Raw genomic sequence first — 112594 nt, 5'->3', positions numbered from 1 at the left:
GCTGAGCGTGCCGGGCATCGGGGAGGGGGCTGCCGGGCGGCGGTCCCGGGCGCGTACCGAGCACGGTCGTACGACCGGGGCCCGGCGGCCTCAAGGGACGCTCACCAAGCTGCACTTGGCGGCCACCGTGCAGGCCGCCGCGCCGCATCAGCGGGCGCGGGGGCGGTCGGGGCCGGGGCTCGTGGTGCGGCGGGACGATCTGCGGCAGGCGGCTCGGGAGGGGCGTGAGGGGAACCTCGTGCTGTTCGTCGTCGACGCGTCCGGTTCGATGGCGGCCCGGCAGCGGATGAGTGCGGTGAAGGGGGCGGTGCTGTCGTTGCTGCTGGACGCCTATCAGCGGCGCGACAAGGTGGGGCTGGTGACGTTCCGGGGAGCTTCTGGGGAGGTCGCGCTGCCTCCCACCTCGTCCGTCGACGCCGCGGCGGCCCGGCTGGAGTCGCTGCCGACCGGGGGGCGTACGCCGCTCGCCGCCGGCCTGCTCAAGGCGCATGACGTGCTGCGGGTGGAGCGGTTGCGTGATCCGGCCCGGCGGGCGCTGGTCGTCGTGGTGACGGACGGGCGGGCCACCGGAGGGCCCGAGCCGGTCGCACTGGCCGGGCGGGCGGCTCGGCTGTTCGCCGCCGACAAGGTCGCCTCCGTCGTCGTCGACTGTGAGTCGGGGCCGGTGCGGCTGGGGCTCGCGGGGCAGCTCGCGGGTGAGCTGGGGGGTACCGCCGTGACGCTCGACGAGCTGCGCGCGGAATCGATTGCCGGGCTGGTCAAGGATGTTCAGAGGAGGGCCGCGTAATGCCTCAGGGGCAGCCGAGTGTGGTGCCGGACGACGGGCTGACGACCCGTCAGCGGCGGAATCGGCCACTGGTCGTCGTCCATACGGGGATCGGGAAGGGGAAGTCGACCGCCGCGTTCGGGCTCGCGTTGCGGGCCTGGAACCAGGGGTGGCCGATCGGGGTGTTCCAGTTCGTCAAGTCGGCGAAGTGGAAGGTCGGGGAGGAGAACGCGCTGCGGGTGCTGGGGGCGTCCGGGGAGGGCGGGTCCGTCGACTGGCACAAGATGGGTGAGGGGTGGTCCTGGGTGCAGCGGGACGACCAGATGGACAACGAGGAGAAGGCTCGGGAGGGTTGGGAGCAGGTCAAGCGGGATCTCGCCGCCGAGACGTACAGGCTGTACGTGCTCGACGAGTTCGCCTATCCCATGCACTGGGGGTGGGTCGACACCGACGAGGTCGTGTCCGTGCTGCGGGATCGGCCCGGTAACCAGCACGTCGTGATCACCGGGCGCAACGCCCCCGCGAAGCTGGTCGAGTTCGCCGATCTCGTCACCGACATGTCCAAGGTGAAGCATCCGATGGACGCGGGGCAGAAGGGGCAGAGGGGCATCGAGTGGTGAGTTCCGTTCCTCGGCTGGTCATCGCCGCGCCGTCCTCCGGGAGCGGGAAGACCACTGTTGCCACGGGGTTGATGGCCGCGTTCGCCGCGCGGGGGCTTGTCGTGTCTCCGCACAAGGTGGGGCCGGACTACATCGATCCCGGGTATCACTCGCTCGCGACCGGGCGGGTGGGGCGGAATCTCGACGCGTATCTGTGCGGGCCGGAGTTGGTCGCGCCGCTGTTCCTGCATGGGGCTCAGGGGTGTGATCTCGCGGTCGTCGAAGGTGTCATGGGAATGTACGACGGGGCCGCGGGGGAAGGGGAGTTGGCGTCCACGGCTCATGTCGCGAAGCTGTTGCGGGCGCCGGTGGTGCTGGTGGTCGACGCGTCGTCCCAGTCCCGGTCTGTCGCGGCGCTGGTCCACGGCTTCGTGTCCTGGGACCCCGAGGTCCGGGTGGGGGGCGTGATCCTCAACAAGGTCGCCTCCGACCGGCACGAGGAGTTGTTGCGGGAGGCGTTGGAGTCGGCGGGGGTGCCGGTGCTGGGGGTGTTGCGGAGGGTCGCGCGGGTGGATGTGCCGTCGCGGCATCTCGGGCTGGTGCCGGTGGTCGAACGGCAGGGGGCGGCTGTCGAGGCTGTGGCGGCGATGGCCGCGCAGGTCGAGGCCGGGTGCGATCTTGAGGCGTTGATGGAAGTGGCCCGGGGGGCCGGTGAGTTGGGGGGCGAGGTGTGGAGTGCGGGTGCGGCTCTGAGTTTCTCGCCCCCTCCGCCCCTTCCCTTCCCCGACCCTGGGGGCTGCCGCCCCCAGACCCCCGCTTCGGCCCTTGAGGGGCCTCGTCCTCAAACGCCGGACGGGCTGAAAGTGCCTGTTGTGGCCGTTGCCGGTGGGGCCGCCTTCAGCTTCTCGTATGCCGAGCACGCCGAGCTGCTCACCGCCGCCGGCGCCGAAGTGGTGACCTTTGATCCCTTGCGGGACGAGGCGCTCCCCGACGGGGCCTCCGGGCTGGTCATCGGGGGTGGGTTTCCCGAGGTGTACGGGGCTGAGCTGGCCGCCAACGTGCCGTTGCTGAAAGCGGTTACGTCGCTCGTCGGGTCGGGGGCTCCCGTCGCCGCCGAGTGTGCGGGGTTGCTCTATCTGTGCCGGGAGTTGGACGGGCGGCCCATGTGCGGCGTCATCGACGCCTCCGCGCGGATGAGTGAGCGGCTGACGCTCGGGTACCGGGATGCCGTGGCGCTCAGTGAGAGCGTGCTCGCCGGGGTCGGGACCCGGATGCGGGGGCACGAGTTTCACCGGACCGTCGTCGAGCCGGGCGCCGGCACCGCTCCCGCCTGGGGGTTTCGGGGGGCTCGGAGTCGAGTGGAGGGGTTCGTGGCACGTAATGTGCATGCGAGTTATTTGCATACGCATTGGGCGAGCGAGCCCGGTGTGGCCCGTCGGTTCGTGGAGAGGTGCCGGACGTCATGAGCAGCAGGCTGATCGGGGTCGGGGTGGGGCCCGGGGACCCGGAGCTGGTGACCGTCAAGGGGGTCAACGCCCTGCGGGACGCCGATGTCGTCGTCGTACCCGTGATGGACAGCGGGGAGCGGGGGCGCGCGGAGGCGACGGTGCTGCACTACGTCGCCGAGGACAAGGTCGTACGGGTCGTGTTCGCGTTGAACGAGCGCAGTGACCGGGGGCGGCGTGAGGCGGCCTGGGACGCGGCCGGGGGGCGGGTGGCGGGGCTGCTGCGGGAGCACGCCAGTGTCGCGTTCGCGACGATCGGTGACCCGAACGTGTATTCGACGTTCACGTATCTCGCGCAGACGATCGTGGAGCTGGTGCCGGGGACGGTCGTGGAGACCGTGCCGGGGATCACGGCGATGCAGGATCTGGCGGCGCGGTCGGGGGCGGTGCTGACCGAGGGGACCGAGCCGCTGACGCTGGTGCCGGTGACGGCGGGGTCGGGGGTGCTGAAGGACGCGCTGGCCGGGCCGGGGACGGTCGTGGCGTACAAGTTCGGGCGGCAGGCGGCCGAGGTCGTGGCGGCGCTGCGGGAGACCGGGCGGGCCGAGGGGGCCGTGTGGGGGGCCGCGCTGGGGCTTGAGGGGGAGGTCGTGGGGGGCGCGGCCGAGCTGGACGGGTCGCCGCTGCCGTATCTGTCGACGCTGATCTCGCCGGCCCGGCGGGACAGCGGTCGGGGTGGGAAGTTGTGAGAGCGGTTGTGCAACGGCGTGCCGGGCGGTCTCCCGGGTGTTCCTCAGCCCGCCAGGCCGACCACCAGCCAGATGAAGGCCGCGCCCGCGATCGTGCACAGGACGGTCGAGCGGGCGGGGTGGTCGTGGTGGGCCTCGGGGAGGATCTCGGCGGCGGCGAGGTACAGGAGGGCGCCGCCGAAGAAGCCGAGATAGCCGCCGAGGAGCTGCTCCGGAATGGTGACGAAGACCGTGGAGAGCGCGCCGAGGACGGGGGCCGCGGCGTCGGCGAAGAGCATCGCGAGGGCTTTGCGGCGGGCGTTTCCGTAAACGCTTGTGATCGTGTACGTGTTGAAGCCGTCGGCGAAGTCGTGGGCGATGACGGCGAGCGCGACGGCCGTGCCCATACTGCCGTCGACCTGGAAGGCCGCGCCGATGGCGACGCCGTCCATGGCGCTGTGGCCGACCATCGCGGCGGCGGCCGTGAGGCCGACCTCGGGGACGCGGCCGTCGTGCTCGTCCGCGCCGTGCGCGGCCTGGCGGACGGCGAGCAGGCGTTCCACCAGATGGGCCAGCAGGAACCCGGCGACGAAGAGCAGGAGGGCGGCGGGGACGCCGTGCACCTCGGTGCCCGCCGCGTCGAGGGCCTCGGGCAGCAGGTCGAGGCCGACGACCCCCAGCATCAGGCCGCCGGCCAGGCCCAGGACCAGATGGCGGCGGTCGGTCACGCGCTGTGCCGTCCAGCCGCCGGCCAGCGTCATCAGGAACGCGCCGAGCGCGACGAAGACCGCCATGAGGACTTCGTATCCGATCTCCCCTTGTCCGCGCACGTCCGGGGTCGGCGGTCCGTACGGCCGCCGGTGTCCCGGTAACGCTCTGAAACCCCTTTCTGAAAGGACTCTCCCCCATGGCCGATGCCTCCACCGGCAAGGTGACGTTCGTCGGTGCCGGCCCCGGCGCCGCGGATCTGCTGACGTTCCGGGCCGCTCGGGCGATCGCCGACGCGGACGTGGTGATCTGGGCGGCGAGCCTGGTCCAGGCGGAAGTGCTGGAACATGCGCGCGAGGGGGCGGAGATCCTCGATTCGGCGACGATGTCGCTGGAGGACGTCGTCGCCGTGTACGAGCGGGCGCTGCGGGACGGGCTGAAGGTGGCCCGTATCCACTCCGGTGACCCGGCGCTGTGGGGCGGGACGCAGGAGCAGTTCGACCGGTGCGAGGAGCTCGGCATCGACACGGAGATCGTGCCCGGGGTGTCGTCGTTCTCGGCGGTCGCGGCGATCGCAGGGCGGGAGCTGACGATCCCGGAGGTCGCGCAGTCCGTCGTCCTGACCCGGCTCGGCGGCGGGAAGACGCCGATGCCGCCCGGCGAGGAGGTGCGGGAGTTCGCGCGGCACGGTACGACGATGGCGGTGTTCCTGTCGGCGGCGCGCAGCGGGCAGCTCGTGCGGGAGCTGCTGGAGGGCGGGTATCCGACGACGACGCCGGTGGTGATCGCCTACCAGGCCACGTGGCCCGAGGAGTTGGTCGTGCGGTGCACGGTCGAGACGCTGGAGGAGACCGTCAAGGAGCACAAGCTGTGGAAGCACACGCTGTTCCTGATCGGCCCGGCGCTCGGCGCGCGCGGCACCCGCTCGCACCTCTACCACCCCGGTCACTTCCACGGCTTCCGCAAGGCGGACCCGGAGGCGCGGCGGGCGCTGAGGCGGGAGCGGGGGGCGAGTACGTGATCACCGTCGTCGGTACGGGGACGGGGGCGCCGGTTCCCCAGGAGGTGCTGGACGGCGCCGAGTTGGTCGTCGGGGGGCGGCGGCATCTGTCGTCGGTGACGCTTCCGGAGGGGGCTGAGAGTGTCGTGCTCGGGCCGCTCGCGCCCGCGTTCGACGTCGTCGAGAGGTACGTGGGCGAGGGGCGGCGCGTCGTCGTGCTCGCCTCGGGTGATCCGGGGTTCTTCGGGGTGGTGCGGGCGCTCGCGGAGCGGTTCGGGCCGGGGGCGCTGGAGGTGCGGCCGGGGGTGTCGTCGGTGGCGACGGCCTTCGCCCGGCTGGGAGTCGCCTGGGACGACGCGGTCGTGGTGAGTGCGCACGGGCGGGCGGCCCGGGTCGCGGTGAACGTGTGCCGGGCGTTTCCCAAGGTGGCGGTGTTGACCGGGCCGGGGGGCGGGGCGGGTGAGCTGGGGGCCGGACTGGTCGGGTACGAGCGGGAGTTGATCGTCGGGACCGCGTTGGGTGATCCGTTGCTGGAGCGGGTCGAGCGGGTGACGCCCGAGGAGGCGGCTGCGCGGGACTGGGGTACGGCGGTGAGTGTCGTGGTATGTGTCGATGCCCGGCGGGCCGGGGTGGGGGCGGGGATGCGGACCGTCGCCGGGGGGTTCGGGTTTCCCGAGCGCTGGGCTCTGGAGGAGGACGCCTTCGCGCACCGGGACTCGATGATCACGAAGTTCGAGGTGCGGGCGCTCGCGCTGGCCCGGCTCGGGCCCCGGGTCGGGGAGTCGGTGTGGGACGTGGGGTCCGGGTCGGGGTCCGTGGCCGTGGAGTGCGCGCGGTTCGGGGCTGCCGTGTCGGCCGTCGAGAAGGCGGCGGACGGGGTGGAGCGGGTGCGGGCGAACGCCGCCGCGCACGGGGTCGACGTCCGGGTGGTGCACGGGACCGCTCCGGCGGCGCTGGCTCAACTGGACGATCCTGACGCCGTGTTCGTGGGGGGCGGGGGCGGTGAGCTGGCGGACATCGTCGCGGAGTGCGCGCGGCGGGCCCGGCGTGCGGTCGTCGTCGCGATGGCGGCCGTCGACCGGGTGCCGGGGGTGCGGGCGGCGCTCACCCGCGCCGGATTCTCCTGTGACGGGGTGCTGTTGCAGTCGTCGCGGCTCGCGCCGCTGCCCGGGGATGTGACGCGGCTCGCGGCCACCAATCCCGTGTTTCTGCTGTGGGGCGTGCGAACGTCCCTTTCTGACGAAGGAGTTGCTCAGTGATCGGCCTCATTTCCGCCACGTCGGCGGGGGCGGCGGCGCGGGACCGGCTGGCCGCGGCCTGGCCGGAGCGTACGCGGGTGTACGACGGGTCTGTGGGAGAGGCGTTGCGGGCCGCGTTCGCGGAGTGCGAGCAGCTCGTGTGTTTCCTCGCGACCGGGGCGACCGTGCGGATTCTGGCGCCGCTGCTGGCGGACAAGGGGGCCGATCCCGGGGTGGTGTGTGTCGACGAGGGCGGGCGGTTCGCCGTGTCGCTGCTCGGGGGGCACGGCGGTGGGGCCAACGAACTCGCCGTGGAGGTCGGTGAGTTGCTGGGGGCTCGGCCTGTGGTGACGACGGCCACGGACGCCGTCGGGATGGCCGGTCTCGACACGCTCGGGGTGCCGGTCGAGGGGGATGTGGCGGCGGTGACGCGGGCTCTGCTGGACGGGGAGCCGGTCGCGCTGGAGGCCGAGGTGGCGTGGCCGTTGCCCGCGGTGCCGTTCGCCTCCGCCCAAGGGGCTTCGTACCGGGTCCGGTTGACCGACCGGGTCGTCGAACCGGCTTCCGGTGAGGTCCTGTTGCGTCCTCCGTCCCTCGTCATCGGTGTCGGCGCCTCGAAGGGCGCGCCGGTCGACGAGGTCCTGTCGGTGATCGAGGACGCGTTGCGGGACGCGGGGCTGTCGGCCCGCAGCGTGGCCCGGCTCGCGACGGTCGACGCCAAGGCGGAGGAGCCCGGCATCCTGGAGGCCGCCGCGCGGCTCGGGGTGCCCGTGATCACGTACTCCGCCGAGGAGTTGGCCGGTATCGAGGTGCCGAACCCGTCGCGGGCGCCGCTCGCCGCCGTGGGCACGCCGTCGGTCGCCGAGGCCGCCGCGCTGGCCGGCGGGGGTGAACTCCTCGTGCCCAAGCGGAAGTCGGGGGGCTCCCCGGCGATGGCGACCTGTGCTGTCGTACGGCGGCCGTCTCGTGGGCGGCTGGCTGTCGTCGGGCTCGGTCCCGGTGCCCGGGATCTGCTCACGCCGCGCGCCCGGGCGGAGCTGCGGCGGGCGTCCGTCGTCGTCGGGCTCGATCAGTACGTCGACCAGATCCGGGACCTGCTGCGGCCGGGGACGGCCGTCCTGGAGTCGGGGCTCGGGGCGGAGGAGGAGCGGGCGCGGACCGCCGTGGCCGAGGCACGCCTCGGGCGGGCCGTCGCGCTGATCGGCAGCGGGGACGCGGGCGTGTACGCGATGGCGTCGCCCGCGCTGGCCGAAGCCTCGGACGACATCGACGTCGTCGGCGTGCCCGGTGTGACCGCCGCGCTCGCGGCCGGGGCGATCCTCGGGGCGCCCCTCGGGCACGACCACGTGTCGATCAGCCTCTCCGACCTGCACACGCCGTGGGAGGTCATCGAGCGGCGGGTACAGGCCGCGGCCGAGGCCGACTTGGTCGTCACGTTCTACAACCCCCGTTCGCGCGGCCGGGACTGGCAGTTGCCGAAGGCGCTCGCGCTGCTGTCCGAGCACCGGGCCGCGTCGACCCCCGTGGGTGTCGTGCGCAACGCCTCGCGGGCCGACGAGTCGAGCCGGGTGACCACCCTGGGTGAACTCGCCCCGGCGACGGTCGACATGATGACTGTCGTGACCGTGGGCAACACGGCCACCAGGATCGTCGCGGGGCGCATGGTGACGCCTCGCGGTTACCGCTGGCAGGAGGAGGCACGGTGAACCAGACCGCAGAGGGCGCGGCGAACCGGATCGTCCGCTCGATCCAGCCGAAGCCCGCGCCGCACGCGAGCGGGCCGTCCGCCGCGCTCAACGCTCCGCTGTACCAACCGAGTTCCGTTCACGAGGAGAAAAAGTGACCACCCCGCCGCCCGCCCTGCTCATCGCCGGCCACGGCACCCGGGACGACGCCGGAGCCGAGGCGTTCCGCGACTTCGTACGGGAGTTGGGGCGCCGCGACCCCCGGCTTCCCGTGGCGGGCGGCTTCATCGAGCTGTCCCCGCCGCCGCTCGGCGACGCCGTGGCCGAACTGGTGGAGCAGGGGGTACGCCGGTTCGCCGCCGTTCCGCTGATGCTGGTGTCCGCCGGGCACGCCAAGGGCGACATCCCGGCCGCGCTGGCCCGCGAGAAGGAGCGCCACCCCGGTATCTCGTACACCTACGGCCGTCCGCTGGGCCCGCACCCGGCGCTGCTGTCGGTCCTGGAGCGGCGGGTCGAGGAGGCGCTCGGCGGTTCCTCCGCGCGCACCCCCGAGGACCGTGCCGATGTGATGGTGCTGCTCGTCGGGCGCGGTTCGACCGACCCGGACGCCAACGCCGAGGTGTACAAGGCGGCCCGCCTGCTGTGGGAGGGGCGCGGGTACGCCGGTGTCGAGACGGCGTTCGTGTCGCTCGCGGCGCCCGATGTGCCGAGTGGGCTCGACCGGTGTGTGAAGCTGGGCGCGCGGCGGATCGTCGTCCTCCCCTACTTCCTGTTCACCGGCATCCTCCCGGACCGGGTGCGTCAGCAGACCGAGGGGTGGGCCGCGGCGCATCCCGAGGCCGAGGTGTTCTCGGCCGATGTCATCGGCCCCGAGCCGGAGTTGCTCGATCTGGTGATGGAGCGGTACGAGGAGGCCGTCAAGGGCGATCTCCGGATGAACTGCGACTCGTGCGTGTACCGGATCGCGCTGCCCGGGTTCGAGGACAAGGTGGGGGCGCCGCAGCAGCCGCACTTCCACCCGGACGACGACGGCCATCACCACCACCATCACCACGGCCACTCGCACTCCCATGCCCACTGACGGCCACGATCTGCGCCATCACGGCGACGCCGAGGTCCGCGACGACGGCGCGGACCTCGTCGACCTCGCGGTCAACGTCCGTGCGGACACGCCGCCTTCGTGGCTGCGGGCCCTCGTCGCCGACTCCCTGACCGGTCTGGCCGCCTATCCCGACGGCCGGGCCGCGCGGGCGGCGGTCGCCGCGCGGCACGGGCTGCCGGTGGAACGGGTCCTGCTGACGGCCGGGGCCGCCGAGGCGTTCGTCCTGCTGGCACGCGCGCTGAAGGTCCGTCAGCCTGTCGTCGTCCACCCCCAGTTCACCGAACCGGAGGCCGCCCTGCGGGACGCGGGGCACTCCGTGGGGCGGGTACTGCTGCGGGAGGCCGACGGGTTCCGGCTTGACCCCTCGCTGGTCCCCTCCGACGCCGACCTGGTGGTCATCGGCAATCCGACGAATCCGACGTCGGTCCTGCATCCGGCCGCGTCCATCACCGAACTCGCCCGTCCTGGCCGGGTGTTGGTGGTCGACGAGGCGTTCATGGACGCGGTGCCGGGTGAGCGGGAGGCGTTGGCGGGGCGGACGGATGTGCCCGGGTTGGTGGTGCTGCGGAGCCTGACGAAGACGTGGGGGCTGGCTGGGCTGCGGATCGGCTATGTGCTGGCCGAGCCGGATGTCGTAAGGGAGTTGGAGCGGGCCCAGCCCTTGTGGCCGGTCTCCACGCCCGCGTTGGCGGCTGCGGAGGCGTGTGTGTCCGCTCGGGCGCTGGAGGAGGCGGAGGAGGGAGCACGCCGGGCCGCTGCGGATCGGGCTCATCTCGTGGCCGGGCTGCGGGAGTTGGGGGTTCATGTCGCGGGTCCGGCGGAGGGGCCGTTCGTGCTCGTCCGGCTGGCGGGGGCGAATGCCGTACGGCGCCGGCTGCGGGAGGCGGGGTACGCGGTGCGGAGGGGGGACACGTTTCCGGGCCTGGACGAGGGGTGGTTGAGGCTGGCGGTGCGGGACAGGGAAACGGTGGACGGCTTCTTGGGGGTGTTGGAAAAGGTGAGGGGGGCGCCCTGATAATCGCCGGGTGGGCAACGCCGAGTTGTTCAGGGGCGCGGGGCTGTATCGATTTGCGGCTACCGCCGCGTGGGCGCGACCAGCCACAACGGCGCCGCACTCGCCACACTTCCCCGCCCCCTCCCCCTTAGGCGCTAACTCTTCCGCCCCCGCCGAGCCAAGAACACCGCTCCCCCACCCACCGCAAGCAACGCGGCAGCCCCACCCGCGATATACGGCGTATTCGAACTCCCCCCGGTCTCCGCGAGGTTCGCCTCGACAGGAGCCCCCTGAGGCTCGACCGCACTCTGCTCGGCCTCCCCTTGCGGCTCCGTCTCCTTCGGCGGGGCCTCCTGCGAAGCGGGCGCGTCCGGTGTCTCGCACGTCGACTTCACCAACGTCACCGTCCCCGTCACCTCCGCCACATTCAGGTTCAACGGATTGACGCTGACGGTGAGTTCGAGCGCGGTCGCCGCAGCGGTCCGCGACGTACTCTCCCGCTTGGAGAGATCGAGCCGCACCTCCCCCACCCCGGGCACCTTGACCTCGGTGACACCTCCGGCGGACACCGTCACCTTCTTGCCGAGAACCGTCACGGCCCCCAGCAGGTTCGCGTCGGCGACAGGCGCCTTGCCGGCCTCGCAGACCGCCTTGGACGTGACGGCCTCGACCTCGATGACGGACAGCAACGGCAGCCCGGGAACGTGGAGTCTGGCGTGGGCGAGCCGAGCGGACGCCTCGGCCTTCCCGTCGGAGACGTCCGCCTTGGCGGAGGCGACGTCCGCCCGCAGGACGCTGAACGGCTGCCCCTTGTCGACGCCGTCCAGCGTCGCGGTGAGTGCCGTCTTCTCGGCGGACGCCGGCGCCTCGACCTCGTTCAGTGAGACGGCCAGGGGGACTTGGACCGTCTTGTTGAGGAGGGAGACGTCGAGCCCGGTGCGGAGGACGACGGCGCCGGCGCGGCCCTGGTCGCCGGTCGCGTGCGCGGTGCCCGTGCCGGCCAGGACCGCGGGACCGGCGGTCAGGACCGTGGCCGTCGCCAGGGCGGCGAAACGGCGTGCGGGCATACGGAAGTTGGTGGCTGTCACTGTGGTGGGACCCCCAGTAGTGATTGCTCGGGACCCCGAAAGAATTACGTAGTACGGGCGAACGATCAGCTTTCCGGGGCGAGTTCACACGATCGTGGGTACGTCACTCACGTGTTCGACACAACGTCACCTCACGGCCCGGCCGTTCAGCACGACGTGTGACGGATCGGCCAGTACCCGGACGTCTGTTCGCGGGTCCTGCGCGTAGACGACGAGGTCGGCGGGGGCGCCCTCGGTGAGGCCGGGGCGGCCGAGCCACTCGCGGGCCTTCCAGGTCGTCGCCGCGAGGGCCTCGACGGGCGGGAGGCCGGCGGTGACGAGTTCGGTGACCTCGTCGGCGACGAGGCCGTGCGGGAGGGTGCCGCCGGCGTCGGTGCCGACGTAGACGGGGACGCCGGCGTCGTACGCGTTGCGGACGGTGTCGTAGCGGCGTTCGTGGAGGCGGCGCATGTGGGCGGCCCAGCGGGGGTACTTCGTCTCGCCGCCCGCCGCCAGAGTGGGGAAGGTGCCGATGTTGACGAGGGTGGGGACGATCGCGACGCCGCGGTCCGCGAAGAGGGGGATGGTGTCGTCGGTGAGGCCGGTGGCGTGTTCGATGCAGTCGATGCCGGCTTCTACGAGGTCCCTGAGGGAGTCCTCGGAGAAGCAGTGGGCGGTGACTCGGGCGCCGAGGCGGTGGGCTTCGGCGATGGCGGACTCCAGCGCGTCGCGCGGCCAGGTGGGGGTGAGGTCGCCGGCCTCGCGGTCGATCCAGTCGCCGACCAACTTGACCCAGCCGTCGCCTCGTTCGGCCTCCTGGGCGACGTACGCGGTGAGGTCCTCGGGTTCGATCTCGTGGGCGTAGCCGCGGATGTAGCGGCGGGTGCGGGCGATGTGGCGGCCGGCCCGGATGATCTTCGGGAGGTCGTCGCGGGCGTCGGTCCAGCGGGTGTCCGAGGGGGAGCCGGCGTCGCGGAGCAGGAGGGTGCCGGCGTCGCGGTCGGTAAGTGCCTGCTTCTCGGCGACGTCCTTGTCGACGGGGCCGTGGGGGCCGAGGCCGACGTGGCAGTGGGCGTCCACCAGGCCGGGGAGGGCCCATCCTTCGACGGTTCGGATGTCGCGGGCGGTGGCGGGCCGGTCGTAGGAGACCCGGCCGTCGATGATCCAGAGGTCGTCGCGGATGTCCTCCGGTCCGACGAGGATTCGGCCCTTCACGTGCAGCACCGCGTGATCGTTCATGGGAGGCACCCTAGCCAGCGGGGTTTTCGGTGTCCTCCTCGACGTCCGCCCGGGCCGGGTCCAGCAGGCGGGACAGGAAGTGCCGGGTGCGTTCGTGGGCCGGGTTCGCGATGACCTGGTCCGGTGGGCCCTCCTCCACCACCACCCCGCCGTCCATGAACACCACCCGGTCCGCGACCTCGCTCGCGAACGTCATCTCGTGGGTGACGACCATCATCGTCATGCCGTCGTCGGCGAGCATGCGCATCACCGCGAGGACGTCGCCGACGAGTTCGGGGTCGAGGGCGGAAGTGGGTTCGTCGAAGAGCATGACCTCGGGGCCCATCGCCAACGCCCGTGCGATGGCGACGCGTTGCTGCTGGCCGCCGGAGAGGGAGGCGGGGCGGGCGTGGGCCTTGTCCTGGAGGCCGACGCGGATGAGGTTCTCGTGGGCGATACGCTCGGCGGCCCTCTTGTCCCGCTTCAGGACCCGGCGTTGGGGCAGTGTGAGGTTCTCGGTGACGGTGAGGTGCGGGAAGAGGTTGAACTGCTGGAAGACCATGCCGATGTCGCGGCGGGCCGCGTCGATGTCGGTGTCGGGGTCGGTGAGTTCGACGCCGCGGACGACGACTTTTCCGCTCGTCGGCTGTTCCAGCAGGTTGACGCAGCGCAGGAGGGTCGACTTGCCGGAGCCGGAGGGGCCGATGACGCAGACGACCTCGCCCCGGGCGACCTCCAGGTCGATGCCGCGCAGCACCTCGTTGTCGCCGAACGCCTTGTGCAGGCCGGTGACTTGGATCTCGGGCGCGTCCCGGGAAGCCGCTCGGCCGCCGTCCGCCGGACTCACTTCGCCTCCATCCGCCGGACCACGAACCCGAGCGGCACGGTCACCAGCAGGTAGCAGAGCCCGGCGACGAGGATCGGCGTCGAGTTGGCCGTCGTACTCGCCAGGTCCCGTCCGTACTTGGAGAGTTCGCGTTCCTCCAGGGTGACGCCGAGGAGGAGGACCAGGGAGGAGTCCTTGAAGAGGATGATCAGCTCGTTGGTGAGGGGCGGCAGGATGATGCGGACGGCCTGCGGGACGACGACGGAGAACATCGCGCGGGCAGGACTGAACCCGAGTGAACGGGCCGCCTCCGTCTGGCCCTTGGGGACCGCCTGGATGCCGGCGCGGAACGTCTCCGCCATGTACGCGGCACCGACGAGGCCGAGGGCGAGGGCGGCCTTGCCGTAGGTGCCGCCGACGATCTCGGTGCCGGGGAAGGCGAGCGGGACGGCGACGCCGATGAAGACGAAGATGAGCAGGGCGGGCAGGCCCCGGAAGATCTCGATGTAGACGCCGGCGACCCAGCGGTAGGGGCCGACGGACGACAGCCGCATCAGCGCGACGACCAGGCCGAGGACGAGGCCGAGCGCGAACCCCGAGAGCGTGTACAGGACGGTGTTCTTCAGGGCCAGCGTGATGACGTCCGGGAACATCTGGCGGGCGATGTCGCCCTGCGCGAACTGGTTGCGCAGCCGGCCCCAGTCGGCGCCGAACGCGAAGGCGAGGGCGACGGCGACGAACACGGTGTACTGGACGGCGCGGGACGCCCTTTGCTTCTGGCGCCGCGTCAACTTCGCTTTCGGCGCCGCGAGTTCCGTCATGACGCGGCCGGGGACGCCGCCGCGTCGTACGGGCCGATCCACTTCTCGTACAGCGTCTTGTACGTGCCGTCCGAACGGGCCTGTGCCAGCGCCTTGTTGATGGCGGCGAGGAGTTTCGTGTTGCCCTTCTTGACCGTGAAGCCGTACTGCTCGCCGGTGTTGAGGTTGTCGACGACCTTGAAGGCGTCCGCGTTGGCCTTGGTCTTCAACCAGCCCTGGACGACGGGATAGTCGATGATGACGGCCTTGACCTGGCCGGTGCGCAGGCCGTTGAGGACGGCGTCGGAGGACTCGAAGGAGACCGGGTCGAAGCCCTGTTTCTTCGCGTAGTCCTCACCGGTCGTCTGGGCCTGCGCGCCGAGCTTGGCGCCCTTGGCCTTGACGTCGGCGAGCGAGGTGAGGCCGCTGTTCCTGTCGACCAGGACGGCCTGGGTGGCGTCGAAGTAGGGGTCGGAGAAGTCGACGTTCTTCTTGCGCTCGGCGGTGATGGTCATGCCGGCGGCGGCGACGTCGCACTCCCCGGAGTTGAGGAAGGCGCCGGTCTTGAAGTTCTCGAAGGGGGTGTCGAGGATCGTCTGCTTGACGCCGAGCTCTTTGGCGACGAGGTCGATCAGGGAGACGTCGAAGCCCTGCACCTTGCCGTCGATCTCCGACTGGAACGGGGGGTAGGGCAGGTGGGTGCAGGTGGTGAGCTGTCCGGCCTTGGCCAGTTTCACGCCGCCCGCGGCCGTCTTGGAGCCGCCGTCGTCGCTCGACGTGCAGCCCGCGGTGGCCGCGAGGAGGAGGGCGGCGGCGAGGGTGAGGGCCGGGCGGGTGAGGGCCGGGCGGGGGAAGCCGTAGGCGTCTCTACGGTGGCCGGGGAGCTGGTGCACGTGGACCTCCGTAGGGGTTTGCCCTGACTTTTCCCTGATGCCTGACATTCGTCGTCCTGTGTCGACGATCAGGGAGGCCGGGCCGTCTCTCAAATCGGGCCGGGGGCGGTGGGGGCCGTACGGATGAACGGCGGCGGGTTTACCCTCGTGACCGTCGACCGTTCGTGAGCAGCGAAAAGAGCAGCGCCGTGACCACCCATCCCCTCCTCGACCTCCCTCCGCTGAGCGCCGCGCACTTCGCCGCGATCGAGGACCGGGTGGCGAAGCTGCTGGGCACCTCGCAGGATGTCGTGATCATGCAGGGCGAGGCGCTGCTGCCGCTGGAGGGGGCGATCCGGGGGACCGCCGGGCCGGGGACGACCGCGCTGAACCTGATCACCGGCCCCTACGGGCAGACCTTCGGGAACTGGCTGCGGGACTGTGGGGCGACGGTGCTCGACCTCGCGGTGCCGTTCCACACGGCGGTCACGGCGGCGCAGGTCGGGGAGGCTTTCGCCGAGCACCCCGAGATCGACTTCGTGTCGCTGGTGCACGCGGAGGCGGCGACCGGGAACACGAATCCCGTAGGGGAGATCGGAGAGGTCGTACGGGAGTACGGCGCGCTGTTCTACCTGGACGCCGTCGCCTCCATCGGGGCCGAACCCGTAGTACCTGAGGCGTGGGGTGTCGATCTGTGCGTGATCGGCGCGCAGAAGGCGATGGGCGGGCCCGCCGGGGTGTCGGCGGTGTCGGTGAGCGAGCGGGCGTGGGCGCGGATGGCCGCGAACCCCCGGGCGCCGCGCCACTCGTACCTCTCCCTGCTGGACTGGCGGGACCGCTGGCTCACCCCCGGCCGCAAGGCCCTCCCGCACGCCCCCGCCCAGCTGGAGATGCTCGCCCTGGAGGCGTGCCTCGACCGCATCGACGCGGAGGGCCTGGACACCGTGATGTCCCGCCACGCCCGCGCCGCCGCCGCGACCCGCGCGGGCGTCTCCGCCCTGGCCGGCGGCCTGGAGCCGTACGTGTACGACGCCGTCGAGGCGGCCCCCGTCGCCACCACCCTGCGCACCCCGCCCACGGCTCCCGCCTCGGAGCTGGTCGCGCGGGCCCTGGAGATCGACCCGGCCCTCCCCCTCGCCGCCGGCGGGGGCGCCCTGGCCGCCGAGATGATCCGGGTCAACCACTACGGGCCGTACGCGTCGGCGGAGACGGTGCTGCGGTGCCTGTCGGTACTGGCCGAGGTGCTGGTGGAGCGGGGGGTCCCGGTGGGGTCCGAGGAGGCGGTACGGGGCGCTGTGGAGGGGGCCTGGGGGTAGGGGCCGGGGCAGGGGTGGAGCAGGGGGCCTGCCGGGGCACGTCCGGCGGAGGTACTACGGGTATCCCTGAGCAGCGGCAGAAGGCAGCGGCAGAAGTACTACGGGTACGCCCCCGTACGACCCTACGGGTACGACCCCGTACGACGGTTTCGGCCGCACCCGTCTCTTCGCGGCGTGGCCGAATCAAATCCCCCGCGCACTCCCCCCACCTGCGCCATGCTCCCCGTATGACGACCGACTCCTCAGCCCCGAACCCCCCGCTGGCCCTCCCCGACGGCCGCCCCGTCCCCCCGTGGACCGCCGACGAGCCGGCCGCCCTGGAGAGCTGGCTCGACTTCCACCGGGCGACCCTGGAGCTGAAGTGCGCCGGGCTGGACGACGAGCAGGTCAGGCGGCCCGCGGCGAAGCCGTCCGAGCTGACGCTCCTCGGGCTCGTCCAGCACATGGCCGAGGTCGAACGGAACTGGTTCCAGAGGGCGTTCGCGGGCCTGGACGTTCCGTACGTCTACGAGGAGCTGACCGGATACAGCCTCTCCCCCGACCGGGGCCTCGACGAGGCACTCACCGTGTGGCGCCGGGAGATCGCCCGCAGTCGGGAACTCGTCGCGGGCCGCTCCCTCGGCGACCTCGGCCACATCTCCGACGGGCCGTTCACCGGAACGCCCCTCAACCTGCGCTGGATTCTCCTGCACATGATCGAGGAGTACGCCCGGCACAACGGCCACGCGGACATCCTGCGGGAGGCGATCGACGGGACGACCGGGACCTGAGCCGGTCCCGGAGTCCCGGAGTGCCGGAACCCGGGCCGCCGTCCGCTCAGCGCAGCGCCTCCAGCAGCCGGTCCACGTCCTCCTCCGTGTTGTGGAGGTGGAAGGACGCCCGCAAGTTGCCGGAACGGTCGGAGACCTGGATGCCGGCCGCCGCCAACTCCGGCTGCCGCACGCCCAGTCCGGGCACGGAGACGATCGCCGAACCGTCGGCGGGCAGGGCGTGGTGGTCGAGCGCTCCGACCCCCGTACGGAACCGGTCGGCCAGCGCCAGGTCGTGGGCGTGGATCGTGGACACCCCGATCTCCTCGACGAGTTGGAGCGAGGCCCGCAGTCCCGCGTAGCTGAAGAGCGCCGGGGTGGTGTCGAACCGGCGGGCGGAGCGGGCGAGTTCGACGACCGGGCCGTAGCAGCTGTCCCAGGGGTGTTCGGCCGCGATCCAGCCCGCGAGCAGCGGGACGACGTCGCCGAAGTCCTCGGGGACGGTCAGGAAGGCCGAACCGTGCGGTCCCAGAAGCCACTTGAAGGTGACGGACGCGGTGAAGTCGTAGTCGTCCGCGCGGAACGGCAGCCAGCCGGCCGCCTGGGAGAAGTCGACGTAGGTGCGGGTGCCGTGGGTCCGGGCGGCCTCCCGCAGCGCGGGCAGGTCGGCGACGCGGCCGTCGGCGGACTGGGCGGCACTGACCGCGACGAGCGCGGTGCCGGGGCGGATCGACTCGGCGAGGCGGTCCAGGGGGACCGTGCGGACCTTGAGGTCGCCCCGGACGTGGAACGGGTTCAGTACGGACGTGAAGTCGTCGTCGGCGGTGAGGACTTCGGCGCCGGACGGCAGGGAGGCCGCGATCAGGCCGGTGTGGGCGGCGACCGAGGCGCCGGCCGCGACGCGGGTGGCGGGGACGCCGGTGAGCCGTGCGTAGGAGGCGCGGCACGTCTCGACGTCCGTCCACAGCGGGTCCAGCGGGAGGCCCTGGGCCCGTAGCGTCACCGCTTCCTGGACGGCGGTGACGGCACGGGCGGGGAGGAGGCCGCTGCTGGCGGTGTTGAGGTAGGTGGTGCGGGGAGCGAACTCGGCGCGGACGAGGTTGCGGACGAGGTTCGTGAAGGTCTCCGACGTCTCCATGGGTCCACTGTGGGGGCCCTGGATGTCGTAGTCCATCGCGACTTTCTACGGCGTACCGCCAAGGAACGCTTAAAAGACGCACCGGGTGAGAGCGGTTACTTGCCGTTTCCGCCGCGCTGCGGGACCTCGCAGCCGTCGGGGCCGCACACCTCGGCGTCGCCCTGGTCGAGCAGGGCCAGCGGGGAGCGCTCGCCCCACGCCTGGGTGAGGGCCTGCGTGAAGACCTCGGCGGGCTGGGCGCCCGAGACGCCGTACTTCCGGTCGAGGACGAAGAACGGGACGCCGGTGGCGCCGATCTCGGCGGCCTCGCGCTCGTCCTCGCGGACGGCGTCGGCGTACGCGTCCGGGTCGGCGAGGACCTTGCGGACGGCGTCGGCGTCGAGACCGGCCTCGACCGCCAGCTCGACGAGCCGCTCGTCACCCTCCGTGTACACGGAGCGCTCCTCCGCGAAGTTCGCGCGGTAGAAGATCTGGAACAGCTCGCCCTGCCTGCCCTGCTCCTTGGCGAGGTGCAGGACGCGGTGCATGTCGAAGGTGCTGCCGTGGTCGCGGCCACGCGTGCGGTAGACGAGGCCCTCGGCCTCCGCCTGCGCACCGACGTTGTCCTCGGCGGCCTGGGCCTGCGCCTCGCTGATCCCGTACTTCTTCGCGATCATGGGGACGACCGGGCCGATGTCGCTCTTGCTGCGCCCCGGGTCCAGCTCGAACGACCGGTGCACGACCTCGACCTCGCCCTTGTGCGGGAAGGCCGCCAGCGCCTTCTCGAAGCGGGCCTTGCCCACGTAGCACCACGGGCAGGCGATGTCGCTCCAGATCTCGACGCGCATGTTCTTCGGCTCTTTCCGGTCTCGTCCGACGACGGAGCCTCCCTCCGTCCCTTGCGTGAACGTTCAACCAGCCCGGTTCATTCCCGGCCGGGCGGGCGCCGCGCCGCCACGGAAATTCGGTGGAACGGCGCCCCTCGCGCCCCCTACCGTGCTCCTGACCACGTCTTCCAGGCAAAGGACGCCCCGTTGTACACCGTGTGAGACCCCCCGATTGCCGATCTGTCGCGCGTCGCGTCTGTGCGCCGCGCTGATTTCTGCTGCGGTCTTCTCACTGGAACCGGTGTCCTTTCTTGCTCACCACCTGGCTCAATACCTGGTTTGTCATGCCCACCCGCCTCCCCCTCGTCGTCCGTCGCTGCCACACGTGCGCGTCCGAACGCTTCCGGGCGGACGGCAAGTTCCGTGTCAACGCGAACCACAAGCTCCTCGACGCCTGGCTCCTCGTGCTCTGCACGTCGTGCGGGGAGACGGCGAAGCTGTCCGTGCTGGAGCGGGTGAACGTCCGCTCGGTGGCGCCCGCCCTGCTGGCCCGGCTGCACGCCAACGACCCTTCCCTGGCAGCCGAGTTGCTCCAGGGCCCGGCCGTACGGCACCGCAACCGCGTCGCCCTCGACTGGGCCGACGCCTGGCGGCTCGACACCGGCGGGGCGGATCGGCCGGACGGCGACACGGTCGACGTCATGGTCCGTTTCGCGGCGCCGATCCCCGTGCGGCCGGTGCGGCTGATCGCCGAAGGATTCGGTCTCTCGCGGGCCGAGGTCGAGCGCCTGCTCGCGCAGGAGCGCCTCGTCTCGGCGGTCCGCCTGAGCGGCAGAACCTCCGGCGACTTCGCCTTCACGCTGAAGCGCTGAGCACCGAGTAGCGCAGGTACAGGTGGTGGTCCCCCTCCCCCGGCGGGTTCTCCGGGTCGGGGGTCCACCCCTGGCGGGCGTAGAAACCCTGGGCCCGCCGGTTGTCGACGTGGACGTCGAGGACGGCGGTCTCACGCCCGTCGGCCCGCCAGTGCCGTACGCATTCGGCGTGGAGAGCCGTGCCGAGGCCGGTGCGCCAGTGGGTGGGGTCGATGTGGAACTGGAAGAGTTTCACAACCGTTTGTGCGACGCCGGGCGGGCGGGAGGAGGCGATGCCTACGATGCGTTCGGAGTTCTCCGGGTCGAGGGCGCACAGGACGCGGCCGGCCGGGTTCGCGATGGCCGTTCGCCAGGCCGCGAGCCAGTCCGTGCCGTCCTCGGGGAGGCCGTCGGGGTAGTAGGTGGCGCGGGCCCGGCGGTGGAGGGCCTCGATCGGCCCGGCATCGGAGAGCGTCGCTTCGCGGATCAACTGCCGTCCCTCAGGTCCTTGGGCCAGTACGGGCGGTACTCGATGTGGTCGTAGGTGACCACGCACTGCTCGCCCATCGGGGACTGGGCCATGAAGCCGACGAGGGCGGCGCCGGTCTCGTCCGTGTCGCCGAGGGTGAACAGGCGGACGAACGTCCAGTGTTCGCCGTCGCGGGAGGCGTGGAAGGCGAAGGCGCGGCCGGTGCGGCTGATCCGGAGCCACACCGAACTGCCGTCCACGGTGAAGGAGTTGGCGTCGTCGGAGTGGCCACGGGTGACGACCGTGCAGACGGTGGGGACGGTCGGGGAGAGTTCGAGGCAGAGTTTCGCCCAGGCGCGGTCCCCGACGTGGACGTACAACACCCCCGCGTCGAAGGCCGACTTGAAGCCGACGGTGACCCGCGCGATCAGCTGGAAGTCCCCCTCCGGGGCGCCCAGCAGCCGAGGGGCGTCGGAGGCGGGCTCCAACGACTCCTCGGTGGGTGAGACGAACCGGTCCTGCCGGGCCCCGGCCCATCCGCTGAGTACGCCGTCGTCGAGGGACCAGTGGCCGTCAGGCCCGTAAGTCCGCAGGGGGAAGGGGAGTTGGGGCACTGAGAGATCCATGGTCGGATCATCTCAGGGCCCGCACAACACCCCCACAGTTTTTACCGCTCCAGAACTCCGTTGAACCGGCGGGGAATTCCCAGCTCGTTCTCGTCCCGCAGCTCCACCGGCAGCAGCGCGGCGGGCGTCGTCTGGTAGACGACCGGGCGCATCCAGCGCTCGATCGCCGTACCGCCGACGGACGTCGACGTGGACGTCGTGGCCGGGTACGGGCCCCCGTGGTGCTGGGCGGCGGCCACGGCGACCCCGGTGGGCCAGCCGTTCACCAGGACGCGCCCGGCGAGCGGCGTGACCTCGGCGAGGAGGTCGGCACCGCGGCCCTCGCCGGCGGCCTCGGCCTCGGAGAGCTGGACGGTGGCGGTGAGGTTGCCGGGGAGGCGGGAGAGGACGGACGTGACCTCGTCGTCGTCCTCGTAGCGGACCACGACGGTCACCGGGCCGAAGCACTCCTCCAGGAGCAGGTCGTGCTCCCCCTCGGTGGCGAGGGAGGCGGCCGGGACCGTGAGGAAACCGGGGCTGACGGTGTGCTCGCCGCCCGCGCCGGGCGTGACGGGCGACTCGACGCCGGGGAGCTGGGCGCGCTCGGCGACACCGGCGATGAAGTTGTCCCGCATGCGGTGGTCGAGCAGGACGCCCGCGTCGGTGTCGCTGACAGCGGCAGTAAGCGATTTCACCAGGCCGTCACCGGCCGCGCCGGACGGCACGAGGACCAGGCCCGGCTTGACGCAGAACTGGCCGACGCCGAGGGTCATGGACCCGGCGAGGCCCGTGCCGATGGCCTCGGCGCGCTCGGTGGCGGCGGCCTCGGTGACGACGACGGGGTTCAGGGAGCCCAGCTCGCCGTGGAAGGGGATCGGGGTGGGGCGCGCGGCGGCGGCGTCGAAGAGGGCCCGGCCGCCCCGGATGGAGCCGGTGAAGCCCGCGGCGGAGACCAGCGGGTGCTTGATCAGCTCGATGCCGGCCTCGAAGCCGTGGACGAGGCCGAGGACGCCCGCCGGGATGCCGTGCTCGGCGGCGGCGCGGCGGATCACCTTGGCGACCAGCTCGGAGAGGGCCGGGTGGTCGGGGTGGGCCTTGACGACGACCGGGTTGCCGGCGGCCAGGGCGCTCGCGGTGTCGCCGCCGGCGACGGAGAACGCGAAGGGGAAGTTGGAGGCCGAGTAGACGGCGACGACGCCGAGCGGGACCTTGTAGCGGCGCAGGTCCGGGATCGGCGGGGTGGCGGTGTCGTCGGGGTGGTTGATCACCACGTCGAGGAAGGCGCCCTCGTCGACGATGGCCGCGAAGGCGCGCAGCTGGTAGCAGGTGCGGGCGAGTTCGCCGTTGAGGCGGACCGGGCCGAGCGCGGTCTCCGCGTCGGCGGTCTCGACGAGGGCCTCCTTGGCCGCTTCGAGCTGCTCCGCGGCGCCGCGCAGGAAGGCCGCGCGGACGGTGCGGTCGGCGAGGGAGGCGCGCGCGCCGTGGGCGGCGCGGACGGCGGCGTCGACCTCCTGGGCCGTCGCCTCGTCGGCGACCTGCTCCCGCTGCTTCCCGGTTCGGGGGTCGACGCTCCAGACTGGTGCTGCTGCCACCGGGGGTCCCTCCAACAAGTCGTGCCGCGGTGTCCTGTCACCACCAGCGCTGTTCGATATACTGAACACTGTCTGTGCTGGTGAATATGCTGTTGCAGACTATAACTTCAGCTTCTCGTCGAACGAAGGGGTCACAGTCGATGTCGGCAGGCGAGGCGGGGGGCGGGGCCCAGGTCAAGTCCGCGGTGCGGACGGTCGAGCTGCTGGAGTACTTCGCGGGCCGTCCCGGGATGCACTCCCTCGCGGCGGTCCAGGAGGCCGTCGGCTACCCCAAGTCCAGCCTCTACATGCTGCTGCGCACGCTGGTCGAACTGGGCTGGGTGGAGACGGACGCGACGGGCACGCGGTACGGCATCGGCGTGCGCGCGCTGCTCGTCGGCACGTCGTACATCGACGGCGACGAGGTCGTCGCGGCGGCCCGCCCGACCCTGGACCGGCTGTCGGACGACACGACGGAGACGATCCACCTCGCGCGCCTGGACGGCACGAACGTCGTCTACCTCGCGACCCGGCAGTCCCAGCACTACCTGCGCCCCTTCACGCGCGTGGGCCGCCGCCTCCCGGCGCACTCGACGTCCCTCGGCAAGGCCCTCCTGTCGACGTACTCGGACGAACAGGTCCGCAAGATGCTCCCGGAGACCCTCCCGGCGCTCACGGAACACACGATCACGGACCGCGAGAAGCTCATCGAGGAGCTGCACACCATCCGTGAGCAGGGCTTCTCCGTGGACCGCGAGGAGAACACGCTGGGTCTGCGCTGCTTCGGCGTCGCGATCCCGTACCGCACGCCCGCGCGGGACGCGATCAGCTGCTCCGTCCCGGTGGCCCGGCTGACCCCGGCGCACGAACAGCTCGTCAAGGACGCCCTGTTCGACGCCCGCGACCGGCTGACGCTGGCGACCCGGAGGCTCTGAACCCCGATGGACATCGCCCTGCGCCCCGTGCACGGCAGCGACCTCCCGGTCTTCTTCCGGCACATGAGCGACCCCGAGTCGCTGCACCTGGCCGCCTTCACCGCCGAGGACCCGCACGACCGGGACGCCTTCGACGCCCACTGGAAGCGCAACCTCGCCTCCGACGCCGTCCACCGCACGATCCTGGCCGAGGGGGACGTCGTCGGGCATGTGGCGGTGTACGGCGACCCCGGCGAGCGGGAGGTCACCTACTGGATCGACCGGTACTTCTGGGGGCGCGGGATCGCGACGGCCGCGCTGCGGGGGCTGCTCGCGGAGGTTCGGGAGAGGCCGCTGCACGCGCGCGTGGCGCTCGACAACGCCGGGTCGCGGCGGGTGCTGGAGAAGTGCGGGTTCCGGGAGACCGGGCGGGACTCCGGGTACGCGAACGCGCGCGGGGCGCAGACCGAGGAAGCGGTCCTGGTCCTGGACGCCTGACGAACTCCTGGACTCCTGACGAGCCGTACATGAACGTCCGATGAGAAATCGGGACGGACGGAACTCTCCGCCCCTTTCGTTCGTCTGTTTGTTCGTATGAACAGGACCATCAGGCGTACCGCCGTCTTCGCGCTGCTGCTCGTGTTCGCTCTGCTGCTGAGGGCGACCTGGGTGCAGTTCTACCAAGGCCAGGCGCTCGCGGACGACCAGCTGAACCGACGGAACGCGATCCAGACGTACTCGGACCCGCTCGGGAACATCATCGTGGCCGGAAAGTCGGTCACGGGCTCGGCCAAGACCAACGGCGACCTCAAGTACAAGCGGACGTACACGGACGGCAAGCTGTACGCGGCGGTGACGGGCTACGCCTCGCAGGCGTACGCGCCGACGCAGCTGGAGGGCATCTACGCCGACGTCCTGAACGGCACGGACACCCGCCTGAAGACCGTCATGGACACGGTCACGGACACCCGGGCCAATCCGGGCAACGTGATCACGACGATCGACCCGGCCGTCCAGAAGGCCGCGTACGACGCCCTCGGGGACAAGAAGGGCGCGGCCGTCGCGATCGACCCCAGGACCGGCCGCATCCTGGCCGTCGTCTCGACCCCGTCGTACGACCCCTCGACGCTGACCGACGCGAACACCGCCGGGTCGGCCTGGAAGAGCCTCAACGCGGACTCCGACAAACCGCTCGTCAACCGCGCGCTGCGCCAGCCGCTGCCCCCGGGGTCGACGTTCAAGCTGGTCGTGGCCGCCGCCGCGCTGGAGGACGGGCTGTACAAGAGCGTCGACGACAAGACCGACAGCGAGAACCCGTACACCCTCCCGGGGACGCGGCAGGTGCTGGCCAACGAGAACGCGTCGGCGCCCTGTCTGAACGCGTCGATCCGGGTGGCGCTCCAGTACTCCTGCAACAACGTCTTCGCGCACATGGCGGTCCAGCTCGGGCAGGACAAGGTGCGGGCGATGGCGGAGAAGTTCGGGTTCAATGACGAGGCGCAGGACGTGCCGGTGCGCGCGTACGCCAGCGTCTACCCGAAGGGCATGGACGAGGCGCAGACGGGGCTGACGGGCATCGGCCAGTTCGACGTGACGGCGACGCCGCTCCAGATGGCGATGGTGTCGGCGGCGATCGCGAACGGCGGCAAGCTGGTCTCGCCGCACATGGTCTCGCAGGTCACGGACAGCGGCGGGAACGTCCTGGAGGACGTCGACGGGAAGTCGACGACCACCCAGGTCGTCAGCTCGGACACCGCCGAGCAGCTCCAGTCGGCGATGCAGACGGTCGTCGAGGACGGCACGGGCACGAACGCGCGGATCAGCGGGGCGACGGTCGGCGGCAAGACGGGTACGGCGCAGCACGGCGAGAACAACAGCAAGACGCCGTACGCCTGGTTCACGTCGTACGCGAAGGCCGGGGACAAAGAGGTCGCCGTCGCGGTGCTCGTCGAGCAGTCGGACGCGGCGCGTTCGGAGGTCAGCGGGAACGGACTGGCCGCCCCCGTCGCGAAGGCGATGATGGAGGCGGCCGTCAAGTAGGGCTACTTGGTGCCGAGGAGCTGCTCGATCGGGTCGATCGCGAAGTAGACCGCGAACAGCGCGGACGTCCCCCACAGCAGCCAGTGGATCTCCTTGGCCTTCCCGAGGACCGTCTTGATCAGGACGTACGCGAGGAACCCGGCGCCGATGCCGTTCGTTATGGAGTACGTGAAGGGCATGACGGCGATGGTGAGGAAGGCCGGGATGGCGATGTCGTAGCGGTCCCAGTCGATGTGCTTGACCTGGGTCATCATCAGGAAACCGACGGCGATGAGGGCGGGCGCGGCGGCCTGGAGGGGGACGATCGTGAGGAGCGGGGTGAAGAAGAGGGCGAGCGCGAAGAGGCCGCCGGTGATCAGGTTGGAGAACCCGGTGCGGGAGCCCTCGCCGACGCCCGCCGCGGACTCGATGTAGGAGGTCGCGGAGGACGACGAGGCGGCACCCCCGGCGACGGCCGCGGCGCCGTCGATGAGCAGGACGCGCCCGAGGTTCGGGACCTTCCCCTCCTCGTCGAGCAGTCCGGCCTCGGCGCTGATCCCGACGACCGTGCCCATGGTGTCGAAGAAGTCCGACAGGATCAGCGTGAAGATCAGCAGGACGACGGTGATCACGCCGACGCCGGGCGCCCCGAAGGCGCCGAACAGGCTGAAGTGGCCGAGGAGTCCGAAGTCCGGGGTGTCGACGACCCTGTCGGGCCAGCTCGGCGTCGTCAGCCCCCAGCTCTTGATGTCGGCGACGGCGTCGATGACCATCGCGAGGACGGTCATGGTGACGATGCTGATCAGGATCGCGCCTTTGACCTTGCGCGCGAGCAGCCCGATGGTCAGCAGGACGCCGAGGCAGAAGACGAGGACGGGCCAGCCGGAGAGGGTGCCGGTGCCGCCGAGCTGAACGGGCACGGTGGTGTTCGCGACGTCGGGGATACGCGTGACGAAGCCGGCGTCGACGAAGCCGATGAACGCGATGAACAGGCCGATGCCGACGCTGATCGCCTGCTTGAGCGGCTGGGGTATCGCGTGCATGACCGCCTCGCGCAGCCCGGTGACGACGAGCGCGCAGATCAGCAGCCCCTCCAGGACGACGAGGCCCATCGCGTCGTCCCAGCTCATCAGGGGCGCGATCTGGAAGGCGACGACCGCGTTGAGGCCGAGTCCGGCGGCGAGCGCGAGGGGGAGGTTGCCGCCGACGCCCATGACGATCGTCATCACGGCGGCGACGAGGGCGGTGGCCGTGGTCAGCTGGACCGGGTCGAGGGTGTGGCCGTACTTGTCCTTGGCGCTGCCGAGGATGATCGGATTCAGGACAAGGATGTAGGCCATCGTGAAGAACGTGGCGAAGCCGCCGCGGATCTCCCGGGCGAAGGTCGAGCCGCGTTCGGAGATCCGGAAGTACCGGTCGACGCTGTTCACCGCAGGGGGTGCGGCACTTGGCCGGTCGGTCGTCTGCTGGGCCTCGGACATGGCGGACACTCCTGGTTGCCGGTTGGATCACGGTGCGGATGCTGGCTGGATTGTTCCCGCGTTGAACTCTCTTCAGGTTTTCGACGTGTTACGAAATCGGACCCCGTAACGGCCGGTCCCGCGCACGGCGTTCGAAGACCCGTACGAACTACGCAAGTCGATCACTGCTACGCTTCCGCATCTCGTCCCGGCAATCTCCCCGGGGCATCCCCATGTCATTCACATGCCACACAGAAGAGGTCACCCGTGGGCACAGTCGTGGACGACGCCGCCTCCGTGGAGTTCCATGCCTTCTTCGACCGCCACTACGCCGAACTGTCCCGGCTCGCCTACCTGTTGACCGGGGAGTCGGACACGGCGGACGATCTGGCGGCGGACGCGCTGCTGGCGCTGTGGCACCGCTGGGACCGGGTGCGCGCGGCCGACCATCCGGTGGCGTACGCCCGGGGGGTCGTCGCCAACCTGGCCCGGACGAAGATCCGCAGCGCGGTGCGGGAGCGGCGCCGGATCGCGCTCTTCTGGTCGCAGCGCGAGGAGAAGACGGAGAACCCGGACGTGGCGGGGGTGGTGGACGTGCAGTCGGCGCTGCGCAGGCTCCCGTTCCGCAAGCGCGCCTGTGTCGTCCTGCGGCACGCCTTCGACCTCTCGGAGAAGGACACCGCGCTCGCGCTCGGGATCTCGGTCGGTACCGTGAAGAGCCAGACCTCCAAGGGGATGGCCGAGTTGCAGAAACTGCTCGGCGCCCGTCAAGCTCCGCAGCGGATGCGTACCGTGATGGTGCGTACCTCCGAGTCCGCGGGAAGGGACCGATGACGATGCGGCGGGACGTGCACGACGAACTGCGCGCCCGGCTGCACGAGGCGGCCGAGCGGCACGAACCCGACCGCGCGCGCATCCTGGCCCGGGTGGAGCGCGGCATGATGGCCGAGCCCGACCCGCAGAGCCACCGCCAGACGCGGCCGGTGCTGGGCTGGGCGCGGATCGTCGGGGCGACGGCGGCGGTGGCCGGGATGCTCGCGGTCGGCGGGTACGCGGTGGCGTCGGCGGTGAAGAGCGAGCCGCCGGCCGAGCGGACGGTCGCGGTCTCCCCCACTCCGGAGAGGTCCCCGGACGCGACGAGCCGTCCACCGAACTCCCCGAAGCCGAGCCCGAGTTCGGGTGCCCAGTCGCCGAAGGCTCCGGAGCCGAGCGTGAAACCGACGCCCACGGCGGGGAGTTCGCCGTCGCCGCGGGCAAGTGGGGCGCCCTCAGCGGGTGGTGCGTCGGACGGGCCGCTCTGGTCGGACGGTTCGGTCGATCCGCACAGCAACGACTTCTGGGCGCAGAGCAACATCACGCTCAAGACGTCGAAGCAACTCTCCGCGCTCACGGTCCGGTTGAAGGTCGCGCAGACCGGCGGGGTGTCGAACGCGGGGGCCTGGCGGTCGCTGCCGGAGGACGACTTCACGTTCACGGTCGGGGAGCGGGACGGGTTCCTGGTCTACACGTGGGTCCTCAAGGAGGGGCGGATCGTGTATCCCGGGGAGTGGGTGTTCGCCGGACAGTACGACCACGACCGGGGCGGGCGGGACGCCGGGGGCGACACGTACGCGGTCACGGGGACGGCCGAGGGCGCGGGGCGTTCGGTGGGCGGGGACTTCGCGGCGTCCGGTTCCTGAAATTCCGCGGGAGTTTCCGCCAGGGCGGCAACCTTTCTCCCTCGGGTGACAACTTCAGGAGTGGCACCACCCCCCTGAACGACGGAGCACCACCCTTGAGCACGCACAGAAAACGTTTCTCCCGTCGCCGTGTCCTCGGCGCGTCCGCGATCGGCGTCGCCGCGGCGGGCGCGGCCGGGATCGCCGGGTTCGTCTCGACGGCGTCGGCCGCGGCCTTCGGATACGCCGACGACGGCAAGAACTACGTGGTGAACACGGGCGCGTCCCTGGTCTTCAAGGTCTCCAAGACGACCGGCGACATCACCTCGCTGGTCTACAAGGGCAAGGAGTACGAGGGGTACGGCGGCCGGCACTCGCACGTCGAGTCGGGCCTCGGCAGCGCGACCGTCACGGTGAGGCAGTCGGGCGCGACGATCCTCGTCAAGGCGGTGCACGGCCCGATCACCCAGTGGTACGCGGCCCGCAGCGGCCAGGACAACGTGTACCTGTGGACGAACAAGGCCGACGCGTCGTTCACGGCGACCCGGTTCATCGTCCGCCTCAAGCCCGGCGTCTTCCCCAACGAGGGTTCGGACTCCTGGATCGAGGCGTCGGACAAGGTCATCGAGGCGGGTGACGTCTGGCGACGGGGTGACGGGACGACCCACTCGAAGCACTACTCCGGCAAGCGTGTGATCGACTACGACTACGTCGGCTTCAAGGGCGCCAACTCGGCGCTGTGGATGGTGCGTTCGAACCACGAGAAGGCGTCCGGCGGCCCGTTCTACCGTTCGCTGCTGCGGCACTCCAACGACCTCGGCGCCGGTCTGTACGAGATCCTCCACTACAACCAGGCCCAGACCGAGCCGGAGCGCTTCGGTCTCCAGGGCCCGTACGTCCTCGCCTTCACCGGCGGCGCGGCGCCGGCGTCGTCCCTGTTCGCCGCCAATCTCGACACGTCGTGGGTGGACGGGCTCGGGATCACCGGGTGGGTCGGGAAGAAGGGGCGGGGGAAGGTCGCGGGGGTCGGGCTCAAGGGGATGTCCGCGGCGCATCCGTACACCGTGGGGTTCGCGGGCGCGGACGCGCAGTACTGGGCGAGGGCGGCGAGCGGGAGCGGCGCGTTCTCGTGTGCGGGGATGCTGCCGGGGACGTATCGACTCACGGTCTACAAAGGTGAGTTGGCCGTGCACAGGACGACCGTGAAGGTGACGGCGGGGGCGACGACGGCCCTCAACTCCCTGACGGTCAGCGGTGATCCGTCCGCCGCGCGGACGCTGTGGCGGCTCGGCGACTGGGACGGCACGCCTGCCGGGTTCAAGAACGCGTCCCTCATGACGTACGCGCACCCGTCCGACGCCCGTGCGGCGAAGTGGACGGGGAACGTGACGATCGGGGGCGGGGACGCGGCGTCGTTCCCGGCGTACATGTGGAAGGCCGTGAACGACGGGGTGCAGATCCACTTCAAGCTGACGGCTCAACAGGCGTCGGCGGCACGGACGTTGCGGATCGGGGTGACGGACGCGTTCGCGAACGGGCGGCCCCGGGTGACGGTGAACGGCTGGACCTCGCCGGTGCCGGTGGCGCCGTCCCAGCCGGCGACCCGGTCGCTGACGACGGGCTCGTACCGGGGCAACAACCACACGTTCACCTACACGATCCCGGCGACGGCGCTGTCCACGGACAACGTGCTGACGCTGAACATCGTGAGCGGGTCGAGCGGCGAGACGTTCCTGAGCCCGGGAACCTCGTTCGACTGTATCGATCTACTGGCCTGAGCCGAGCGTGTCGTCGCCGTTGCCGTACGCCTCGGTGTCGTCGATGGTGACGGGCGAGGAGAACTGCCACAGGTCCACCGCGTCGTCCGCGTTGTCGTGGAGGCGGGCGCCGGTGATCCTGTTGCCCGTTCCCGAGCCGAAGGTGACGGCGATGCCGTCGGCGTTGTGGCCGTTCCCGGAAGCGTCGCGGTTGCCGTGACTGTCCAGGTTCTGGACTAGGTTGTCGATCGTCCGGTCGCCGCGCAGCGTGAATCCGCCGGCGCCGTTCCCCGCGGTGACGAGGTTCCTGAAGACACCCCCGGTGGACGAGGTGACGACGACGCCCTGCGCGGGCGAGTTCTGGAAGGTGAGGTTCTCGACGGTCCAGCGGCTGCCGCCGATGTCCAGGAGCCAGGACCCGGCGGGCAGCCCCGACCCGTCGATCGTCGCCCTCTGCGACCCGTACGACTTGAGAGTGACGCCGTCGGCGCTGGACCTGAGGGTGGACGCGGGGGTGTACGTCCCGGCGCGGACCTGGATCACCGTCCCGGCCACCGCCTCGCGTACGGCGGTTTCGAGCCCGGCGGTGCTGGACACCGTCAGCACGCTGGACGCGGCCTCGGCACCGTCGTCCGCGAGGCCCAGACAGAACCCTCCGACCCCGGAGGAGAGGGAGATCGCGGCGGCGATCGAGAGGGTACGGGTCCGGCGATGGCGTCCGGTGCTGAGCCGCACGGGGTGTTTCCTTTCCTCGGGTTCCTCGGAACCGGGTTCGGGGTTCCTCGGGAACGGGGACCGGAGACGTGTCGTCGCGGCGGCGGGAAAGGTTGCCGCCCCCGCGAAAGTTGCGATCCCTTTCGCGGGGGCGGGCGCGATGTGACGGTATGTCAGTCCATCGTCGCGCCGATCGTCGTCGACCCGGTCGTCAGGAACGTCGTCGCCGGCAGAGTCCCGCTGGAGCTGCGGGAGTTGTACGCCGACGAGGCGTCCGTGGACCGGAAGGACGGCGTACTCACCCCGGAGTCCCAGTTGTTGCCGGACGACGCGACGCCCGACCCCTTGCTCACCGAGCCGCCGCCGTTGCTCACGGCGAGGTTCTTGCCGAGCTTCGCGGAGCCGGTCGCGAAGTAGTAGCCCCACTTGCTGTTGGCGTACGCGGTGGTGCGGTTGATGACGATGGCACCGGTGTTGCTGTTCTCGGTGAAGCCGTTGCCCGCGTTGCCCCAGGCCGCCGAGTTGTTGACGACGTGCGCGACGGAGGGCCCGTTGCCGCCGAGCTTGTACCCGTTGCCGTTGCCCTCGAACGCGGAGTCGCCCCAGCGGTTGACGCCGTTGCCGAAGGCCCAGGTGTGCTCGATGGTGACCGGCGAGGAGAACGACCAGAGGTCGATCCCGTCGTCCGAGTTGTTGTAGAGGCGCGCGCCGGTGACCAGGTTGCCGGTGCCGGAGCCGAACTTGATGGCGACGCCGTCCGCGTTCTGGCCGTGCGTCGCGGCGTCGTAGTTGCCGTAACTGTCCAGGTTCCGCACGGTGTTGTTGACCGTGTTCGCGCCGGTGAGGGTGAAGCCGGAGTCGCCGCCGTTGATGGTCTTGATGTTGTTCCAGGTGGTGCCGGTGCAGGACTGGCAGACGACCGCGCTGTCCTTGGAGTTCTGGAACGTGATGTTGGAGACGTTCCAGTAGGACGCGGTCAGCTTGAAGATCCAGGAGCCCGCCGCCATCGAGGACCCGTCGATCTTGACGGTCTCCGAGCCGTACGCGGTGAGCGTGATCGGCGAGCCGGAGGTGCCGTTGGCCGTCGACTGGAGGGTGGCCGTCGGGTAGTAGGTGCCGCCGCGGACCTGGATGACGGTGCCGGCGGTGGCGTTCTTGATGGCGTTCGACAGGTCGGTGGAGTTGCTGACGACGACCGTCGCGGCCTGCGCCTGGGTGGGCAGGACGGCCAGCCCGGTCCCGAGGGAGAGGGCGGCGAGCGCGGTGAGGGGGGTGAGAACGGTACGACGAGACATGGAGTGCGGTCCCTTTCGCCGTGTGGGGATGGGGAGTTGGGGTGTTCCGGTGGGGGGTGCTGGTGGGGTGGTGCTTTCTAGTGGTGCGTCCCGGGACGCCAGTTCCCGAGGTAGGTACGCGGGGTGTGGACGACCGCCTCCGCGTCCGTCAGTTGGGGCCGGTTCTCCGGCATGGAGATCACCGCGCCGGGGCCCGAGTTGCCGTACTCGGCGAACCGCATGGTCTGCCAGGGGTACGCGTCGCGCATGTTGGTGTACGGGGTGACCGCGTCGATCCCGGACCCGATCCAGGTGTCCCGAACCACCAGCGCGGGCCAGGCGGTCGTCTCGTACGACGGCACCCAGGGCCGGGCGATCTTGTAGGCCGCGTCCTCCGCTCCGGAGGTGATCCGGCCGCGCACGGCGAGGAAGCCGTAGGGGTTGGCGCGGGCGGTGGCGGGGGCGAAGACCATGCCTTTGGGGGTGAAGGACACGTCCCGCTGGAGGGTGTGGAAGTGACAGGCGTCGAAGACGGCACGGGCGCGGCCGAAGACGAAGTCGACGTCCCCCTCGATGTAGCAGCGCCGGTAGTACTGCCGGTCGAAGGCGTCCAGTGCGGTGGTGTCCGCGAACAGGGTGTCCTGGTGGGCCAGGAGACGGACGTCCTCGACGTGCGTGCGGTCGCCGGTGAGGTAGGCGGCGACCGCCTGGGTGCCGGTGATGTCGGGGTGGTCGGCGCGCAACCAGTCGTTGGCCAGGGTGAGGTGACGGATCGTCAGTCCCGGTGCGGCCGAGGTGAAGGTCGCCGATCCCGCCGTGCCGTAGGTGCCGGAGCCGTCGGGTCGCGGGGTGCCGTTGGCGTTGTCGTAGACGATGACGGCGGCGCGGGGGTCGCGGACGGCTCCCCTGATCGTCAACTCGGCTTTGTCCGCCGGGATGTCGACGACCTCGCGGTACGTTCCGGGGTGGACGACGATCGTCCAGCCGGGGCCGGTGACGCGGTCCACGGCCGCCTGGACGGAGTCGCCGGGACGGACGTGGACGACTCGGCGCCCGGTGTGGGCGGTTGCGGGGGCCGCCGTCACCGCCGTGATCGCGGCGGCGGTGCTCCCGGCGAGGAAGGCGCGTCGGCGCATCTCAGCACCCCTCCGGTTCCCAGTCGCCCAGATAGGCCGCGCGGGTCGCCGACTCGGCCTGTTCGGCGGTGAGTTGGGGCCGGTTCTCCGGGACCGTGATCGCCGCGCCGGGGCCGTAGTTGCGGTACTCCGCGAACCGCTGGCTCTGCCAGGGGAAGGCGTCCGACATGTTGGTGTAGGGGGTGACGGCGTCGATGCCGGTGCCGAGGCCCGTGTCCCGGACGGTCAGCATCGGGCGGGCTGTGGTGTCCGAGCTGGGCACCCAGGGGCGGGCCAACTTGTAGTAGGCGTCCGGCGCTTGGCTGCTCACCCGGCTCCGGGAGACCAGGTACCCGCGCGGGTTGGCCCCCGCCGTCGAGGGCGCGAAGACGAACCCGTACGGCGCTCCCGCGAGGTCGGTGCGGTCGAGCGTGCGGAAGTGGCAGCGCTCGAACACGGCGGTCGCGCGGCCGAAGACGAAGTCGACGTCCCCTTCGACGTAGCAGTCCGCGAAGTACTGGCGGGCGAACGCCGTCAGCGCCGAGGAGTCGGCGTACAGGGTGTCCTGGTGGCCGAGGAACCGACAGTGGTGGAAGGCGCTGCGGTCGCCCTGGACCTTGATGGCGACGGCCTGCGTGCCGGTGATCTCGGGGTGGTCGGCGCGCAGCCAGTCGTTGGCGAAGGTGATCCGGTGGGCGGTGAAGCCGGCGGCCTGGACGGTCGTCGTGGCCGAGCCGGTGGTGCCGTAAGTGCCCCCGCCGGGCTTGGGAGTACCGGCCGCGTTGTCGTAGACGACCACCACGTCACGGGGGTCGCGGGAGGCGCCGATCCAGGTCATGCCGGTGCGGGTGGCGTCGACGGCGACCGTCTCCCGGTAGGTGCCGGGGGCGAGGACCAGGGTCCAGCCGGCGCCGGTGGCGGCGGTGACGGCGGCGCGGACGGAGGTGAAGTCGCCCCGGCCGCCGGTGTCGACGTACAGGGTCTGCGGGGTGAGGCGGTCGGACGGGGTGCCGTAGCGGCCGAACGGCCTTGCGGCTCCTGCCTGTTGGGCTGCGGCAGGCAAGGCGGTGAGGACGGGGGCGGTGAGCGCGGCGGCGGTCGCCTTGAGGAATCCCCGTCTGGACAGCGGGAGTCGGGGCATGTCTGCTCCACTTCGGAGAGGGTGCCGGGGCGGTGTGCAGGACCGCCCCGGCGGTCTGGAGGCGTCAGCGCGCCCGGCCCACGCCCGCGCCGCGGTCGACGACCGAGGGGACGAGACAGGGCGGGTCGACCCGGGTGCGCAGGGTCGGGGTCCAGCCCGCGCCGGACTGGAGGGTCTCGGCGGGGATCTCCGCGTTGTGCACGGCGATGAGGTCGACGGGGCGGCCGTTGACATAGTTGTTCTCGGCGGTCAGCGGAGCCTCGCTCCACTTCTTGATGACCTTGCCGACACTGGTGCCGGGCGGCAGCGAGATCGCGTTGTCGCTCGCGTACAGCTGCGACTCCTTGCCGACGCCGAAGAGGTAGTACTCCTCCTTCTGCGCCTCCTCGACGACGTAGTGGTTGTTGTAGACGTCGACCTGGCCGAACCGCACGCGCGGGGAGCGCTGGAGGATTCCGTCGAAGCGGTTGTGGTGCATGGTGACCTTGAGCTTGCCGCTGTCGGTCGTGGCGGTGCTGTCGCTGTTGCCGATCAGCATGTTCTTGTCGTGGTTCTCGAACGAATTCCAGGACACGGTCACGTAGTTGGCGCCGCGCACGATGTCGGTGAGGCCGTCGTGCTGCTGGAAGACCTTGCCGAAGTAGACCGGGCGCTCGCTGTCGGGGTAGCGGCCGTCGGTGAGCGTGTTGTGGTCGATCCACACGTGGTCGGTGCCGTAGACGACGACGGCGTCGTACTCGGAGTTCCAGTTGCCGGTGTTGTTGTCGTCGGTCGGGTCCCACTTGGGGAAGCAGTCGAGGGGGGCCTCGATGGTGAGGTTGCGCACGATGACGTTCGAGACGGCCTTGATCTGCAGACTCCCGCCGAGGATGCCGGAGTTCTTGCCGACGCCGACGATCGTGGTGTTGCTCGGGATGTTGGCCTTGATGACCGAGTCCTGGTTGGCGGCGGAGGCGACGCGGGCGTCCTCCTGCGGGCCCATGGCGACCTTGTCGTTGCCGTAGACGGCGGGGTCGTAGTCCTTCAGGTACTGCTGGAGGTCGTAGCCGCCGGCCTCAAAGGCGTCGCAGCCCTCGGAGACGGCGTCGATCATCCCCTGCACCCTGATGATCTTGGGAGCGCTCCCGCCGGCGGCGAGGGCCGCCTTGAACTGCGCCCAGGTGGTGACCGTGTAGACGTGCTCGGCGTCGGCCGCCGCGCCTCCGGTGGTGCCGGTGCCGTACGAGCCCCAGCCGTCGCCGGCGCCGAGGGTCTGGCGGGTGAGGTCGGTGCCGCGCGGGGACTGGGGCTGGGCCTGGGCCGCGACGCCGGTCAGGGAGAGGACGAGGGCGGTGCAGCCGAGGAGCGTGCCGTAGCGGGTAAGTCTGTCATGATCATGCCATTTACGTGCGTGCATGGTGCAGCTCTCCTTGTGTACGAAGCGGGGGGTACGGTCCTGCTCGGCGGTTCCGAAGCGGGGGTGCGGTCCTACTCGGCGACCGCGGCCGGCCAGGTGATCCAGGACTCGGGGATCTCCGCGTCCAGCCGGCACACCTCGCGGCGCGTGAGGACGCCGGTCCGGACCGACTCCTGTGCCACCAGCCGCGCGACGGCGATCGCGCCGGGCGGGTTGAAGTGCGTGTTGTCCTGCTCGGTCGCGGTCCAGTTGAAGTACTTCTTCGTCTCCTCGACCCCGAGCCGCTGCCACAGCGCGAGCGACAGGGCCTGCGTGTCGAGCAACGGCACGCCCTCCTCGACGGCCAGCGCCCGCATCGCCGCCGGGTACTCGCCGTGCGTCGGCACGGAGTTGCCCTGCGCGTCGAACCTGCGCCGCTCGACGGGCGTGGCCAGCACCGGGCGCGCGCCTCGGGCACGGGCACCGTCGAGGTACAGGCGGAGGTGGTCCTGGTACGTCGTCCAGGGCTCCGTGTAGCGGGTGGGGTCCTCGGCCTTCTCGTCGTTGTGCGCGAACTGGACGAGCAGGAAGTCGTCGGGCCGGATCAGTTCGAGAATCGCGGCCAGCCGCCCCTCGTCCACGAAACTCTTGGAACTCCGGCCGTTCACCGCGTGATTGGCGACGGATATTCCCTTGTGGAGAAAGAAGGGGAGGGCCATTCCCCAGCCCGTCTCGGGGGCCGCGGGAGCGTATTTCTGGGCGGCGGTGGAGTCACCGGCGATGTAGAGGGTGCGGCGGGGGGAGGCGTGCGCAGGGGTGGCGGCTAGGAGGGGAACGGCGGCAAGAGCCGCAACGGACACCTGTCTACGGGTAAGAGACAAGAGAGTTCAGCCTTCCGTTTTTAGGGGCGCGGGGAACTGCGCGACCAGCCACGGGCGGCCTGCACCCTGCGACGTACAGGCCACCCCACGGCGAAACCCGGCATTTAACCCTGCTGCTGCTTCCACTCCGCCTGAGCCGCGTTCAATTCCTCGGCCATCTTGTCCAGGAAGTCCTTCGCGCTCATCTTCCCGAGCAGCACCTTCTGGAAATTCGGCTCGTTGTCGGCCTTGGAGATGGTGTTCCAGTCAGGCAGGTAGTACGGCAACTGGACGATGCTGGTGGACCCGTCCGTCAACGCGGCGGCAGCCAACTTCGTCGGCTCGGCCTGCTGAACCCACGCGTCCCCCGCCGCCTCCGTGTTGGACGGCACCTGCCCGGCGGACTCGTTGAACTTCGAGTTCTCCGCCTTGGAGAGCGCGAACTCGATGAACTTCCAGGCGGCTTCCTTGTTCTTGGACGCCTTGAACACCCCGAGTCCGTCGACCGGGTTGGAGACCTGGACCCGCTTTCCGTCGGCGGCGGTCGGCGAGGGAATTCCCCGGAACTTGCCGACGCCGAGCGCCTTCACGTGGTCCTGATAGGAACCGAGGTTGTGGTTGAGCATCCCGATCGTGCCGGAATCCCACTGCGCGACCATCTTGGTGAAGTCGTTGTTGAGGTCGGCCGCCGGTGTGACCTTCTTGTAGAGCGCGGCGTACTTCTCCAGTGCGGCGACGTTCTTCGGGTCGTTCAGGGTGGTCTTGTCGCCGTTCCAGAAAGAGGTGATCTGGGACTGGCCGTAGGTCGCGTCGAGGGCCTGCGCGATGGAACCGGCGCCGCCGCGGATGGTGTAACCGAATTCGTTCTTTCCGGAGTTCGTGAGTTTCTCGGCGGCGGTGTAGAAATTGTCCCAGGTGGTGGGCGGCTGGAGGCCGGCCTTCTGGAAGAGGTCGGTCCGGTAGTAGAGGACGCCGTTGTTGGCGGAGGTGGGGATGGAGTAGAGCGTGCCGTCGCCGCCGCCGGCCGCCTTGAGGGAGGCGACCATGTCCTTGTTGAGCTTGCCGCTCAGGGGGGACTTGGCGAGCCGGTCGTCGAGCGGCTCCAGCGCCTTCTGCGCGGCGAACCCGGCGAGCATGGCCGCGCCGACCCCGCCGACGTCGGGCAGGCCGCCGCCGCGGATCGTGGTGTCCACCTTGGACTGGTACTCGGTCGCGGCGATCCCGACGTACTCGACCTTGATGTCGGGGTTGGCCTTCTCGAAGTCGGCGATGATCGTCTTCCAGATGTCGGTGCGGACACCGCCGTTGTTGTCCCAGAAGACGATCTTCCCGGCGCCGCTGCCCTCGGACCCCTTGGTGCCGCTGCCGCTGCCGTCGTCGCCGCAGGCGGTGGCGGTCAGGGCGAGCACGGACCCCAGGGCGACGGCCGCGGCGGCACGGCTGTTTCTGCGGTTTCTGTTCTTCATCGGTCGGCTCTCTTCGTTGAGTGTCGGTTCGGTCGTGGGGGTCAGTGCGTGCGGGCGGTGTGGGGTGCCCAGCCGTCGGTGCCCTTGAGGTAGGCGGTGACGGTGTGTTCGGTGGCCTGACTGTCCGTCAGCTGCGGTCGGTCGGCGGTGATTTCTGCGCCGGCGCCGTGGTTGCGGTACTCGGCGAAGCGGGCGTCGCGCCAGGAGAAGCCGCTCATGTCGGTCCAGGGCGACGCCTTGACGGCGGCGGGCAGTTCGGTGTCCCGGATCAACACCTGGGCGACGGCGGCGACTTCGCCGCCGGGGTGCCAGGGCCGGCCGAGGTGGAAGGTGCCGGCGGGGGCGTCGCTGACGATCCGGGAGCGGGTGATCAGGAACCCGTAGGGGTTGCCCGTCCAGGTCGAAGCGGCCGTGATGTAGCCGTTGTTGGTGTCGGAGCCCCGGTCGAGCGCGCGGATCACGGACCGTTCGACGACGGTCGTGGCGCGGCCGTAGAGGAAGTCGACGTCCCCTTCGAGGTAGGAGTCGCGGATGTAGACCCGGCTGACGGTGGTCAGGTTCGGGCTGTCGGTCATCAGGGTGTCCTGGTTGCCCAGGAAGGCGGTGTCCTCTAAGACGATCCGGTCGCCGGTCGTCTTCATCGCCAGCGCCTGTTCGCCGTTCAGCTCGACGGCGGCCTCGTCGAAGTCGTTGCTGAAGGTGAGGTGGCGGGCGGTGACGTCGTTCGCGGCGATCCGTACCGTCGCGCTCCCCGTCGAACCGCCGTACGCGGCGGGCGTGTCGTAGACGATGACGGTGTCGGCGCGGTCCTGTCCAGTCCCCTGCAACACGATGTTCGGCTTGTTCGCGGGAATGAAGACCTTGGCGCGGTAGGTGCCGGGGGCGATGGCGATCGTGACGGGTACGTCGTTGCCGGCCGGGACGGCGTCCACGGCTGCCTGGACGGTCGGGTAGGCGGCGGGGACGTGCAGGGTCGTGCCGATCCGCTGCTGCGGGCCGGAGAACCGCGTCACCAGGGCGGGGACGGCCGCCGCCGGGTCGAGCCGATAGGCGTAGAAGTCACGGGGGTCGAAGGCCGTGCCCCAACTGTCCGTCCGGCCCGTCGTGTTGCGCAGGATCGAGCCGCGCTGCACCAACTCGGCGGTCGCGTCGGCCTGGTAGGGGTGCTGGACGCCGTCGTAGTAGCTGTTCTCGATGACCATCTTGGTGCGGCCCCGGGACCAGTTGCCGTACGTCCACACCGGATCGCCGTCGGAGACCTGAGCGGAGAGGTAGTTGTTGTAGAGGTGGGCGTAGGCGCAGTTGTCCGCCGAAGGGTTGCGTTGCTTCGTGCCCGTGAACCAGTTGTGGTCGATGGTGATCTGGGTGAGGGCGTTGGTGGTCCAGCCGATGCCGAACGCCTTGTTGTGGCTGCGGAACTGGTTGTAGGAGACGGTGACGTACTGGCTGTCCTTGCGGATGTCGAGCAGTCCGTCGCCCATGTGCTGGAGGCGGTTGTGGTCGATCCACACGTGGTCGACGGTGTCCATCTGGATCGCGTCGAAGTCGGTGGTCTTGCCGTCCCAGTCGCCCTCGACGTAGGAGTCACGGATCGTCAGGTTGCGGATGACGACGTTGCTGGTCCCGGGTTTGAGGTGCAGTTCGCCGTGGACGATCTCGCCGGTGTCGCCGACGCCGATGACCGTCTTGTCCGAGCCGACCACGATGTCGGCACCGAAGGGCTCCACCGCGATCGAGCCCTTCACGCGGATGACGTACGGCTCCGGCGCGGACGCGTACTTCACCAGGGACGCCTGGTCGGTGACCGTGACGACCTGTCCGCCGGCCCCGCCGGTGGTGCCGCCCGCGAGGGAGGCGAAGCCGTGCGGGGTGTCGGTCCAACGGGCCGGGTTCGCACCGGAGTTGACGGCGTCCGGGTAACCGGCGGTGGCGTTCGCCTCGCCGACCGTGCCGAGCCCCAGGGCGGCGGCCAGGCCGAGGAGAGCGGCCAGGACCACCCCGGTTCCCGGTCTGCGCTTGCTAGGGAAGTGCGTCATTGCGGCTCCCAACAGGCGTGCTGTGTATGCGGAGTTGATTACAGAGGACTGATCCGGAAGCGGGTGAAGACGGCGGAGCCCGCGTGTCCGCTGCCCTCGGGGGCGAGGGAGACGAGGCCGAGCAGGGCGCCGACCCACCGCCAGGGCGTGGCGGCGAAGACGGGACCCGACGGGCGCAGGCCCTCGCCGATGTCGTAGAGGAACCGGCAGCGGGCGCCCTCGCTGATCTCGACGCGCAGGCGTACGCGGCCCGTCGGGACCAGGCGGGGGTGCGCGGCGTCGCGTTCCCGGTCGGCGACGCCCTCCGCGAACCGGTGCACGAGGTGGACCGTCCCGTCGGGTCCGCGCTGGAGCCCGATCCAGCTGAACGCGTCGCCGAGGACGGCGAGTCCGCCCCGGGCGCCGGGGTCCTCGCTGGGCAGTTCGAGGTGGACCTCGACCGCCGAGGGTGTGCCGGGGAGCCGCTGGGTGAGGATGTTCGGGAGTTTCCGCAGGTCGTGCGCGTCGGCGGTGCGCACGCAGGACAGCCTCAGGCCGTCCCCCGAGTGCTGGGTCGCCCAGCCGTCCTGCGGGTTCGCCGTCCATGCCCACTGGCGGCCGAAGCGTCCGCCGGGGAAGTCGTCGTCGGTGGCGGGCGAGGCGTCCGGCTGCGGCGGCAGCGCGGGGCGTTCGTGGACGGCGACGGGGGCCCCGTCGGCGCCGATGACGGGCCAGCCGTCGTCGTCCCAGCGCATCGGCTGGAGGTGGACGACCCTGCCGTAGGCGCCGCGCTGCTGGAAGTGCAGGAACCAGTCCTCGCCGCCCGGGGTGCGCACCCAGCCGCCCTGGTGGGGGCCGTTGACGGCGGTGTCCTTCTGTTCGAGGACGATGCGCTCCTCGTAGGGGCCGAAGAACTCCCGTGCCCGGAAGGCCCCTTGCCAGCCGGTCTCCACTCCCCCGGCGGGGGCGAGTATCCAGAACCGGCCCTCGTGCCGGTAGAGCTTGGGCCCTTCGAGGGTGAACCAGCCGGGGATGCGGTCCCCGTCGACGATGACCTTGCCCTCGTCGAGAAGTGACCGTCCGTCAGGGTTCATCCGGTGGCCGGTGAGCCGGTTCTTGACGCCGGAGCGGGACTTCGCCCAGGCGTGCACGAGGTACGCCTCGCCGGTCTCGTCGTCCCACAGCGGGCAGGGGTCGATGAGGCCCTTGCCGGCCTTGACGAGGTGCGGGCGGGTCCAAGGGCCCCTGATCTCGGGGGCGTTGACCTGGTAGATGCCCTGGTCGGGGTCGCCCCAGAAGATCCAGAACCGGTCGTCGTGATGCCGCAGCGCGGGCGCCCAGACCCCGCAGTCGTGCCGGGGGCCGCGGAACTCGGCTGCGGGTTCCAGGAGTTGGAGCGCGTGGCCGACGAGCGTCCAGTTGACGAGGTCGCGGGAGTGCAGCAGCGGCAGCCCGGGGGCGCGGCCGAAGCTGGACGCGGTGAGGTAGAAGTCGTCGCCGACGCGCAGGACGTCGGGGTCGGACCAGTCGGCGTTCAGGACCGGGTTGGTGTACGTCACTGGCTGACCGCCTTCCGGACCAGGGCGCTCGCCTCGTCGCGCCCGAGGCGCCCGTCGGCGACGACGGTGACGATGCGCCGGACGACGGTCTCACCGGGCGGCACCGGCAGCCGTTCGGCGGAGGCCAACGACGAGCCGACGCCGGGGTATTCGGCGGTCCGCACGAACCAGGGGTCGCGGCGGGTGAGGTCGGTGGCGCCCGCGAACACGAGGGTCCAGTCGGTGCCGGCCAGCGCGAGCCAGTCGGCGTGCGTGCCGTGCGTCTCGCTCTCGCCCTCGGTGGAGGGGGTGAACACGTCCGGCGCCGAACTCTCCTTGCGGGCCCGCCAGAAGAACCCGCCGTACGCGGCGCCGGGGCGGCCGTTGGTGGCGGGGCTGCCGATGGACAGCGGGCCGGGGCCCGGGTTGGTGAGGGAGAACGTGAAGTCCAACGCCCAGGCGGTGTCGGCGAGTTCGGTGGCGGCGACGGTACGGCGCTCGCGCAGCAGCTCGCGTGCCGGGCTTCCCGGGCTTCCCGCCGTGACCCAGCGCAGCTCCTCCACGAACCCGTCCGGGTCGCGGAGCTGGAAGCCCGTGTGGCGCTGGACGCCGTGGTTGTCCAGCTCCGTCGGACCCTGCCCCTCGACGTACGTGCGCCCGCCCCAGAAGTTGAACCCCTCGACGTCGGGTACGGCCACACCGACGCCGAGGTGGTGGAGGTGGTCGGCCGGGGTCAGCTCGGTGACCGCCGTGCCGGCGAGGGTGGTGACGGGGTGGAGGTAGGGGCGGGGGGAGAGCCGGGCGGGAAGTTCGGGGCGGGTGACGTAGCGGCCGACGGGGCGGCCCGCGACGTACAGGACGGCGGTGTCGGGGGCGGTCATCGGGTGCTCACCTCTTTCGGCGGGGCCCAGGCGGCGCCGAGTTCGGAGTAGAGGGAGAGGGAGTCCGCGGCTTTTTCCACGAGGCTGTCGATTCCGGGAACCACCCGGCGTTCCTCGTCGTTCAGGAGGTACCAGGCGTTTTCGGGCAGTCGGGCGGGGTCCGGGGCGGTGCGGATCGCTTCCACGACCGTCATGAAGGCGCCGGTGGAGTCGGGTGGGACGAGAAGGGTGGTGGTGTCCGTCAGGTGGTCGACGAGGTTTTCGAGGAGGTCGGTGCGGCCGTACTCGTACTCCTCCGGGCCGTGCCCGGCGCGCTGGAGGAGGACGCGGTCCTGCTTGTACCAGTAGGTGATCCGGCCCTTGCCGCCGTGGACGACGACGTAGGGCTCGCCCGGCCGCTCGGCGCACAGCGTCGCGGCGACGGTGACCGGACGGCCGTGGGAGGTGGTGACGCGTACGCAGGAGGTGTCGTCGGACTCGATGCTGTTGGCGTGGAACAGCTCGGTCTCCACGCGGGCCACGTCCTCGGCGCGGACGGCGCCGTCCAGGGCGAGGGCGGTGGCGACGGCGTGGGCGAGGGGGTTGGTGAGGGCCCCGTCGATGACGTCGACGCCGTTCAGGCGCCGCCTGCCCGCCCAGGGGGCGCGCCGGTAGTAGGACTCGGCGCGGGCCCAGGCGCCCGCTCCCCCGACCCCGGTGACCTCGCCGATCGTGCCGTCGGCGATGAGCTCCCGGATCGCGGGGACGGCGTGCGAGCCGAGCGACTGGAAGCCGATCTGGCAGGCGACGCCCGCTTCGGCGACCCCGTCGGCCATCCGGCGGAACTCCGCGTAGGACGGCGCGGGCGGCTTCTCCAGCAGGAGGTGGACGCCCCGGCTCGCGGCGGTCAGCGCGAGGTCGGTGTGGGTCGGGATCGGCGTGCAGATGACGGCGATCCGGGCGCCGGTGGCGTCCAGGAGGGCGCCGAAGTCGGCGGACTGGGCGGGGGCGCCGAGCCCTGCGGGGATCTCCTCCGGGGTGAGCGGGGTGAGTTCGCAGATCCCGGCGAGGCGGACGATGCCCTTGTCCTGGAGGCGGAGGATGTTGTCGAGGTGCCAGCGGCCGTGACCGCGCGCCCCGGCGAGGACGATGTCGATGCTCATGGGGTCACGGCAGCCTTCCCGCGCCCGCGCCACGGGCGACCTGGCGGTCGGCCTCGCGGGCACTGTCGATCTTCGTGTGCAGGGTGGGGGTCCAGCCGGCGTCGGCCGTCAGGTCGCGTTCGCTGCCCGAGTTGTAGGCGTTGTAGATGGTGAGGAGGTCGACGGGGTAGCCGTTGAAGAGGGTTCCGCTCTGCTGGAGGGCGGTACCGTTCCAGCTCTTGACCAGGTCGGCGACCTCGACGTGGCCGGGGGCGTGGAAGGCGTTGTTCTCGGCGACGATCGCGGACTCGGTGGAGACGCCGATCGAGTAGCGGTAGTCGTCGCCGGTCACCAGATAGCGGTTGTTGTAGAGGTGCACCTGTCCGAAGCGGACGCGGGGCGCGCGCTGGACGACGCCGCGGAACTCGTTGTGGTGCAGGGTGACGCGGAGCTTGCCCCGGTCGCCGGTGGCGGTGTCGCCGGAGCCGATGAGCATCGCCTTGTCGTGGTCGGCGAAGCGGCTCCAGGAGACGGTGACGAGGTCGGAGGCGTTGGTGATGTCCAGCAGGCCGTCGTGGCGCAGGTAGTTGCGGGCGAAGTAGGTGGGCTCGTCGGCGTCCGGGTGGCCCTGGTCACCGAAGGTGACGTGGTCGACCCAGACGTGGGTGGCGCCGGAGAGCCACAGGTTGTCGTACGCGGTCTTCCAGTCGCCGAGACCGCCGTTGTTGGGCTGCCAGACGGGGAAGCAGTCGTAGGCGTCGCGCAGGTCGAGATTGCGGACGATGACGTTGGTGGCGTTCCTGACCTGAAGGTTCGCGCCCTTGACGACGGCCTTGCCGACCCCTACGAGGGTGGTGTTGGACCCCACCTTGAGGACTACGCGCTCGGCCTGCCGGGCCGCCGACGCCTGGCGGGCGTCCTCCTGCGGTCCGGCGGGCTTGGCCGCCCCCCAGGTACGGGGGTCGTACGCGGCGAGGTACGCCTTCAGGTCGTAGCCGTCGGTGGCGTAGTCGGCGCAGTCCAGGCGGCGGCCCGAGTCGTCGGTGTTCGCGTCGATCGTCCCCGCGACCTTGATGATCTTCGGGGTGTCACTGCCGCCGTCGAGCGCGCGGGCGAGTTCGGCGCGGGTGGTGACGGTGAAGACGTGCGCGGCGTCGGCGGCCGAGCCCCCGGTGGTGCCGGTGCCGTACGACGCCCAGCCGTCGTTCGCGGGGAGGGTGTCGCGGCTCGCGTCACGGGCCTCGGCGTGGGCCGGGAGGGCGAGTAACGGCAACAGGGCAGCCACGACGGCGAGTTGACGGGGTCTCATCCCTTCACCGCCCCCGCGCTGAACCCGGTGATGAGCCACTTCTGGATGAACGCGAAGACGATCACGACGGGGACGGCGGCGATGATGCCACCCGCCGCGAGCGCCCCGAGGTCGACGCTGTCGGCGCTCATCAGGGTGTTGAGGCCGACGGGGATCGTCTGCTTGTCCTGGTTGCTGAGGAACATCAGGGCGAACAGGAAGTGGTTCCAGGAGTGGACGAACGCGAAGGAGCCGACCGCGATGATCCCGGGCCGCAGCAGCGGCAGGACGACGATCCGGAACGCGGTGAGCCGGTTGCAGCCGTCGACCCAGGCCGCCTCCTCCAGGGAGTACGGCACGTTCTTGATGAAGTTGCTGATCAAAATCATCGACAGCGGCAGCTGGAAGACCGTCTCCGCGATGATGACGCTGGTCAGCGAGTTGATCATCTTCAGCTCGGCGAAGATCTCGAAGAGCGGGACGAGCAGCAGGGCGCCCGGCACGAACTGCGAGCAGAGCAGCGCGAGCATGAACCCGTTCTTGATCTTGAAGTCGAAGCGGGCGAGGGCGTAGCCGCCGGTGAGGGCGACCAGGGTCGTCACGAGGAGCGTGGCGACGCCGACGTACACGCTGTTCTCGAAGTACGTGCCGAACTCCCGATCCGTCCACACCTTCTCGAAGTGGTCGAAGGTGATCGGCCAGGGCACGAGGGAGGTCGAGCCGGCCGGGCGGAGCGCGAAGAGGAGAATCCAGTAGAAGGGGATGAGCGTGAAGACGAGGTAGATCGAGAGCGGCAGGTAGATCTGCCAGCGGGGGACCTCGTCCCAGGCGCGGCGGTGCTTGACCGGACGGCGCGGCGGTTCGGGGGTGTCGCGCTCCGGGGCGGGGGCGGCCACGGTGGCTTCCTCGGTGATCACTTGGACTCGCCTCCGAACTTGCTCAGCCGCAGATAGACCATCGAGCAGAAGAGCAGGATCACGAACGCGACCGTGGTCAGGGCGGACGCGTAGCCGAAGTTGTGGGATTCCACGCTGGTGTTGGCGATGTAGAGCGGGAGGGTCGTCGTCTCGCCCGCGGGTCCGCCGCCGGTCAGCGTGTAGAGCAGGTCGACGTTGTTGAACTCCCAGACCGCGCGCAGCAGTGTGGAGAGGATGATCGCGTCCTTCAGGTGCGGCAGCGTGATGTGCCAGAACTGCTTGAGGCGGCTCGCGCCGTCGACCTCGGCCGCCTCGTACAGGTCCTTCGAGACGGATTGCAGGTCGGCGAGGATGAGGATCGCGAAGAACGGCACCCCGCGCCACAGGTCGGCGACGATCGCGGCGGGGAAGACGGTCGAGGTGTCCGACAGCCAGCTCGTGCCGTACGAGCCGATGCCCATGTCCGCGAGGTAACGGGTGATGCCCGTCTGGGAGTTGTAGAGCAGGACCCAGATCGCGGAGGTCAGCACACCGGAGACGGCCCATGGGGAGAAGACGAGCGCGCGCCCCAACGCCCGGCCTACGAACGTCTGGTTGACGATCAGCGCCAGTGCGAGGCCGAACAGCAGCTGAAGGCCCACCTCGACGAAGACCCACTTGGCGCTGAAGGTCAGCGTGTCCCAGAACTGCGGGTCGTCGGTGAAGATCTGCCGGAAGTTGTCGAGTCCGGCGAAGCCGTCCCGCCAGGGCTTGGTGGGGTTGAAGTGCTGGAGGCTGTAGTAGAAGACGCTGATCACGGGGTAGGCGATGAAGCCCAGCATCAGCAGGGCGGCCGGCGCGATCAGCAGGTACGGGAGCCTGCGCGGGGTGGCGGAGGCCCGGCGCCGCCGGGGTGGCGCGGGCTTTTTCGCCACGGCTGCGGCTTGGGCCATGACTGTCTCTCCGTTCGTGTACGGCGGTGCGGTGAGCACGTTCGGGTGCGGCGGTGCGGCGATACAGCGGTGCGGTAAGCGCTTTCTTCACAGGCGTGACAGTGCCTGGTCGTACCGTGCGGGGTGGTTCAGCCGGCGTACGGGTCCTGGACCTTGCCGGGGCGCGCGAGGAACTCGAAGTCGCAGCCGGTGTCGGCCTGCGTGATCTGCTCGTTGTAGAGGGCGCCGTAGCCGCGCTCGTAACGGGTGGCCGGGGGCGTCCAGTCCGCCCGGCGGTTCGCCAACTCTTCGTCGTCCACGTCGAGTTGGAGTGTGCGGGCGGCGACGTCCAGCGTGATGGTGTCGCCGGTGCGCACGAGGGCGAGGGGGCCGCCGACGTACGACTCGGGCGCGATGTGCAGGACGCAGGCGCCGTAACTCGTGCCGCTCATCCGGGCGTCGGAGATCCGGACCATGTCGCGGACGCCCTGCTTGAGCAGGTGGTCGGGGATCGGCAGCATGCCGTACTCAGGCATCCCGGGACCGCCCTTGGGACCGGAGCCGCGCAGGACCAGGACCGTGTCGGCGGTGATACCCAACTCGGGGTCGTTGATGGTCCGTTGCATGGTCTTGTAGTCGTCGAAGACGACCGCGCGGCCGGTGTGCTTGAGGAGGTTCTGGTCGGCGGCGATGTGCTTGATGACCGCGCCGTCGGGACAGAGGTTGCCGCGCAGGACGGCGACCCCGCCCTCGGCGGCGACCGGGTTGCCGCGGGGGCGGATGACGTCGTCGTTGTGGACGACGGCGCCGTCGAGCTGCTCGCCCAACGTGCCGTTCACCGTGGGCCGCTCCAGGTGGAGCAGGTCGGTGATGCGGGACAGGAAGGCGGGCAGGCCACCTGCGAAGTAGAAGTCCTCCATCAGGTAAGTCCGGCCGCCGGGGCGGACGTTGGCGAGGACCGGGACCGTGCGGGCGATGCGGTCGAAGTCGTCCAGGGTGAGCTTGATCCCCGCCCGGCCCGCCATCGCGATGAGGTGGATGACCGCGTTGGTGGAGCCGCCGAGCCCGAGCACCGTCGTGACGGCGTCCTCGAACGCCTCGCGGGTGAGGATCGCCGACGGCTTCAGCCCCGTCCAGGCCAGCTCCACCGCCCGGCGTCCGGAGGCGGCGGCCATCCGCTCGTGCGCCGAGTCGACGGCCGGGATCGAGGAGGCGCCCGGCAGCGTCATGCCGAGGACCTCGGCGGCGGCCGTCATCGTGGACGCCGTACCCATCGTCATGCAGTGGCCGGGGCTGCGCGCCAACCCGCCCTGGAGTTCCCGGAGTTCGCAGTCCGTCAGGTTCCCGGCTCGGTGCTCGTCCCAGTACTTCCACATGTCGGTGCCGGAGCCGAGGGTCTCGCCGCGCCAGTGTCCGGGCAGCATCGGCCCGGCAGGCACGAAGAGTGACGGTACGTCAGCCGAGGCGGCGCCCATCAGGAGGGCGGGCGTCGACTTGTCGCAGCCGCCGAGCAGGACGGCCGCGTCGACCGGGTACGACCGCAGCAGCTCCTCCGTCTCCATCGCGAGGAGGTTGCGGTAGAGCATCGGGGTCGGCTTCTGGTAGGTCTCCGAGAGGGTGGAGACCGGGAATTCGAGCGGGAAGCCGCCCGCCTGCCACACCCCCCGCTTGACGGCCTCGGCCCGCTCGCGCAGGTGGACGTGGCAGGGGTTGATGTCCGACCAGGTGTTGAGGACGGCGATCACCGGGCGGCCCCGGTACTCCTCCGACTCGTAACCGAGCTGCCTCATCCGGGCGTTGTGCGACCAGGTGCGCAACTGCCCTTCCGTGCCGTACCACTGATGGCTTCTCAGTTCCTCGGGAGCTTTGCGAGGTGCGTTCATATGGACCACCCGGCGGCTATGGCGGCGACCTCGGCGCGCTCGTCCTCGGGCAGCGTCCGGCTCGGCGGGCGCACCTCCCTGCGGCACAGGCCGAGCGAGGCGAGAGCCTCCTTGACGACAGTGACGTTGTTCGCGGAGCCGTTCGCCGCGCGCAGCTCCTCGAAGCGCCGGATCTGCTCCCAGACCTTCATCGCGGCCGGGTAGTCACCGGATCGAAGCGCTTCGATCATGTTCAGCGAGACGGCCGGGGCGACGTTCACGAGCCCCGACGTGAAGCCGGTCGCACCGGCCGAGAAGTACGAGGGCGCGTACGGCTCGGCGAGCCCCGCGACCCACACGAACCGCTCCAGGCCCGCGTCCCGGGCGAACGCGGCGAAGCGGGCCGCGTCCGGGACGGCGTACTTGACGCCGATCACGTTCGGGCAGGCGTCCGCGAGTTCGGCGAGCCGCTCCCCGCGCAACTGCGCGTTGCGGACGTACGGCACGACACCCAACTCCGGTACGGCTTCCGCTATTTCACGGTGGTAGTCGACCCAGCCGGCCTGCGAGACGTACGGGTGCACCGGCTGGTGGACCATCACCATCTGGGCGCCGGACGACCGCGCGTGGCGGGCGGCCTCGACGGCGCTCGGGACGTCGTGGCCGACGCCGACCAGCACCGAGGCCCGGCCGCCGACCTCGTCGAGGGTCAACTCCGTGACCGTACGCCGCTCTTCGGGCGTCAGTGTGTAGAACTCCCCGGTGTTGCCGTTGGGGGTGAGCGTGGTGATCCCGCCGTCGAGGAGACGGCGCAGCAGGGTGCGGCAGACGGCCTCGTCGAGGCTGCCGTCCTCGGCGAACGGGGTCACCGGGATGGCGACGACGTCGGCCAGGGCCGCGCGCTGGGTCTCGAACGCCACGTTGCTCATTCCTGGCCTTCCTGGTTCGCCTCGTGGGGGAAAGCGCGCTCGACGAAGGACCCGATGTGGGAGTGCAGCGCGCGGGCCGCGCCGTCCGCGTCACCGGCGAGGGCGAGCCGCAGGATCTCGCGGTGCTCGCCCGCCTCGCGCTCCCAGGACGGGGACGACGCCCAGGCCACGGCGGAGACCAGGGCGGCCTGGTCGCGGACCTCGTCGAGCATCCGGCCGAGCAGCGGGTTGCCGCACGGCAGGTACAGGGCGCGGTGGAACTCCCGGTTGGCCAGGGAGCGTTCGGCGGTGTCGCCGGCCTCGTCGGCGCGGGTCAGCGCGGAGCGGGCGGCGTCCAGGGAGGCTCCCCGGCTCACCGTCCGCCGCAGGGCCTCCGGTTCGAGCAGGAGCCGTACGTCGTAGACCTCGCGCGCCATGTCCGCGTCCACCATGCGCACCGTGACGCCCTTGTACTGGCTCATCACGACGAGACCGGTGCCGGCCAGGGTCTTGAGCGCCTCGCGCACCGGGGTCTTGGACACCCCGAAGTGTGCGGCGAGTTCGGTCTCCACCAGGGCCTGACCGGGCGTCAGGCGCCCGGTGAGGATGCGGCGTTTGATCTCCTCCAGGACGTACTGCGTCCGGGAGGGGATCGGCGTGGGCACAGAGGTCATGCGCGCCTCTCGAAGTCGCGTATCTGATCTCGCGTATCGCGTCTCATATATGACGTACGAAGTACGACGCGTTGAAGGTAGGAAGGGGGTGTGTGTTTCGTCAATGCTTCTGACAGAAGGAAGTTGAGAAACGCGTGGGCCGGGAGGGCGAAGTGGTCAGAAGCGGAACGTCTCGCCCTCGCGGGCCATGCGGGTGGGGCCGCCGAAGGCGAGCGCGGCGCGGCCGGTCGCCGTCTGCCGCTTGAGCGTCGGGCCGACGTGCGTGACGAGGAGTTCCCGTACGCCGGCCTTGCGCGCCGCCTCGCCCGCGTCCTGCGGGGTCATGTGGACCTGTTCGCCTTCGCGATGCCGGTCGATGTCCGCCTCGCACAGCAACACGTCGGCCCCTGAGGCGAGTTCGGTGAGGGCGTCGCACGGGCCGGTGTCCCCCGAGTACGCGAGGACGCTGCCCTGGCACTCCGCGCGCAGCCCGTACGCCTCCGTGCCGTGCCGGACCGCCCGCGCGGCGAGGCGGAGGTTCCAGTGCCGGACGAGGAGGCCGTCGTACAGGGGCCTGAAGTCGAGGATTCCGCTGAGGAAGCGGACGTCCGCCCGGCCGAGGAAGCCGGCGAGCCGCAGCGCGCAGTCCCGTGGGGCGTACACGGGAATGGGGGCGGCCGGGGTCATGCCGCCGAACGCGAACGCGTACACCGCCGCGAGGAGGTCGGCGCTGTGGTCGGCGTGCAGATGCGACAGCCAGATCGCCGTCAGCTTTCGCGGGTCGGTGTGCCGCTGCAACTCCGCGAAGGTGCCGGGGCCCGCGTCCACCCACACCTCCGCGCCTCCGCCGCGCAGCAGGTAGCCCGAGCACGGGCGGTCCGGCGCGGGGTAGGGGGAGGCGGTGCCGAGGACGGTGAGGCTCAGGGGCATGCGTCGGAGGGTACGGGCGGGGGTGGTGGGGCGTCCGGGGATCGGGGGGATCTGCGGGGATTTCGAGGGGTGGGACTCAGGGGCGGTGGGGTCGCCGGCGTCGTACCTAAGGCATTTCCCCGATGCCTCCTGTACCCCCTTAGACCCACGATGACCAGGCATGACGACAAACACCTGGGCCGTACTGCGGGATCGTGACGCGGCTCTCTACCTCACCGGCGTGGTGATCTCCGGGTTCGGGACGTCCGCGCTCTGGCTGGTCTCCGGGGTCTGGGTCAAGGATCTCACCGGGTCCGACGGGCTGGCCGCGCTGTGCCTGCTCGCGATGTGGACGCCGACGCTCGCGGGGCCCCTGCTGGGCGCCCTCGCGGACCGTTTCCCCCGCAAACCCCTCCTCATCTCCTCCAGCCTCTTCCTCGCCGCCCTCCTCCCCGTCCTCCTCACCGTCGACTCCCCCGACCTCGTCTGGCTCCTCCTCGCGGTCCTCCTCCTCTACGGCGCGACAGGCGTCGTCAACGACGCCGCCGAGGCCGCCCTCGTCGCCACCACCCTCCCGGCCCCCCTCCTCCCCGACTTCAACGGCCTGCGCATGGCGATCACGGAGGGCATGAAACTGGTCTCGCCACTGGCGGGGGCGGGGTTGTACACGCTGTACGGCGGGCCTGCGGTGGTACTGCTGGACGCGGCGACGTTCGTGGTGGCGGCGGGGGTTTATGCGGGGTTGCGGGTGGGGGGTGGGGCTGGGGGCGGGCGCGGGCGCGGAGCCGTGGGCGCGGGCGCGGGCGCGGGGCAGGTGGCGGCGGGCGAGGACACACCGGGAGAACCCGGGGTCGGGCGGGCCGGGGCTGGGGAGGTGGAGGGGGCTCGGGCCGGGGAGAGGTCTCGGACCAGGGACGCGGGGCAGGCTCGGGTCGGGGATGCGGAGAAGGCTCGGACCGGGGACGCGGGGCGGGTGGGGGGACGTGAGACCGGCCGTGCGGGGTCGGGCCGGACGGAGGGCCGACGGGCCGAGGCTGCGGACGGAGCATCGACGCGAGGACGCTCCGGGGCTGGGCACCCCGCCGATGCGAGGCAGCCAGGGGAAGGGTCGTCCTGGGAGTCGGGGCGGCCGGGGGGTGGACCGGCGGGGGCGCGGGAGGCTGGGCCGCAGGAGGCCGGGCCGCAGGAGGCCGGACCGGGCGAGGCCGGAGCGCAGGGGGCCGGAGCGCAGGAGGCCGGACCCCGCGAGGCCAGGCCGCAGGAGGCCGGGCCGGGCGGCAGGGTTCTCGGACACGCCGCCGGCTTCGACCCGTCGGCCGAGACGGGACGGCCCCGGGTGCTGCGCCGGGTCGACGGACGGGGCTTGCGGGACGCCGAGTTGAACCCCGGGGGACTCGTACGGGTCGTCTCCGGGCGGGTTCGGCGGGTGCTCGCGCCTGCCCTGTCCCCCGCCCTCGCCGGTGCCCGGCATCTCTGGGGGCATCCCCGGCTGCGGCCTCTCGTTCTCGCCGGGGGCGTCAGCATGCTGTGTGCCGGGGTGAACGGGGCGTTGATCTACGCGGTGATCGACGGGCTCGGGCACTCCCCCGCGTTCGCCGGGGCGTTGTACGCGGTGCAGGGGGCCGGGTCCGTGGGGGTGGGGCTCGTGTCGGGGCGGGTGTCGCGGTGGCTCGGGGAGCGGCGGTTCGCGGCGTGGGGGATCGGGGTGACGGCCGTCGCGGTGGGGCTGCGGGCGATTCCGTACGACGCGGTGGCGCTCGTGTGTGCCGGGATGATCGGAATCGGCCTGCCCTGCGTCCTCATCGCCGCGCTCACCGCCGTCCAGCGGGAGACGCCGGACGAGATGCTGGGGCGGGCGGTCGCCACCGCGAACACCCTCGTGTACGCTCCGAACGTGATCGGCCTCGGGGTGGGCGCGGCGCTGGTGGAGCTGGTGGACTACCGACCGGCGCTGGTCGCCCTCGCGGCCGTGTGGCTCGCCACCGCGCTGCCGTTGCTGCGGGGCGGGCTCCGTGAGCGCGCCCCAGAGACGGCCGACCGCTGAGCAACTTCCCGGAGGGCCGGCGGCCTCCTGCGTGGCCTTGCAGGAGGCGCCCCGCCGTCCGAAGCCGGGGTTTTCGAAGCCGGGCTGTCCGAAGCCGGGGTTTTCGAAGCCGGGCTGTCCGGAGCCGAGGTTTTCGAAGCCGGGCTGTCCGGAGCCGAGGTTTCCGGAGCCGGGCCGGCCGAAGCCGGGCTGGCCGAAGCCGAGCCAGGCCGTCGGGAGCCCGGACCGAGCCGGACCGTCCGAAGCCGGGCCGAGCCGACCGAAGCCAAGCCAGGCCGTCGGGAGCCTGGCCGAGCCGGACCGTCCGGAGTCGGACCGGGCCGTACCAGCCGGGCCAGGCCGCGCCACCCGCCCCGAGCCGCCCGCCCCACCCCCGCGCGCTACAGCGCCTGGCTCCCCGGCTTCACCATGTTCCGTACCGTCCGCGCCTTCACGAACTCGCCCATCGCCGTCATCTCCCACTCCCCGGAGAACTGCCGGATGAGCTTGGCCATCATCACCCCCGTCTGCGGCTCCGCGCTGGTCAGGTCGAAGCGGACCAGTTCCTCGCCGGACGCGGCGTCGATCAGGCGGCAGTACGCCTTGGCGACCTCGGTGAACTTCTGGCCGGAGAAGGAGTTGACGGTGAAGACGAGCCCGGAGACCTCCTGGGGGATACGGCCGAGGTCGACGACGATCACCTCGTCGTCACCGCCGCCCTCGCCCGTGAGGTTGTCCCCGGAGTGCTTGATCGCGCCGTTGAGGATCGCCAGCTTGCCGAAGTAGCAGCTGTCGATGTGGTTGCGCTGCGGCCCGTAGGCGATGACGGACGCGTCGAGGTCGATGTCGCGGCCCCGGTACGCCGGTTCCCAGCCGAGCCCCATCTTGACCTGGGAGAGCAGGGGCGCCCCGCCCTTGACCAGGGACACGGTCTGGTTCTTCTGGAGGCTGACGCGCCCCTTGTCGAGGTTGATCTTCCCGGCGCCGGGCGGGGGCCCGGCCGGCATCGGGGGCGCGGCGGCGGGCGGCGGCGTCGAGGCGACGGCCCGCGTGGGGGCGGGCGCCACCGGCGCGGGCGTCGGCACGGGCGCCGGTGCCGGTTCCTCCACCGTCACCCCGAAGTCCGTCGCGATGCCGGCCAGGCCGTTCGCGTACCCCTGGCCGACCGCGCGGGCCTTCCAGGCGCCGTTGCGCAGGTAGATCTCGACGATGACGAGGGCCGTCTCGGCGCCGAGCTGGGGCGGGGTGAACGTCGAGATGACGGCGTTGTCGTCGGCGCCTCGGATCGTCGCCGTCGGTTCGACGCCCTGGAAGGTCTGGCCCGCCGCGTCGGGGCTGGCGGTGACGACGATCTTCTCGATGCCGGGAGGGATCGCGGTCGTGTCGACGACGATCGCGTCGGGGGCGGAACCTCCGCCGGAGCGGTACGTCACCCCGGGGCCGTTCGGCTGGTTGTAGAAGATGAAGTCGTCGTCCGAGCGCACCTTGCCGTCGGCGGTGAGCAGCAGGCCCGAGACGTCGAGCCGCACGGGCGCGGAGACGTCCACCGTCACTCTCGCGACGGGGAGAGGGATGTTCGAGCCGGGGGTCATAGCGGTCATGCCGGGTGAACGAACGAGACCACTTTGCCGTTCCCTTACCCGCTCCCCAGTCCGTCCTTCACTCGAACGAGCGACCCGACCCCGGTCGAGCCGAACGGCCCCCACCCCGGTCACCCCGGTCACCCCGGTGGCCCCGCCCCCGGAAGTCCTCCGGGAACAGGGCCACCGAAGCTCACAGCGCGGAGCTCAGTTCAGGCTCACCACCGTCCCCGCCCCGCTCGCGTACTCGACCCATCCGGTGGACCGTCCCCCGGTCCCGACCCCGGACCACGCGGCCGTCACCTTCAGCGGCGTCCCCGGAGTGGACGTCGCCGAGGCCGGCGTCACGGACAGTGACCCGGCGGGAACCGAACCGGAGCCGACCGCGTTGAACTGGTACGTGTACGGCGTCGTCCCCGGAGTGCTCGCCCCGGCCTCCTGGATGACGGCGACGAGGTAGGTCCCCGCCTCCGGCTTCGTCAGCACGACATTGGCGACGCCCTGCGCGTCGGGCAGCGCCACGGCCGTGTCGACGAGCTGTCCGTCGACGATCCGGCCGTACACGAACCCGACGACCCCGGTCGTCGCCCCGAACCGCACGGTGATCTCGGCGGCCTTGGTCCCGGCGGCGACGGACGGCAGGTAGTCGACCTCGTCGGCCCCGGTCAGCGTCCCGCTGTCGGGCGTGGCGGAGACCGGCCCGGTCGGCGTCGCGGTGAACGTGGTGGCGGCGGAGGTGACCTGGTAGGAGACCTGCCCGGCGGCGCCGCTCCCGGTCACCCGCGCGGGCGCGCGGACGGCCTGCGGGGTGACGACGATCGGGCTGCGGACGGTCGTCCGGCCGGACGACCAGGTCAGCGACCCGGTGTCGGCGACCCCGACGGGCGCGGTGGTGACGTCGAGCTTGACGGTGAACGTCTTGCGCTCACCCGGCCGCGTGAACTTCAGGGTGGACGGCTTGACGGTCGCCTTGACGCCCGGGAGGTCGACGGAGGCCCGGTAGACGCCCGGCGTGACGGCGGTGACCGTACGGGTCACGGTCTGGCTGCCGACGAGGTCCCCGACGGCGATGGACGCCGAGTTGAGGTCGCTGGCGTCGATCGGCTTCGCGCCGGTCCCGGTGTCGATGCCGAGGCCCTCCAGGTAGCGCAGCCAGTCGCGCTCGGAGGAGTCGTAGACGAGGCCGGGGCGCAGCATCCGCCATGCGGAGACCTCGCCGGCGCCCTGCGCGTAGACGTCCTCGCTGGCCTTGCCCTCGGGCGTGAGGGTCGGCGAGGTGGTCGTCATCATGGCCGACTTGATGGCCATCGGCGACCACTTGGGGTGCAGCGCGAGGTAGATCGCGGCGAGCCCGGTGATGTGCGGCGCCGACATCGACGTACCGGAGTAGAAGTCGAAGTCGTGGCCCCGGTTGGACGGCGGGGCGACGGCCGCGAGGATCGTCACGCCCGGCGCGGAGATGTCGGGCTTGAGGATGTCGCCGTTGTTCTGGAGCGAGGGTCCGCGCGAGGAGAACCCGGCGACCTGCGGGTAGGCGATGTCCGCGCCGCCGACGACGAGGGAGGCCGTCGCGCCCGCGCCCGCCGCGTAGGTGCGGACGGTGGTGGAGTCCGGGACGTTGAGGTGGACCGTCGGCAGGCTGTGCGAGTCGCCGTCGGTGCTGCCCTGGGAGACGTTGACGAGGACCATGCCGACGGCGTCGGCGCGCTTGGCCTCGGCGGACTTGGCGACCCGGTCGACGACGCCCCGGTCGCAGACGACGAGTTTCCCCGCCGCCAGTGCCGGGTCGAGTGTGCCGGGGGCGCAGATCGCGGCGTCGGCGGCGCTCGCGCCCGCGTTCTTCACGGCCGTCGAGCGCACCAGCGGCGCGGGGCCGACCGTACCGGCCAGTGACGTGCTGATGCCGGTGTAGCGCTCGCCGTTGCCGAGGACGACCGTGCCCTTGTACGGCTCGATCGTGCTGGCGGCGACGGTCGTCGTCCACGGCGCGATGTTGTCCAGCGTGCTGGCGCCGGGGCCGGAGTTGCCGCCGGAGGTGGAGATGAAGACGCCGGCCGCCGCCGCGTTGCGGAACGCGATCTGGATCGGGTCGTCCACCGGGGATTCGGAGCTGCTGCCGATGGAGTAGTTGATGACGTCGACGCCGTCGGCGGTGGCCTGGTCGATCGCGGCGACGATGTCGCTGGTCAGGCCGCCGGACTGGGTGCCGTCCTTGCTCTCCCAGAGCACCTTGTAGACGGCGATGGCAGCGCCGGGCGCGACGCCGGAGATCTTGCCGTAGGAGCGGCCGTCGATCGAGGCGGCCACGTTCGTGTTGCCGGCCGCCGTGGAGGCGGTGTGGGAGCCGTGGCCGCCGCCGTCGCGCGGGGACATGTAGTCGGCGCGGTTGGCCTCGGGCACCCACTCGCGCCAGGCGTCGCCGTACTGGCGGGCGCTGATGACCTTGCGGTTGCAGTCGGCGGCCGTGAACTCCTCGCCGGTCTCACAGGTCCCGGTGAAGGTCGCGCCGTCCGTCTTGCGCATGACGGTCGTCGTCCCCTTCAGGTAGGGGCGGTACTTGTCCCACGCCGGGGGCTTGGCGGCCGTGAGGGCGGGGGCGGCGAAGGAGGCGCTCTCGGGCCAGATGCCGGTGTCGAGGTCGCCGATGACAACGCCCTTGCCGGCGTTGGCGGTTCCGCCGAGCGCCGACCAGAGACCGTTGCGGCCGGACAGGTGCAGGTAGTCGACGGAGTTCTTGTCGTCGGTCGCCTGGTGCACCCGGTCGGGGGTGACGGAGATGACGCCCTTCGTCGCGGAGAGCCTGAGGATCTGGGCCGGAGTGAGCTTCGCGGAGAAGGTGTTGGTGGTGACGGAGTAGTGCCGGGCGACCTTCGCGCCGACCTTCTTCGCCGCCGCGTTCTGCTCGTCGACGAGGTGGGTGCGGTAGCGGCGGGCCTCGTCGGTGGTGACGTCGACCTTCTCGCCCGCGTCAGGCTTGGTCGCGGGGATGCCGTCGACGCCGCCGTCGTAGGTGGCGATCGGCTGGTCGGCGAGGGTGACGAGGTAGCGGCCGGATATAGGAGTCGGGGCATCCGCCGTGTCGGCGGCGGCAGTTGGGGCCGCGAGTGGTGCGGCGGCCAGGAGCAGGGCGGCGACGGACACACCGACCGTCGTCGGTCTTCGGTTCATGAAGTCCCCCCAGAGACGAGGAGGAAAGGGCCTCGCCCTTTCCGTGATCCGTGCGGGAAGCCGCCAACCGCCCTGTGGCGGTTGGCGGTTCATGGTGCACAGGGTGCGGCCCGAAAGGGAATGGCGCCTGCCGAAACCCCTACCGGGGTACTACGACGATCTTGCGCCCCACACCCTTGGCGAACTGCTCCAGCGCCTGCGGGTAGCTCTCCAGCGGGAGCCGGTCGCTGATGAACACGTCCGGGTCGAGCACCCCTCCCGCGAACAGCTCCGCCGCCCGCTCGAAGCTGTGCAGGACGGCCATCGAACCGGTGATGGTGATCTCCTGGTTGTAGATGCGGTACGGGTCGATGGTGACCCGGGTCGCGTAGTCGGCGACGCCGAACTGGAGGAACGTGCCCGCCTTCGCCACCCGCCCCAGCCCGTCCTGGATGGCCGCCGCGTTGCCGGTCGCGTCGACGACGATGTCCCAGCCCTGGGGCCGGTCCAACTCGTCCGCTCCGGCACCGGAGTTGGACGCCCCGAGCAGCCTCGCCGTCTCCAGCCGGGCCGGGTTGAGGTCGACGACGTCGACGCTCGCCGCGCCCGTCCGTTTGGCCAGCTCCAGCATCATCAGGCCCATCGTCCCCGAGCCGTAGATGAGGACGTGCGCGCCGAGGCGGGCGCGCAGGACGTCGTAGCCGCGCACCGCGCAGGACAGTGGCTCGACGAGCGCGGCGTCCTGGGTGCGGACGTGGTCCGGGAGGCGTACGCAGTTGGCGACCGGCGCGAGCGCGTACCGGGCCGCTCCCCCGGCCGTCGTCACGCCGATCGCGGCCCAGCGTTCGCAGAGGTTGTTGTGGCCGCTGCGGCAGTACCCGCACTCGTGGCAGTAGAGCGAGGGGTCGACGGCGACCCGGTCGCCGATCCTCAACTCGGTGACGGCGGAGCCCAGTCCGACGATCTCCCCGGCGAACTCGTGGCCCGGCACGATCGGCAGCCTGGGCGCGAACTCGCCCTGGAGGATGTGCAGATCGGTGCCGCACAGCCCGCAGGCGGCGACCTCGACGACGACGTCCCGGGGCCCCGGCGTCGGGTCGGGCACCTCGGTGACGACGGCCCGGCCCACGGACTCGATGACGGCGGCCTTCATGTCGTGGCTCCCCACTCGCTTGCGTACGTGTTCACTTGACGGCTCCCAGCGACAGGCCCTGGACCAGCTTGTCCTGCGCCGCGAACCCGGCCGCCAGCACCGGCAGCGAGACGACGAGGGACGCGGCGCACACCTTCGCGAGGAACAGGCCCTGGCTGGTGATGAACCCGGTGAGGAAGACGGGCGCGGTCTCGGCGACCACCCCGGTCAGGACCCGGGCGAAGAGCAGTTCGTTCCAGCTGAAGATGAAGCAGATCAACGCGGTCGCCGCGATCCCGGGCAGCGCGATGGGCGCGACGACCCGCAGCAGGACCGTCGGCAGCCGGGCCCCGTCGACGCGCGCCGCCTCGATCACCGCGACCGGCACCTCGGACAGGAAGGACTGCATCATCCAGACCGCGATCGGCAGGTTCATGGACGTGTAGAGCAGAACCAACAGCCAGATGTTGTCGAGGAGTTCGGTGTTCTTCGCGAACAGGTAGATCGGCAGCAGCCCGGCGACGGCCGGCAGCATCTTCGTCGACAGGAAGAAGAACAGGACGTCCGTCCACTTCCGCACCCGCCTGATCGACAGCGCGTACGCGGCGGGCAGCGCGAGCAGCAGCACCAGCAGCGTCGAACTCACCGACGCCACCGTCGAGTTGATCAGCGACGGCCAGGGGCTCGCCCCGCCGCCGACGCCGAAGAAGTCGCGGTACCCGTCGAGCGTCAGCGCGGCGGTGAAAGAGGGCGGGTTGGTCGCGGCGTCCGTCTCCGAGTGGAACGACGTCAGCGCCATCCACGCGATCGGCAGGAAGAACACGATCCCCAGGAACCAGGCGAGCAGCCCGAGTCCCTTGCTGCGTACGGCGTTCACGCGCGCGACACCTCCTCGCGGAACAGGGACGACACCACGCGCAGCGCGAGCGTGGCGATGATCAGCGAGCCGATGACGACGAGGACACCGGCCGCCGAGGCGAGCCCGTTCTCGTGGGCCTGGTAGAAGCTCTGGTAGACGGTGTAGGGGAGGTTGGCGGTGCCGAGGCCGCCGGAGGTGATGGTGAAGACGGCGTCGAAGTTCTGGACGATGTAGATCGAGCCGAGGAGCGCGCCGAGTTCGAGGTAGCGGCGCAGATGCGGCAGCGTGAGGTGCCGGAACACCTGCCAGTCGCCGGCGCCGTCGACGCGGGCGGCCTCGATCTGTTCGCGGTCGCGGCTCTGGAGTCCGGCGAGCAGGATCAGCATCATGAACGGCGTCCACTGCCAGACGAGCGCGGCCTCGACGGCGAGCAGCGGGGTGCTGGAGATCCAGTCGGGCTGCGGTCCGCCGACGTAGTGCAACAGGCCGTTCAGCAGCCCGTATTCGGGGTTGTAGAGGACGTGTTTCCACAGCAGTGCGGCGGCCACCGGCACGACCAGGAAGGGGGCGATGAGGAGGGTGCGGACGACGCCCCGGCCCTTGAAGCGGCGGTCGAGCAGCAGGGCGAGCGCGAGGCCGATGAGGAGGCTGGCGATCACGACGGACGCGGTGAGCAGGACGGTCGTCCACACGGAGTGGCGCAGGTCCGGATCGGTCAGCACCTGCCGGTAGTTGTCGAGGCCGGTGAAGCTGCGGGCGTCGGGGTAGAGGGCGTTCCAGTCGAAGAGGGAGATCACCACGGTCGCCACGAACGGCAGTTGGGTGACGACGATCATGAAGACCAGGGCGGGGAGCAGGGGGGCGCGGGTGGCCCAGGCGCGCATCCGGTTCGGGGACGGCGTCGCGGGGGTGCGAACGGGGTTCGCTACGGCGGGAGTTGTGGCGGTCATCGGCCCTCGTACTCCTCGGATACCTTGGCGGCGAGTCGCTGGGACTTCGTCAGCGCGGCCTCGACGGACTGGCGGCCCGCGATCGCCGCGCTGATCTCCTGGGAGACCTTGGTGCCCAGGTCGGTGAATTCGGGGATGCCGACGAACTGGATGCCGGGCGCGGGGCGTTGCTGGACGCCGGGGTCGTTCGGGCGGGCCGCCTCGATGGCCTCGCGGGTCATCTCCTGGAAGGCGGCGGCCGATTGCCGGTACTGGGGATAGGAGTACGTGGAACTCCGTTTGCCCGCGGGGACGTTGGCCCAGCCGATCTGTTCGCCGACGAGTTGCTCGTACTGCTTGCCGGAGGCCCAGGAGATGAACTTCCATGCCTTGTCGGCGTTGTGGGACGCCTTCTCCATGCCCCAGGCCCAGGTGTAGAGCCAGCCGGAGGCGTCGGTCTTCTCGACGGGCGCGGGGGCGTAGCCGATCTTGCCCTTGACCGGGGAGCCGTCGGCCTCCAGGGAGCCGGCGGCGGAGGTGGCGTCGTACCACATGGCGGTCTTGCCCTGGGTCATGTTGTTGAGGCACTCGGCGAAGCCGGACTGGGCGGCGCCGGACTCGCCGTGGTCGCGGACCAGGCCGACGTAGAAGGAGACGGCCCGCTGCCACTCCGGGGAGTCGAGGCGGGCCTTCCAGTCCTTGTCGAACCAGGTGCCGCCGAAGGTGTTGACGACGGTCGTGAGGGGGGCCATGACCTCGCCCCAGCCGGGGAGGCCGCGCAGGCAGATGCCCTTCATGCCGGGTTCGGCGCCGTCGAGTTTCGCGGCGAGGTCGGCGACCTGGGTCCAGGTGGGGCGGGCGGGCATGGTGAGGCCGTGGGCGGCGAGGAGGTCCTTGCGGTACATCAGGAACGAGGACTCGCCGTAGAAGGGCTGCCCGTACAGCAGCTCGTCGTCGCCGGTGAGCGACTCGCGCATGGGGGCGAGGACGTCCTTCTCGTCGTACGCGGGGTCCTTGGCGAGGTAGTCGTCCATCGGGTGGAGCCAGCCGTTGCGGGCGTAGATGGGGATCTCGTAGTTGGAGAGGGTGGCGACGTCGTACTGGCCGGCCTGGTTGGCGAAGTCCTGGCTGATCTTGTCGCGGACGTCGTTCTCGGGGAGGACGGTGAAGTTGACCTTGATGCCGGTCGCCTTGGTGAAGTGGTCGGGGGTGAGTTTCTGGAGTTCGGTCATCTGGGGGTTGTTGACCATGAGGACGTTGATGGAGTCGCCGCCGGAACCGGACCCTCCGGCGCCGGTCCAGCAGCCGGACAGGAGTAGGAGGGCGAGGGCGGACAGCAGGACGGGGACGCGCATGCGACGCTCCCTATGAGGTGATGGCGCGTAGGAAAAAGTGACTTATTGACCGGGTTGGTTTTTCAGACCCGCAGGACCTGCGGTCCCATCAGCGAGTACCGGTGCGCCTCGCTCGCCGGCAGCGCCGTGCTCGTCACGATCGTCTCCACCTCGCCCACCTGCGCGAAGCGGCAGAAACTCACCGCCCCGAACTTGGTGTGCACCCCGGTGAAGACGACCCTGCGCGCGGCCCGCACGGCCTGTGCCTTGACCTCGCCGACGGCCGGGTCGGGGGTGGTGAGGCCGTGCTCCCGGGTGATGCCGTTGGCGCCCAGGTAGGCGAGGTCGACGACGAACCCGGCGAGCATCTTCGTCGTCCAGTGGTCGACGGTGGCGAGCGTCCCCGCGCGCACGCGCCCGCCGAGCAGCAGCACGGACACGTTGTCGGCCGCCGCGAGCGCGCCCGCCACGGGGAGGGACGCGGTGACGACGGTCAGCAGGCGGTCCCGGGGCAGCGCCTCGGCGATGAGCTGCGGGGTGTAGCCCTCGTCGACGAAGACCGTCTCGGCGTCCCCGAGGAGGGTGGCCGCGGCGGCGGCGATCCGGCGTTTCTCCGGGACGTGGCTGGTGGCGCGGAACGCGAGGGTCGTCTCGAATCCGGCGCTCTCCACGGGGTAGGCGCCGCCGTGGGTGCGGCGGACCAGTCCGTGGTCCTCCAGGGCGCGCAGGTCGCGCCGTACGGTCTCCTTGGCCACGCCGAGGTCGGCGGCGAGGGCGTTGACGTCGACCGCGCCGGTGGCGCGGGCGACACGTACGATCTCGCGCTGGCGCTCTTCTGCGGTCCTCGCGTCCACGGCCACCGCCTACTTCCCGTCGGATGCCCGTTCGGGCACACAGCGGCCCCTCAGGGGCCTCAGGGGACCCGTTCGGGCTCACGGGGGAAGTTCTACCGGCGGGCCGAGGCCCTGAACAGGTCCGTCACACGGCGGATGCGGCCCGTTCGGGCCCGCTCCGGGCACGCGCGCGCCCGCCCGGACCTGCGCGGTCGTCGCGGGGCGGGCAGGGGCGGTGCCCGGACAGGGCTGCGGGCGGGCCCGTTCGGTGCCCGCCCGCGTGATCCCGTGGGGGGAGTCGGTACGGCCGCCGGACCGTCAGTACGGCCAGATCGGCGGGTCGGTGACGAAGCCGCCGCCGAGGTAGGCGTGCGCCTCGTTGCCGGGCTGGAGCTCCCCCTGTTCGGCGATCAGCTTCTCGGCGTACGGCTCGGAGTCGTCCTGCGGGTCGTAGCCGAGCGCCCGCGCGGAGGCGAGGTCCCACCACAGGCGGGTGTTCGCGGACGAGCCGTGGACGACGGTGTGGCCGACGTCCTCGGCGGTCAGGGCGGCGTGGAAGAGGCGGGCGCCGTCGGCGGGGCTCATCCAGATCGACAGCATGCGCACGGTCGTCGGCTCGGCGAAGCAGGAGCCGATGCGGACGGAGACGGTCTCCAGGCCGTGCCGGTCCCAGTAGAGCTGCGCGAGGTCCTCGCCGAAGGACTTCGACAGGCCGTAGAAGGTGTCGGGGCGGTGCGGGGTGGCGACCGGGATCAGCGGGTCGCCCTCCTGGGGGCGCGGGGTGTAGCCGACGGCGTGGTTGGAGGAGGCGAAGACGATCCGGCGGACGCCTTCCGCGCGGGCGGCCTCGTAGAGGTTGTAGGTGCCCTCGATGTTTGCCTTGAGGATCTTCTCGAAAGAGGATTCCAGGGAGATGCCCGCGAGGTGGACGATCGCGTCGACACCCCGGACGGCCTCCCGGAGGGCGTCGCGGTCGGCGAGGTCGGCGGTGATCGCGCCGGGGTCGCCGGGGACCGGGACGAGGTCGAGGGAGCGCAGGTCGTAGCCGTACTCCGGGAGCAGGCCCCGCATCAGGGTGCCGAGGCCACCGGCGGCGCCGGTCAGCAGGACGGTGCGCGGAGCGGGCATCCTCGGAATCTCCTCGGTCGGCGGGCCGTATGCGTGATCGTCATTCACATGCTTGGACAAGCTAAGGATTCCCGCCGTTTCCCGTCAAGGGGGCGCGAAGCCGGGAAATCCCCGTTCGGAGGCGCCTCCGCCCGCTTGACCCGCCGCGAGAGGGCTCCTTAGGGTGGCCGTGTTCATAAATATGTACGTCGATCAGAAGCGTGACCGCGTTCCGGGACGCGGCCACCGGACCGCCAGGGAGAGCCCGTGCCGACAGCCCCGCTCGCCGACCGCCTCACTGCCCCCACCGGGCCCCTCTTCTTCCCCGTCACCGCGTACGGCCGGGACGGCTCCCTCGACCTCGACGCCTTCCGCGCGCACGTGCGCCAGGGCGTCGACGCCGGTGCGGCGGCCGTGTTCGCGTGCTGCGGCACCGGGGAGTTCCACGCGCTCGACCTCGACGAGTTCGAGGCGTGCGTCCGCGCGGCCGTCGAGGAGACCGCCGGGCACGTCCCGGTCGTCGCGGGCGCCGGGTACGGCACGCGGCTCGCCGTCCGGTACGCGCGCGTGGCGCACGAGGCGGGCGCGGACGGGCTGCTCGTCCTGCCGCCCTACCTCGTCGTCGCCGGCCAGGAGGGGCTGCTGCGGCACTACCGGGAGGTGGCCGCCGCGACGCCGCTCCCGGTGATCGTCTACCAGCGCGACAACGCCGTCTTCACGCCGGAGACCGTCGTGGAGCTGGCCCGCACGGAGGGGATCATCGGCCTCAAGGACGGGCTGGGCGACCTCGACCTGATGCAGCGCATCATCAGCGCCGTCCGCAGCGAGATCCCCGGGGACTTCCTGTACTTCAACGGCCTGCCGACCGCCGAGCAGACGCAGCTCGCCTACCGCGCGCTGGGCGTCACCCTCTACTCGTCCGCCGTCTTCTGCTTCTCCCCCGACCTCGCGAACGCGTTCCACCGCGCGCTGCGCACCGGTGACGACACGACTGTCCACCGCCTCCTGGACGGCTTCTTCCGCCCGTACGTCGAACTGCGCGCGCAGGGGCGCGGGTACGCCGTCTCCCTCGTCAAGGCCGCCGTCCGCATGCGCGGTCTGGAGGTCGGCGAGGTCCGCTCCCCGCTGCACGAGCCGGCCGAGGATCATGTGAAGCAGCTCGCGCGGCTGATCGAGCGCGGTCACGCGCTCCTGGAGGAGGAGAGCAAGTGAAGGCGTCGACGTTCGTCTACCCCTGGGACGTCAACGGCGATCCCGGGGCCCCGGCTCGGATCGCCTCCCTCGGCGTGGAGCAGGTGACCCTGGCCGCCGCCTACCACTCCACGCGGGCCCTCACGCCGCGCCACCCCCGCCACCGGATCGTCACCGCCGAGCACGCGGCGGTCCTGTACGCCCCTGACACGCGCTGGGAGGGCCGGACCCTCCGCCCGTACCCCGCCGGGCCCTGGGCGCCCGGAGACGCCTTCGCAGAGGCCGCCGAGGCCCTCTCGGGCGCGGGCCTGGAGATCCACACCTGGGTCGTCCTCGCGCACAACTCCCGCCTCGGCGCCGAGCACCCCGCCACGTCCGTGGTCAACGCGTACGGCGACCGCTACCCCTGGGCGCCCTGCATCGCCCAGCCGGACACACGCGCGTACCTGACCGACCTCGCCGTCGAGGCCGCCGTGCGCCCCGGTGCGGCCGGCACCGAGCTGGAGTCGCTCGGCTGGTACGGGCTCCAGCACCTCCACGCCCACGACAAGACCGGCGGCGTGCCTCTCGGTGACGCCGGGATGTACCTCATGGCCCTGTGCTTCTGCGCCGTCTGCCGTGCGGGGTACGCAGGTCAGGGCGCCGACCCCGACGCGCTCGCCGCCGCCGTCCGCCAGGCCCTGGACCCGCTGTGGAAGGGCGCTGCGGAGGACGAGGGCTGGCCCGGCGTCGAGAAGCTCCTCGGCGAGACGTACGCGACGGCCACGCGCGCGTGGCGCGACGAAACGGCCCGCACGCTCCAGGAGGCCACCGTGAACGCCGTCCGCGCAGCCGCGCCGGAGGGCTTCCAGATCCTCCTGCACGCCGACCCGGTGACCTACCACGTCGGCGCCAACCCGGGCGTCGACCCGGCCCACATCCTCTCCGTCGCGGACGGCGTCGTCGTGCCCTGCGCGGGCGGGCCCGAACTCCTGCCGCCGTTCTCCCTCGGCCGGACCGGCCGGGAAGCCGTCGTCGCCGCGAACTTCGGGATCGTCTCCGCGATGGGGGGCCGTCCCGGGGACCTCGCGGACGACTTCACGCGCGCACGGGCGCTCGGGGCGACGGAGATCCGGCTGTACCACGCGGGGCTGGCCTCGGACGCGGATCTGGAGGTGACGCGGGGGGCGTTGGCGGGGCGCTGAGGGAGACGCGGGGGCGTTGGCAGGGGGCCGGGTCGTCGGCGGGGCGCCGGGGAGGTGGACGACGGACGGGGCCAGCCTCTCGGGGACGCCTCTCCGGGACGCCCCTCGTGCATGCCGACGCGGGCCGACCCCGGTCGGCGTGAGACGGCCCCGGTCGGCGTGAGACGGCCCGGTTGCCCGCGTGCCACCGGCGGTCGGTACGGCTCGCTCTCGCCCTACCCGGTCAGCGCGACCCCCGGTACCGGCCCGAGCACCCGCGAGCCTGCCGACCCGGCCGGGTACGACACCCGTCCTCGCCGCTACCCACCCAGCTTCTCCTCCAGCCACGCCCTCGCGAAAGCCACCGTCTCCGGTGCCTCGAACAGGTGGCTCTCGGCGGCTCCGACCCGGCCCCGGCGGCCGGACCCCGTGGCGAGCAGGTCCCGGGCGATCGCCTCGAAGGGGTCCGTTCCCCCGGGGACCACGGTCGAGTAGTCGAACGCCCCCTCCTCCGAGTCGATGTCGTGGAAACGGCGCCAGACGCGCTCGCCGTCGACGAGGAGGGGCTGTTCGTAGTCCACGAAGCGTTTGCCGGGGGCCTCGGCGAGGGCCTCCGCGTGGTGGAGGAGTGTCAGGGTGTCGAGGGGGGCGCCGAGCAGGAGGACCCGGCCGTTCAGCTCGACCAGTTTCGCGAGGGGGCTGCCGGGGCCGTGCGGGTCGTTCCAGGGGTGGTCGGCCGTCAGGGTCTCCGCCTGCGCGCCGAGTGCCGCGAAGCTGGCGTCCGGGTGTCTGCTGCGTACCGCTCCGGGCCGGCGCCGCAACGCCTCCGGGAGACGGCCGTTGTTGTGGTCGGCCTCGCTCGACTCGGCGTCGTACGCGGGGTGTTCCGCCCTGACGGCGGCCTGCCACTCCGCCGGCCAGGTCAGGAACTCGTACGGCGGGGCGTCGTTCCAGCCGCAGGTCACCATGAGGGTCCCCGCCGTGCCCACGACGTCCTGGAGCGCGCCGATGACGGTCTGCGGGCCGCCCGGGACGTACCCGATCGCGGACAGCCGGGTGTGGAACATGACGACGTCACCGCGCCGCAGGCCGAGCGCGGACAGGTCGCGGGTGAGGCGGCTGCGGGTGACGGGGCCGTCGGAGAGTTCGAGGAGGGCCGTCTCATCCACGGTGGTGAGCCTCCTGTCCGTGGGGGTGTTCCGGCGTCGTCGGCCAGGCGTCGCGTTCCGCGAGGTGGAGTACGAGGGCCGCGATGTTCCAGGCGTCGTCCTCGCCGCTGTGGTGGCGGCCTTCGAGGGGGAGGCCGGCGATCTGGAGGGCCTGGGCCATGCCGGGGCGTTTGCGCAGGCCGTGGGCGTCGGTGAAGGCGGCCTTGGCGTTGGTGTGGCGGCGGCCGAAGGGGTAGGGGGTACGGGTGGCCCGGCACTGGCGGGTGAACTGGAGGCGGTCGTAGTCGCCCCAGCTGGCCCAGGGTCTGCTGCCCGCGTGGTGCTCGGCGGCCAGTCGGCGGCACGCCTCGGCGAAGGTGACCCCGCCGTCGACCTCCCGTTGTGTCAGCCCCGTCAACTCGGTGCAGAACTCGCTGACTTCGGAGCGGGCCGGACGTACCAGAATCCGGTGCCGCGCGACCCGCTCCCGCGCGGCGAGGTCGACGACGGTCAGACCGACCTCGATGATCTCGCTGACCTTGCCGGGCGGCGGGGAGCCGGGCCAGCAGGTCGCCTCGACGTCCACGACGTTGAGGAGGAGGGCGTCGGGCCGGGGGGTGTCGTCCATGGCTGGAGCGTAGGAAAGCGGGGCAGGCGGGGCATCCGGTTTTCGGGTACCCCCACCCCCACCCCCACCCCCACCCCTACCCCCGCAACCCCACCACCAGCACCTCCACATACCGCCGCACCCTCCCCCGGTCCGGCCCCCGCTCACCCTCCCCCAGCTCCACGGCCGTGGCCACCCCATGGGCCAGCCGCAGCACATCCGTCGTCGACAGGTCCCCCCGCAGCGCCCCCGCCTCCCGAGCCCCCTCGACGAGCCGCTCGGTCGCCTCCTTCATCCGTGTCCCGCAGGCGCTGACCGGCGTGTCGGTCGCCGCGCACCCCAGCAGCGCCTTCATGCCGCGCATCTGGATGGTCCCGACGCACAGTTCGTGGAGCCACTCCGCGAGGGCCTCGCCGGGCGGCAGCTCGGCGCCGAGGGTGTCGGCCCGGACGGCGAGCGCCTCGATACGGTCGAGGTAGGCCGCCTCCAACAGGGCCTGGCGGGTGGGGAAATGGCGGTAGAGCGTGCCGGACCCGACCCCCGCCCGCTTGGCGATGTCGTCGAGGGACGCCTGCTCCCCATGTTCGGCGAACGCCTCGGCGGCGACCGCCAGCAACCGCTCGTAGTTGCGGCGGGCGTCCGCCCGCATGGGCTTGACCTGCGTCATCCGGTAACTCCTCGCGAACCCGTCCCGTTGCTCCCCACTTCCCGCATGCTCCACCACCACGCCCCCGGGACACCAGACGGGGTGTCCCCCACACGCACCGCCGCACCCCCGCCTTCCCCCCGACGCACCCTCGCCCTCGCCCTCACCCCGACGCCCCCGGCCCCACGCCGACGCACCCCCGCCCGCCCGCACACCAGCGCGCCCCCGGCAACACCTCACCGGGGACGCGCCCAAGATCCCGCCCCGCGCTACATCTTCGTCGCCCCCGCGGCCAGATCCCGCAGGAAGTGCCGCGCCCCGATCAGGAAGACGATGATCAGCGGCACGACACTCATCAACGCCCCGGCCATCACGAGCGAATAGTCGGCCTGGTAAAGGACGTTGAGGTTCGCCAGCGCCACCTGGAGCGTCACCTTCTCCGGGTCGATCATGACGACCAGCGGCCAGATGTAGTCGTTCCACAGCCCGATGAACGTGAAGATCCCGAGGAACGCGAGCGCGGGCCGGAACATCGGCAGCGCGACCTTCCAGTAGAGCCGGAAGAAGCCCGCCCCGTCGATCCGCCCGGCGTCGAGGAGTTCGTCCGGCAGCGAGTTCTCCGCGTACTGCCGCATCCAGAAGATGCCGAACGCGTTGGCCGCGCCGGGGATGATGAGCGCCTTCAGCGAACCGGCCCAGCCGAACTCCGCCATCGTCACGAACTGCGGCACCAGCGAGAGCTGGGCCGGGATCATGTACGTCATCAGCAGCATGCCGAACATGAACCGCTTCGCCGGGAAGTCGTACTTGGCGAAGGCGAACGCAGCGAGCGAGTCGAAGAAGAGGACGAGCGCCGTACCGACCACGGCGACGACGACCGTGTTGAAGAGGGAGCCGAAGAAATCGACGGAGTCGATCACCCGCTTCATGTTGTCCAGCAGATGCGGCCCGGGGACCAGCTTCGGCGGGTAGCGGTAGATGTCCTGCGTCGTGCCGGACGCCATCACCACCAGCCAGTAGAAGGGGAAGAGGGAGACCAGCACACCCAGCAGCAGCACGACACGGACACAGATCCGGGTGACCCTGCTGCCGGAGCCGATCGCGAGCCCGGCGTTGTTCTGTTCAGCGGCCACGGCGCGCCCCCTTGTCCCGATTCCCGGACACCAGACGCCAGTTGACGATCGTGAACAGCGCGATGATCGCGAACAGCACCCAGCCCATCGCGGCGCCGTACCCGAACTGGTGGTCCTTGAAAGCCTTCTGCCACAGGTAGAGCACGATCGTCATGCCCTCCTGCCCCGGCCCGCCCGTGGTCCCGACGTCGTCGGTCTGGAACAGCACCTGCGACTCGGTGAAGATCTGGAGGCCGTTGATGCTGGAGGTGATCGCGGCGAACAGGATCACCGGCTTCAACTGCGGTACGACGACCCGGAACAGCGTCTGCCAGCTGTTCGCGCCGTCCATCCGCGCCGCCTCGAAGTGCTCGGTCGGGATGGCCTGGATACCGGCGAGGAAGATCAGCGCGTTGTACCCGACCCATCGCCAGATGATCATCAGCGAGATCGCCGACTTGATCCCCCACTCGGACGACAGCCACCCCACGCCGTCCAACCCCACCGCTCTGAGGCCCGAGTTGGCGAGCCCGCTCTGCGCGAACACCGACCCGAAGACGATCGTCATCGCGACCATCGACGTCACGTTCGGCACGAAGTACGCGACCCGGTACGCCCCGCCGAACCGCACCTGCGAATGCAGCAGGAACGCGATCACCAGCGCGAGGAACAGCATCGGGACCGTCGAGAGGAACCAGATCTCGAAGGTGTTCAGCACCGAGTGCCAGAACACCGAGTCCTCCAGCAGCCACTTGTACTGCTGCACCCCGACGTAGCGCATGCTCCCGATGCCGTCCCAGTCCTGGAAGGACAGGTAGAGCGAGAACACCACCGGGAACGCCCCGAACACCGCGAACAGCACGTAGAACGGCGCGATGGCGAGCAGCGGCCCGAGATGACGCCGGTTCCCGCCGGGCGCGGTGGACGAGGTACGGCGGACCAGCGGCCGTTTCTGCGCGCGGCTGCGCTCGGCGACCGTCGCCATGTCAGCTCACCCCCACTCTGATCAGGGCGGACTCGGCGCCGTTCACCGCGTCCCGCCAGGCCCGTTCGGGGTTCTTGCCGAGCGTCTGGACGTTGGTCAGCTCCTGGAAGAACGGGGTGTTGGCGATCTCCTCGTACGGGCTGAAGTAGACGACCGGCGCGTTCTGCGCCGCCGGGCCGAACACGTCGATGGGCCGCTGGCCCCCGAAGAAGGGGTCGGCCTCGTGCATCGCGGGGTTCGCGTAGGCGGCCGGAGTGGTGGGGAACAGGGCCATCTCCTGGTAGGACTTGAGCTGGTTGGCCGGGCTGAGCAGCCAGGTCAGGAAGGCGAACGCGCGCTCCGGCTCCCGGCAGTAGCGGGTCAGCGTCATGTACGAACCGCCGTAGTTCGCCGGGCCGTTCGGCATCGTCGTCAGCCGCCACAGCCCGGAGGTCTTCGGCGCGGTGTCCTTGAGACCGTTGATCGCCCAGACGGCCGTCGTCATGGTGGCGATCCTGCTGCCGGTCATCGCCGCGTTGTAGTCGGGTGTGCCGTCGGAAATTCTGGCGGCGAGGCCCTGGCGGAGGATCTCGACGGCCGTGTCCCAGGCCCGCCGGACATGCGCCTGGTCGCCGATGAAGCGGTTGCCGGAGTCGACGAACTGCTTCGTCGACTGGAGCATGGCCTGCTGGAAGACGTTGCCGATGTTGCTGACCAGGAACACGCCGTTCGTCTTCAGGGCGCGTCCGGCGGCGATGTACTTCTCCCAGGTGGAGACCGCCTCGGCGACGTCCGCGGGCTCGTACGCGAGCCCGGCCTTCTGGAAGAGGTCCCGGCGGTAGTACAGGGCCGTCGGACCGGCGTCGAGCGGGAAGCCGATCATGCGGCCCGACGGGGTGAAGCAGCTCTTCCACTTCCAGTCGAGGTACTGGTCCTGGACCTTCTGCGCGCCGAAGTCCCGCAGGTCGAGGAACTCGTTCTCGTCGGGGAAGAACGTCGCGAGGTTGTCGGAGTTCGCGACGGTGATGTCGGGGACGTAGGCGCGCGCGGCGAGGCTGGTGCGCACCTTCGAGTCGATCTCGCCGGACGGCATCTGCGCGCCCCGCACCCGCAGCCCCGGCACGCCGGGGACCGAACTGCGGGCGGTGGCGAGGAGTTTGTCGCTCAGCGCGCCTTTCCAGTACCAGAGGCTGAGGTGATCGGTGCCGGCCGAGGCCGAGCCACTGGCCGCCCCGCACCCGGACAGCCCCAGCAGGGTCCCGCCCGCGCCGCCGAGGGAGACCCCCAGCAGGCGTCTACGGGACATCGTTCGGTGTTCCATCACGCGCGGCTCGCTTTACGGGGAAGAAGGCGGGGGGAGGCAGGGGGGAGAGAGCAGGGCGGGACAACGATGTCAGTTGTCCCGTGAACGTTCACGTGAGCGTTGCCGTCGAGTATTGAGGCGGCTGAAAAGCAGTGTCAAGACACGTACACGGGATATGTGCTGACGTCATGTCAGCAGGGCGGGCCGCCTCAGGCGGAGGCGCGCACCACCAGCTCGGGAATCACCCAGGCGTCCTCGCCCGACAGGGGTTCCTCCCCCGCGCGCAGCCGCGCGACCTGCTCGATCGCCAACCGTCCGAGCCGGCGTTTGTCCAGGTGGAGGGTGGTGAGCGCGGGTTCGACGAGGGCGCCGAGGGAGAGCCCGTCGAACCCCATCACGGCGAGGTCGCCGGGGAGGCTGAGCCCTCGCCTGCGCGCGGCGCGCATCGCGCCGACCGCGATCAGGTCGTTGAACCCGAAGACGGCGGTCAGCTCGGGGTGGTGCGCGTCGAGCAGCCGTTCCATGCCGGTCTCGCCACCGAGGACGCTGTGCTCGGGGCAGCAGACGATCCACCGCTCGTCGAGGTCGAGGCCGTGCCGCCGCGCCTCGGCGAGGAACGCCTCCCGCCGGGGCCCGGGCAGGGGCCCCCGGTCGCCGTCGAGCATGCCGATACGACGGTGTCCCGCGCGGACGAGGTGCGCCATCCCGCGTTCCAGGCCGCCCGCCGCGTCGATGCCGACGGCCGCGAACCGGGTCTGCTGCGGGCCGCGCTCCAGCAGGACGAGGGGGACGCCGCCGAGGTGGCGGGCGAGGACGTCGTCCTCGTTCTTGAAGTAGCCGACGACCGCGTCCGCCTGGTGGGACAGCATGTCCAGCGCCTCGCGCTCGCGGACGTCGTCGGAGCGGGTGTCGCAGACGACGACCTGCCAGCCGCGCTGCTCGGCGGCCTCCAGGACCCCGGCGGCGACCTCGGGGAAGAACGGGTTCATCAGGTCGGGGATGACCAGTCCGGCCGTGACCGTGCCCTTGCGGACGAGGCCGCGCGCGAACCGGCTCGGCCGGTAGTTCAGCAGCCGGGCGGCCTCCAGGACGCGTTCCTTGGTCGCCGGATCGATCTCGCCCTTGTCGTTGACCGCGCGGGAGACCGTCTGGCGGGAGACGCCCGCCAGCCGGGCCACGTCATGGATGGTGGCCCGGCGGCTAGGTCCGTCGGACTGGTCGATACGCGGCTTCCGCCGCTCTTCGTCGGCCCACACGGGTGAACTGTATCCGGCCATCACGGGAACGCGATCGCCGCGTGCGCTCAGAACAGCGCGCTGTACGCGTTCAGCGCCGGCTGGCCGCCGAGGTGGGCGTACAGGACGGTGGAGTCCGCGCCGATCTCGCCGCGCCGGACCAGGTCGACCATGCCGGCCATCGACTTGCCCTCGTACACGGGGTCGGTGACCATCCCCTCGGTGCGGGCCGCGAGGCGCATCGCGTCGAGGGTGGTGTCGTCGGGGATGCCGTAGATCCCGGCGTGGTAGCGCTCGTCGAGTTCGACGTCGTCCTCGGTCAACTCGCGCTTGACGCCGATGAGTCGACCGGTTCCCTGGGCGATGCGGGCGATCTGGGTACGGGTCGCGGCGGGCTTCGCGGAGGCGTCGATGCCGAGGACCCGGCGCGGGCGGCCACCGGCCTCCGCCAGGGCGGCGAACCCGGCGACCATCCCGGCCTGCGTGGAGCCGGTGACGGAACAGACCACGACGGTGTCGAAGAAGACGCCCGACTCGGCTTCCTGCTGCGCGACTTCGTACGCCCATCCGGCGAACCCGAGCCCGCCGAGCGGATGGTCGGAGGCGCCGGCCGGGATCGCGTACGGCGTGCCGCCCGACTCCTCGACCTCCCGCAGCGCCTGCTCCCAGCTCTCCTTGAACCCGATCCCGAACCCGGCCTTGACCAGCCGGACGTCCGCCCCGGCGAGCCGGCTGATCAGGATGTTGCCGACCTTGTCGTACACGGCGTCCGGCCAGTCAACCCAACTCTCCTGCACCAGCACGCACTTGAGCCCGGCGCGGGCGGCGACGGCCGCGACCTGGCGGGTGTGGTTGGACTGCACCCCGCCGATCGAGACGAGCGTGTCGCACCCCTTCGCGAGGGCGTCGGCGACCAGGTACTCCAGCTTGCGCGTCTTGTTGCCGCCGTACGCCACACCGGAGTTGCAGTCCTCGCGCTTCGCCCACAGCGAGGCGCCGCCGAGGTGGGCGGTGAGGCGTTCCAGCGGGTGGACGGGGGAGGGACCGAAGAGGAGGGGGTAACGGTCGTACGAGGAAAGGGACATGAGGTTCTCCCGAACGTGTCTCAGGGGGACTTCAGGGGATGCCGGGTCTCAGGCGAGGTCGACGAGTTCTTCCAGCCCCCGCCAGATCTCCGCCGTGACCCGCACCGCCTCGTCCACGTCCTCGGCCTCGCACGCGTCGATCAGCTGGTCGTGCAGCCCGGCGGAGCGGCAGTTGCCGCCCTCCCCGAAGCGGCGGCGCTCAAGCCGGCGGATGAGCGGGGTGTAGCGGGCGATCGTCGAGGCGGCGGCGCGGTTGCCGCCGACGCGGACGAGTACGTCGTGCAGCTCGTCGTCGGCGAGGAGCGCGGCGTCGACGTCGCCCGCGACGACGGCGTCCGCGAACCGTTCGTTGGCGGTGCGCATGGCCGCGATGTCGGCCAGGGTGAGGCGGGTCACGGCGACCCGGGCCGCCAGCTCGTGCATGGCGCCGACGACGGCGGCGGCGTCCCGTACCTCGCTCGCGACGAGCGGCGTGACCCGCGTGTAGCTCTGCGGCTTGCTCTCCAGCAGCCCTTCGTCGACGAGCCGGGCGAACGCCTCGCGGACCGGGGCCCGTGACAGGCCGAGCCGCTCGGCCAGGTCGATGTCCCGCACCACCGCGCCGGGTTCGATCTCCCCGCTGACGATCGCGTCCCGAATGGCCTCGCAGGCGCGGTCCCTGAGGAGGGTGCGGCCGACCGGTCTTATGGCTTCCATAATTGAAATGTTAAATGTCAGTCAGATCGAGGGCAAGGGCTTGGCCAAGGGTGAGGGCGGGCGCGAGGCCCGCACTCCCCCGGAGTGCGGGCCTCGGTCTCAGGCGTTCCAGGGCCAGTCGGCGTTCCTGGCCCGCTCAAGGAGCGGCACCATCCGGAACGCGGCGTCCGAAAGCCCGCCGAACGTATGCCGGTTCGCCTTCCCGGAGGGGCCGTGGCCCGCCCGGTAGCCGGCGAGGTTCCAGGTGTAGACCGGGACGTCGGCCGGGACCTGCTCGGTCGGGTCGCCGTGCGAGCTGTACGCGTACTGCTCGTCGGTGACGATCAGCACCCGGTCCTGGCCCCGGTAGTGGGCGCGGATCGCGGAGACCGTGTCGGTGCCGCCGAGGTCGCCGAAGCGCTTCAGGACCCGCAGCACCGACTCCCCCTTGTCGATGTCGAGGCGCCTGCTCGTCGTACCGAACTCGACGAGGTCCGCGTCCTCGGCGCGCAGCGCGAGCGCCGTGCCGAAGATCGCCGCCGCGTCGGCCCGGTTGAGCTGCGAACGGTCCGAGAGGCGGGACCACATGGAGCCGGAGCGGTCGACGAGGACGAGCGTACGGCCGGGCAGCGCGGGCACGTTGGCCAGCGAGTGGCCGAGCGCCCGCTCCAGCGGGTACGCCCAGCGCAGCGAGGGCGCGTGCTGGTACGCGGCGAGGTAGCGGAACGGGAACTGCCGGGAACGGGCGACCTGTTCGGGGTCGCTGATGCGCGCGGCGACCTGGGCGGCGACCTCGTCGCAGACTCCGGCCTCGTCGAAGTTGCGGAGGTTCCGGATGAGCGCCATCGCCCCCATCGACGGGATCACCGCCTCCCACGCCGCCTTGTCCATCGGGCCCTGCAACCAGCCCGCCAGCGCCTCCCACGTCATCCCGGCCGCCGCCAGCCGCTCGGCGCCGCCGGGCGAGGTGACGACCGCCCGCCGCCGCTCGACCGGGAGTTCCATCAACTCGCGGTTGGCGACCAGCACTTGATCCGTCACCGGCGGGACCGCCGCCTCCGGGTGGTGCCGCCGGTCCAGCGCGTACCGGAACAGCTCGCCCTGCCAGGGCTTCGCCGGGTCCGGCGCGGCGTGCACCAGGTTGAGGATGTCGCCGAAGCGGTATCCCTTGCCCGAAGTGTCGTACTTCAGCAGGGACTTGGCGTGATACAGCCGCCGTACGGCGTCGGCGACGCCGCGCTTGACGGGCTTGGGGATGTTCCGGCCGTACGCCGCCGTCCAGTACGCGAGCAACTCGCCGGGCTCGTCCGGGCGTTGCAGTACGGAGTCGACGACCTGCCGGTTCGAGGGGCCGTCGGTGGCGCCGGCCGCGAGCCGCGCCCGTACGTACTCGGCGGCGCCGACCACGGCCGCCGTACGGAGGTTGCCCTCACCGCGCAGCCAGCCGAGCAGTCCCGCCGTCCAGTCGGGATCGGAGACCGCCAACTGGCGTACCAGCGTGGCGAACCGGTTGTCGCGGTCGGCGCCGGACTCGTAGAACGTGTCCTGGGAGACGAAATTGGCGACCGCGAGCAGAAAGAGTTCCGAGCGCGCGTCCCGCTCGTGTCCGCGACCGCCCTCGGCGGTACGCAGGGTACGGCCGGTGGTGGCGACGGGAGAGGTCGTGCGCGCCTTCGTGGCACGCGTGTTGAAACGAGCCATGGTGAATTCCCCCCGAAATTCAGTGAGTCAGGAGGGGAGGCACGGCGCGTGGAAGGTGTCCGAGGTCAGGAGTCGGCGACGGACTAATTCAGGTGCTCTACCGGATTGAGCTACGCCGGCCCAAAGCCGGCGACGGGATTCGAACCCGCAACCGCCCGATCCAAGGAAGTAACCGTTGCCTGCGCACCGGACACCCACCACAAGCCGCGCCTCCCGAGATCAAGTCGACTGCGGTATCGGATTCTTTGGAAGAGAAGTAACCGCGGTCTGCGCACCGGGAGGTGCGTTGCTTTCGTGTCTCCGACTCTAGGAGGCGCGGCCCGTGGGGGTCGAACGAATTAACGCCGCTGCCGCTTCCAAGGCCCCGTGATCGCCAGCATGATGCCCGGTGTCTGGATGTTGGCGTAGAGGGTGTGGCCGTCGGGGGAGAAGGTGACGCCGGTGAACTCGCTGTATTCGGGGGCGTCTTCGGTGCCGGCGTTGAGTTCGTTGCGGGCGATGGGGTAGGTGCGGCCGGAGTCGGTGGCGCCGAAGAGGTGCTGGACGCCCTCGCCGTCCTCGGCGATGACGAGGCCGCCGTAGGGGGAGACGGTGATGTTGTCGGGGCCGTCGAAGGCGCCGTCCTTCGCGGGGTCGGGGTTGACGCCCAGGAGGACCTTCAGGGTCAGGGTGCGGCGCTTGGGGTCGTAGAACCAGACCTGGCCGTCGTGCTGGACGGGGCTCTCGGAGCGGGCGTAGGAGGAGACGAGGTAGGCGCCGCCGTCACCCCACCACATGCCCTCCAGCTTGCGGGCGCGGGTGATCTCCCCATCGGCGAACTGCTTGCGCACGGCGACGGTCTTCGCGTCGCGGTCGGGTACGTCGATCCAGTCGACGCCGTACACCGTGCCCGTCCTGGTCGCCCGGGACAGGTCGTCGACGAACTTGCCGCCGGAGTCGAAGCACTTAGGCGCCTGGAGGACACCGGCGTCGTCGGCGAGGGTGCGGAACCTGCCCCGGCCGTGCTCGAAACCCTTCGGCGGGGTCCAGCGGAACAGCAGGCCGTTGGGGCTCGCGGCGTCCTCGGTGAGGTAGGCGTGGCCGCGCTTCGGGTCGATGACGACGGCCTCGTGGTCGTAACGCCCGAAGAACTTGAGGGGTTTGGGGTCCTTGTTGGCCCGCCGGTCGATCGGATCGACCTCGAAGACGTACCCGTGGTCCTTGGTCATGCCGTTGCTGCCGGCCCGGTCGGAGTTCTCCTCGCAGGTCAGCCAGGTGCCCCAAGGGGTGCGCCCGCCCGCGCAGTTGGTGGACGTCCCGGCGATCCCGACCCACTCCGCGACCCGTCCGTCGGGCCGGACCTCGACGACCGTGCAGCCGCCGGACGCGCCGGGGTCGTACACGAGGCCCTCGGTCAGCGGCACCGGGTGCGCCCAGTTCGCACGCGGGCCCTTCAGCTCATGGTTATTGACGAGGAGGGTCGTCCCGCGCGGCCCGTCGAAGGTGGCCGTGCCGTCGTGGTTGGACGGCGTGAACTCGCCCGACTCCAGCCTGGTCTTCCCGCTGTGCGTGATCACCCGGTACGAGAACCCGGCGGGGAGCGCCAGCAGCCCCTTGGGGTCGGGCAGCAGCGGCCCGTACCCCACTCCCCCGTGCTCGCAGCCGTCGACGTCGGTGGAGGCGAGGGCGCCCGGGGCGGACGCGAGCGCCCCGGCGCTGCCCGCCAGCGCGATCCCGGCGCCGGTGAGCGCGGATCTCGTGGCGAAGTCCCTGCGGGTGAGCGACATGGTGTCTCCTGAGACGGTCGTTTGTGCCGGTGGAGGGTGGCGCACGAAGGTCCGCCGACACGATCCCGCTCTCTTTTGAACGCCGCTTTAACAAAGCGCCAATGCCGGGTGGCCCAACCCCCGCCATCGTCCCCGCGACCGCCCCACCGCTCAACCCCCTTGCTGCGACCGCGCCTTGAACGCCGCCTTACGAGCCTCCTTGGCCACCCTCTTGTCGGGGTGCAGCCGCCCCATCGCCTCCAGCACGTCCGCCGTCGCCGGATGCCCCACCCGCCACACCGCCGCGAAGAACCCGTCGTGCTGCGCCGCCAACCCCTCGACCAGCGCCTGGAGTTCCTCGGAGTTGCCCTCCGCGGCGAGCTGCGCGGCGACCGTGTCGATGGTCAGCCAGAACACCATCTCCTCGGACGGCGCCGGCACGTCCGCGAAGCCCAGTTCACTGAGCCACACCCGGGCGAGCCCGCCCAGCTCGGCGTCGTCCAGCACCTCCCGTACGGCCGGCTCCGCCTCCGCCCCGACCAGCGACAGCGCCTGCTGGCACCGCAGCCGGCGCAGCGGGGCCCCTTCGTCGGCGCCCCGCGCGGCGGACAGCAACTCCCGTGCCGCGTCGAGGGGTTGCCGCTGCCCGAGCCACAGCTCGGTCTCGGCCCGGGCGGCCAGCGACCCGTACCCGACGGTCCCGTCGAGCAGCGCGTCGGCGCCCTTGTCGGCCAGTTCCCCCACCGCCGGTACGGCGAACCCGGCGTCGAGGAGCCGGGCCCGCAGCCCGTACCGGCCGAGGGCGGTCAGCCGGACCATCCCGTACCGCGAGACGTCCGTCTCGTCGACGCCCTCCGGGACGTCCCCCTCCATCAGCGCCTCGTCGACCGGCTCGTACTCGACGAGCCCGACCGGCTCCAGGAGGCGGAACTGGTCGTCGAGCCGCATCATCGCGTCGGAGACCTGCTCCAGGACGTCGTTGGTGGGCTCGCCCATGTCCCCGGGGACGATCATCGAGGCGGCCAGCGCGGGCAGCGGGACGGGGCCCTCGCCGGGGCCGTCCTCGCTGACGGAGAGCAGGTAGAGGTTGCCGAGGACGCCGTCGAGGAACTCCGCCTCGGCCTCGGGGTCCCAGTCCAGCTCGGAGAAGTCGACCCGGCCGCCCTCGTCCATGACCTCCATGAGCGCGTCGAGGTCGGGGGTGCCGGCGTCCGCGAGGACCGTCTCCAGGGCGGCGAGCCAGACGGCCAGGACGTCGTGCGGGGAGCCGCCGGTCAGCAGGGCGAGGTCCTCGCCGGTCCGGACGGTCCCGGCCTCCTCGTCGAGGATCTCGACGAGCCCGGCGTCCACGGCGACCCGCCACGCCTCGCTCGCGTACGCCTCCGCGTCCTCCCCGGTCAGCCCCAGCTCCTCGGCGGCGGCCGGCAGCTGCTCGTCCACGAGCCCGCCCCCGGCGTCCACCCGGGTCCCGGGGCCGGCCCACCTGGCGAGCCGCGCGGCCCGCGACAGCAGCGGCGCGGCCAGCGCCTCCCGGGCCAGCTCCGCTTCGGGGGCGAGCCGCACGGGCGGCAGGGGGGAGCTGTCTGACATCGGCTGATTCTCCTAGCGGACGGAAGTACTACGGGTACGGCCCTGACCGGACCCGTACGACCCACTCCGAAGCCTAGACGGGTTTCGCCCCATGCCACCCGGTTCATCTGCCCGCCCACCCCCGTACATGGCTGAAACCTTGACAAGTGGCTCGATCAGCAAGGAGATTGACGCGCGTAGAAACCACGGAACAACTGTTCACCCGCACTCCTGGTTCTACGCGTGTCACGTACCTGCCACACTCGTCCCAGCCGCCCGCACTCCCCCCACGCGCCTTGCCGTCCTTGCCCCGTCGTCCCGCCCCGGAGGGATCACTTGCCCAGCAAGTCGTCCGCGCGTCTCGCCGCGCTCACCGTCGCCGCCGTCTGCTCGGCCGCGTCCACCGTCGTCCTCGTCTCGCCCGCGCACGCGGACACCGTCCGCATCCACGACATCCAGGGCACGACCCGGATCTCCCCGTACGCCGGCCAGCAGGTGACGGACGTCGCGGGCATCGTCACGGGTATCCGTACGTACGGCTCGTCCAGAGGTTTCTGGATTCAGGACCCGAACCCCGACGACAACCCGGCGACCAGTGAGGGCGTCTTCGTCTTCACCAGCTCCACCCCCAAGGGCGTCGCCGTGGGTGACGCGGTCACCGTCACCGGCACCGTCTCCGAGTTCGTCCCCGGCGGCACGGCCTCCGGGAACCAGGCGATCACCGAGATCACCAAGCCGACCACCACGGTCGTCTCCAGCGGCAACGCCGTCCCGGCCCCGGTCGTGATCAGCGCCCGGTCGGTCCCGGCGGCGTACGCGCCGGCGGGCGACACCGCGGCCAACGGCTCGGTCAACGCCCTGCCCCTCCTCCCCCAGAAGTACGCCCTGGACTACTACGAGTCCCTGGAGGGCATGAACGTCCAGGTCGCCGACGCCCGTGTGGTCGGCGCCACGGACCCGTTCACCGAGCTGTGGGTGACGGTGAAGCCGTGGGAGAACGTGAACCGCCGCGGCGGCACGGTCTACGGGTCGTACGGGTCGCAGAACACCGGCCGCCTCCAGATCCAGTCGCTCGGCGCGACCGCCGACTTCCCGGTGGCGAATGTAGGGGACACCCTGTCGGGTGCGACGGCCGGCCCGCTCGACTACAACCAGTTCGGCGGCTACACCCTCGTCGCGAGCCGGCTCGGCACGCTGAAGAGCGCGGGCGTCCAGCGCGAGTCGACCCGCAAGCAGTCCCGGGGCGAGCTCGCGGTCGCGACGTACAACGTCGAGAACCTCGACCCCTCGGACAACACCTTCGCCGAGCACGCCGCCGCGATCGTGGACAACCTGAAGTCGCCCGACATCGTGTCCCTGGAGGAGATCCAGGACAACAACGGCGCGACGAACGACGGCACGACCGCCGCCGACGTCACGGTCACCAAGCTGATCGACGCGATCGTCGCGGCCGGCGGCCCGAAGTACGACTGGCGTTCGATCTCCCCGGTCGACGGCCAGGACGGCGGCGAGCCCGGCGGCAACATCCGCCAGGTGTTCCTCTTCAACCCGCAGCGCGTCTCCTTCACGGACCGCGCGGGCGGCGACGCGACGACGGCCGTCGGGGTCACGAAGGTGCGCGGCAAGGCCGAACTGACCGTCTCCCCGGGCCGGATCGACCCGGCGAACGAGGCGTGGAAGAGCAGCCGCAAGCCGCTGGTGGGCGAGTTCACCTTCCGCGGCAAGACCGTCTTCCTGATCGCCAACCACTTCAACTCCAAGGGCGGCGACCAGGCTCTGACCTCGCAGTACCAGCCCCCGGCCCGCTCCTCCGAGGTCCAGCGCCACAAGCAGGCCACGCTGGTCAACGCGTTCGTCAAGAACATCCTCGACACGCAGAAGAACGCGGACGTCATCGCGCTCGGCGACATCAACGACTTCGAGTTCTCCGACACCGCGAAGATCCTGGAGACCGACGGCGCCCTCTGGTCGGCGATCAAGTCCCTGCCGAAGAACGAGCGTTACTCCTACGTCTACCAGGGCAACGCCCAGGTCCTCGACCAGATCCTGATCAGCCCCTCGATCCGCCGCTCCTGCGACTTCGAGTACGACTCCGTGCACATCAACTCGGAGTTCCACGACCAGATCAGCGACCACGACCCGCAGGTCCTGCGCTTCCAGCCGTAGCCGTACCTGAACCCCGGCTACTACGACGGCCCGGCCCCCGATATCTCCACGGGGCCGGGCCGTTCGGCTTTCCCGCCAGGTAATTCGCCGCGTAGTGCAGCAGGTTGACGGTCACGATCGCGGGCGCGACGATCGCCGGGGCCCTCGGGAAGGCCGGTTCGAGGGAGAGCGCGAGGACGATGGCCGTGACCCCGTTCTGCTGGCCGAGGGCGAGCAGCACCCGGTCGGCGCGGCCGAGTCGGCGGGTCAGGACGGACGCGACGACGGCGTGCGCGGCGAACGCGGCGGCGCCCAGGACGAGCCCGTACCCGACGCCGACGCCCCCGACGAGGAGCATCCCCAGCAGGAACGCGGCGACGGCGTAAGCGACTTGGGTGACCGTGCCGACCCAGCGCCCGAGGAACGCGGGCCGGAAGAACAGCCCGACGACCGCGATCCCGAGCATCAGCGTGTACGACGCGGCCGGCACCAGCATGCCCACGACCAGGACGGCTCCGGTGACGTCCGCGAGGCGCCCGCGCCATCGTCGTACCGCGAGCCAGGCCAGCCCCGCGCCCGCCACCAGCACGGCGCTCCAGGCGAGTTGGGAGGCGTAGCCGTTCGCGGAGCCGCCGAGGCCCTCGCCGTCGGCGACCAGGGGGACCGTGAACGCCGTGAGGAGGACGGTCACCGGGTCGTCGAAGGAGGCCCACACGGAGAGGATCGTCTTGGCGCGCGGGGACATGCGGGAGGAGTCGCGCAGGGCGGCAACGGAGAGGGGGTCGATCTGGGCGACGGTGACCGCGAGGACGAGATACGCCGGATCGCTCACCACGGCCCACAGCGCGAGAGCGATCAACGCCGCTTTGGCGACCACCCCGACCGTCACCGCGAGGCTCAGCAGCCCCACGTGTTCGCGGGCCTCGCGCACCGAGATGCCGGAGGTGCTGCCGTAGAGGCCGACGGCGAGCAGCAGCATCGTCAGGAACAGGAACGCGCCGGACCCGGCGACCTCGCCGGTGCCCTGTCCGACCGCCCAGCCCGCCGCCAACAGGCCGATCAGTAAGCCGAGTTGTCTCACGGGCTCACGTGCTCACACAGTCACGGGCCGGTCGCGAGGACGTGCTCGACCGCGCCGGTCAGCCCGGCCATCCTGAGGTCTGCGTGGAAGACCCGGTCCTGGTTGAGGGTGACGCCGAGAAGGAAGGGCCCGTCGCCGACGACGGAGTAGTAGAGGGCGCCCTCGTCGACGTCGAGGACGGTCCGGGTGAGCCGGCCGGGCAGGACCGCCTTGAGGGAGTGGTTGAGGCGGGCGACGACGAACGGCAGCCGCTGCGCGATGTCCTGGTAGCGGTCGCGCCGGCTCTGGCGGCTGATGTTGCGGAAGTAGGGCGCGAGCGGGGCGAGTTCGAGGACGTCGGCGGAGAGGAAGCCGGCCGGGTCGAGGTAGGCGACGTAGTGCAGGTCCTCGACGGACAGGGCGGCGGAGCAGGCCGCGAGGAGCGCCTCGGCGTGCGGGCCGACGGCGCCGGAGCGGTCGGTGTGCAGGGCCTCGGCGACCGTGGTGGGCCCGCCCGGACTCGCCCCCGGCGGCGCCCCTTTGAAGGCGTCCTCCTCGAACCCCCCGTAGTTCAGGCCGCGTTGGCGCAGGGTCGCGGCGAACCGGGTGGCGAGCGCGGCCATCGCGCGGTCGCCGGACTCGTCGTGCTCGGCGCCGAGGGAGACGCCGGTGAGGTACTCGCCGGGGCGGACGTAGTAGTGGAAGACGGAGGCTTCGCCGAGTCTGAGGACCGTACGGATCAGCCGGCCGCTCTCGGCTGGGCGCAGGGCGCGGTCCATCCGGCCGAGCAGGAAGTTGAGTTGGCGGCCGACGCGGATGTAGAGGTCGCGGTCGACGGCGGCGTCCTCGGTGACCGACTCCAGTATGTCCACGGAGTAGTTGTAGACACCCCGGTGGTAGGCGGCGACGTGGTGCAGCCCGTGCGGGTGCAGCGCCTGCGCGCACAGGGCGACGAAGTCGTCGCTGGCGTCGGTGACATGGGCGGCGCGCAGCCGCAGCGGGGTCACCGTCGAGATCCCGGTGGGAGTGTCGGTTCGGTCGGGGTCCGCGGTGTCCACCACGCCTCCTCAGTGGCCGCCTGGGCCGAAGCCGGTGCGGAACAGGTCGGGTTCGAGCGCTTCGAGGCCCTCGCGGAACGCCTTGCCGTAGGGGCTCTGCGGGCCGGGCAGCGCCCCCTGGGCGACGGTCTGCGCGGCTCGGGGGTCATAGGGCAGGTCGAGAATCGTGCGTACTGCCAGTGTGTCCCTGGAAGGTCCGGCTCCAACCCGGTTTCGCGGATTCCGGCCGGAAAGTCGCGGACCCGGACCGGGTCTGTTCGCCACGTACCCCGCGAGCTTGCGCAGCAGCCCCGCCTGTTCGAGGCCGGCGGTGAGCCGGCGTACGGCGGGATGGGTACGGCCGTCCGGCGGGCCGACGAGGAAGACGTGCTCGACGGTCTCGCACACCCGGCGCGCGCACGGCCCCCAGCCGGTCCCGCAGTCGACGAGGAGGCAGCCGGCGACCTCGGCGAGGGACTCGGTGGCCCGCCCGACGATCTCGGGCAGGTCGCGCCGCTCCGTGAACGCCGAACTCCCCCTGCCGCGCAGGCCGGTGAGGAGGGACATGTCCCGGCTGAGCCCGTCCCGGGAGCGCAGCCCCCGCAGCATCGGCTGGGCGGCCCGGTCCCCCAGCGCGACCGTCTCCTCCTTGGCGAACCCGAGCAGCCCGCACGCCTGTTCGTCGACGAACCCGGAACCGATCCCGGAACCGAACCCGGCTCCGAATCCCGAACCGCCCCCGGAACCACCCCCGGACCCGCCGCCCCGCCACGCGTCCAACAGCGCCGTCAGCCCCGCGTTCTCCACATCCGCGTCCATGAGGACGACGTCCTGCCCCTTGGCCCCCATCTCCGCGTCGATCAGCGCCCCGGCGGTCGCCGTGACGAGGCTCGCCCCGGTTCCCCGCCAGGGCGAGAGCACCGCGACCGACCAGGGCTGCCCCCACTCCCGCCCGTCCCGCACGGCCGTACCCCTCTCTCGCACTGTCAAGTCACCACCTCATGCCCCGGATTCGGCCCCTGACGCTCGATCAGATGTACGGTATGTCCAGATCGATCTCGGTCCGCGCGGCACCCGGTGCGCCGGCGGTACGGGCCTGGCTGTCCTGGAGGTTGCCGGCGGCGAACGCGGTGAGGGGATGGTCGTCGCCGCACCGGACGCGCAGGCGTTCGTAGATGCGGTGGTCGAGGTCGAGAGCGGCGGCCGACTCCCCCACGTACACCAGGGCGTTGGCGTGGTCGAGCCCGGCGATCAACGTCAGCGGATGGTCGTCGCCCAGGCTTTCGGCGAGTCCCCGCCAGCCCTGTTCGCCGGCTTCGAGCATGCCGTCGAGGATGCCCGCGGAGCGCCGGCACAGCGCGAGGTCGGCCTGCGCGATGCGGTGGAAGGGGTGGCCCTCGTGCCAGGCCGCGTACCCGCGCACGGAGTCCTCGGCGAGCCGGCACGCCTGCGCGTGCTCACCGAGGAGCCGCAGGTCGGCGGCCAACGCGAGCCCGGCGGCGAGGCGTTCGTGGTGGTCGGGTCCGGCGTAGGCGAGCCAGCCCGCCATGGCGTCCGCGTCGCACTTGCGGGCGGTGCTGAGCCGGTCGGGGTCGTGGCGGCCGGTGCGGCGCAGGGTCGCGGCGAGTGCGCGGCCCGCGTAGAGGGTGACGGGGTCGGACTCGCCGTGGTGGCGTTCGGCGTCCGCGAACGCCTGCCGGAGCTGGGCGAGGGAGGTGGCGTAGTCGCCGGACTCCCGGTAGCGGCAGCCGAGTTGGACGGCGAGGCTGAGGGTCAGCTCGTGCTGGATGCCGAGGACGCGGCGGCAGCGTTCGTAGGTCTCGCGGTGCAGGTCGAGGGCTTCGGCGGTCATGCCGACCATGGCCAGGGAGAGGCCGAGGTTGAGAAACGCCATCAGGCTGTAGGGGTTGTCGGCGCCGAAGACCGTGGTGAGGATGTCGGCGGTCGACTGGTCCTCGGCGAACGCGTCCTGGACCTGGCCGAGGGCGCGCAGTTCGGCGCCCCGGCCGGTGGCGGAGCGCAGGGTGTAGGGGTGTTCCAGGCCGAGTTGGGCGCGCAGCCGGTTCAGCGCGCGGTGGTTGATCTCCTCGGCGTCGGCGAAGCGGCCCGCGTCCCGGTGGACGTTGCCGAGTTCGACGGCGAGCCGCAACGTCGGTACGTCGGTGGTGACTTCGAGTGTGCCGTGGCGCTCCGTCCAGGTCTCCAGGAGCTGTTCGGCGAGTGTGCGGGCGGGGTCGAGGCGGCGGGCGAGGCGCCGGTGGCGGACCTGTCCGACGAGCCAGCGCCGTACGTCCGGGTCGTCGCTGCCGGCCGCGCCGCTCGGGTCGACGTGCTGGTCGAGTTCCTCGAACACGCCCTGGTCTCCGGCGTCGGGCTCGGGCGGGACGAGGGAGGCGAGGACGCGGTGGGCGGCGGCGCGGGAGCCCTGGAACTCCTCGGCGGTGAGGGCGTCGCGCAGGAAGCGCAGGCCCATCGGGTCGCCGACGACGCGGCCGACGCCGTAGTCGATGCGGGCGAGGGCGCGTTCGCAGAGCGCGTGGAAGGCGCGGCCCGGGGTGGCGGGGCCCGCCGTCTCGTTCTCGGGGTCCAGCAGGCGCAGGGCGGCGGGGCTGCGCAGGACGTCGAGGGCGGCGCCGGCCGGGGAGAGGTGGGCGAGGAGCAGCAGGAACCGTTCGGCGGCGGGGAGGTCGGCGCGCAGCGACTCCATGGAGACGGCCCAGGTGGCGTGCGCGGCGGCCGGGTAGCCGGGTTCGGCGCCCGCCCGGGTACGGCGGCCCTCGGCGCGGTCGCGCATGGCGCGGACGTAGGCGGCGACGGCCTCGCGCAGCGGGAGTCCGGTGTTCTTGACGTAGGCGGCGGCCTGTTCGACGGTCTGCGGGAGGCGGCCGGAGACGTCGAGGATGTCCTGGGCGAGCGCGGGCGACAACCCGGGGAAGTGCAGGCGCAGTTGCTCGCCCGCCTCGGCCTCGGTGGGCATGCCGATCTCGAACGGGCGGCCGGTGGCCTGCCAGTCGTCGGCGTCGGAGGTGACGAGGACGTGGCTGCCGCCGCCGGGCAGCAGGCCGCCGAGGTCGGCGGGGCGGCGGACGTCGTCGTAGACGAGGAGGAAGCGCTGGTGGTCCCGCCAGCCGCCGGCGAGGGCCTCCAGGGTGCGGGGGACGGCGTCGGTGGCGGAGCGCCGGGCGACGCCCAACCGCTCGCCGAGCGCCGCGAGTTCGTCGCGGACGCCGGTGGCGGTGTCGGCGCGCAGCCACCAGATCGCGTCGTAGTCGGAGGCGAACCGGTAGGCGAACTCCAGGGCGATCCGGCTCTTTCCGACGCCGAGCGGTCCGGTGAGGATCGCGGGGGCGACGGGCCGGCCGGGCGGGAAGGCGTCGCGCAGGGCGTCGAGGCACTCCTCGCGGCCCTGGAAGGTGGCGCCTCGCGGCGGGGTCTTCCAGATCCTCGGATAGCTGCCGGGGAACCGTACCCCGCCCGAACCCGGGGTGCGGGGCTGGCCGTTCTGCGCGAAGTGCTCCAACAGCAGCTCCTCGGCCTCGTGTTCGCCGAGGTTCTGGAGGTGCGGCCCCTTGAGGTCGCCGAGCGGCGGCCGGACCCGGGTCTCCTCGACCCGTACGGCGACGATCGAGTCGGTCCGGTCCCCCGACCCGAGCCGCCCGGCGGCCCGCATGTGCTGCTCGATGACCGCGTCGAGCGCGGGCGCGGACTGGAGGGCGGGGGAGACGACGAGGACGGTGTACGACGGTTTCGCGTCCGCCGGCGCGGAGTTCGGGTCCCACCGGGCGGTCGTCTCGCAGCTGATGCCGAGCCGGGCGAGGACGCCGCGAATCCACTCGGCCCACAGCCGGTCGCGGGCGGCGTGCACGATCCGGGCGGTGCGCCCGCCGGGGCTGCGGACCTCCTCGAAGCGTTCGGCGAACCGGAGGCGTAGGGGTTCGGGGACGGGCCGGACGGAGGAGACCTTGCCCCGGCTGATCTCCTGCGCGATCCGTACGTAGGCGTCGAGTTGGAGGGATTTGGTGCCGGGTCGCAGGATGAAGGGGACGAGGGTCTCCTCGTAGGCGAACGCGGGGTGGTGGGGGACCTCGACCTGGCCCCAGTACTCGTCGAGGGAGCCGGTGGTGAGGGGGGCGACGAGTCCGGCGAAGCGCTGTTCGACGTAGGCGCGGCGGCGGCCGGCCTTGCCGGGTTCGGCGTGCTCGACGCGCATCGGGACGGGCAGGATGCGGATCTCCCGGCCTGCCTCGCGGGCCTGTTGGTGGATCTGGTGGGCGACGGAGGCGGTGCCCTCGATGGACTGGTTGCTGAGGTTGAACCCGGCGACGACGACGTCGGGCAGCCACAGCGTGCACACGCTCGCGTTGTCGGAGTGGCCGGTGCGGCTGTCGATCAGGACGTAGTCGTACGGCCCTTGGCGCAGCCGTTCGCGCAACGCCCCGACGAAGCGCCGCCCTTGGTGCTGGCCGTAGAAGGCGGCCCAGTCGAAGTAGGCGACGCGTTCGCTGTACTCGTCGTTCTGGACGCCGGGGCCGAGGTAGTCGATGGTGCCCGGGGCGGGGAAGTCGCTCCAGCGGACGGTGTCGCGGTGGGCGAGGACGTCGGTGTGCTCCGACAGGAGTTCGCCGAGGCGGTGCTCGAAGGCGGCGTCGTCGGTGGCCTGGCCGAGCAGGGCCTCGACGTCGCGGCCGTAGCCCTGGACGAGGTCGACGACGCCGGTGGTGCGGCTCAACTCCGGATCGTTCAGGAAGGGATGGTAGAAGCGGTGGAGCCCGGGGGACTCCAGGTCCCAGTCGACGACGAGCACACGGCTGCCCTCGGTCGCCAGAATCCAGGCGACGTTGGCCAGGGCCATCGTGCGGCCCACGCCTCCCTTGTAGGAGTAGAACGTGACTACGGTCGCCGGTTCATGGGCGGCCTCGGCGCCGGGCGGCTCCGGCTCCACGCTGCTCATTGCTGCTGCTCCACCTGTTCGCGTCAGCCATGCGGTCCGCGCAGGACGGGACGCTCACCGTCCTGCGGGGAGGAGAACCACGATCTGGTGCGACGGGGCGGGTCCGGCCGCTCGGTCGCGGCCCCAGGCGGGGCCGTCTCCCGTGGCGTACCGGTGCGCCCGCCGAGCCACGGTACCGGTACGGGGGCAAGGTGCACATCCCATGAGACGGCAGACGTACGGGACATAGCCCGGAATGGGGTGAGGTACCCGACATCGTGTGCGGTCATGGTGGGTGGTGTGCGGTCGGCGGCGGAGAGCACCCGGTCGACGACATTCCGCACCAGCCTCAGATAGCCGCCCCGTGCCGCCGGGTCGCGCAGCAGCGGGCCCACTCCGCTGCGGGGATAGTCGGCGCCGGTGGCGGGGCCCGACCGGCGGGCCGTCTCCTCCAGCAGCCGCGCGGGCAGTCCGGTGCTCTGCCACACCACCTCGACGGGCCGCACCGAGGCGTCGCCGGTGCGGTGCCGGCGCCAGTTGAGGCGCTCCTCGAAGACCGAGAGGTCGTAGGTGCAGGAGGGGCTGCGGAAGTACTCCTGGGAGTAGAGGACCACGAGGCAGCGGCAGTTCATCGCCGGGACCTCGGGCGGCGGGGCGAGTGCGAGGCCGTCGCCGCGGCGGTGGTCGGCGAGGAGTCCGTCGTACCCGGGCCGGCGGCCCTTGCGGTCGTGGATCTCCGTCTGGAGGTCCGCGTGGAAGTGCTCGACGTCGCGCCGGCCCACGCCCTCGACCGCATGGCTGACGAAGAAGTAGGGCACCATGCTCGCCTCCCCCCGGACCCCGCCGGGCCCTTGCGTTCCCTTGATCATTGCAACGGCTCCACCCCGGCGGGCCTCCCCATGGTAGGAGGATTCCCTTGCCCTGTAACGGGGTTGTGACAGCCTTTCACCAGTGCGAGGAGACTGTCGTTCACTCGTTCGGAAACGTGCGCGATGAACGCCCGGAGGTCGGCGCAGTAGCACGACGGGTTGTCGTAACCGTTCTCCCGCCGGTACCGGTGCGCCCGCAGTCCACCGCCGCACACCTGGACGACGGGACAGTCCCGGCAGGTGCCGCACAGCCCCGCGAGACCGGCCCGCTCGGCCGCGAACCCCGGATGCCGGCCCGCCTCGTCGAAGCTGTGCCGGCGGACGTCGAACCCGGTGTGCGCGGCGCCCTCGTGGACGGCCTTGAGGATGTCGTTCAGCTCGATCGAGCCGTCGGGCTGGACCACGACGACGTCCGAGCCCCCGATTCCCCACAGTTCGGTGCCGGTCGCCCCGCCGAGCAGGACGTCCACCAGCGAGTCGAACATCCGCACCGGGACCTCCCTGACCGGCGCGTCGAACCACCGGTCGAACACCGCCGCGAGCCAGTGGGCGTACGGGGTGGTCGTGGACGGCAGTCCGGGCGGCGGGTGTTGACGGGTGCCGAGCGGCAACAGGAGGTCCAGCGAGGGGGGTTGCTGGGCGAGGAGCGCCTCGTAGGTCTCGACCGGGTCGGCCGCGAGATCGACGGTGCACAGCAACCCGCCGTACAGCGCGGGGCGTTCGCGCAGCAGCTCCAGCGCCGCGAGTACGGCGTCGTAGGTCCCCTCGCCCGAGACGCGACGCCTGCGCCGGTCGTGCGCCTCCCTCGTGCCGTCGAGACTGACGCCGGCGCGGATGCCGTACCGCTCGAAGAGGTCCAGCCAACTCCGGTCGAGCTGGGCGCCGTTGGTCTGGACGACGAGGTCCAGCGGGGTGTCCAGGTCCCGCCACGCCTCGCGCAGCGCCCGCGCGAAGTGGGCGACTCGGCGGCGGCCCGCGAGGAGGGGTTCGCCGCCGTGCAGCATGACGCGGGCGCGGGGCGGGCGGTGTCCGCGGACCTGCTCCGCTATCCGACGGACCGTCAACTCCCGTACCGGGTACGGCATCGCGCGCGGTTGGGTGGACCAGCCGGTGTCGCGCAGGGCGTAGACGTAGCAGTCGGGGCAGGCGAAGTCGCAGCGGCTGTGCAGTTTGACGACGAACTGGGAGAAGGTGGGTGGGGAGGGGGTCGGCGGGCCGGGATTCAGCGGGGCGGGATCGAGTGGGGCGGCATTGAGTAGGCCGGCATTGAGTGGGGCGGCATTGAGTGGGGCGGCATTGAGTGGGGCGGCGTCACACCGCACTGTGCCACCCCGGCGGGGTGAGGGGAGCGTTCCCGTCCCGGCCGCTCTCGCCCCAGTTGCTCTCGACCCGGCGCAGCAGCGCCTCGATCATCGCCGAACGCGGCAGGCGCGCGGCCCGTTCGGCGGGCACCTCGCACGCCAGTCCGGGCAAGCCGCCCCGCTCCGGTCCGGGTAAGTCGCCCCGCTCCCGGCCGCCTTCACGGCCGCTCTCGGTCGTCGTCACGCCGGCCTCCCCTCCCGGGCCCCGCGCTGACGCCGGGACCGCCCTCGGACCCTGCTAAAGTCCGGGACTCGTGAGACGTCGGCGAATATCACCCCGTACGCCTGACGTGTCCCCGTACGCCTGACGCGTGCGCCCGCCAGGCACTCTTCACTGTACCCAGGGCGGTCTGGGAAGCCTATCCTCAGAAAGCGGGGGGACCCTGACCGACCGGGGGCCAGACGCTGCGAGGCACATGTCCAGGCCGGTGAGCAACGCCCTGCCGGCTTCCCGGCGGCAGTCTGCGAGGGGCGCGTGGATCGATCCGTCAACTACTTCTACACCAGCTGCACCCGGAACGACGGCTGGCCGTCGCTCAGCCGTTTCCACGCCGACCTGGAGTACCGGCTCAAGGCCCAGGAGGGCCTGTGGGTGGCCGGCGTGCTCGGCCCGCAGACGGGCTCGGGGCCGGTGCTGGAGAGCGGGGTCACGCAGGTCGGCGTGATGGTCGCGCTGTACTCCCCGGAGTACTTCCGCGACCGTGACTGCGGCCTGGAGTGGGCGGTGTTCCGGCACCGCATCCGCAGCCAGGAGTTCCTCACGGACCGGCCTGTCACGGACTGCCTGATCCCCCTCGTGTGGAAGCCGGTCCCCCGCTCCGAACGCCCCCGGGACATCCCCGACCCCTGGCCGTTCCTCGCCGATCTGCCGGGCGCCGACTCCGAGGCCGGCCAACTGTACGAGAACAGGGGGCTGTCGGGCCTGATGCAGTCCCAACTCCCCGAGGCGAACGACCTGTACGTCGCCCTGCTCGGCCTCCTCGCCCGCCGCATCGCCACCGCGCGCACCGTGGGCCTCGAACCCCTGGAGGGCATCCGCCCGCTCTCCCTGCACCCCGCGTTCGGTACGACGCGCTCACACCTGCGCCGTCCCGCCCCCACTCCCGGCCGCACGGTGGTCCGTACGGGCCCCGGACTCCGCGAGGACGACGGCTACCTGCACTTCTCCGACACCGGCCACCGCCCCGGGCGGCCCCTCGAACTCCGTTCGGTGGCCATCAGTTACGTCGGCGCGGACCAGCCGTGGGCGGACTGGATGCAGGAGGTGCTGGAGGAGGACCCGGGCGACACCGGCGTCGAGGTCCACCAGGTGCGCTGGAGAACGGAGTTGGAGCCGCTGTCGGAGGCGGTCGCGCGGGCGCGGGCGGAGGGGACGCGGGTCGTCGTCGTGTTCTCCCGGAGCTACTTCACGGCCGGGGCGCCGGACCCGTACCAGTGGGAGGAGGTGTTCGTCGGGCCGGACGCGGCGGATCTGATCCCCGTTCAGATCGACGCCGAGCCACGGCCGTTGCTGGTGCGCCGGGGGGTCGCGGTGGTGCAGCTGACCGGATCGGACGAGGGCCAGGCGCAGTTGCTGCGGGACATGGTCGACGACGCGGGGCCGACGGTGCCGGGGCAGCGCGGGGGAGAGCCCCGGTGACGCTTCCCCACCCCCTGCCCCTGCCCCAGCCCCGCTCGGCGACGGCCCCGCCGCCCATATCCAACATCCCTGAGCAGAGCCGCCCGTTCGAGGGCCGGGACGAGCAGATCGCCCATCTGATGAAGCTGTTCTCCCAGTACGGGCACGTACTGCTGCACGACGCGGAGCCGGGCGAGGGCTTCGGCAAGACGCAGATGGCGATCGCGTTCTGCAAGCGGTTCACCCGGCGTTACACCGTCGCCTGGTGGTTCGAGTGCTCCGGGGAGACCGACGACACCCGGCTGGCCGCGCTCATCGACCGCCAGTACCGCGAGCTGCGCGAGCGCTGCGCGAAGACGTTCGGCGCACCGCCGGAGCCCCGGCCCGACAGCAAGTGGCTCTTCGTGTACGACAACGTGTCGGACCCGGACCGGATCTACGACCACTTCGTGCCGGGGACGAGTCACCGCCTGGTCACGTCCCGCGCGAAGGGTTCGACCTGGGGCGACAACCACCTGGCGCTCGACGGCCTGAGCGTGGCGGTCGCGGAGGCCCTCCTCCTGGAGCACGCCCCGCTCACCACCGAGCAGGCCGAACACCTCGCCCGCCGCGCCAACGGCCACCCCGGCGCGCTGCTCAACGCGGCCGAGATGGTCTACCAGTTCGGGTACGACGAGTACCTGCGCCAACTCGCGCCCGCACCGGCCTCGTTGGACACCCCGCCGCACGGCACGCTGATCCCGTACACCGCGAACCTGCTCGGCCAGGCCGACAAGCGCACCCTGATCGCGGCCCTCATGCGCTCCCCCGTCAACGGCACCCGCGAGACCTTCGACCTGTGGCTCCAGTCCGTCCAACTGGCCGTCAAACCGGTGCGGCTGGCCCCGCTGAGCGACGCCGGCTCGATGCTCAACCGCACGATCGCCATCGTCAACTTCGCGCTCTCCCAGCAGACTCCGAAAGTGCTCTGCGCCATGGCCGACGCCCTGGAGGAACAGGGTGAGCACGAGGCGACCGGCGAGGTGCGCCGCCTCGCGGACAAGGCGGTCACCGACTGGCCCTCGAACGGCCGTCACTGACCCCGTTCCCGGAACCGCGCGTTCTCCCCGGGCATTTCGGGCACACTCGGGAGATGCCGGTCCGCCGGACCTGGCCACGGGGAGGACCGATGACCGAGCGACCGCCGTTCTTCTTCACCAGCTACGCCGAACGCCGGGCCGACAACTCGCTGGTGGAGGCGTTCCACCGACGCCTCCAGCAGGAGGCGGAGATCAAGCGCGGGCGTTCCGCGTCCCACGACGGCTTCCTCAACGTCGGCTCGCTGGAGCTCGGCGAGGGGTGGCGGCTCAAGATCGGCTCGGCGCTCGGGCGGACCCGGTTCCTGGTCGTGCTGCTCACCGACGACTACCTCGTCAGCCCGTGGTGCGCGCGGGAGTGGGCGGTCGTGAGAGACCGGGTACGACGCGCCGCCCCCGAGGAGCCGATCGCGGTCCTCCCCCTCTTCTGGACCCGCCTCAGCCGCGAACTCCCCGCCGAGATCGCCGACTTGCAGCTCCGGATGGCGGCGCTCGGCACCGGGTACACGGACACGTGCCTGGTGGATCTGATGCGGGGGGACACGGCGGGGTACGAGAGGTTCGTCATCGGGCTGACGGACCACATGGTGAAGGCCGCGGCGGTGGAACTGCCGGAGATGGACGCGGAGTCGGCGGCGTACTATCCACCGGCGTTCGGGTTGGGGGCACCGGAGAGCACGGCGGCGGCGGAGGAGGCGTCGCGAGAAGCGGCGGGAGAGGCAGCGGGAGAGGCGGGGAAGCCCACCGCGGAGGCGGCGAGGGAAGCGGCGAAGCCCACCACAGAGGCAGCGAAGGCCACCGCAGAACCCCCGGCACCCCCGGCAGTCGCCCCCTTCGGCCCCACCGAACGGCGTGCCCTCATCGAGGCGTTCCTCCGCTCCCCGCTCGCCAACACTCACGAGACCTACAACCTCTGGCTGGAGTCCGTCCGACTCTTCATCGCCCCCGCCCAACTGGCCCCCGGCACGGATTCCGGCAGCCTCCGCAACCGTGTCATCGCCCTGGTGAACTTCGCCCGGAAACAGCCGACCCCGGCCGTCCTGCTGGCCTTCGCCGAGTGCCTGGCAGACCTCGGCGACGACGAGGCGACCACCGAAGTACGCCGCCTCGTCGACCTGGCCGCGGCCGACTGGTCGTAACCACCCACAGCCACCCACAACCGCCCACGACCACCCACGCCCCCACGTCTACTTCCCGAACACCCCGTCCAGCCACCCCTGCCACGCCGCCCCCGTACCCTCCGCGTCGGCGCCCTCCGCGAAGTCATGCACACTGATCCCCACGGGAGCCCCCCACCTCCCCCGCCCGAACACCCGAACAAGCGCGTGCTCGGTCCGCAACCCGATGAACTCCGGCGTCCGGTAGTCGAGTACGGCGTCGAACTCCCCGGGCCCCCGCACCCGCAGCTTCGCCCCGACGTCCTCCCCGACCCCCAACTCCCGCGCCACGAGGGCGAGGGCGTCGCCCGTCGCGGAGGCGGCCGGCCCCTCGGCGGCCGAGAAGACCACGGCACTCGGCGCGAAGTGCACCAAGTACTCGCGCAGGGTGTGCAGATAGAAGTCGGTGTGCCGCCCGGCCCCGTCGTACTGGTTCTCCCAGTCGTCGACGAAGATCCCGCTGTGCACGTACCGCACCCAGGCCCGCCGCCCCTCGTCCCGCGCCTCGATCGTGTAGTCGAGCTGGTTGCGGGACTGGACGGCCATCCCGACGTCGTCACTCAGGTTGGTGTAGCGGTGGGGCGGGTCCCACGCGGTGACGGTGGAGCCGAAGGGCCCGCTCCCGCCGAGCCGCGGCTCGGGCGCCTCCATGGGCCACAGATACGCACCGGGATTCCCGGTCACCGTCTCCCACACCTGTTCCGGCGTGGCGTCCACCTCGAACTCGCGGACGATCTCGAATTCCTTCTCGGCACCTTGGGACATGGCATGGCTCCTGACTAATCGGTCAACTCGTCGCGAGACGGCTGCTCTTCGGATGACATCTGCTCTTCGGACGACTTCTTGAGCGTCGGATGCAGCCCGAGGACGATCCGGTGATCCCGTCCGCCCGCCGCGTCCGGCGCGTCGTACTTACGGATCAGCGCACTCACCCCGGCCGTCAACTCCTGCACGAACGCGGCCCGTTCGGCGGCGGAGGCGAACCTCACCTCCCCGTCCAACGCGTACGTCGCCAGCGGCTTGCGCGCCTTCGCCGCGCCGGTGATCAGCGAGCCGACGTCCCGGACGAGCCGGGCGCCGAGCGCGAGCAGCCAGCGCGCGGAGAGCTGGTCCCGGAACCTGTCCGGGTCCGGCTGCACCTCGGCGAGGGCGAGCGGCGAGATGACGTACGACGCGGCGGTGGCCCGCATCAGCCGCTCGGTGACGTTCCCCTTGCGCCGCTCGCCGGCCAGCTCCACCAGGCCGTGCCGCTCCAGCGCCTTGAGGTGGTAGTTCACCTTCTGCCGGGGCAGCCCGACCTGCCCGGCCAGCATCGCGGCCGACGCGGGGCCCGCCGCCAGCTCCGCCAGCAGGCGGGCCCTTATCGGGTCCAGCGTCGCGGCTGCCGCCTCGGGGTTCTCGATCACGGTGACGTCCAGCATGGGTCCACCGTCTCACCGAAAACTTTTTTTGTCCAGGAGAGATATTTCGTCGGTGGACTCAACAAATCAGCATCACTAACCAGTAATGCGCAGCAAATTTAAGTAGAACTTCACCATCGCCCCGCCGACACTACCCCCATGACGACGACACCCCCCTTCGGCCGCGCCCTCTGCGCGATGATCACCCCCTTCACCGAGTCGGGCGCCCTCGACCTGGACGGCGCCCAGCGCCTCGCCGCCCACCTGATCGACGAGGGCTGCGACGGCCTGGTCCTCTCCGGCACGACAGGCGAGTCCCCCACGACGACGGACGCGGAGAAGTCGGCGCTGGTGAGGGCGGTCCGGGAGGCGGTAGGCCCAACCACCCCTCTCCTCACCGGAGTCGGCACGGCAGACACCCACCACTCCGTCCAACTCACCGCCCAGGCGGCGGACTCGGGCGCGACCGGCATCCTCCTCACGGCCCCCTACTACAGCCGCCCGCCCCAACCCGCCGTGGCCGCCCACCTCCGCGAGGTCGCCGACGCCTCCGAACTCCCCGTCATGCTCTACGACATCCCCGCCCGCACCGGCACCCGCATCGAACCCGACACCCTCCTCACCCTCGCCGACCACCCCCGCGTCCTCGCGGTGAAGGACTGCTCCTACGACTTCCTCGCCGCCCAGAAGCTCATCTCCCGCACGGACTTGGCGTACTACGCCGGCTGCGACGAACACAACCTCGCCCTCTACGCGGTCGGCGGCACGGGCTACGTCAGCACGGTGTCCAACATCGCCGCCCGCCAAGTCCGCAGCGTCCTCGACCTGTTCGAGGCGGGCGACACCTCAGCAGCGGCAAAGGCCCAACAACGCCTCATCCCCCTCACGGAGTCGATGATGTCCTCGGGCCTCCCCGGTACGGTGACGGCCAAGGCCCTCCTCACCGAACTGGGCCTCCCCTCAGGCCGGGTACGCGCCCCGCTCCTCCCGGCAGACGCCCACACGACCGCCGACCTGCGTGCCGCGTACGAGGAATTGCGCGGCGCCCTCTCTCCCTCGTAACCAAAAGGAGAAGCATGACCACGATCGCCGTGACCGGGCACATGGACTTGACCGACGCGAGCATTCCCTTGGTGCGTATCGCCTTGGACGAACTGCTCGCGCAGTACGCCGCCGACGGTCAGCTCGTCGGTGTCTCCTGCATCGCCGAGGGCGCCGATTCCCTCTTCGCGGAGGCCGTCCTCTCCCTGGGCGGAAAGCTGACGGTCGTCGTCCCTTCCCAGGACTACCGTCAGGACAAGGTCGGGCCGGACCACGCCGAGCGGTTCGACCGGCTGGTGGGCGCGGCGGAACAGGTCTTGGTGCTTCCTCGCGAGACCGCCGACCGGCAGGCGTACGAGGCCGCCAACGCCGTACTCGTCGAACGCGCCGATCGCCTCGTCGCCGTGTGGAACGGTGAGCCGCCGACCGGCAAGCGCGGAGGCACGGCCGACACGGTCGTCGAAGCCCGTTCGGCGGGGCTCCCCGTTGATGTGGTGTGGCCGCGGGGCGCCGCGCGCAAGGGCTGATCATGTTGCCGGAGCGTGCGCGAAAACCCGAGGTGTCCTCCCTCAACACCCCTCTATCGTGGGCAAGATGCCGCCCCGCCCCCTGCTCTTCCTCGACGTCGACGGCCCGTTGAACCCCTACGCGGCCAAACCGGAGCGCCGGCCGGAGGGTTACACCACCATCCGGGCCTCGCCCACCCGGGATCGCCGGCCCTTCCGGGTCTGGCTGAACCCCGCGCACGGTCCGGCCCTGCTCGCGCTCCCCTACGACCTGGTGTGGGCCACGACCTGGATGTCCCACGCGAACACCTGGATAGCCCCCGTCCTGAACCTCCCGCCCCTCCCCCACGTCGACTTCGGCGCCGACCTCCTAGTGCCGCGCCCTGACGAAGTCCACTGGAAGACCCGGCACTTGCTGACGTACGCCGCGGGCCGCCCCTTCGTCTGGGTGGACGACGAACAGTCCCCGGCGGACACGGAGTACGTGGCGGCCCACCACCCGGGCCAGGCTCTCCTGCACCACGTGAACCCTCGACTGGGCCTGCGGGAGGGCGACTTCAGGGTGCTGGCGGAGTGGGCGCGGGAAGAGAGCGGTGCCTGACCACTCGCGTAAGCACGCGTGACCCACCCCCGCACACGCCCTCCACCTCCACACCTCACCACACACCCCGCCCCCTACACACGCGTGAGCGCCCTCCCCACCTCCGGAAGGACGCTCACCACGATCAGCTCAACCACTCACCGGCACAGCTCAGTTGTGGCTGTGCAGGATCTCGTTCAGCCCACCCCACACCGCGTTGTTCGGCCGAGCCTCGACCGTCCCGGTCACGGAGTTGCGGCGGAAGAGGATGTTCGACGCCCCGGACAGCTCGCGAGCCTTCACGATCTGGCCGTCCGGCATGGTCACCCGTGTACCGGCGGTGACGTAGAGGCCCGCCTCGACGACGCACTCGTCACCCAGGGCGATCCCCACCCCCGCCTCGGCCCCGATGAGGCACCGCTCGCCGATGGTGATGCGGACGTTCCCGCCCCCGGACAGCGTGCCCATCGTGGACGCGCCGCCCCCGATGTCGGAACCGTCGCCGACGACGACACCGGCGGAGATCCGCCCCTCGACCATCGACGTCCCGAGCGTGCCCGCGTTGAAGTTGACGAAGCCCTCGTGCATGACGGTCGTGCCCTCGGCGAGGTGCGCCCCGAGGCGGACCCGGTCGGCGTCGGCGATGCGGACGCCCTTGGGGGCGACGTAGTCGGTCATGCGGGGGAACTTGTCGATGGACGTCACCTGGAGGTGCAGCCCCTCGGCGCGCGCGTTGAGGCGGACCTTCTCGACGTCGTCCACGGCGACGGGGCCCAGCGACGTCCAGGCGACGTTCGCGAGGAGCCCGAAGACCCCGTCGAGGCTCTGCCCGTGCGGCTGCACGAGCCGGTGCGAGAGCAGGTGCAGGCGCAGGTACGCGTCGTGCGCGTCGATCGGCTTCTCGGTCAGCGAGGAGATGACCGTACGGACCGCGACCACCTCGACGCCCCGGCGCGCGTCGGGCCCGATCGCCTTCGCCGCACCCTCACCGAGCAGCTCGACCGCTTTCTCCGCCGACAGCCGCTCGCTCCCCGAGGGCCCCGGCTCGGCGACGAGCTCGGGAGCGGGGAACCAGGTGTCGAGAACGGTGCCGTCGGCGGCGATGGTGGCAAGACCGGCGGCCACCGCGCCGCTGGTACCAGGTGCAGTCGTGTCACTCATAGGGGAAACCTAACCGGCGAAAGCCCCCAGAAGCGAACCAGCCACCCGGCGTCTCAACGTACGAACGACCAGGACAGCGGGTACGGACACGCCGGACCGGCCGCCACAGCCGTACGAGGCACCCCCGGCCCCCACCCCTGACACCCCGTCCACACCGGCCCTCCACATCTCACCCCGCCACACGCCCCGCCCCCTCACCCCTCGATCACCCTCCCCAGCACCTCCCGAGCCGCCCCCTCGTCGTACTCCACCCCCGTGAGCAGCACCTGAAGGCAGATCCCGTCCATCAGGGCCACCACCCCCCGAGCCGTCACCGCGTCCGTCCGCCGGGACAGCAACTCCCCCGCGGACTCGGCCCATTCCGCCGCGACCGGTTTCAACGCGGGCCGCCGCAGCGCCCCCAGATACAGCTCGTACTCCAACTCCACGCGCCCCACGTCCCCTTGCAGCCACTCCCCCAGCAACCGCGCGAGCCCGCCCGCGAGATCGCTCCCCGACTCCCACAACTCCACCTCGCCCGCGAGCATCTCGCCGAACCGCTCGTTGGCCTGCCGGAGCGCCGCCACCATCAGCTCGTCCAGCGTGGCGAAGTGGTAGGTGGTCGACCCGAGCGGCACGTCCGCCGCCGCGGCGACGGTCCGGTGGCTGAGCCCGGCGAGCCCCTTCTCCTGGACGACCCGCAGCGCCGCGTCGATGATCCGCTGCCGCCGGTCGGGGTCGTAGCGCCGCCCCATCAGTGCGCCCCGCCGAGGTTCAGCACCACGACCCCGGCGACGATCAGCAGAATCCCGGCGATCTTGGCGGGCCCGAGCCCCTCGCCGAACAGGACGAGCCCGATGGCCGCGATGGTCGCGGTCCCCACCCCGGCCCAGATCGCGTACGCCGTCCCGATGGACACGCTCCGCAGGGTCTGCGCGAGCAGCGCGAACGACACGACGTAGCCGAGCCCGGTCAGCAACGAGGGCCACAGCCTGCTGAATCCGTCGCTGTACTTCATGGCGGTGGTGGCGATCACCTCGGCGAGGATCGCGCCCGCGAGCATCAGGTATCCCATACGTACGAGCGTACACACCGTTATGTACGGGCGTACACATACACACGTGAACCCGCTCGGCATCCCGTGTTGTGAACGCGAGTTGAGAAAGCGTTATCGAACGCGATCACCCAAACGGCTACTCCCGAGTCACAGGGTCCACTAGTGTTTCACCGTTCACTCACCGGGCCCCCGCATTCGCGGCCCCGTCATGGGCGCCGCTGGAGGAATCAGCGCATGCCATTCAAGAAGTCCCGGCCCTCTCAAGAGAATTCGTGGGAGAACGGCTGGGCCCCGGACACCTCGCGGGCCCCCGGCACCCGACGTCTGTGGCTGGCCGGTGCCCTCGCGCTGGCCACGGTGACGGCCTGCGTCACGGCGATCACCGTCATGGACAAGGAGTCGGCCGACAGGTCCGACGAGGCGAAGCAGGCCGACACGAAGTCGGCCAAGGAGGCCGGTCCCGGCCTGATCTCGTTCGCCTCCCCGACGCCGACGGACAACGCGTCACCGGCCGGCGGCAAGGGCGAGCAGCGCGGCAGCCAGAGCCCCTCGGGTTCCCCGAGCCCCTCCGCCCACCCCTCCGGCTCCGCGAGCCCGCAGGGCGGCGACAAGGGCACCGGCACGACGGGCGGCACCGGCACGGGCGGTACGACCGGCGGGAGCGGCGGCGGCAAGACCGACCCGAGCACCCCCTCGACCCCCGCGAAGCCGGCCCCGAACAACCCCCCGGCCCAGCCCGCCACCAACCCCTACGACCGCTCGATCAGCGCGGTCAACTACCCCGACCGCTACTGGCACGTCAGCGACGGTCTCGTGAAGCTCGACGTACCGCGCGGCTCGGAGTCCCGCGAGGACTCCACCTTCACGGTCGTCCCCGGCCTCGCGAACAACTCCTGTTACACCTTCAAGACGCACGACGGCAAGTACCTCCGTCACCGCAACTTCGTCCTGCGCGCCGAACGCAACGACGGCTCCTCGCTGTTCAAGCAGGACGCCACCTTCTGCGCGGGGTACGGCGGTTACTCCGACGCGGTCACCCTCGTCTCCGTGAACTACCCCAACTACGCCCTGCGCCACAAGAACTTCCAGCTCCGCCTGGACCCCTACGGCTACAACACCACCAACCGCCAGGACTTCTACTTCCGCGTGGTGAACCCGCTGGACTGAGGCACCCGCACAGACAAAGGGCGAGGTCCGTGAAGACCTCGCCCTTCCTCGTGCCCAGTGCCCGGCACCCTCAGACGTTGAAGCCCAACGCCCGCAGCTGGTCCCGGCCGTCGTCCGTGATCTTGTCCGGGCCCCACGGCGGCATCCAGACCCAGTTGATACGCAGCTCGTTGACGAGGCCGTCCGTGGCGGACTTGGCCTGGTCCTCGATGACGTCCGTCAGCGGGCAGGCCGCGGAGGTCAGGGTCATGTCGATCGTCGCGATGTTCGCGTCGTCGATGTGGATGCCGTAGATGAGGCCCAGATTGACGACGTCGATGCCCAGTTCCGGGTCGACGACGTCGTACAGGGCCTCGCGGAGTTCGTCCTCCGACGCCGGCTTCATCTGCACGGTCTCGGTCATGCCGTCTTCCTTTCCGCGTCGGACGAGGCGAGGGCCTGTGCCGTCGCGTCCTTCCAGGCCATCCAGCTCAGCAGGGCGCACTTGACGCGCGCCGGGTACTTGGAGACCCCGGCGAACGCGACGGCGTCCTCCAGGACCTCCTCCATCGCGTCGTCGGGCTCGATGCGGCCCTTGGACTGCATCAGCTCCAGGAAGGTCTCCTGGATCTTCTGCGCGTCGGCGAGGTCCTTGCCGACCAGCAGTTCGTTGAGGACGGACGCGCTGGCCTGGCTGATCGAGCAGCCCTGGCCCTCGTACGACACGTCCTCGATCTTCGTGCCGTCGTACTTCACGCGGAGCGTGATCTCGTCGCCGCACGTCGGGTTGACGTGGTGCACCTCGGCGTCGCCGTCCCGGAGACCACGCCCGTGCGGGTGTTTGTAGTGGTCCAGGATGACTTCCTGGTACATCGAATCAAGCTTCACGGTCTCAGCTCACGCCCTTCAGCCGAAGAAGTTCCGTACGTGCTCCAGGCCGTCGACCAGTGCGTCGATCTCGGCCGGCGTGGAGTACAGATAGAACGACGCTCGCGTGGTCGCAGGAATTCCGTACCGCAGGCAGACCGGACGGGCGCAGTGGTGGCCGACCCGGACCGCGATGCCCTGCTCGTCGAGGACCTGGCCCACGTCGTGCGGGTGGATGTCACCGAGCGTGAACGAGATCGCGGCGCCCCGGTCCTCGGCCGTCGACGGGCCGATGATCCGCAGATCCGGCACCGACAGGAGCCGCTGGACCGCGTACTCCGTCAGCGCGTGCTCGTGCGCCAGGATCTTGTCCATGCCGATCGAGTTCAGGTAGTCGATCGCCGCGCCCAGCCCCACGGCCTGCGCGATCGGCGGCGTCCCCGCCTCGAACTTGTGCGGCGCGGGAGCGTACGTCGACGAGTGCATCGACACCGTCTCGATCATCTCGCCGCCGCCCAGGAACGGCGGCAGGTCCTCCAGGAGTTCCTGCCGGCCCCAGAGGACGCCGATCCCCGTCGGACCGCACATCTTGTGCCCGGTGAAGGCCACGAAGTCGGCCTGGAGGGCCTGGACGTCCAGCGGCATGTGCGGCGCGGCCTGCGAGGCGTCGATGCAGACCAGCGCACCGACCTCCTGCGCCCGGCGCACGATCGCCTCGACGGGGTTGACCGTCCCGAGGATGTTCGAGACCAGCACGAAGGAGACGATCTTCGTCTTCTCGGTGATGATCTCCTCGATGTTCGACAGGTCGAGCCGGCCGTCGTCCGTGAGGCCGAACCACTTCAGTTTCGCGCCCGTCCGCTGCGACAGCAGCTGCCACGGCACGATGTTGGAGTGGTGCTCCATCTCCGTGATGACGATCTCGGTCTCGGAGTCCACGCGGTAGGGCTCGTCGGCCCAGCCCAGCATGTTCGCGACGAGGTTGAGCGACTCGGAGGCGTTCTTCGTGAAGATCACCTCGTCCCGCGAGGGCGCGTTGACGAAGTCCGCGACCTTGTCGCGCGCGCCTTCGTACAGCGCCGTGGCCTCCTCGGCGAGCACGTGCACACCGCGGTGGACGTTGGCGTTGTGGCGCTCGTAGTACTCGGCGAGGGCGTCCAGCACCTGGCGCGGCTTCTGCGAGGTCGCCGCGTTGTCCAGGTACACGAGCTTCTGGCCGTCGTGGACCTGGCGGTCCAGGACGGGGAAGTCCTTGCGGATCGCCTCGACGTCGAGGAGGCCCGGCAACTGTGTCACTCGGATGCGCCGCCCTTCGTGTATGCCTCGTAGCCCTCGGCCTCCAGCTTGTCGGCCAGCTCGGGGCCGCCCGACTCGACGATCTTGCCGTTCGCGAAGACGTGGACGTGGTCGGGCTTGATGTAGCGCAGGATGCGCGTGTAGTGCGTGATCAGCAGGGTGCCGACCTCGCCGGTCTCGCGGACGCGGTTGACGCCCTCGGAGACGACCCGCAGCGCGTCGACGTCGAGGCCGGAGTCCGTCTCGTCGAGGATCGCGATCTTCGGCTTGAGCAGTTCGAGCTGGAGGATCTCGTGCCGCTTCTTCTCGCCGCCGGAGAAGCCCTCGTTGACGTTGCGCTCGGCGAAGGAGGGGTCCATGGAGAGCCGCTCCATGGCCTCCTTGACCTCCTTGACCCAGGTGCGCAGCTTGGGGGCCTCGCCGCGGATCGCGGTGGCGGAGGTCCGCAGGAAGTTCGACACGGAGACACCCGGGACCTCGACCGGGTACTGCATGGCGAGGAACAGGCCCGCGCGGGCGCGCTCGTCGACGGACATCTCCAGGACGTCCTCGCCGTCGAGCAGGACGGTGCCGCCGGTGATCGTGTACTTGGGGTGACCCGCGAGGGAGTACGCGAGCGTGGACTTGCCGGAGCCGTTGGGGCCCATGATGGCGTGCGTCTCGCCCTGCTTCACGGTCAGGTCGACGCCCTTGAGGATCTCCTTCGTGGCGTTGTCGGCCTCGACGGTGACGTGCAGGTCTCGGATTTCAAGCGTTGCCATGGATGCCTCAGGACTCCTGGGTGAGGGAGACGAGCACATCGTCCCCTTCGATCTTTACGGGGTAAACGGGTACGGGGCGCGTCGCGGGGAGGCCGGACGGCTTGCCGGTGCGCAGGTCGAAGGCGGAGCCGTGCAGCCAGCACTCGATCTGGCAGTCCTCCACCTCGCCCTCGGAGAGCGAGACGTTCGCGTGCGAGCAGATGTCGTGGATCGCGAACACCTCCCCCTCGGTCTGTACGACCGAGACCGGCGTGCCGTCGAGTTCCACCCGCTTCGGGGTGTCCTCCTCCAGCTCGCTCAGCCCACAGGCGCGTAGGAACGTCATCAGACGGACGCCTCCAGCTCCTCGTCGATCTTCACGAGGAGGCGCTCCTCGATGTCGGGGACACCGATCTGCTGGACCAGTTCGGCGAAGAAGCCGCGGACGACGAGCCGGCGGGCCTCGTCGGCCGGGATGCCGCGCGCCATCAGGTAGAAGAGCTGCTCGTCGTCGAAGCGGCCGGTCGCGGAGGCGTGACCGGCGCCGACGATCTCGCCGGTCTCGATCTCCAGGTTCGGCACGGAGTCGACCCGCGCGCCGTCCGTGAGGACGAGGTTGCGGTTCATCTCGTACGTGTCGGTGCCCTCGGCCTTGGCCTCGATCAGCACGTCGCCGATCCACACCGCGTGGGCGCCCTCGCCCTGGAGCGCGCCCTTGTAGACGACGTTCGACTTGCAGTGCGGGGTGTTGTGGTCGACGAGGAGGCGGTGCTCCTGGTGCTGGCCGGCGTCGGTGAAGTACAGCCCGAACAGCTCGGCCTCGCCGCCGGTCGCGGCGTAGGAGACGCGCGGGTGCAGCCGGACGAGGTCGCCGCCGAAGGTGACGACGACGGACTTGAAGCTGGCGTCGCGGCCGACCAGCGCGCTGTGCTGGGCGACGTGGACGGCGGTGTCGTCCCAGTCCTGGATGGAGACGACGGTGAGCTTGGCGCCGTCACCGAGGACGTACTCCAGGTTCGCCGCGATGACCGCGTCGCCGGTGTGGTCGATGACGACGACGGCCTCGGCGAAGGCGCCCAGCTCGATGACCTGGTGGCCGAAGCGGGTGCCGCCCTCGCCGTGCACGGCGACGCGGATCGGCTCGGTGAGGACCGTCTCCTTGGGGACGGTGATCACGGCGGCCTGCTCGAACGCGGAGTACGCCTGGGCGGCGACCCGGTCGACGGGGGTGCCGGCCCGGCCGAGCCGGGCGTCGTGGCGGCCGACCAGCTCGACGGTGACGCCCTCGGGGGCCTCGACGTCCACCTTGACGCCCTCGCCGGTGGCGACGGCGGTGCCGTCGTGCAGTCCGCGCAGGCGCGCCAGCGGGGTGAACCGCCACTCCTCCTCGCGGCCGTGGGGGACGGGGAAGTCCGCCACGTCGAAGGAGGGCGGCGCGCTCATGCGCGTGGCGGTGGTGGACTCGGCGGCCACCGCGATGGCGCCGGCGGTGGTGGACCCCACCGGGGAGTTCTGAGCCTCAGCCATGGCTGTCGTAGTGCTCACTTTCTTACGCTTGTATGACGTACGAGGGCGACCCGGGGGCCGCGGTCAGCCGACCGCGCCTTCCATCTGGAGCTCGATCAGCCGGTTCAGCTCCAGCGCGTACTCCATCGGCAGCTCCTTCGCGATCGGCTCGACGAAGCCGCGCACGATCATCGCCATCGCCTCGAACTCGCTCAGACCCCGGCTCATCAGGTAGAAGAGCTGGTCCTCGGAGACCTTGGAGACGGTCGCCTCGTGCCCCATCGACACGTCGTCCTCGCGGACGTCGACGTACGGGTAGGTGTCCGAGCGGGAGATGGTGTCGACGAGCAGCGCGTCGCACAGCACGTTGGACTTGGAGCCGGGGGCGCCCTCGCCGATCTCGATGAGACCGCGGTAGGACGTACGGCCGCCGCCGCGCGCCACGGACTTCGACACGATGTTGGACGACGTGTTCGGCGCCATGTGGACCATCTTGGCGCCCGCGTCCTGGTGCTGGCCCTCGCCCGCGAAGGCGATGGAGAGGGTCTCGCCCTTGGCGTGCTCGCCCATCAGGTAGACGGCGGGGTACTTCATGGTCACCTTGGAGCCGATGTTGCCGTCGACCCACTCCATGGTCGCGCCCTCGTAGGCGACGGCGCGCTTGGTGACCAGGTTGTAGACGTTGTTCGACCAGTTCTGGATGGTCGTGTACCGGCAGCGGGCGTTCTTCTTGACGATGATCTCGACGACCGCGCTGTGCAGGGAGTCCGACTTGTAGATCGGCGCCGTACAGCCCTCGACGTAGTGCACGTAGGCACCCTCGTCGACGATGATCAGGGTCCGCTCGAACTGGCCCATGTTCTCGGTGTTGATGCGGAAGTACGCCTGGAGCGGGATCTCGACGTGCACGCCCGGGGGGACGTAGATGAAGGAACCGCCGGACCACACGGCCGTGTTCAGCGAGGCGAACTTGTTGTCGCCGACCGGGATGACCGTCCCGAAGTACTCCTTGAAGAGCTCCGGGTGCTCCTTGAGGGCGGTGTCCGTGTCGAGGAAGATGACGCCCTGCTCCTCCAGGTCCTCGCGGATCTGGTGGTAGACGACCTCGGACTCGTACTGCGCGGCGACACCGGCGACGAGGCGCTGCTTCTCCGCCTCGGGGATGCCGAGCTTGTCGTACGTGTTCTTGATGTCCTCGGGCAGGTCCTCCCAGGACTCCGCCTGCTTCTCCGTGGAGCGCACGAAGTACTTGATGTTGTCGAAGTCGATGCCGGAGAGGTCGGAGCCCCAGTTCGGCATGGGCTTCTTCTCGAAGAGACGCAGGCCCTTGAGACGGAGCTTCGTCATCCACTCGGGCTCGGACTTCTTCGCCGAGATGTCCTTGACGACATCGTCGTTCAGTCCGCGCTTGGCAGCCGCACCGGCCTCGTCGGAGTCGGCCCAGCCGTATTCGTACTTGCCAAGACCCTCTAGTTCGGGGTGGGCAGTCTCCGTGGTCATGCGGGGTTCCTCCCGGCCGTGCTTGCTGATGCGTTGTGGGAAATCTTGGGGATGAACGTCGTACACACGCCGTCGCCGTGGGCGATGGTCGCCAGCCGCTGCACGTGCGTCCCGAGCAGCTCGGCGAAGAACTCCGTCTCCGCCTCGCACAGCTGGGGGAACTGTTCCGCGACGTGCGCCACGGGGCAGTGGTGCTGGCAGAGCTGCTCACCCACGGGCGCGCTTCGCGCCGTAGCAGCGTACCCGTCCGCCGTCAGGGCCTTGGCCAGGGCTTCCGCGCGCTTCTCGGGCGGGACTCCGGCGATCGCCCTGCGGTAGGCGGGGGCCTGCGCGGCGACGCGCGCGCGGGCGAAGGCGGCGACGGCCTCCTCGCCGCCCTCCCGCTCCGCGATCCAGCGCAGCGCGTCGGCGGCGAGCGTGTCGTACGACTGGTCGAAGGCGTCCCGGCCGCAGTCGGTCAGGGCGAACACCTTCGCGGGGCGACCGCGGGTGCGGGCGCCGTAGACACGCTGTTCACGGGGTTCCACGACGGTGCCCTCGACCAGCGCGTCCAGGTGCCGGCGGACGGCGGCCTGGGTGAGGCCGAGCCGGCCCGCGAGCTCGGCGACCGTGGACGGGCCGTGGTCCAGGATCGAGCGCGCGACGCGGTTGCGGGTCGACCGATCCGACCGCAAGCCGGCCGCGAGCTCCTCCTGCGGGGCCTCGCCGACGTTTTTCACAACGCCATTGTTGCGTAATTCTCCAGGACCGGGCAAGCCGCGCCCCCACCGGCCGACGGTGCCCTGCATCACTTAGGCATACCTAATCTGACCTGCGGAAACGATCTTCTGATCGATCAATTCGGTGGCGCCGGGCCACTCGCCGCGCGACACTCGTGAACCATGCCCACACCCCCTCCCACCGGCCCACTCGTCACCCGGGACACCCTCGCGGACGACCTCAGGAAGCTCGGGGTGACAGCCGGTGAGACCCTCCTCGTCCACTCCTCGCTAAAGTCCCTGGGCTGGGTCAACGGCGCCGCCGTCGCCGCCGTCCAGGCCCTCCTCGACGTCCTCGGCCCGGCCGGCACCCTGGCCGTCCCCACCCAGACCGGCGACCTCTCCGACCCGGCCCTGTGGCAGAACCCGCCGGTCCCGGAGGAGTGGTGGCCGGTGATCCGGGCGACCATGCCGCCCTACGATCCGCTGGTCACCCCGACCCGGGGCATGGGCGCGGTCCCCGAGACGGTCCGCCGCTGGCCCGGCGCCCTGCGCAGCGCCCACCACCAGACGTCCTTCGCGGCGATCGGCCCGCTGGCGGCGCGGATCACCGGCGGGCACGCCCCGGACTGCCAGCTCGGCGAGCGCAGCCCGCTGGCCCGGCTGGAGGAGGCGGGCGCGCGCGTCCTGCTGCTCGGCGTCGGCTACGACAGCTGCACCGCCTTCCACCTCGCCGAGTACCGGGTCCCCTCCCCCGTCCGCCCGCACGGCCACCCCGGTCCCGACGGCTGGCGCACGGTCACCGACGTCTCCGTCGACAGCGGCGACTTCCCCGAGCTGGGCCACGACTACGAACGGGACCGCCCGGTCGTCCGGGGCACCGCGGGCGCCGCCGAGTGCCGGCTCTTCCCGCTCGCCGAGGCCGTCGCCTACGCGGAGCGCTGGCTGCCGGTCCACCGCCCGTACGAGATCCCGTGACCCGCCCGCCCGCACCCCCCGCGCGCTCCCTAGACTCGTCTCTCATGCGAAGCGAGCCTGTCGTCCAGGTCCGGGCCCTGGTGAAGCGGTACGGGTCCAAGACCGCGGTGGACGGCCTCGATCTGGTCGCCGGGGACGGTGTCACCGCCGTGCTCGGCCCCAACGGGGCGGGGAAGACGACGACGATCGAGGTGTGCGAGGGGTACCGGAGAGCCGACGACGGGACGGTCCGGGTCCTCGGGCTCGACCCCGTCGCCCAGGCCGCCGAGCTGCGGCCCCGGATCGGTGTGATGTTGCAGTCGGGGGGCGTGTACTCGGGTGCGCGCGCCGACGAGATGCTCCGGCACGTGGCGAAGCTGCACGCGCATCCGCTCGACGTCGACGCGCTGATCGAGCGGCTCGGCCTCGGGAGCTGCGGCCGGACCACCTACCGGCGGCTGTCCGGCGGCCAGCAGCAGCGGCTGGCCCTCGCGATGGCCGTCGTCGGCCGTCCCGAGCTGGTCTTCCTCGACGAGCCGACGGCGGGCCTCGACCCGCAGGCCCGCCGGGCGACCTGGGACCTCGTCCGCGATCTGCGGGACGACGGGGTCGCCGTCATCCTCACGACCCACCACATGGACGAGGCCGAGCAGCTCGCGGACGACGTCGCGATCATCGACGCCGGAAAGGTCATCGCACAGGGCTCCCCGGAGGAGTTGTGCAAGGGCGGCGCCGAGAACACGCTGCGCTTCACCGGCCGCCCAGGTCTGGACGTCGGTTCCCTCCTCAAGGCGCTCCCCACCGACTCCACCGCCGACGAACTCACCCCCGGCTCCTACCGCATCACCGGCAAGATCGACCCCCAGCTCCTCGCCACGGTCACCTCCTGGTGCGCCCAGCACGGCGTGATGCCGGACCGCATCTCGGTGGAACGCCACACACTGGAGGACGTCTTCCTGGAACTGACCGGCAAGGAGCTGCGCTCATGATTCCGGCCAGCATGCCCCTCGGCCGGGGGTCCGGGGGTTGTCCCCCGGGAAAGCACAGTCTGGAGCTCACCGGCAAGGAGCTGCGCTCATGACCGCGACCGGCACGTACGCCCCGAAGCCGGGTGCGGCGCCCCTCCCCCGCATGATCGCGGCGCAGGCGGCGCTGGAGACGAGGATGCTCCTGCGCAACGGCGAGCAGCTCCTCCTGACGGTGATCATCCCGACCCTGCTCCTGGTCCTCTTCAGCTCGGTCGACATCATCGACACCGGCGCGGGCAAGTCCGTCGACTTCCTCGCCCCCGGCATCCTGGCGCTGGCCGTGATGTCCACTGCGTTCACCGGCCAGGCGATCGCGACGGGCTTCGAGCGCAGGTACGGCGTCCTGAAACGCCTCGCCTCCTCACCGCTGCCCCGCTGGGCCCTGATGACCGCGAAGACGGCGTCCGTGCTGGTCACGGAGGTCCTCCAGGTGATCCTGCTGACGGTCATCGCGCTCGCCCTGGGCTGGTCCCCGCACGGCGACCCGCTGACCGTGCTCGCCCTCCTCGTCCTCGGCACGGCCGCCTTCTCGGGCCTCGGCCTCCTGATGGCCGGCACGCTCAAGGCGGAGGCGACCCTCGCCGCCGCGAACCTCGTCTTCCTGCTCCTCCTGGTCGGCGGCGGCGTCATCGTCCCGATGGACAAGTACCCCTCGGCCGTCCAGGACGTCCTCGGCCTCCTCCCGATCTCCGCCCTCTCCGACGGCCTGCGGGACGTGTTGCAGCACGGCGCGGGCGTCCCGTGGGGCGACCTGGGCATCCTGGCGGTGTGGGCGGTGGCGGGGCTGGCGGCTGCGGGCCGGTTCTTCCGGTGGGAGTAGGCCGTACGCCCGACCCCTCGTGAACGCGTGCACAAGCGGCGGCCTACGATGGTCCGCGTGCCAAACGTGACCCGCGCCGATGCCGTAGCCGCCGTGCGCAACCCGCTCGCCTTCATCGCAGCGCGCTGGACGCCCACCCCCCGGACCGTCCAGCGTGCGGCCCTCGCCGCGCTCGTCATGTCGGTGGTCATCGTCGTCACCGGCGGTGCCGTGCGCCTGACCGGCTCGGGGCTCGGCTGCCCGACCTGGCCGAAGTGCACGGACGACTCGCTGACCGCGACCACCGCGATGGGGCTGCACGGCGCCATCGAGTTCGGCAACCGGATGCTGACGTACGTGCTGTGCGCGGCCGTCGGGTGGGCCATCGTCGCGGCCCGCTCCGAGAAGCCGTACCGCCGCTCCCTCACCCGTCTCGGCTGGGCCCAGTTCTGGGTGGTCATGGGCAACGCGGTGCTCGGCGGGATCGTCGTCCTCGTCGGTCTGAACCCCTACACGGTCGCCGCGCACTTCCTGCTCTCCTCGGCGCTGATCGCCGTCGCGACGGTCATGTGGCAGCGGACCCGGGAGGGGGACGGCGCTCCCCGCGCGATCGTCGGCAAGGCCGTCCAGCAGCTCGTCTGGTCGCTGGTCGTCGCGTCGGTCCTGCTCATCGCGGTCGGTAC

General features: G+C 71.1%; 102 protein-coding genes and 3 pseudogenes (2 of these 105 only partly in view). 35 read left to right on the top strand and 70 right to left on the bottom strand.

From position 1 onward, the window contains the following. The 4 genes in view from ABZX85_RS32200 to cobI are tightly spaced (each overlapping or abutting the next) and all read left to right on the top strand, a layout consistent with a single transcriptional unit that may run on beyond the window. Window positions 1-787: the 3' end of a putative cobaltochelatase gene (locus ABZX85_RS32200; RefSeq protein ID WP_355876346.1), read on the top strand. It extends 1202 nt beyond the left edge of the window; 787 of the gene's 1989 nt are visible here — the last part of the coding sequence; its start codon lies beyond the left edge, outside the window; it ends in the stop codon at window positions 785-787. Next, window positions 787-1386 carry a cob(I)yrinic acid a,c-diamide adenosyltransferase gene (gene cobO, locus ABZX85_RS32195; RefSeq protein ID WP_355876343.1) on the top strand — a complete coding sequence of 200 codons (600 nt, stop codon included), beginning with the start codon at window positions 787-789 and terminating at the stop codon, window positions 1384-1386. Before ABZX85_RS32200 ends, cobO begins: the two co-directional genes overlap by 1 nt. Beyond that, window positions 1380-2831 carry a cobyrinate a,c-diamide synthase gene (locus ABZX85_RS32190; RefSeq protein WP_355876340.1) on the top strand — a complete coding sequence of 484 codons (1452 nt, stop codon included), beginning with the start codon at window positions 1380-1382 and terminating at the stop codon, window positions 2829-2831. The genes cobO and ABZX85_RS32190 overlap by 7 nt, the downstream gene beginning before the upstream one ends. Then, window positions 2828-3559, top strand: coding sequence for a precorrin-2 C(20)-methyltransferase (gene cobI, locus ABZX85_RS32185; protein ID WP_355876338.1), 732 nt, complete (start codon window positions 2828-2830; stop codon window positions 3557-3559). The genes ABZX85_RS32190 and cobI overlap by 4 nt, the downstream gene beginning before the upstream one ends. 44 nt (window positions 3560-3603) lie before the next feature. Here the strand turns inward: cobI and ABZX85_RS32180 are convergent, their stop codons facing one another. Continuing rightward, on the bottom strand, window positions 3604-4332 hold the full coding sequence (locus tag ABZX85_RS32180; protein ID WP_355876335.1) for a ZIP family metal transporter: 729 nt from the start codon (window positions 4330-4332) through the stop codon (window positions 3604-3606). A 113-nt stretch (window positions 4333-4445) separates the two neighbouring features. On the opposite strand from ABZX85_RS32180, the gene cobM reads away from it, so the two are divergent. Genes cobM through cobC form a run of 6 tightly spaced genes read left to right on the top strand, consistent with a single transcriptional unit; the run spans window position 4446 to window position 10286 of the window. Next, entirely contained in the window at window positions 4446-5267 is an 822-nt protein-coding gene (gene cobM / locus ABZX85_RS32175; protein WP_355876332.1) for a precorrin-4 C(11)-methyltransferase, read from the top strand. Then, window positions 5264-6505 carry a precorrin-6y C5,15-methyltransferase (decarboxylating) subunit CbiE gene (gene cbiE / locus ABZX85_RS32170; protein ID WP_355876329.1) on the top strand — a complete coding sequence of 414 codons (1242 nt, stop codon included), beginning with the start codon at window positions 5264-5266 and terminating at the stop codon, window positions 6503-6505. The genes cobM and cbiE overlap by 4 nt, the downstream gene beginning before the upstream one ends. Beyond that, on the top strand, window positions 6502-8190 hold the full coding sequence (cobJ, locus tag ABZX85_RS32165) for a precorrin-3B C(17)-methyltransferase (RefSeq protein WP_355876326.1): 1689 nt from the start codon (window positions 6502-6504) through the stop codon (window positions 8188-8190). Before cbiE ends, cobJ begins: the two co-directional genes overlap by 4 nt. Next, window positions 8187-8327, top strand: coding sequence for a hypothetical protein (locus tag ABZX85_RS32160; protein WP_355876323.1), 141 nt, complete (start codon window positions 8187-8189; stop codon window positions 8325-8327). The genes cobJ and ABZX85_RS32160 overlap by 4 nt, the downstream gene beginning before the upstream one ends. Continuing rightward, a complete protein-coding gene (locus ABZX85_RS32155; RefSeq protein WP_355876320.1) occupies window positions 8324-9250 on the top strand; it encodes a sirohydrochlorin chelatase in 927 nt (308 codons plus the stop codon). Before ABZX85_RS32160 ends, ABZX85_RS32155 begins: the two co-directional genes overlap by 4 nt. Then, window positions 9240-10286: an Rv2231c family pyridoxal phosphate-dependent protein CobC gene (gene cobC / locus ABZX85_RS32150; protein WP_355876317.1), complete on the top strand. Its 1047-nt coding sequence runs from the start codon at window positions 9240-9242 to the stop codon at window positions 10284-10286. Before ABZX85_RS32155 ends, cobC begins: the two co-directional genes overlap by 11 nt. A 134-nt stretch (window positions 10287-10420) precedes the next feature. Here cobC and ABZX85_RS32145 read toward each other — a convergent pair whose 3' ends face one another. The 5 genes from ABZX85_RS32145 to ABZX85_RS32125 form a co-directional block, all read right to left on the bottom strand. Continuing rightward, entirely contained in the window at window positions 10421-11332 is a 912-nt protein-coding gene (locus ABZX85_RS32145) for an SCO1860 family LAETG-anchored protein (protein ID WP_355876315.1), read from the bottom strand. A gap of 147 nt (window positions 11333-11479) precedes the next feature. Continuing rightward, a complete protein-coding gene (locus ABZX85_RS32140; protein ID WP_355876312.1) occupies window positions 11480-12571 on the bottom strand; it encodes an amidohydrolase family protein in 1092 nt (363 codons plus the stop codon). 10 nt (window positions 12572-12581) lie between these two features. Next, window positions 12582-13397 carry an amino acid ABC transporter ATP-binding protein gene (locus tag ABZX85_RS32135; protein ID WP_355876309.1) on the bottom strand — a complete coding sequence of 272 codons (816 nt, stop codon included), beginning with the start codon at window positions 13395-13397 and terminating at the stop codon, window positions 12582-12584. Beyond that, window positions 13394-14197: an amino acid ABC transporter permease gene (locus ABZX85_RS32130; protein WP_355876306.1), complete on the bottom strand. Its 804-nt coding sequence runs from the start codon at window positions 14195-14197 to the stop codon at window positions 13394-13396. The genes ABZX85_RS32135 and ABZX85_RS32130 overlap by 4 nt, the downstream gene beginning before the upstream one ends. Further along, window positions 14194-15069 carry a transporter substrate-binding domain-containing protein gene (locus ABZX85_RS32125; protein ID WP_355876303.1) on the bottom strand — a complete coding sequence of 292 codons (876 nt, stop codon included), beginning with the start codon at window positions 15067-15069 and terminating at the stop codon, window positions 14194-14196. Before ABZX85_RS32125 ends, ABZX85_RS32130 begins: the two co-directional genes overlap by 4 nt. 188 nt (window positions 15070-15257) lie before the next feature. On the opposite strand from ABZX85_RS32125, the gene ABZX85_RS32120 reads away from it, so the two are divergent. Both ABZX85_RS32120 and ABZX85_RS32115 read left to right on the top strand, forming a co-directional pair. Next, window positions 15258-16364: an aminotransferase class V-fold PLP-dependent enzyme gene (locus ABZX85_RS32120; protein ID WP_355876300.1), complete on the top strand. Its 1107-nt coding sequence runs from the start codon at window positions 15258-15260 to the stop codon at window positions 16362-16364. 227 nt (window positions 16365-16591) lie between these two features. Beyond that, entirely contained in the window at window positions 16592-17134 is a 543-nt protein-coding gene (locus ABZX85_RS32115) for a DinB family protein (protein ID WP_355876297.1), read from the top strand. Window positions 17135-17180: 46 nt separating this feature from the next. Here ABZX85_RS32115 and ABZX85_RS32110 read toward each other — a convergent pair whose 3' ends face one another. Then, window positions 17181-18287 (bottom strand): aminotransferase class V-fold PLP-dependent enzyme, encoded by a 1107-nt coding sequence (locus ABZX85_RS32110; RefSeq protein WP_355876294.1) that lies wholly within the window; start codon window positions 18285-18287, stop codon window positions 17181-17183. A 59-nt stretch (window positions 18288-18346) separates the two neighbouring features. Continuing rightward, window positions 18347-19078, bottom strand: a complete 732-nt coding sequence (locus ABZX85_RS32105; protein ID WP_355876291.1) for a DsbA family oxidoreductase — start codon at window positions 19076-19078, stop codon at window positions 18347-18349. Window positions 19079-19401: 323 nt separating this feature from the next. Between ABZX85_RS32105 and ABZX85_RS32100 the strand changes: the two genes are divergently transcribed. Continuing rightward, window positions 19402-19929, top strand: coding sequence for a DUF1062 domain-containing protein (locus ABZX85_RS32100; RefSeq protein WP_355876288.1), 528 nt, complete (start codon window positions 19402-19404; stop codon window positions 19927-19929). On the opposite strand, the gene ABZX85_RS32095 is transcribed toward ABZX85_RS32100, so the two are convergent. Genes ABZX85_RS32095 through ABZX85_RS32085 form a run of 3 tightly spaced genes read right to left on the bottom strand, consistent with a single transcriptional unit; the run spans window position 19913 to window position 22574 of the window. Continuing rightward, complete coding sequence (locus tag ABZX85_RS32095) at window positions 19913-20398, bottom strand: GNAT family N-acetyltransferase (RefSeq protein WP_355876285.1); 486 nt, start codon at window positions 20396-20398, stop codon at window positions 19913-19915. The two genes, ABZX85_RS32100 and ABZX85_RS32095, sit on opposite strands and share 17 nt — an antisense overlap. Beyond that, window positions 20395-21003 (bottom strand): DUF1349 domain-containing protein, encoded by a 609-nt coding sequence (locus ABZX85_RS32090; RefSeq protein WP_355876282.1) that lies wholly within the window; start codon window positions 21001-21003, stop codon window positions 20395-20397. The genes ABZX85_RS32095 and ABZX85_RS32090 overlap by 4 nt, the downstream gene beginning before the upstream one ends. Window positions 21004-21044: 41 nt before the next feature. Beyond that, window positions 21045-22574: an aldehyde dehydrogenase (NADP(+)) gene (locus tag ABZX85_RS32085; protein WP_355876279.1), complete on the bottom strand. Its 1530-nt coding sequence runs from the start codon at window positions 22572-22574 to the stop codon at window positions 21045-21047. Window positions 22575-22714: 140 nt separating this feature from the next. Between ABZX85_RS32085 and ABZX85_RS32080 the strand changes: the two genes are divergently transcribed. The 3 genes from ABZX85_RS32080 to ABZX85_RS32070 all read left to right on the top strand — a co-directional run bounded on the left by ABZX85_RS32080 (window position 22715) and on the right by ABZX85_RS32070 (window position 25507). Continuing rightward, window positions 22715-23488 carry an IclR family transcriptional regulator gene (locus ABZX85_RS32080; protein ID WP_355876276.1) on the top strand — a complete coding sequence of 258 codons (774 nt, stop codon included), beginning with the start codon at window positions 22715-22717 and terminating at the stop codon, window positions 23486-23488. Between the two features lie 6 nt (window positions 23489-23494). Beyond that, on the top strand, window positions 23495-23965 hold the full coding sequence (locus ABZX85_RS32075; RefSeq protein WP_355876273.1) for a GNAT family N-acetyltransferase: 471 nt from the start codon (window positions 23495-23497) through the stop codon (window positions 23963-23965). A gap of 96 nt (window positions 23966-24061) precedes the next feature. Then, the gene (locus ABZX85_RS32070; RefSeq protein ID WP_355876270.1) at window positions 24062-25507 is read left to right on the top strand and encodes a penicillin-binding transpeptidase domain-containing protein; all 1446 of its coding nucleotides are present in this window, start codon (window positions 24062-24064) and stop codon (window positions 25505-25507) included. 2 nt (window positions 25508-25509) lie between these two features. On the opposite strand, the gene ABZX85_RS32065 is transcribed toward ABZX85_RS32070, so the two are convergent. Next, window positions 25510-26967 (bottom strand): NCS2 family permease, encoded by a 1458-nt coding sequence (locus tag ABZX85_RS32065; protein WP_355876267.1) that lies wholly within the window; start codon window positions 26965-26967, stop codon window positions 25510-25512. Between the two features lie 246 nt (window positions 26968-27213). Here ABZX85_RS32065 and ABZX85_RS32060 point away from each other — a divergent pair, with 246 nt between their 5' ends. From ABZX85_RS32060 to ABZX85_RS32050, 3 genes are all read left to right on the top strand, one after another. Beyond that, window positions 27214-27780 carry a SigE family RNA polymerase sigma factor gene (locus tag ABZX85_RS32060; RefSeq protein ID WP_355876264.1) on the top strand — a complete coding sequence of 189 codons (567 nt, stop codon included), beginning with the start codon at window positions 27214-27216 and terminating at the stop codon, window positions 27778-27780. Beyond that, the gene (locus ABZX85_RS32055; RefSeq protein ID WP_355876262.1) at window positions 27777-28625 is read left to right on the top strand and encodes a hypothetical protein; all 849 of its coding nucleotides are present in this window, start codon (window positions 27777-27779) and stop codon (window positions 28623-28625) included. The genes ABZX85_RS32060 and ABZX85_RS32055 overlap by 4 nt, the downstream gene beginning before the upstream one ends. Window positions 28626-28720: 95 nt before the next feature. After that, on the top strand, window positions 28721-30382 hold the full coding sequence (locus ABZX85_RS32050; protein ID WP_355876259.1) for a rhamnogalacturonan lyase B N-terminal domain-containing protein: 1662 nt from the start codon (window positions 28721-28723) through the stop codon (window positions 30380-30382). A 15-nt stretch (window positions 30383-30397) separates the two neighbouring features. On the opposite strand, the pseudogene ABZX85_RS32045 reads toward ABZX85_RS32050, so the two are convergent. The 18 genes and pseudogenes from ABZX85_RS32045 to ABZX85_RS31960 all read right to left on the bottom strand — a co-directional run. Further along, window positions 30398-31096 (bottom strand): annotated as a pseudogene (locus tag ABZX85_RS32045) (right-handed parallel beta-helix repeat-containing protein); the annotation flags it as partial. A 152-nt stretch (window positions 31097-31248) separates the two neighbouring features. After that, entirely contained in the window at window positions 31249-32370 is a 1122-nt protein-coding gene (locus ABZX85_RS32040) for a chondroitinase-B domain-containing protein (RefSeq protein WP_355876256.1), read from the bottom strand. Between the two features lie 77 nt (window positions 32371-32447). Beyond that, window positions 32448-33485: a pectinesterase family protein gene (locus ABZX85_RS32035; RefSeq protein ID WP_355876254.1), complete on the bottom strand. Its 1038-nt coding sequence runs from the start codon at window positions 33483-33485 to the stop codon at window positions 32448-32450. 1 nt (window position 33486) lies between these two features. After that, window positions 33487-34605, bottom strand: a complete 1119-nt coding sequence (locus ABZX85_RS32030; protein ID WP_355876251.1) for a pectinesterase family protein — start codon at window positions 34603-34605, stop codon at window positions 33487-33489. 64 nt (window positions 34606-34669) lie between these two features. Next, entirely contained in the window at window positions 34670-36001 is a 1332-nt protein-coding gene (locus tag ABZX85_RS32025; RefSeq protein WP_355876248.1) for a pectate lyase, read from the bottom strand. A 71-nt stretch (window positions 36002-36072) separates the two neighbouring features. After that, on the bottom strand, window positions 36073-36861 hold the full coding sequence (locus tag ABZX85_RS32020; protein ID WP_355876245.1) for a rhamnogalacturonan acetylesterase: 789 nt from the start codon (window positions 36859-36861) through the stop codon (window positions 36073-36075). A gap of 104 nt (window positions 36862-36965) precedes the next feature. Continuing rightward, window positions 36966-38306 carry a sugar ABC transporter substrate-binding protein gene (locus tag ABZX85_RS32015; protein WP_355876243.1) on the bottom strand — a complete coding sequence of 447 codons (1341 nt, stop codon included), beginning with the start codon at window positions 38304-38306 and terminating at the stop codon, window positions 36966-36968. Between the two features lie 41 nt (window positions 38307-38347). Next, window positions 38348-40342, bottom strand: coding sequence for a pectinesterase family protein (locus ABZX85_RS32010; protein WP_355876241.1), 1995 nt, complete (start codon window positions 40340-40342; stop codon window positions 38348-38350). Between the two features lie 38 nt (window positions 40343-40380). Further along, window positions 40381-41880, bottom strand: a complete 1500-nt coding sequence (locus ABZX85_RS32005; RefSeq protein WP_355876238.1) for a family 43 glycosylhydrolase — start codon at window positions 41878-41880, stop codon at window positions 40381-40383. After that, on the bottom strand, window positions 41877-42740 hold the full coding sequence (locus ABZX85_RS32000; protein WP_355876235.1) for a PmoA family protein: 864 nt from the start codon (window positions 42738-42740) through the stop codon (window positions 41877-41879). Before ABZX85_RS32000 ends, ABZX85_RS32005 begins: the two co-directional genes overlap by 4 nt. Then, window positions 42737-43882, bottom strand: a complete 1146-nt coding sequence (locus tag ABZX85_RS31995; protein ID WP_355876233.1) for a Gfo/Idh/MocA family oxidoreductase — start codon at window positions 43880-43882, stop codon at window positions 42737-42739. The genes ABZX85_RS32000 and ABZX85_RS31995 overlap by 4 nt, the downstream gene beginning before the upstream one ends. 4 nt (window positions 43883-43886) lie before the next feature. Then, the gene (locus tag ABZX85_RS31990) at window positions 43887-45170 is read right to left on the bottom strand and encodes a pectate lyase (protein WP_355876231.1); all 1284 of its coding nucleotides are present in this window, start codon (window positions 45168-45170) and stop codon (window positions 43887-43889) included. Beyond that, the gene (locus tag ABZX85_RS31985) at window positions 45167-46066 is read right to left on the bottom strand and encodes a carbohydrate ABC transporter permease (protein ID WP_355876229.1); all 900 of its coding nucleotides are present in this window, start codon (window positions 46064-46066) and stop codon (window positions 45167-45169) included. Before ABZX85_RS31985 ends, ABZX85_RS31990 begins: the two co-directional genes overlap by 4 nt. Next, window positions 46063-46998, bottom strand: a complete 936-nt coding sequence (locus ABZX85_RS31980) for a sugar ABC transporter permease (RefSeq protein ID WP_355876227.1) — start codon at window positions 46996-46998, stop codon at window positions 46063-46065. Before ABZX85_RS31980 ends, ABZX85_RS31985 begins: the two co-directional genes overlap by 4 nt. A gap of 128 nt (window positions 46999-47126) precedes the next feature. Further along, complete coding sequence (gene araD / locus ABZX85_RS31975; protein ID WP_355876225.1) at window positions 47127-48860, bottom strand: L-arabinonate dehydratase; 1734 nt, start codon at window positions 48858-48860, stop codon at window positions 47127-47129. After that, a complete protein-coding gene (locus ABZX85_RS31970; protein WP_355876222.1) occupies window positions 48857-49768 on the bottom strand; it encodes a dihydrodipicolinate synthase family protein in 912 nt (303 codons plus the stop codon). The genes araD and ABZX85_RS31970 overlap by 4 nt, the downstream gene beginning before the upstream one ends. After that, on the bottom strand, window positions 49765-50421 hold the full coding sequence (locus ABZX85_RS31965) for a GntR family transcriptional regulator (protein WP_355876219.1): 657 nt from the start codon (window positions 50419-50421) through the stop codon (window positions 49765-49767). The genes ABZX85_RS31970 and ABZX85_RS31965 overlap by 4 nt, the downstream gene beginning before the upstream one ends. Window positions 50422-50577: 156 nt before the next feature. Continuing rightward, entirely contained in the window at window positions 50578-51330 is a 753-nt protein-coding gene (locus ABZX85_RS31960; protein ID WP_355876216.1) for an MBL fold metallo-hydrolase, read from the bottom strand. 160 nt (window positions 51331-51490) lie between these two features. Here ABZX85_RS31960 and ABZX85_RS31955 point away from each other — a divergent pair. Both ABZX85_RS31955 and ABZX85_RS31950 read left to right on the top strand, forming a co-directional pair. After that, a pseudogene (locus ABZX85_RS31955) lies at window positions 51491-52060 on the top strand (MFS transporter); the annotation flags it as partial. Between the two features lie 708 nt (window positions 52061-52768). Further along, window positions 52769-53353: pseudogene (locus tag ABZX85_RS31950) on the top strand (MFS transporter); the annotation flags it as partial. A 380-nt stretch (window positions 53354-53733) separates the two neighbouring features. On the opposite strand, the gene ABZX85_RS31945 reads toward ABZX85_RS31950, so the two are convergent. The 8 genes from ABZX85_RS31945 to ABZX85_RS31910 all read right to left on the bottom strand — a co-directional run bounded on the left by ABZX85_RS31945 (window position 53734) and on the right by ABZX85_RS31910 (window position 64274). After that, window positions 53734-54924, bottom strand: coding sequence for a TerD family protein (locus ABZX85_RS31945; RefSeq protein WP_355876513.1), 1191 nt, complete (start codon window positions 54922-54924; stop codon window positions 53734-53736). A gap of 195 nt (window positions 54925-55119) precedes the next feature. Continuing rightward, window positions 55120-58080, bottom strand: a complete 2961-nt coding sequence (locus ABZX85_RS31940) for a S8 family serine peptidase (protein WP_355876213.1) — start codon at window positions 58078-58080, stop codon at window positions 55120-55122. Between the two features lie 139 nt (window positions 58081-58219). After that, on the bottom strand, window positions 58220-59212 hold the full coding sequence (locus ABZX85_RS31935) for a zinc-dependent alcohol dehydrogenase family protein (protein ID WP_355876210.1): 993 nt from the start codon (window positions 59210-59212) through the stop codon (window positions 58220-58222). Between the two features lie 31 nt (window positions 59213-59243). Further along, window positions 59244-60068 carry a carbohydrate ABC transporter permease gene (locus ABZX85_RS31930; RefSeq protein ID WP_355876207.1) on the bottom strand — a complete coding sequence of 275 codons (825 nt, stop codon included), beginning with the start codon at window positions 60066-60068 and terminating at the stop codon, window positions 59244-59246. Beyond that, window positions 60065-61000, bottom strand: a complete 936-nt coding sequence (locus tag ABZX85_RS31925; RefSeq protein WP_355876204.1) for a sugar ABC transporter permease — start codon at window positions 60998-61000, stop codon at window positions 60065-60067. Before ABZX85_RS31925 ends, ABZX85_RS31930 begins: the two co-directional genes overlap by 4 nt. Next, window positions 60997-62334, bottom strand: coding sequence for a sugar ABC transporter substrate-binding protein (locus ABZX85_RS31920; RefSeq protein ID WP_355876201.1), 1338 nt, complete (start codon window positions 62332-62334; stop codon window positions 60997-60999). The genes ABZX85_RS31925 and ABZX85_RS31920 overlap by 4 nt, the downstream gene beginning before the upstream one ends. 62 nt (window positions 62335-62396) lie before the next feature. After that, window positions 62397-63167: a DeoR/GlpR family DNA-binding transcription regulator gene (locus ABZX85_RS31915; protein ID WP_355876199.1), complete on the bottom strand. Its 771-nt coding sequence runs from the start codon at window positions 63165-63167 to the stop codon at window positions 62397-62399. Between the two features lie 297 nt (window positions 63168-63464). Then, window positions 63465-64274, bottom strand: coding sequence for an NAD(P)-dependent oxidoreductase (locus ABZX85_RS31910; protein WP_355876197.1), 810 nt, complete (start codon window positions 64272-64274; stop codon window positions 63465-63467). 246 nt (window positions 64275-64520) lie between these two features. On the opposite strand from ABZX85_RS31910, the gene ABZX85_RS31905 reads away from it, so the two are divergent. Then, entirely contained in the window at window positions 64521-65465 is a 945-nt protein-coding gene (locus ABZX85_RS31905) for a 5-dehydro-4-deoxyglucarate dehydratase (RefSeq protein ID WP_355876195.1), read from the top strand. Then, a complete protein-coding gene (locus ABZX85_RS31900) occupies window positions 65462-66628 on the top strand; it encodes a hypothetical protein (RefSeq protein WP_355876193.1) in 1167 nt (388 codons plus the stop codon). The genes ABZX85_RS31905 and ABZX85_RS31900 overlap by 4 nt, the downstream gene beginning before the upstream one ends. Window positions 66629-66927: 299 nt before the next feature. Here ABZX85_RS31900 and aac(3) read toward each other — a convergent pair whose 3' ends face one another. The 12 genes from aac(3) to ABZX85_RS31840 form a co-directional block, all read right to left on the bottom strand. Then, window positions 66928-67776 carry an aminoglycoside 3-N-acetyltransferase gene (gene aac(3) / locus ABZX85_RS31895; RefSeq protein ID WP_355876190.1) on the bottom strand — a complete coding sequence of 283 codons (849 nt, stop codon included), beginning with the start codon at window positions 67774-67776 and terminating at the stop codon, window positions 66928-66930. Then, the gene (locus tag ABZX85_RS31890; protein ID WP_355876187.1) at window positions 67769-68383 is read right to left on the bottom strand and encodes a 3'-5' exonuclease; all 615 of its coding nucleotides are present in this window, start codon (window positions 68381-68383) and stop codon (window positions 67769-67771) included. The genes aac(3) and ABZX85_RS31890 overlap by 8 nt, the downstream gene beginning before the upstream one ends. A 76-nt stretch (window positions 68384-68459) precedes the next feature. Beyond that, window positions 68460-69029: a TetR/AcrR family transcriptional regulator gene (locus ABZX85_RS31885; protein ID WP_355876184.1), complete on the bottom strand. Its 570-nt coding sequence runs from the start codon at window positions 69027-69029 to the stop codon at window positions 68460-68462. Window positions 69030-69277: 248 nt separating this feature from the next. Next, window positions 69278-70141, bottom strand: coding sequence for a carbohydrate ABC transporter permease (locus ABZX85_RS31880; RefSeq protein ID WP_355876181.1), 864 nt, complete (start codon window positions 70139-70141; stop codon window positions 69278-69280). Further along, a complete protein-coding gene (locus ABZX85_RS31875; RefSeq protein WP_355876178.1) occupies window positions 70131-71105 on the bottom strand; it encodes a sugar ABC transporter permease in 975 nt (324 codons plus the stop codon). The genes ABZX85_RS31880 and ABZX85_RS31875 overlap by 11 nt, the downstream gene beginning before the upstream one ends. 1 nt (window position 71106) lies before the next feature. Beyond that, complete coding sequence (locus tag ABZX85_RS31870; RefSeq protein ID WP_355876175.1) at window positions 71107-72390, bottom strand: ABC transporter substrate-binding protein; 1284 nt, start codon at window positions 72388-72390, stop codon at window positions 71107-71109. 206 nt (window positions 72391-72596) lie between these two features. Further along, window positions 72597-73643 (bottom strand): LacI family DNA-binding transcriptional regulator, encoded by a 1047-nt coding sequence (locus ABZX85_RS31865; RefSeq protein ID WP_355876172.1) that lies wholly within the window; start codon window positions 73641-73643, stop codon window positions 72597-72599. A gap of 47 nt (window positions 73644-73690) precedes the next feature. Continuing rightward, window positions 73691-74707: a 1-aminocyclopropane-1-carboxylate deaminase gene (locus ABZX85_RS31860; RefSeq protein ID WP_355876169.1), complete on the bottom strand. Its 1017-nt coding sequence runs from the start codon at window positions 74705-74707 to the stop codon at window positions 73691-73693. 48 nt (window positions 74708-74755) lie between these two features. Then, complete coding sequence (locus tag ABZX85_RS31855) at window positions 74756-75403, bottom strand: GntR family transcriptional regulator (protein ID WP_355876167.1); 648 nt, start codon at window positions 75401-75403, stop codon at window positions 74756-74758. A 99-nt stretch (window positions 75404-75502) separates the two neighbouring features. Beyond that, entirely contained in the window at window positions 75503-77083 is a 1581-nt protein-coding gene (locus tag ABZX85_RS31850) for a TROVE domain-containing protein (protein WP_355876164.1), read from the bottom strand. A 338-nt stretch (window positions 77084-77421) separates the two neighbouring features. After that, entirely contained in the window at window positions 77422-78849 is a 1428-nt protein-coding gene (locus tag ABZX85_RS31845) for an alkaline phosphatase PhoX (protein WP_355876161.1), read from the bottom strand. A 150-nt stretch (window positions 78850-78999) separates the two neighbouring features. Then, window positions 79000-80418 (bottom strand): hypothetical protein, encoded by a 1419-nt coding sequence (locus ABZX85_RS31840; RefSeq protein WP_355876158.1) that lies wholly within the window; start codon window positions 80416-80418, stop codon window positions 79000-79002. Between the two features lie 315 nt (window positions 80419-80733). On the opposite strand from ABZX85_RS31840, the gene ABZX85_RS31835 reads away from it, so the two are divergent. Beyond that, entirely contained in the window at window positions 80734-82563 is a 1830-nt protein-coding gene (locus tag ABZX85_RS31835) for an endonuclease/exonuclease/phosphatase family protein (protein WP_355876155.1), read from the top strand. On the opposite strand, the gene ABZX85_RS31830 is transcribed toward ABZX85_RS31835, so the two are convergent. The 7 genes from ABZX85_RS31830 to ABZX85_RS31800 are packed head-to-tail and all read right to left on the bottom strand — an operon-like array spanning window position 82523 to window position 91983. Beyond that, window positions 82523-83623 (bottom strand): hypothetical protein, encoded by a 1101-nt coding sequence (locus ABZX85_RS31830; protein ID WP_355876152.1) that lies wholly within the window; start codon window positions 83621-83623, stop codon window positions 82523-82525. The two genes, ABZX85_RS31835 and ABZX85_RS31830, sit on opposite strands and share 41 nt — an antisense overlap. 20 nt (window positions 83624-83643) lie before the next feature. After that, window positions 83644-84660, bottom strand: coding sequence for a hypothetical protein (locus ABZX85_RS31825; RefSeq protein WP_355876149.1), 1017 nt, complete (start codon window positions 84658-84660; stop codon window positions 83644-83646). A gap of 9 nt (window positions 84661-84669) precedes the next feature. Beyond that, entirely contained in the window at window positions 84670-85629 is a 960-nt protein-coding gene (locus ABZX85_RS31820; protein ID WP_355876146.1) for a hypothetical protein, read from the bottom strand. Window positions 85630-85669: 40 nt separating this feature from the next. Then, window positions 85670-89590 (bottom strand): FxSxx-COOH system tetratricopeptide repeat protein, encoded by a 3921-nt coding sequence (gene fxsT / locus ABZX85_RS31815; protein WP_355876143.1) that lies wholly within the window; start codon window positions 89588-89590, stop codon window positions 85670-85672. A 23-nt stretch (window positions 89591-89613) separates the two neighbouring features. Further along, complete coding sequence (locus ABZX85_RS31810) at window positions 89614-90438, bottom strand: hypothetical protein (protein ID WP_355876140.1); 825 nt, start codon at window positions 90436-90438, stop codon at window positions 89614-89616. Further along, a complete protein-coding gene (locus ABZX85_RS31805; RefSeq protein WP_355876138.1) occupies window positions 90435-91760 on the bottom strand; it encodes an FxsB family cyclophane-forming radical SAM/SPASM peptide maturase in 1326 nt (441 codons plus the stop codon). The genes ABZX85_RS31810 and ABZX85_RS31805 overlap by 4 nt, the downstream gene beginning before the upstream one ends. After that, window positions 91750-91983, bottom strand: coding sequence for a hypothetical protein (locus tag ABZX85_RS31800; protein ID WP_355876135.1), 234 nt, complete (start codon window positions 91981-91983; stop codon window positions 91750-91752). Before ABZX85_RS31800 ends, ABZX85_RS31805 begins: the two co-directional genes overlap by 11 nt. Before the next feature lie 291 nt (window positions 91984-92274). On the opposite strand from ABZX85_RS31800, the gene ABZX85_RS31795 reads away from it, so the two are divergent. The 3 genes from ABZX85_RS31795 to ABZX85_RS31785 all read left to right on the top strand — a co-directional run bounded on the left by ABZX85_RS31795 (window position 92275) and on the right by ABZX85_RS31785 (window position 95632). Beyond that, on the top strand, window positions 92275-93438 hold the full coding sequence (locus ABZX85_RS31795) for a toll/interleukin-1 receptor domain-containing protein (protein WP_355876132.1): 1164 nt from the start codon (window positions 92275-92277) through the stop codon (window positions 93436-93438). Further along, window positions 93435-94496, top strand: a complete 1062-nt coding sequence (locus tag ABZX85_RS31790) for a hypothetical protein (protein ID WP_355876129.1) — start codon at window positions 93435-93437, stop codon at window positions 94494-94496. The genes ABZX85_RS31795 and ABZX85_RS31790 overlap by 4 nt, the downstream gene beginning before the upstream one ends. An 89-nt stretch (window positions 94497-94585) precedes the next feature. Next, a complete protein-coding gene (locus ABZX85_RS31785; RefSeq protein ID WP_355876126.1) occupies window positions 94586-95632 on the top strand; it encodes a toll/interleukin-1 receptor domain-containing protein in 1047 nt (348 codons plus the stop codon). A gap of 48 nt (window positions 95633-95680) precedes the next feature. On the opposite strand, the gene ABZX85_RS31780 is transcribed toward ABZX85_RS31785, so the two are convergent. Together ABZX85_RS31780 and ABZX85_RS31775 are read right to left on the bottom strand one after the other, a co-directional pair. After that, window positions 95681-96415 carry an SRPBCC domain-containing protein gene (locus tag ABZX85_RS31780; RefSeq protein WP_355876124.1) on the bottom strand — a complete coding sequence of 245 codons (735 nt, stop codon included), beginning with the start codon at window positions 96413-96415 and terminating at the stop codon, window positions 95681-95683. Between the two features lie 14 nt (window positions 96416-96429). Next, entirely contained in the window at window positions 96430-97071 is a 642-nt protein-coding gene (locus tag ABZX85_RS31775) for a helix-turn-helix domain-containing protein (protein WP_355876121.1), read from the bottom strand. A 138-nt stretch (window positions 97072-97209) separates the two neighbouring features. Between ABZX85_RS31775 and dapA the strand changes: the two genes are divergently transcribed. The 3 genes from dapA to ABZX85_RS31760 all read left to right on the top strand — a co-directional run bounded on the left by dapA (window position 97210) and on the right by ABZX85_RS31760 (window position 99198). Next, entirely contained in the window at window positions 97210-98112 is a 903-nt protein-coding gene (gene dapA / locus ABZX85_RS31770; RefSeq protein WP_355876118.1) for a 4-hydroxy-tetrahydrodipicolinate synthase, read from the top strand. 14 nt (window positions 98113-98126) lie between these two features. Further along, window positions 98127-98618, top strand: coding sequence for a hypothetical protein (locus ABZX85_RS31765; RefSeq protein WP_355876115.1), 492 nt, complete (start codon window positions 98127-98129; stop codon window positions 98616-98618). Between the two features lie 67 nt (window positions 98619-98685). Further along, entirely contained in the window at window positions 98686-99198 is a 513-nt protein-coding gene (locus ABZX85_RS31760; protein WP_355876112.1) for a hypothetical protein, read from the top strand. 150 nt (window positions 99199-99348) lie between these two features. Here ABZX85_RS31760 and dapD read toward each other — a convergent pair whose 3' ends face one another. The 3 genes from dapD to ABZX85_RS31745 all read right to left on the bottom strand — a co-directional run bounded on the left by dapD (window position 99349) and on the right by ABZX85_RS31745 (window position 101392). Continuing rightward, on the bottom strand, window positions 99349-100338 hold the full coding sequence (dapD, locus tag ABZX85_RS31755; protein ID WP_355876110.1) for a 2,3,4,5-tetrahydropyridine-2,6-dicarboxylate N-succinyltransferase: 990 nt from the start codon (window positions 100336-100338) through the stop codon (window positions 99349-99351). A 194-nt stretch (window positions 100339-100532) separates the two neighbouring features. Then, window positions 100533-101072 (bottom strand): TetR family transcriptional regulator, encoded by a 540-nt coding sequence (locus ABZX85_RS31750; protein WP_355876107.1) that lies wholly within the window; start codon window positions 101070-101072, stop codon window positions 100533-100535. Then, a complete protein-coding gene (locus ABZX85_RS31745) occupies window positions 101072-101392 on the bottom strand; it encodes a multidrug efflux SMR transporter (RefSeq protein ID WP_355876104.1) in 321 nt (106 codons plus the stop codon). Before ABZX85_RS31745 ends, ABZX85_RS31750 begins: the two co-directional genes overlap by 1 nt. A gap of 216 nt (window positions 101393-101608) precedes the next feature. Between ABZX85_RS31745 and ABZX85_RS31740 the strand changes: the two genes are divergently transcribed. After that, window positions 101609-102541, top strand: a complete 933-nt coding sequence (locus ABZX85_RS31740) for an AbfB domain-containing protein (RefSeq protein WP_355876101.1) — start codon at window positions 101609-101611, stop codon at window positions 102539-102541. A gap of 70 nt (window positions 102542-102611) precedes the next feature. Here the strand turns inward: ABZX85_RS31740 and ABZX85_RS31735 are convergent, their stop codons facing one another. The 8 genes from ABZX85_RS31735 to ABZX85_RS31700 form a co-directional block, all read right to left on the bottom strand. Beyond that, on the bottom strand, window positions 102612-102944 hold the full coding sequence (locus tag ABZX85_RS31735) for a metal-sulfur cluster assembly factor (RefSeq protein WP_355876098.1): 333 nt from the start codon (window positions 102942-102944) through the stop codon (window positions 102612-102614). Then, window positions 102941-103408, bottom strand: a complete 468-nt coding sequence (gene sufU, locus ABZX85_RS31730; RefSeq protein ID WP_355876095.1) for a Fe-S cluster assembly sulfur transfer protein SufU — start codon at window positions 103406-103408, stop codon at window positions 102941-102943. The genes ABZX85_RS31735 and sufU overlap by 4 nt, the downstream gene beginning before the upstream one ends. 18 nt (window positions 103409-103426) lie before the next feature. Next, window positions 103427-104683 carry a cysteine desulfurase gene (locus ABZX85_RS31725; protein WP_355876092.1) on the bottom strand — a complete coding sequence of 419 codons (1257 nt, stop codon included), beginning with the start codon at window positions 104681-104683 and terminating at the stop codon, window positions 103427-103429. Further along, complete coding sequence (gene sufC, locus ABZX85_RS31720) at window positions 104680-105444, bottom strand: Fe-S cluster assembly ATPase SufC (RefSeq protein WP_355876090.1); 765 nt, start codon at window positions 105442-105444, stop codon at window positions 104680-104682. Before sufC ends, ABZX85_RS31725 begins: the two co-directional genes overlap by 4 nt. A gap of 7 nt (window positions 105445-105451) precedes the next feature. Next, on the bottom strand, window positions 105452-105769 hold the full coding sequence (locus ABZX85_RS31715; RefSeq protein WP_355876087.1) for a non-heme iron oxygenase ferredoxin subunit: 318 nt from the start codon (window positions 105767-105769) through the stop codon (window positions 105452-105454). Further along, window positions 105769-106950 (bottom strand): Fe-S cluster assembly protein SufD, encoded by a 1182-nt coding sequence (gene sufD, locus ABZX85_RS31710; protein WP_355876084.1) that lies wholly within the window; start codon window positions 106948-106950, stop codon window positions 105769-105771. The genes ABZX85_RS31715 and sufD overlap by 1 nt, the downstream gene beginning before the upstream one ends. 63 nt (window positions 106951-107013) lie before the next feature. Then, window positions 107014-108429, bottom strand: a complete 1416-nt coding sequence (gene sufB / locus ABZX85_RS31705; protein ID WP_355876081.1) for a Fe-S cluster assembly protein SufB — start codon at window positions 108427-108429, stop codon at window positions 107014-107016. Then, on the bottom strand, window positions 108426-109148 hold the full coding sequence (locus ABZX85_RS31700) for a helix-turn-helix domain-containing protein (RefSeq protein ID WP_355876078.1): 723 nt from the start codon (window positions 109146-109148) through the stop codon (window positions 108426-108428). The genes sufB and ABZX85_RS31700 overlap by 4 nt, the downstream gene beginning before the upstream one ends. Window positions 109149-109310: 162 nt before the next feature. Here ABZX85_RS31700 and ABZX85_RS31695 point away from each other — a divergent pair, with 162 nt between their 5' ends. The 4 genes from ABZX85_RS31695 to ABZX85_RS31680 form a co-directional block, all read left to right on the top strand. Then, entirely contained in the window at window positions 109311-110105 is a 795-nt protein-coding gene (locus ABZX85_RS31695) for an AAC(3) family N-acetyltransferase (protein WP_355876076.1), read from the top strand. Between the two features lie 44 nt (window positions 110106-110149). Then, complete coding sequence (locus ABZX85_RS31690; RefSeq protein ID WP_355876073.1) at window positions 110150-111073, top strand: ABC transporter ATP-binding protein; 924 nt, start codon at window positions 110150-110152, stop codon at window positions 111071-111073. A gap of 88 nt (window positions 111074-111161) precedes the next feature. Then, window positions 111162-111932, top strand: coding sequence for an ABC transporter permease (locus tag ABZX85_RS31685; protein WP_355876070.1), 771 nt, complete (start codon window positions 111162-111164; stop codon window positions 111930-111932). Window positions 111933-111980: 48 nt separating this feature from the next. Continuing rightward, window positions 111981-112594: the 5' portion of a COX15/CtaA family protein gene (locus tag ABZX85_RS31680; protein ID WP_355876067.1), read on the top strand. It continues 394 nt past the right edge of the window; the window shows 614 of its 1008 coding nt (coding positions 1-614); it begins with the start codon at window positions 111981-111983; the stop codon falls past the right edge of the window.

This window comes from Streptomyces sp. NPDC004539, from assembly GCF_040610055.1.
In the GTDB taxonomy this organism is placed as follows: domain Bacteria; phylum Actinomycetota; class Actinomycetes; order Streptomycetales; family Streptomycetaceae; genus Streptomyces.
Note: the sequence above shows the minus strand (reverse complement) of the source record. Positions and strands in the feature narration are given on the sequence as shown.

What these genes read in the sequence shown, in the direction of transcription:
- ABZX85_RS31980 (WP_355876227.1), bottom strand. Translation starts at nt 46,998, where the DNA reads ATGGCCCAAGCCGCAGCCGTGGCGAAAAAGCCCGCGCCACCCCGGCGG.
- ABZX85_RS31735 (WP_355876098.1), bottom strand. Translation starts at nt 102,944, where the DNA reads ATGACCGAGACCGTGCAGATGAAGCCGGCGTCGGAGGACGAACTCCGC.
- ABZX85_RS32130 (WP_355876306.1), bottom strand. Translation starts at nt 14,197, where the DNA reads ATGACGGAACTCGCGGCGCCGAAAGCGAAGTTGACGCGGCGCCAGAAG.
- ABZX85_RS31995 (WP_355876233.1), bottom strand. Translation starts at nt 43,882, where the DNA reads ATGAGCATCGACATCGTCCTCGCCGGGGCGCGCGGTCACGGCCGCTGG.
- ABZX85_RS32070 (WP_355876270.1), top strand. Translation starts at nt 24,062, where the DNA reads ATGAACAGGACCATCAGGCGTACCGCCGTCTTCGCGCTGCTGCTCGTG.
- ABZX85_RS31925 (WP_355876204.1), bottom strand. Translation starts at nt 61,000, where the DNA reads ATGACCGCCACAACTCCCGCCGTAGCGAACCCCGTTCGCACCCCCGCG.
- ABZX85_RS31885 (WP_355876184.1), bottom strand. Translation starts at nt 69,029, where the DNA reads ATGACGCAGGTCAAGCCCATGCGGGCGGACGCCCGCCGCAACTACGAG.
- ABZX85_RS31685 (WP_355876070.1), top strand. Translation starts at nt 111,162, where the DNA reads ATGACCGCGACCGGCACGTACGCCCCGAAGCCGGGTGCGGCGCCCCTC.
- ABZX85_RS32075 (WP_355876273.1), top strand. Translation starts at nt 23,495, where the DNA reads ATGGACATCGCCCTGCGCCCCGTGCACGGCAGCGACCTCCCGGTCTTC.
- ABZX85_RS31850 (WP_355876164.1), bottom strand. Translation starts at nt 77,083, where the DNA reads ATGGCTCGTTTCAACACGCGTGCCACGAAGGCGCGCACGACCTCTCCC.
- ABZX85_RS31990 (WP_355876231.1), bottom strand. Translation starts at nt 45,170, where the DNA reads ATGAGACCCCGTCAACTCGCCGTCGTGGCTGCCCTGTTGCCGTTACTC.
- ABZX85_RS31890 (WP_355876187.1), bottom strand. Translation starts at nt 68,383, where the DNA reads ATGGACGACACCCCCCGGCCCGACGCCCTCCTCCTCAACGTCGTGGAC.
- ABZX85_RS32065 (WP_355876267.1), bottom strand. Translation starts at nt 26,967, where the DNA reads ATGTCCGAGGCCCAGCAGACGACCGACCGGCCAAGTGCCGCACCCCCT.
- dapA (WP_355876118.1), top strand. Translation starts at nt 97,210, where the DNA reads ATGACGACGACACCCCCCTTCGGCCGCGCCCTCTGCGCGATGATCACC.
- ABZX85_RS32025 (WP_355876248.1), bottom strand. Translation starts at nt 36,001, where the DNA reads ATGCACGCACGTAAATGGCATGATCATGACAGACTTACCCGCTACGGC.
- ABZX85_RS32110 (WP_355876294.1), bottom strand. Translation starts at nt 18,287, where the DNA reads ATGGACTACGACATCCAGGGCCCCCACAGTGGACCCATGGAGACGTCG.
- ABZX85_RS32180 (WP_355876335.1), bottom strand. Translation starts at nt 4,332, where the DNA reads ATGGCGGTCTTCGTCGCGCTCGGCGCGTTCCTGATGACGCTGGCCGGC.
- ABZX85_RS32115 (WP_355876297.1), top strand. Translation starts at nt 16,592, where the DNA reads ATGACGACCGACTCCTCAGCCCCGAACCCCCCGCTGGCCCTCCCCGAC.
- araD (WP_355876225.1), bottom strand. Translation starts at nt 48,860, where the DNA reads ATGAACGCACCTCGCAAAGCTCCCGAGGAACTGAGAAGCCATCAGTGG.
- cobC (WP_355876317.1), top strand. Translation starts at nt 9,240, where the DNA reads ATGCCCACTGACGGCCACGATCTGCGCCATCACGGCGACGCCGAGGTC.
- ABZX85_RS32105 (WP_355876291.1), bottom strand. Translation starts at nt 19,078, where the DNA reads ATGCGCGTCGAGATCTGGAGCGACATCGCCTGCCCGTGGTGCTACGTG.
- ABZX85_RS32015 (WP_355876243.1), bottom strand. Translation starts at nt 38,306, where the DNA reads ATGAAGAACAGAAACCGCAGAAACAGCCGTGCCGCCGCGGCCGTCGCC.
- ABZX85_RS32090 (WP_355876282.1), bottom strand. Translation starts at nt 21,003, where the DNA reads ATGGATCTCTCAGTGCCCCAACTCCCCTTCCCCCTGCGGACTTACGGG.
- ABZX85_RS31920 (WP_355876201.1), bottom strand. Translation starts at nt 62,334, where the DNA reads ATGCGCGTCCCCGTCCTGCTGTCCGCCCTCGCCCTCCTACTCCTGTCC.
- ABZX85_RS31855 (WP_355876167.1), bottom strand. Translation starts at nt 75,403, where the DNA reads ATGGAAGCCATAAGACCGGTCGGCCGCACCCTCCTCAGGGACCGCGCC.
- dapD (WP_355876110.1), bottom strand. Translation starts at nt 100,338, where the DNA reads ATGAGTGACACGACTGCACCTGGTACCAGCGGCGCGGTGGCCGCCGGT.
- ABZX85_RS32140 (WP_355876312.1), bottom strand. Translation starts at nt 12,571, where the DNA reads ATGAACGATCACGCGGTGCTGCACGTGAAGGGCCGAATCCTCGTCGGA.
- ABZX85_RS32040 (WP_355876256.1), bottom strand. Translation starts at nt 32,370, where the DNA reads ATGTCTCGTCGTACCGTTCTCACCCCCCTCACCGCGCTCGCCGCCCTC.
- ABZX85_RS31945 (WP_355876513.1), bottom strand. Translation starts at nt 54,924, where the DNA reads ATGACCCCCGGCTCGAACATCCCTCTCCCCGTCGCGAGAGTGACGGTG.
- ABZX85_RS31970 (WP_355876222.1), bottom strand. Translation starts at nt 49,768, where the DNA reads ATGAGCAACGTGGCGTTCGAGACCCAGCGCGCGGCCCTGGCCGACGTC.
- sufD (WP_355876084.1), bottom strand. Translation starts at nt 106,950, where the DNA reads ATGGCTGAGGCTCAGAACTCCCCGGTGGGGTCCACCACCGCCGGCGCC.
- ABZX85_RS32100 (WP_355876288.1), top strand. Translation starts at nt 19,402, where the DNA reads ATGCCCACCCGCCTCCCCCTCGTCGTCCGTCGCTGCCACACGTGCGCG.
- ABZX85_RS32010 (WP_355876241.1), bottom strand. Translation starts at nt 40,342, where the DNA reads ATGACGCACTTCCCTAGCAAGCGCAGACCGGGAACCGGGGTGGTCCTG.
- ABZX85_RS31840 (WP_355876158.1), bottom strand. Translation starts at nt 80,418, where the DNA reads ATGTCAGACAGCTCCCCCCTGCCGCCCGTGCGGCTCGCCCCCGAAGCG.
- ABZX85_RS31870 (WP_355876175.1), bottom strand. Translation starts at nt 72,390, where the DNA reads ATGTCCCGTAGACGCCTGCTGGGGGTCTCCCTCGGCGGCGCGGGCGGG.
- ABZX85_RS31715 (WP_355876087.1), bottom strand. Translation starts at nt 105,769, where the DNA reads ATGACGTTCCTACGCGCCTGTGGGCTGAGCGAGCTGGAGGAGGACACC.
- ABZX85_RS31745 (WP_355876104.1), bottom strand. Translation starts at nt 101,392, where the DNA reads ATGGGATACCTGATGCTCGCGGGCGCGATCCTCGCCGAGGTGATCGCC.
- cobI (WP_355876338.1), top strand. Translation starts at nt 2,828, where the DNA reads ATGAGCAGCAGGCTGATCGGGGTCGGGGTGGGGCCCGGGGACCCGGAG.
- ABZX85_RS31960 (WP_355876216.1), bottom strand. Translation starts at nt 51,330, where the DNA reads ATGCCCCTGAGCCTCACCGTCCTCGGCACCGCCTCCCCCTACCCCGCG.
- ABZX85_RS31845 (WP_355876161.1), bottom strand. Translation starts at nt 78,849, where the DNA reads ATGTCGCTCACCCGCAGGGACTTCGCCACGAGATCCGCGCTCACCGGC.
- ABZX85_RS31760 (WP_355876112.1), top strand. Translation starts at nt 98,686, where the DNA reads ATGCCGCCCCGCCCCCTGCTCTTCCTCGACGTCGACGGCCCGTTGAAC.
- ABZX85_RS31750 (WP_355876107.1), bottom strand. Translation starts at nt 101,072, where the DNA reads ATGGGGCGGCGCTACGACCCCGACCGGCGGCAGCGGATCATCGACGCG.
- ABZX85_RS31940 (WP_355876213.1), bottom strand. Translation starts at nt 58,080, where the DNA reads ATGAACCGAAGACCGACGACGGTCGGTGTGTCCGTCGCCGCCCTGCTC.
- ABZX85_RS31775 (WP_355876121.1), bottom strand. Translation starts at nt 97,071, where the DNA reads ATGCTGGACGTCACCGTGATCGAGAACCCCGAGGCGGCAGCCGCGACG.
- ABZX85_RS31935 (WP_355876210.1), bottom strand. Translation starts at nt 59,212, where the DNA reads ATGAAGGCCGCCGTCATCGAGTCCGTGGGCCGGGCCGTCGTCACCGAG.
- ABZX85_RS31780 (WP_355876124.1), bottom strand. Translation starts at nt 96,415, where the DNA reads ATGTCCCAAGGTGCCGAGAAGGAATTCGAGATCGTCCGCGAGTTCGAG.
- ABZX85_RS32080 (WP_355876276.1), top strand. Translation starts at nt 22,715, where the DNA reads ATGTCGGCAGGCGAGGCGGGGGGCGGGGCCCAGGTCAAGTCCGCGGTG.
- fxsT (WP_355876143.1), bottom strand. Translation starts at nt 89,590, where the DNA reads ATGAGCAGCGTGGAGCCGGAGCCGCCCGGCGCCGAGGCCGCCCATGAA.
- ABZX85_RS31965 (WP_355876219.1), bottom strand. Translation starts at nt 50,421, where the DNA reads ATGACCTCTGTGCCCACGCCGATCCCCTCCCGGACGCAGTACGTCCTG.
- ABZX85_RS31910 (WP_355876197.1), bottom strand. Translation starts at nt 64,274, where the DNA reads ATGCCCGCTCCGCGCACCGTCCTGCTGACCGGCGCCGCCGGTGGCCTC.
- sufC (WP_355876090.1), bottom strand. Translation starts at nt 105,444, where the DNA reads ATGGCAACGCTTGAAATCCGAGACCTGCACGTCACCGTCGAGGCCGAC.
- ABZX85_RS31785 (WP_355876126.1), top strand. Translation starts at nt 94,586, where the DNA reads ATGACCGAGCGACCGCCGTTCTTCTTCACCAGCTACGCCGAACGCCGG.
- ABZX85_RS31810 (WP_355876140.1), bottom strand. Translation starts at nt 90,438, where the DNA reads ATGATCAAGGGAACGCAAGGGCCCGGCGGGGTCCGGGGGGAGGCGAGC.
- ABZX85_RS31765 (WP_355876115.1), top strand. Translation starts at nt 98,127, where the DNA reads ATGACCACGATCGCCGTGACCGGGCACATGGACTTGACCGACGCGAGC.
- cobM (WP_355876332.1), top strand. Translation starts at nt 4,446, where the DNA reads ATGGCCGATGCCTCCACCGGCAAGGTGACGTTCGTCGGTGCCGGCCCC.
- ABZX85_RS32055 (WP_355876262.1), top strand. Translation starts at nt 27,777, where the DNA reads ATGACGATGCGGCGGGACGTGCACGACGAACTGCGCGCCCGGCTGCAC.
- ABZX85_RS31740 (WP_355876101.1), top strand. Translation starts at nt 101,609, where the DNA reads ATGCCATTCAAGAAGTCCCGGCCCTCTCAAGAGAATTCGTGGGAGAAC.
- ABZX85_RS32030 (WP_355876251.1), bottom strand. Translation starts at nt 34,605, where the DNA reads ATGCCCCGACTCCCGCTGTCCAGACGGGGATTCCTCAAGGCGACCGCC.
- ABZX85_RS31860 (WP_355876169.1), bottom strand. Translation starts at nt 74,707, where the DNA reads ATGTCCCTTTCCTCGTACGACCGTTACCCCCTCCTCTTCGGTCCCTCC.
- sufB (WP_355876081.1), bottom strand. Translation starts at nt 108,429, where the DNA reads ATGACCACGGAGACTGCCCACCCCGAACTAGAGGGTCTTGGCAAGTAC.
- ABZX85_RS32000 (WP_355876235.1), bottom strand. Translation starts at nt 42,740, where the DNA reads ATGACCGCCCCCGACACCGCCGTCCTGTACGTCGCGGGCCGCCCCGTC.
- ABZX85_RS31875 (WP_355876178.1), bottom strand. Translation starts at nt 71,105, where the DNA reads ATGGCGACGGTCGCCGAGCGCAGCCGCGCGCAGAAACGGCCGCTGGTC.
- ABZX85_RS32035 (WP_355876254.1), bottom strand. Translation starts at nt 33,485, where the DNA reads ATGCGCCGACGCGCCTTCCTCGCCGGGAGCACCGCCGCCGCGATCACG.
- cobO (WP_355876343.1), top strand. Translation starts at nt 787, where the DNA reads ATGCCTCAGGGGCAGCCGAGTGTGGTGCCGGACGACGGGCTGACGACC.
- ABZX85_RS31695 (WP_355876076.1), top strand. Translation starts at nt 109,311, where the DNA reads ATGCCCACACCCCCTCCCACCGGCCCACTCGTCACCCGGGACACCCTC.
- ABZX85_RS32145 (WP_355876315.1), bottom strand. Translation starts at nt 11,332, where the DNA reads ATGCCCGCACGCCGTTTCGCCGCCCTGGCGACGGCCACGGTCCTGACC.
- ABZX85_RS31690 (WP_355876073.1), top strand. Translation starts at nt 110,150, where the DNA reads ATGCGAAGCGAGCCTGTCGTCCAGGTCCGGGCCCTGGTGAAGCGGTAC.